Here is a 106750-nt window from a genome sequence, read left to right as displayed (position 1 = left end):
TTCTTCGGGGGGTTCTCGGCGTAGGCGATGGTGCCGTCGGGGCGGTGGTGGAACCACTCGGGGTGTTTGTGGACCCAGGGGTGGTCGGGGGAGCACTGGAGGGCGAAGTCGAGGGCGATCTCCAGGCCGAGTTTGGTGGCGTGGGCGACGAAGTGGTCGAAGTCGTCGAGGGTGCCGAGGTCGGGGTGGACGGTGTCGTGGCCGCCTTCGGGGGAGCCGATGGCCCAGGGGACGCCGACGTCCTGGGGGCCGGCGGTGAGGGTGTTGTTGCGGCCTTTGCGGAAGGTGTGGCCGATGGGGTGGATCGGGGGGAGGTAGACGACGTCGAAGCCCATGGCGGCGATGGCGTCCAGGCGGCGGGTGGCGGTGCGGAAGGTGCCGTGGGGGTGTTCGGTGGTGCCTTCGGAGCGGGGGAAGAACTCGTACCAGGAGCCGTACAGGGCCCGTTCGCGTTCCACCAGCAGGGGCAGGGTCTCGGAGGCGGTGACCAGTTCCCGCAGCGGATGCCGGGCGAGGACCTCCGCCACCTCCGGCGCCAACGCCGCCGCCAACCGGGAGTCCGGGGACAGGGAGTCGTCGCCCAGGGCCCGCGCGGCCGCCCGTACCACCCCGCGCTCCCGGCCCGCGGGCACCCCCGCGGCGGCCCGGGCATGCAGTTCGGCGCCCTCCTCGAGCACCAGGCCGGTGTCGATTCCCGCCGGGACCTTGACCCGCGCGTGGTGCCGCCAGGTGGCTACCGGATCGCTCCAGGCCTCCACCGTGTACGTCCAGCGGCCCGTGGTCTGAGGGGTGACCTCGGCGCCCCATCGGTCGGTGCCCGGGGCGAGTTCACGCATCGGCGCCCAGGGGCCCGGACGGCCCTCGGGATCGCACAGCACCACATTCGCGCCGACGGCGTCGTGCCCCTCGCGGAACACGGTCGCGGTGACCTGGAAGGTCTCGCCGGCGACCGCCTTCGCCGGGCGCCTGCCGCACTCCACGGCAGGCTGGACGTCCCGGACCGGGATGCGGCCGATGGTCTCGGTCGAGCTCATGGGTGTCACCTCCGCCGTGCGCGAAGCCGGGCCCGGGGCCCGGCTGTGAATCCGATGGGTGCTGGAAGATCAGGTCAGTACGTTCCCGCCGTCGGTCGCCGGTCCGGCGGGGGCGCCCGTCTGGCCCGGCCCTGCACAAGCGGCCGCCCGGCCTGCTCCTGGAGGTAGACGGCGAGGGTGGTGCGCAGATAGCGCTCGGCGGCGTCCGCGGCCTCCCGGGCGCACCGCTTCCCCATCAGTACGCACAGGGTGTAGCCCGAGTCCTCGAAGGCGGCCCGTACGGCTCGGTCGGAGGGCGAGGCGAGCATCAGCCGTTCCCACGCCCGGTACCGGCGCAACAGCCGGGCCACTTCGGCCTTCGCGGGTAGCAGCATGGCCCCTTCACCTTCCGACGCTCTCGACTGGGCACGCTTCCCGACGGTCGGGTGGCATCCGGGCACGGAGAGGCACGGATCCGTTACGGCGCTCGAGGCTTTCACTTATGGTGCACGCACAGCCACGAAGCGTCTTGTTGGTTTCTCAACTACCTCACTGGTCTCTCGTGTTGCACGAATGGCGTAGCGCGCGCACTGTGGATCTGACTCAGAAGCGATCAGCGCTCACACTCCGTGTCCGGCACTGGGCCGGGCAGGGCGAGGACGGGCGAGAGCTTCGCCGGTGAGGAGCAAGCGACGATGAAGACCGCAGTGCCCTGCTACTACCACCTCGACGTGGAAGTCAGCCCCGAACGGGTCGGACAGGTCAGCCGCATCCTGGCCGCCCACCTCCGCTACTGGGACCTCGAGAACCTCGTGGATCCCGTCCGCAGCGGCACCGAACTGCTGCTGCGGGCGATCGACGAGCACGCGACCGACAAGCACATCTCGATCGAGATGTGGTGGAACGGCCAGCACCTCATCACCGCCGTCGGCGGGGACGACCGCGACCTCCGGCCCGACCAGGACCTGCGCACCTGCCTGGTCCGCATCGCCGCGATGAGCGACGGCTGGGGCTGCTGCGCCACGGCCACCGGTAGCAAGATCATCTGGTTCTCCCGGCGCGCCCGCGCCGGCCAGCGCGTCCCGCTGGTCCCGACGGCCCCGGCGCCCAACCTCATCGAGGGCCTCGACGTACCCCGCGAACCGCCGGTGACGGCCCTCGCCGCCGCCGTGGACGGCGCCCTGGAAGGGGCTCGGTGACCGCGCGGCGATCCCGGAAAGGGGGGCCCGTGTGGAGCGGGCACCCCTACCCGCTGGGCGCGTCCTTCGACGGGCAGGGCACCAACTTCGCCCTGTTCAGCGAGGTGGCCGAGCGGGTCGACCTGATCCTTGTCGACGACTTTGGAGCCGAGACCCCCGTTCCGCTCAACGAGGTCGACGGCTTCGTCTGGCACGGCTACCTGCCCGGGATCGGGCCGGGGCAGCGCTACGGCTACCGGGTCCACGGACCGTGGGACCCCGACCTCGGCCACCGGTGCAACCCGGCCAAGCTGCTCCTCGACCCGTACGCGCGGGCCGTCGACGGGCAGATCGACAACCACGCCTCGCTGTACGAACGTGCGCCGAGCGGTCCCTCCCCGGCCGACAGCGCCGGGCACTCCATGCTCGGCGTGGTCATCGACCCGTACTTCGACTGGGGCGACGACCGCCCGCCCCGGCGGCCCTACGCCGACTCCGTGATCTACGAGGCGCACGTACGGGGACTGACCCGCCGCCACCCCGGGGTCCCGGCGCGGCTGCGCGGCACCTACGCCGGCCTCGCCCACCCCGCGGTCGTCGAGCACCTGACCGGACTGGGCGTGACCGCCATCGAGTTGATGCCGGTGCACCAGTTCGTGCACGACGGCGTGCTCCAGGACCGCGGCCTGTCCAACTACTGGGGCTACAACACCATCGGCTTCTTCGCGCCGCACAACGCCTACGCCGCCTTCGGTACCCGCGGCCGGCAGGTCGACGAGTTCAAGGCGATGGTGAAGGCGCTGCACGAGGCCGGGCTCGAGGTGATCCTCGACGTGGTCTACAACCACACCGCCGAGGGCAGCGAGCTGGGCCCCACCCTCTCCCTCCGGGGCATCGACAACGCCTCGTACTACCGGCTCGTCGACGGCGACTGGGCGCACTACTACGACACCACCGGCACCGGCAACAGCCTGCTGATGCGGCACCCCTATGTGCTCCAGCTGATCATGGACTCGCTGCGGTACTGGGTCACCGAGATGCACGTCGACGGCTTCCGCTTCGACCTCGCGGCCACCCTGGCCCGGCAGTTCCACGAGGTCGACCGGCTGTCGGCGTTCTTCGACCTCATCCAGCAGGACCCGGTGATCAGCCGCGTCAAGCTGATCGCCGAACCGTGGGACGTCGGCGAGGGCGGCTACCAGGTGGGCAACTTCCCGCCGCTGTGGTCGGAGTGGAACGGCCCCTACCGGGACGCCGTACGGGACTTCTGGCGGGCCGAGCCCGGCTCCCTCGGCGAGTTCGCCTCCCGGCTGACAGGCTCCGCCGACCTGTACGGGCACAGCCGGCGCCGGCCGCGCGCCAGCGTCAACTTCGTCACCGCGCACGACGGTTTCACCCTGCGCGACCTCGTGTCGTACAACGACAAGCACAACGAGGCCAACGGCGAGGACAACCAGGACGGCGAGAGCGTCAACCGGTCCTGGAACTGCGGGGCGGAGGGCGAGACGGACGACCCCGCCGTACGGGAGCTGCGCGCCCGCCAGCAGCGCAATCTGCTGGCCACGCTGCTGCTGTCGCAGGGCATCCCGATGCTCTGCCACGGCGACGAACTGGGCCGCACCCAGCGCGGCAACAACAACGCCTACTGCCAGGACGGCGAAGTCTCCTGGACCGACTGGCGGCTGACGAAGGAGCAGCGCGCGCTCGCGGACTTCACCCGGCACGTCATCGCGCTGCGCGCCGCGCATCCCGTACTGCGCCGCCGCCGCTTCTTCCGCGGCGAGACGGCCACCAACTCCGAGCAGCCGCTGCCCGATCTGGTCTGGCTGCGTTCCGACGCGCGCGAGATGACCGACCGGGACTGGCAGCGCGCCGACGCGCACTCGGTCGGCATGTTCCTGAACGGCGACGCCATCGCCGAACGGGACGCGCACGGTCGCCCGGTGGTCGACGACTCGTTCCTGCTGCTCCTCAACGGCTACTGGGAGCCCGTGGACTTCCGCCTGCCCGACCGGACCTACGGGGAGCGCTGGGGCACGCTGATCGACACCGCCGACCCCGAGGGCGTCCTCGACGAACGGGAACGCAAGGCGGGCACCCGTCTGCGGCTGGAGCCCCGCAGCCTCGTACTGCTGTCCCGCCCGTCCCGCGGCACACCGGCGTAGCCGCGCGGCCCGGGGAGGTCAGGTCACCGGGCGGACCGGGCCGTGACCGTGAACTGCGCGCCGTCGGGGTCGCGCAGGATCGCCTCGTCCACGTCCTCCCGCAGCACGCTCCCGCCGTGCTTCTCCGCCGCCCGGGCGCAGGCCGCCACGTCGTCCACGGCGAAGTGGACCTGCCAGTGCGGCCGGACCGTGGGGTCGGGTGCCGCCTCCGCCGCACCGGAGTCGATGCGCGCCACCACGTCGCCCCGGCTGCGCAGCACGACCTCGCCCCCTTCGTACTCGACCTGGCAGCAGCCGGGACGGTCCGAGGAGGCCCAGTCGAGGATCTCGCCGTAGAAGATGGCCGAGTCGAAGGCGTTGCGGGTGTGCAACCGGATGAAGGTCGGTGCCGCCTGGCGCCAGGCCTCCCAGTTGGAGACGAGCTTGCCCTCCCAGATCCCGAAGGTGGCACCGTCCCGGTCGGCGAGGAGCGCCGCCCGGCCGGGCGGGAAGGACAGCGGGCCGACGGCCACCGTACCGCCGCGTTCCCGGGCCCGCGCCGCGGCCTCGTCCGCGTCCGGGACCGCGAAGTACGGCGTCCACGCCACCGCCATCTGCCACATGGTGGCGACCGCCGCGATCCCCGCGACCGGTACCCCGCCCGCCAGCGCGATGCGGAAGTGGTCGCCCATCCGGACCTCGCGCCATCGCCAGCCCAGGACGGCTTCGTAGAACTCCTGCGTGGCGCGCAGATCGCGACTGGTCAGACTCACCCAGCACGGTGTACCGAACACGGAGTGCGTGGAGACGACGTGGGTGAGGTTCCGCGGGTCTCTCGTACCGCCGGGAAGGGTGGTGTCGTGATTCATGGCAGTCGCGTCCTGGTCTCGGCGACCGGCAGCCACCGGTCTCCCACCAGTGTCCATCCGGAAGCGGTACGGGCGCCTGCGGAGTACCCCGTACGCGCGCTCCGAAACGGCCCGGTGACGCATGGCGGGGCCCGGCACGACGGTGTATTGATGGGCTGAGAGCGGCGAGGTGAAGCCCTGCGCCGACAGGGAGGCGACCATGACCACGAACGGCCGCCAGGACGAGGCCGACCCGGACCGCGTCTTCGCGTTGCAGGAAGAGGTCCACCAGCTGAAGGAGGCCGTCACCTCGCACGCCGTGGTGGACCAGGCGATCGGGGTGATGGTCGGGCTGGGGCGGGTCACGCCGGACCAGGGGTGGGCCGTGCTGAAGGAGGTCTCCCAGCACACCAACATCAAGCTGCGCAACGTCGCCGAGCTCGTCCTCGTCTGGGGCCGGACGGGCGACATGCCCGCCGACGTCCGGGCCGCGCTGGAGGACGCCCTCGACCGGCACGGCCCGACCCAGATCCCCGGCGCGCCGCCCGAGTGACGGATCAGACCATGTCGGTTTCGGCCAGCAACTCTTCCCGCAGGTGCGCGAAGCAGCTGCTGAGCAGCCGGGAGACGTGCATCTGCGAGATGCCGAGCTGCTGTGCGATCCGGCTCTGCGTCATGCCGCGGAAGAACCGCAGGTAGAGGATCATGCGCTCGCGCTCGGGCAGCGCCCGCAGACAGGGTCTGACCGCGGCTCGGTCGACGACCAGGTCGTAGCCGGGCTCGGGCCCGCCCAGGGCGTCCCCCAGCGCGTAACCGTCCGTGCCGGGCATCTCGGCGTCCAGTGACAGCGCCGTGAAGCACTCCAGGGCCTCCAGGCCGGTCAGCACCTCGTCCTCGGTCAGGTGCGCGCGCTCGGCGATCTCGGCGACGGTGGGCGCGCGGCCCGGGGTCGTCTGCGCCAGGTCCTTCACGGTGCTGCGCACGCGGTTGCGCAGGTCCTGCACCCGGCGCGGCACGTGCAGGGTCCACATGTGGTCACGGAAGTGGCGCTTGATCTCGCCGGTGACGGTCGGCACGGCGTACGCCTCGAAGGCGCGGCCGCGTGCCGGGTCGAAGTGGTCGACCGCCTTCACCAGGCCCAGTGCCGCCACCTGGTACAGATCCTCCAGCGACTCGCCGCGGCCCCGGAAGCGCACGGCGATCCGCTCGGCCATGGGCAGCCAGAGCCGGACCAGTTCGTCCCGCAGCGCCTGCCGCTCCGGGCCGTCGGGCAGCACCGCGAGTCGCTCGAACGCCTCGGCGGTGTCCGGGGCGTCGTCGTGCGGGTGGGGTTTCGTCCTGTGGGTGCCACGCATCGCGCGCACCTCCCTCAGCGGGTGCCGGGTGGGAAGACCGGGTGGGAAGACACTCCCGCAGTCGGATGTCTCAAAACGAATCACCTTATAGGGTGACATACACCGATTATCTCCCTTCTTCTTGTTCTTGACCTCCGCTTGGGCGCGATTACCTCTGTGACAGAGGTAATCTCCCCGTGTGGCATCAGGGACCTTTCCGGAGGAACTGGTCGACGCCCTGGTCGGGGTGCAGCGGCTCATCCGCCGACGGTTGCGCGGCGGACTCACCGGACCGCGGCTGCGCGGCGCCGAAGTGGAACTGCTGCGTCTGGTCGAGGCCCGTCCGGGCATCGGTGTCTCCGACGCCGCCAAGGAGCTGTATCTGGCCGGCAACTCGGTGTCGACCCTGGTCAATCAGCTGGTGCGGGACGGATACCTGCTCCGGGAGACCGATCCGGCCGACCGGCGCGCCGCCCGCCTGCAACTGACCGAGGCGGCCCGTGACCGGCTGAGCGACTGGCAGCGGCGGCGGGCGGCCCTGGTCGGCCGGCACGTGGCCCGGCTCGGCGAGGCCGACCGGGAAGCGCTGCGCGCCGCGCTTCCGGTACTGCGCAAGCTGGCCGTCACCCTGCACGAGGAGGCCGAGGAATCATGACGCCGGACACCGTCGCGGACGCCGTCACCTGTACCCGGCTCGCCTACGCCTTCGGGGACACCAACGCGGTCGACGGGCTCGACCTGGCGGTGCGCGAGGGCGAGGTCTTCGGGCTGCTCGGGCCCAACGGCGCCGGCAAGACCACCGCCATCCGCTGCATCACCACCCTCCTGCCGGTCCCGCCCGGCATGGTCCGGGTCTTCGGCCACGACGCCGCCGGGGACCGCATGGCCGTACGCCGGCTGCTCGGCTACGTCCCCCAGCAGCTGTCCGCCGACAGCGGGCTCACCGGACGCGAGAACGTCGCCCTGTTCGCGCGGGTCTTCGACGTCCCCCGCCGCGAGCGCGCCGCCCGGGTCGGCCAGGCGCTGGCCGCCGTCGGCCTCGCCGACGCCGCCGACCGGCTCGCGGGCACCTACTCCGGCGGCATGGTCCGCCGCCTGGAACTCGCCCAGGCCCTGGTCAGCGCCCCCCGGCTGCTGATCCTGGACGAGCCCACCATCGGCCTGGACCCGATCGCCCGCACCGGCGTCTGGGAGCACATCAACGCCGTCCGCGCCGCCACCGGCATGACGGTCCTGGTCACCACCCACTACATGGACGAGGCCGACCAGTACTGCGACCGGGTGGGCCTGATGCACCACGGCCGCGTCCGGGCCCTGGGCACCCCGGCCGAACTGCGCCGCGGCCTCGCCGAACGCCGGGGGACGACCACCCTGCCCACCCTGGAGGACGTCTTCCGGGACATCGCCGGCAGCGGTCTCGACGAGCAGTCGCAAGGAGGTTTCCGCGATGTCCGAAGCACCCGCCGCACCGCGAACCGCGTCGGCTGAGGGTACGGCTCTGCTGCTCAGTCCACCGGTGCCCCGGGCGGGGTGGCGGCTGCTGCCTGCCCGGGTCGTCGCGCTGTGTGCCGTGGAGCTTCAGAAGCTGCGCCACGACCGCACCGAGCTGTACACCCGGGCGGTGCAGCCCGCCCTGTGGCTGCTGATCTTCGGTCAGACCTTCACCCGGATCCGGGCGATACCCACCGGCGGCATCCCCTACATCGACTATCTGGCGCCCGGCATCATCGCCCAGTCCGCGATGTTCATCGCCATCTTCTACGGCATCCAGATCATCTGGGAGCGGGACGCCGGGATCCTCAACAAGCTCCTGGTCACCCCGACCCCGCGGTCGGCGCTGATCACCGGCAAGGCCTTCGCGGCGGGTGTGAAGTCGCTGATCCAGGCCGTCGTCGTCATCGTCATCGCCGCGGTCCTCGGCGTGGCCCTGACCTGGAACCCGCTGAAGCTGCTCGGCGTCGCGGCGGCCGTCGTCCTCGCCTCCGTCTTCTTCTCCTGCCTGTCGATGACCATCGCGGGCATCGTGCTCAGCCGCGACCGGCTGATGGGCTTCGGGCAGGCGATCACGATGCCGCTGTTCTTCGGCTCCAACGCCCTGTACCCGGTCTCCGTGATGCCCGGCTGGCTCCAGGCGGTCAGCAAGGTCAACCCGCTCAGCTACCAGGTCGACGCCCTGCGCGGCCTCCTGCTCGGCACACCCGCGCATCTCGCCGCCGATTTCGGCGTCCTCGTGGTGGCCGCCGCGCTCGGCATCACCGCGGCCTCCTCACTGCTCGGCCGGCTGGCCCGCTGATCTTGCCGAGGACGTGATGTGCGGCACGCGCCCTCACCCGCCGGCGGGCCCGGTGACGGGATTTCTGCTGCGCAACGCTTGATCGTCGATCAAAGCGGGCGAATCCCCTGGCCACAGCTCATTCCGCTCATTTGACAGTGCGCTGAGCCCACAGATAGGAAGCAGGCCTTGAGGTCGAGAGGGGCACTGTGTACGAGCCGAACGTGGTCGGGGACTGGCAGGAGTACGAGGAGCATGCCGGTCTGCGGGTCCGCGTCCACCGTCTGGAGGCGGCGGAGCCACCACGCGGACGGGACGACGCCGCCGCCGGGCTGACGTACTTCCGTCTCCGGGTGACCATCGAGAACCGCGGTGACCAGCACTACCTCGTGCACCTGGAGGACGGTCAGATCGACGTCCGCCTCGGCCCCGACGGCGAGGGCGCCTTCATCGACTGGCGCAACACCCAGTTCATCGAGGGCTTCGACGTCTACCCGCTGCGCCGCGCCACCGCCGTGCTGTACGCGGCCGGTCCCGAGGCCGCCCTGGCCCAGGTGGACGTCCAGATCCAGCTGCGGGTCGACGAGGAGTGGACCGAGCGCCGGCTGTGGGCGGGCGGCATCGGCGTGCACGAGAGCCAGGTCGGCGCCGGCGCCGCCGCGGGGGCCGGACCGAGCAGCCTGGCCCACCAGGTCAGCGCCTTCCTGCGGGACCAGGGAGAGCCGGGTACCGCCACCGCCTGACGGCCGCGGTCCCGGCCCGGATCGTCAGTGCGGGATGCCGTCGATGATCTCCCGGGCGCCCTGCCGCAGCAGGGACACCGCGACCGAAGTGCCGAGGGTGGCCGGGTCGAGGCGGCCCGCCCACTCGTGGGCGTTCAGCCGGGTCTTGCCGTCCGGGGTGAACACACACGCCCGCAGGGCCAGTTCGCCGCCGTGATCGACGCGCGCGTACCCGGCGATCGGGCTGTTGCAGTGTCCCTGGAGCACATGCAGGAACATGCGCTCCGCGGCGGCCTCCCGGTGGGTGTCCGGGTCGCCCAGTCCGCTGACCGCGTCGATCAGTTCGGTGTCGCCCTCGCGGCACTGGAGGGCGAGGATGCCCGCGCCGATCGGCGGCATCATCGTCTCCTCGGACAGCACCTCGCTGATCACGTCCCGCCGGCCGATCCGCTCCAGACCGGCGACCGCCAGCAGCAGCGCGTCGGCCTCACCGGCCGCGAGCTTCTCCAGGCGGCGGTTGTCGTTGCCGCGCATCGGCACGCACTGAAGGTGCGGATGGGAGGCGGCCAGCTGGGCGATCCGGCGCACGGAGGAGGTGCCGATGCGGGTGCCCGGCGGAAGTTCGCCGAGGGTGAGCCCGTCCGGGTGGACGAGCGCGTCACGGACGTCGTCCCGCTTGAGGAACGCGGCGAACACCGTCCCGGCGGGCAGCGGCCGGTCGGCGGGCACGTCCTTGACGCAGTGCACCGCGAGGTCCGCCGCACCGGCCAGCAGGGCGGCGTCCACCTCCTTGGTGAACGCCCCCTTGCCCTCGACCATCGACAGGTCGCCGAGCCACTTGTCCCCGGTCGTCTTGACCGGTACGACCTCGGTGCGCACCCCCGGATGCAGGGCGGCCAGCTCGGCGCGGACCCGCTCCACCTGGGCAAGCGCCATCGGCGAGTCGCGGGAGACGATACGGATGAGTTCCGGGACAGCCATGGGGACACGATAGTGGCTGCGCGGACCTCATCGGTGCCGTCCGTCAGCGTATGACGGTCAGGCTGTAGCGGAACTTTTCCTTCGCCTCAGCGCCGAGCCGGTCGTAGAACCGTACGGCGCCCTCGTTCCACACCGGCGTCTGCCACTGCACCTCGGCGATGTCCAGCCGTCGGGCCTCGGCGACGACCGCGTCCATCAGCAGCGGGCCGAGCCCGTGGCCCCGGTGGCCGGGTGCCAGGAACAGGCAGTCCAGGTGGAGGTACTCGCGCCCCTCCCAGGTGGACAGTTCGGGCGCACAGGTCGCGTACCCGACGAGCTGCCCGTCCGGTGCCTCGGCGACCAGGCAGCTCAGGCGCGGCGGGGCGGTGTCGAAGAGGAGCGCGGCGAGCCGTGCCGCGAGATCGGGGGCCGGCGGCGCGGCACGCTCGTACTCCGCGTGCCGGGCGGCCAGTTCGGCGACGCGCGGCAGATCGGCACGCACGGCGTGCCGCACCCGGGCGGCGCCGGTCAACAGACCTCTCCCGCCAGCGTGTCCCGGCTCCACGCGGTGAGGCGTTCCGGCAGCGGGCCGGTACCGTCGAGGACGTGCCGGGAGAACGCCTCCCGTTCGTGCGCGAGCACGGCCGCCTCCCACACGCAGGGCGCGAGCCCCGTCCGCCCGGGCCTGAGCTCGCCGGGCCGCCCGGCGGGCCCGGTGAAGACGGCCAGGTCGGACATGTACCCCTCGATCCAGCTGTGCACCAGGACGTAGTCCCCGTCGCCGCCCGCGTGCATGATCAGTACGGCGAGCCCGAGTGATCCCCGCAGCCGGCCGAGCGCCAGATGGGCCGCGGCGACCTCCAGTGCCGCCTCCGCGTCCTGCTCGGTGACCTTGCGGCCCCGCGCCTGGAGCGCGTACACCTTCACCAGATGACCGGCGGCCTCCCGGGAACCCATGGACCAGGCGGTGCGGGCGTGGTGGTCCTCGGCGAGGGCGAGCAGGGCGTCGGCGTCCACTCCCGGGGGCAGTTCGGTGGAAAGATCCATCGAGACATCATGGAGCTCCGGCCGGAGGGCGTCCACACCGGAGCTCCCCGACGATCTCAGGCGGCCGGATCGAACGTGATGCCGGACGGCTTGGCCTTGGCCAGGTGCGCGGCGAAGCTGTCGTCCTTCAGCCCGAAGTGGGCACTGCCGAAGTCGTACGCGCTCAACTTGTCGCGCAGACCCGCCGGGTAGCCGTTCCAGCCGACCAGCGGCGGGTACTGCCAGGTGTGCTTGTGGTTCTCCGGCGGCTCGTCGTTGCCGCCCGCCAGCCGGAAGCAGTGGGTGCTGATGCCGTCCTTGTGGTAGACGACCTTCGGGTGCGTGCCCTCGAAGCGGACCTCGGAGGCCGCGTGCACGGTGAACGAGCCGTGGTTCGAGGTCGACACGTACTGCACCTGGCCGTCCCGCACCCACACCACGACGTGCTCCCAGTCGTGCCGGTGACCGCCGATGCTGCTGCCCGGCACCGCCTGGTCCTTCTCGAAGTACAGGCCGTACATGTAGGCGCACCAGCCGTTGTCGCACTTGTGGCGCGAGTAGCTGTTGGTGTTGTCCAGGTCGGAGGCGTCGTGACAGTTGCCGTTGAGCGCGCCCGTCGGCTTCAGGCCGCCGTTGACCGTGCCGTCCGGGCCGATGGCGGGAGTCGGGTAGCAGCCGTCGGTGTCGTAGTCGAAGGCGGGCTGGTAGGTCAGTTCCGCGGCCTCGGCGTCGGCGGGCAGTGCCTGGGGCGGGGCGGCGAAGGCGGCGGCGGGGAAGGCGACGACGAGGGCGGCGGCACCGGCCAGGCCCGCGAGCCATCTCTGGCGCCCGATGCGGAACGTGCGGGACGACACTGGTCCTCCAACAGGGGTGGGGGGCAAGGCAGTTCAGCATCCATGTCCGTCCCTGCGTTGCCAAGGGGGCACGGGCGTACCGGTGATGAAGTCGTGCCCAACAGTGACCTGGCGTCAGGCGCTGTCAGACCGTGTCGTCGGGCAGGTCCGCCGCCGACTCCTCCGGCGCGAGGTCCGGGCGCAGCCGCAGCCAGGACGGCTGGCGCAGCATGCCCGCCCGGGTACGGGTGCTGTAGCTGACCTCGCCGACCAGCCGGGGCAGCACCCAGTGCGCGCCGGAGACCGGCGGCACGGGGTCGAAGGGGCACACGCCGGTCTCGGCGGCCCGCAGCAGCAGGGCCAGTTCGGCCTGCTCCGCCTCGCTCCAGCCGGTGCCGACCCCGCCGACGTACCGCAGGCGGCCGGCGGCGCGCTGGCCGACCAGCACCGCCCCGGGCAGCCCGGTCAGCCGCCCCTTCCCGGGCAGCCAGCCGCCGACGACGACGTCCTCGCTGCGCATGTTGCGGATCTTGATCCAGGCGCGGGAGCGCACCCCGGGCTCGTACACCGAGTCCAGCCGCTTGCACACCAGGCCCTCGAGACCGTGCTCCCGGGTCGCCCGCAGCGCGTCGGCACCGTGGCCGACGACGGCGGCCGGGGTCGACCAGGACGGCCCCTCGGCGCCGAGGTCCTCCAGCCGTACCCGGCGCCGGACGTAGGGGAGAGGGAGAAGCGGGGTTCCCTGAAGGTGCATCACGTCGAACAGCACCAGATGGGCGGGCACCAGTGCCGCGCGGCGGGCCGCCCGGGCCGGTGCGTGGGCGAGGCCCATGCGGCTCTGGAGCAACTGGAAGTCGGCGCGCCCGCGTTCGTCGAGGACGAGGACCTCGCCGTCCAGGACGGCGGAGGTGGCGCCGAGGGCGCTGCCGAGCGGCTGGAGTTCGGGGTAGGCGGCGGTGATGTCCTCGCCGGAGCGGTTGCGCAGCAGCAGGCTGCCGTCGCCGGGCAGGTAGACCACCACGCGCTGGCCGTCCTGCTTGGTCTCGTAGGCCCACCGGGCGTCCTGCGCGACGGGCGGCAGCGTGCCGGGCGTGGCGAGCATCGGCGGGATCAGCGGCAGCGTCACGGCAGTCACGGCTGAAGATGTCGACCGCGCCCGGCCGGCTCACGCGCCTTTCCCGGCCGGTTCCCCTGAACGGCCGGTGCCGCCGGGGGGAGCGGGATCCTCCCCGTCGGCCACGACGCGGATACCGGCCGTGCCGCCCCGGGACATGACGGCCGGACCGCGCCCCCGCGGGGCTCCGCCGTACGGGGTGCGGCCCGGCCCGGGGCGACACGGCCGGGCCCGTGTCGTTCCTCAGGCCACCTCGGCCGTTTCGGCCGGAGGCGCGGCGGACGCCGGGGCGGGTTCCGTGTCCGCCGGGCGGTGCCGGGGCAGGAAGGAGGCGAGGACGAAGGCGAGGACGGCGGCTGAGGCGCCCAGGGCCATGACGACCTTGAAGCCGTTCTCCGAGGGGAGCGCGTGGCCGCCGAGGCTGATGGTCATCTGGGCGAGGATCACGCCCGCGACCGCGCTGGCCACCGACGTGCCGATGGACCGCATCAGCGTGTTGAGGCTGTTGGCCGCGGCCGTCTCGGCCGCCGGCACCGCGCCCATGATCAGGGCCGGCATGGCGCCGTAGGCGAAACCGACGCCCGCGCCGATGACGCAGGACACCAGGACGAGGTGCCAGACCTCGCTCATCAGCAGGACGTTCAGGCCGTAGCCGACGGCCACGATCACGGCACCGCACATCAGCGTCACCTTCGGGCCCTTGGCCTTGGTGATGGCCGCCGAGACGGGCGCGAAGCCCATCATCACCAGACCCTGCGGGGCGAGCACCAGGCCGACCGTGAGCATGGACCTACCCAGGCCGTAGCCGGTCTGCGTGGGCAGCTGGAGCAGCTGCGGGAGCACCAGGGACATCGCGAACATCGAGAAGCCGAACGCGATCGAGGCGAGGTTGGTGAACAGCACCTGGCGGCGGACCGTGGTGCGCAGGTCGACCAGCGGCTGCGCGGTCCGCAGCTCGTACCAGCCCCATGCCGCCAGGACCACGACGGCGGCGCCGAACAGCCCCAGGGTGGTCCCGCTGCCCCAGCCCCAGTCGGCGCCCTTGGAGACGGCCAGCAGCAGGGACACCAGTCCGGCCGCCAGCCCGAGCGCGCCCACGGCGTCGAAGCGCCCGCCGGTGCGCACCTGGGACTCCGGTACGAGCGCCCGCACCAGCGCGAGGGAGACGACACCCAGGGTGGCGGAGGTCCAGAACAGCACGTGCCAGTCGTAGTGATCGGCGATGAAGGCCGCGGCGGGCAGGCCCAGCGCGCCGCCGACGCCCAGCGAGGCGCTCATCAGGGCGGTGGAGCCGGCGAGCCGCTCGGCCGGGAGCTCGTCGCGCATGATGCTGATGCCGAGCGGCACCACGGCCGCGGCCAGGCCCTGCAACGCACGGCCCGCGATCATCGGGACCAGCGAGTCGCTCAGCGCGCAGACCACCGAGCCGGACACCAGCAGCACCAGGCTGGCCAGCAGCATGAGGCGCTTGCCGAACATGTCACCGAGCCGGCCGGCGACCGGCGTGGCCACGGCGGCGGCCAGCAGCGTGGCGGTCACCGCCCAGGCGGCGTTCGACGCCGAGGCGTGGAGGTAGACGGGCAGCTCCGGGACGATCGGGATCACCAGCGTCTGCATCAGCGACACGGTGATGCCCGCGAGGGCCAGTACGGTCACCACGGCGTTGGGCCGGGGCGGGGCGGATCCGCCGGCCGCGGCGGACCGGACGGCGGGGGCGTCGGACATGACAAGGGCCTCCGAATGACTTCGCATGTTTAAGTCAGTTGCTTGACTTACGATAGGGCAGACAACTCTTGGGTGGTCCGCGGGTCGCCCGAAGCGGGCACGTAGGCTTCCGTAGCTGGACCTCGCCGCCCCGGTCGAGGACCCGGGACGGCTCGCGGGACTGGCCACCCGGGGCGGTGCGCAGTCCCGGAGCGGTGGTGAGCATGGCGGGCAGGACGGCACGGGCGGATCAGGTCGGCGCGACGCGGGAGGCCATCCTCGGCGCGGCGGAACGGCTGTTCGCCGAACGCGGTGTGTACGCCGTGTCCAACCGCCAGGTCAGCGAGGCCGCCGGCCAGGGCAACAACGCCGCGGTCGGCTACCACTTCGGTACCAAGACCGACCTGGTCCGTGCCGTCGCCCGCCGGCACGCACAGCGGATCGAGGAGATCCGGGCCCGCGCGTTGGCCGCCACCGGCGACTCCACCGACGTACGGGACTGGGTGGACTGCCTGGTCCGTCCGGTGACCGAGCACCTGGCCGGGCTCGGCAGCCCCACCTGGTACGCCCGGTTCTGCGCCCAGGTGATGACCGACCCCGCGCTGCACGACATCCTCGTCGAGGAGTCCCTCGAGTCGCCCTCGCTGCGCCAGGTCGTCGACGGCCTCCACCGGACCCTGCCCGAGCTGCCCGCCGAGGTCCACGCCGAACGCGGCCTGATGGCCCGCACCCTGATCCTGCACACCTGCGCCGAGCGCGAACGGGCCCTCGCCGACGGCACCCCGACCCCGCGGACCACCTGGAGCGAGGCCACCACCGGCCTCACCGACGCGATCGTGGGGATGTGGCTGGCACCCGTCAGCCCCGGCCCGTGACCCGGGACCGTCACTCGTCGAAGGTCACGACGACCTTCTCCGCGGCCCCCGGGGTCAGCGCCAGCTCGAAGGCCCGGTCGGCCTCGGTGGACGGGACACGGTGGCTGATGAGCTTCTCGAAGAGCTCGTGGTGCTCGACGAGTTCGGGCGTGACCTCGAAGATCTCGGTGGGATAGCCCTGTGAGGCGACGAGGGTCAGCTCGCTGCGCAGCATCCCGCCGAGATCGAACTCGGACCCCTTCTTCTGCACGGCGACCATGACCAGCTTGGCGCCCCATTTCGCCGACGCCACCACGGTGTTGAAGACGGCCGCGGCGCCGGCCGCGTCGATGTAGATGTCGGTGCCGGGCCGTGGCTGCCCGAGCGCGTTGACGCTCTGTCCGTGCAGTTCGGTCAGGCGGGCGGTCACGTCCTCCCGCGCGGAGTCGACGACCGCGTCCGCCCCGACGGCCAGCGCCTTCTCGAGCCGTGCGGGGATCACGTCGGCCACCACCACGTGCTCCACCCCGCGCAGCTTCAGCCAGATGGCGGCGCCGAGCCCGATCGGCCCGGCGCCGAAGACCACCACCTTGTCGGCGGGCCCCGCCGCGGAGCGGTTGACGCAGTGCCGGGCCACCGCCATCGGCTCGTTCAGGGAGGCGACGTCGAAGGGCACGGTGTCCGGGAAGACCGCCACGCTTCTGCCGGCGACGGCGTTCTCCACGAGCAGGTACTCGCTCATGCCGCCGTACTTCCCGCCGCAGCCGATGATCCCGGTGGGCGCGTCCTGCGGATCGACCACCACCCGGTCGCCGGCCTTCAGGCCCGTGACCTCGGCCCCCACCTCGACGACCTCACCGGCCGGCTCGTGGCCCAGCGCCACGGGCACCGTCTCGCCGCCCAGGTGCGCACGGGCCGGTATGCCGCCCATGCGCAGGAAGGTGACGTCGGTGCCGCAGATGCCGCAGGCGCGGATCCTGACCAGCGCGTCCTTGGGGCCGGGCACGGGGCGCTCGACGTCCACCATCTCGACCTTGCCGACGCCGGCGGTCCTGAGGGACTTCATCGTGGTCATGGGGCGACTCCCTTTCCGAGGGGCCTGAGGGGTCCTGAGGGGTGTCCTCGGGCCGGCGCCGACGGGGGGAGTGAACGGCGGGCCGGCCCGAGGACCGCGCCTGGCCCCGTCCCCACGGGTCCGGCGCGGCGGGGGCCGCCACCGCTCGAAGGCGGCCCCGGTTCCGGGGCTAGTTTGCTTGAGTTAGGCAAACATATTCAACTTACTTGAGTCAAGCAAATTGTTTTGGTCGTGCCCGGACCGGGTGCTTCGACGCGTGCGCGTCATTCCCGTGTCATCAGGATGCTCACCGTGTTGGCGGCGACGACCGCTCCGATACCTGTCCACTCCAAGGCGCCGAGCCCCTGCCCGAGGACGACCCACCCGACCACGGCGGCGAGTACGGGGTTGACGCTCATGAACAGCCCGAACGTCTGCGCGGGTACATGCCGCAGGGTGAGCAGGTCGCAGAGGTAGGGCACGGCCGAGGAGAGCACCCCGGCGGCGACGGCGCACAGTACGGCGCCGGGCGTCGGCGGGTGCCGTACGGCCACCGCGATCCCGATGGGCAGAAAGGCGAGCGCGGACAGCCCCGCGGCGGCCGCGGCCCCCTGGGCCCCGGGGATGCGCCGGCCGACGACCCGGTTGAGCAGGATGTACGACGCCCAGCAGCAGGCGGCCACCAGGCCGAGCCCCATGCCGAGGTAGTCGGCGGAGGGCCGCGGGCGCATCAGTACGACCACCCCTGCCGCGGCCAGCGCCGCGCACCCCGCGTCCAGCCGGCGCCGGGACCCGGCCAGCGCGACGGCCAGCGGGCCGAGGAACTCCAGGGTCACCGCGAGCCCCAGGCCCACTCGGTCGACGGCGCTGTACAGAGTGAGGTTCATGGTGCCGAAGACCCCGGCCAGCAGCAGGACCGGCCACCACTGATGCCAGGTGAAGCTCCGCACGCGGGGCCGGCCGACGGCCAGCAGGACCACCGCCGCGACGTACTGACGCACCGCCACCACGCCGATCGGACCGAGGACGGGAAAGGCGAGCGCGCCGATCGCCGCACCCGTCTGGTTGGACAGGCCGCTGCCGAACATGGCGGCCACGGCCCTCGGCCGCCGCCCGTCGCGTGCGGGGATCGCCTGGATCGTGGGGGCCGCAGGGACCGAGGGGGTCTGCGTCGCCGGAACTCCGGCCGGTTCGAGGGCTTGGCTCATGCTCGCATCGTGCGCGGCACCGTCATTTGCGCAAAATGCATGCGCTCCGCGATCTATACGCTTGACGCATGGATGAACTGGAGCTCCGGCAGTTGCGCTGCCTCGTGGCCATCGTCGACGAGGGCAGCTTCACCGACGCGGCGATCGCCCTCGGCGTCTCCCAGGCGGCGGTGTCCCGGACCCTGGCCTCGCTGGAACGGGCCCTGGGCGTGCGGCTGCTGCGGCGCACCTCCCGCGAGGTGACGCCGACGGCCACCGGGCTGCGGGTCGTCGCGCAGGCCCGGCGCGTGCTGTCCGACGTGGCCGACCTGGTCCGTGAGGCCGCCTCGGGTCACACCCGGCTGCGGATCGGCTACGCCTGGTCGGCGCTGGGCCGCCACACGGTCGCCTTCCAGCGCCGATGGAACGAGGCCCACCCGGGCACCGACCTCCACCTGGTCCGGGTCAACTCGGCGTCCGCGGGCCTCGCCGAGGGTGCCTGCGACCTCGCGGTGGTCCGCAGGCCGCTGGAGGACCGGCGGTTCGACTCCGTCATCGTCGGCCTCGAACGCCGTCTGTGCGCCCTGGCCGCCGACGACCCCCTGGCCCGGCGCCGCTCCGTCCGGCTCGCCGACCTCACCGGGCGCAGGCTGCTGGTCGACCGCCGGACCGGTACCACCACCTTGGACCTGTGGCCCCCGGACTCCCGCCCGGCCACCGAGGAGACGCACGACGTCGACGACTGGCTCATCACCATCGCCGCCGGGCGCGCGATCGGCGTGACGGCCGAGTCGACCGCCCACCAGTATCCGCGGCCCGGCGTCGTCTACCGGCCGGTGCGCGACGCCGAGCCCGTCGCCGTCCGCCTGGCCTGGTGGCGGGACGACCCGCACCCCGCCCAGCAGGCGGTGATCGAGTTGCTCACCGGGCTGTACCGGGCGGAGTGAGGGGGAGGGGCGCGGCCGGCTCCGGCCATCGCCCGCAATGCAGCAGACAAAATTGTTGACAATCTTGTTTGGCTAGATTTAGGTTCGACAGGCACTCATTCAGGGAGGGCACATGCCGAAGGAAGCCGGTCCCACCACCGGAGAGCAGGCCAAACAGCATGCGCTCGCGCAGCTGCGGCAGGCGATCCTGCACGGCGAGATGGCACCGGCGCAGCGGCTGGTGGAGAACGAGCTCGCCGAGCAGTTCGGTGTGACGCGGGCCAGCATCCGGGCGGCGCTGATCGATCTGGAGGCCCAGGGGCTGGTCGAGCGGATCCGCAACCGCGGCTCGCGGGTGCGGGTGGTGACCGTGGAGGAAGCGGTCGCCATCACGGAGTGCCGCATGGTCCTCGAAGGGCTGTGCGCGGCCAAGGCGGCCGTGGCGGCCGGCGACGAGCAGCTCGCCGAGCTGACGGAGCTCGGTACGGCCATGACCAAGGCCGTGGCCGCCGGTGAGCCGATGACCTACTCCGAGCTCAACCAGGAACTGCACGCCAAGGTCCGGGAGTTCTCCGGCCAGCGGACGGCCCTGGACCTGCTGGAGCGACTGAACGCCCAACTGGTGCGCCACCGCTTCCAGTTGGCGCTCCGGCCGGGGCGTCCCCAGCAATCCCTGAACGAGCATCTGGCGATGATCGAAGCGATCACGGCCAGGGACCCGCAGGCGGCCGAAGCGGCCGTCCGTGCCCACCTCACCAGCGTGATCGAGGCGCTGCGCGACTGACGCACCAAGCGCCGGGCGCGGGGGCGGGCGTCCACCTGTCCAGTCAAGGAGAACCGAGCATGACCCAGGCCAACGCGCCCTCCCCCACTCTCGGCTCCGCTCGAGCGGGGGGACCCCCATCTCCACCGCGGTCCACTCTTGTCGTCACCGCCCACGCGGGGGACTTCGTGTGGCGGGCGGGCGGAGCGATCGCCCTGGCCGCCTCCCGGGGCGAGAAGGTCACCATCGCGTGCCTCACCTTCGGTGAGCGCGGCGAGTCCGCCAAGGCGTGGCGCGAGGGCAGGAAGCTGGAGGAGATCAAGGCGATACGCCGGGAGGAGGCGGAGCGGGCCGCCGCCACGCTCGGTGCCGAGGTCCGCTTCTTCGACGCCGGTGACTACCCCCTTGCCGCCACCCCGGAACTCACCGACCGGCTCGTCGCCGCCTACCGCGAGACGCAGCCCGACGTCGTCCTCACCCACCCCGTCGAGGACCCGTACAACGGCGACCATCCGGCCGCCAACCGCATGGCACTCCAGGCCCGCGTCCTCGCCCAGGCCATCGGCTACCCGGGCGAGGGCGAGATCATCGGCGCCCCGCCGGTCTTCTACTTCGAGCCGCACCAGCCCGAGATGAGCGGCTTCAAGCCCGAGGTGCTGCTCGACATCACGCAGGTGTGGGACACCAAGCGCAAGGCGATGGAGTGCCTCGGCGCCCAGCGGCACCTGTGGGACTACTACACCGATCTCGCCGTCCGCCGCGGCGTCCAGCTCAAGCGCAACGCCGGCCCGAACCTGGGCCTGGCCCACCGGACGATGGCCGAGGCGTACATGCGCCCCTACCCGCAGATCGCGAAGGAGCTGGCGTGAGCGGCGTGATCGTCACCGACCCGCCGAAGGCGGACCCGAAGGACGTCGAGGCGCTCGCCGGGTTCGGCGTGGCCACCGTCAGCGAGGCCATGGGCCGTACCGGTCTGCTCGGGCCCGAGATCCGTCCCGTCCAGCAGGGCGTACGCGTCGCGGGCACCGCGGTCACGGTGCTCAGCCCGCCCGGCGACAACCTCATGATCCACGCCGCCGTGGAGCAGTGCGGCGAGGGCGACATCCTGGTGGTCACCACCACCTCGCCGTCCACCGACGGCATGTTCGGGGAGCTGTTCGCCACCGCGCTGCACCAGCGGGGCGTGCGCGGCATCGTCATCAACGCGGGCATCCGTGACACGCGGGAGCTGCGGGGCATGGGCTTCGCCGCCTGGTCCCGCGCCGTGTCCGCGCAGGGCACCGTGAAGGCCACCGGCGGTTCGGTCAACGTGCCGGTCGCCATCGACGGCCAGGTGATCCGCCCCGGCGACGTGATCCTCGCCGACGACGACGGCGTGGTGGTCGTGCCCCGCGGGAGGGCCCGCCGGACCGTGGCGGCCTCCGAGGCCCGCGAGAACAAGGAAGCCGCGTCCCGCGCCGCCTTCCTCGACGGCCAACTCGGCCTGGACCGCTACGGGTTGCGGGAGAAGCTGGTGGAGCTGGGCGTCACGTACCAGTCCTACGAGGAGTACGCGCGGGACGGAGCCGGGGCATGACGGGACCCTCGGAGGTGCGCTGCATGCTGATGCGCGGCGGCACCTCCAAGGGCGCCTACTTCCTGGCCGCGGACCTCCCCGTGGACCCCGCCGCCCGCGACGACCTGCTGCTGCGCGTCATGGGCAGCCCCGATCCGCGCCAGATCGACGGTCTGGGCGGGGCCCACCCGCTGACCAGCAAGGTGGCCGTGGTCTCCGCGTCGGACGACCCCGAGACGGATGTCGACTACCTGTTCCTCCAAGTGGCCGTAGAACGGCCAGAGGTGACTGACCGTCAGAACTGCGGCAACATCCTCGCCGGGGTCGGCCCGTTCGCCGTCGAGCGGGGGCTCGTGGCCCCCGGGGACTGTGAGACGTCCGTACGGATCCGGATGCTCAACACCGGGGAACGGGCGCTCGCCACCTTCCCCACCCCGGACGGGCGCGTCGACTACACCGGCGACACCGGGATGTCCGGGGTGCCGGGGACGGCCGCGCCCGTCGTGATCGAGTTCCCGGCCGGGGGCAGCCCGCTGCTGCCCACCGGCAACGTCCGCGACACCGTGGCGGGGACGGAGGTGACCTGCGTGGACAACGGGATGCCGACCGTGCTGATCCCCGCCTCCGCGCTCGGGGTCACCGGGTACGAGGAGCCCGGGGACCTGGAGGAGGACCTCGCCCTCGCCGACCGCCTGCACGAGATCCGGCTGACGGCCGGCAAACTGATGGGTCTCGGCGACGTCGAGGGCGCCACCGTCCCCAAGCTCACCCTGCTCGCCCCGCCCCGGCAGGGCGGCGCGGTCACCACCCGCACCTTCATCCCCGTGCGCTGCCACACCTCCATCGGCGTCCTGGGTGCCGCGAGCGTGGCCGCGGGCCTGCGGCTGCCCGGGGGAGTGGGGGAGGGCGTCGCGGAACTCCCCGAGCGGGGCGACCGCGTCCGTATCGAGCACCCCACCGGCTTCCTGGACATCGACACCACCGTCGGCCCCGGCTCCGACGGCTCCCCTCCGACGGCCCGCCGCACCGCCGTCGTCCGTACCGCACGAAAGATCTTCGACGGCACGGTCTTCCCCCGGCCCGCCGCGACCACCCCACCCCCACCCCCGCACGCCCCCTAGGAGGCAACGATGGCTCCGCCTCTGGGTGACATCGCCCATGTCGGCCACGCCCAGCTGTTCACCCCCGACCTCGACGCCAGTGTCGCCTTCTTCACCGACTTCCTCGGCCTGACGGTGAACGGGCAGGACGGCGACACGGTCTACCTGCGCACCTTCGACGACTACGAGCACCACAGCCTGGTGCTCACCGCCCGCGAGCGGCCCGGCCTCGGCCGGCTCGCCCTGCGCACCTCCAGTGAGGAAGCCCTCCGCCGCCGGGTCGAGGCGGTCGAGGAGGCGGGCGGCTCCGGCCACTGGGCCGAGGACGAACCGGGCCTCGGCAAGCTGTACGTGACCACCGACCCGGACGGCCACGAACACGCCCTCTACTGGGAGAGCGAGCACTACCGGGCCCCCGAGGAGCTGAGACCCGCGCTGAAGAACCAGCCGCAGGCCAAGCCCAACCGGGGCGTGGGCGTGCGCCGCCTGGACCACGTCAACTTCCTGGCCGCGGATGTGCTCGCCAACGCCGAGTTCCAGGAACACGTGCTGGGCGCCCGGCCCACCGAGCAGATCCGGCTCGACTCCGGGAAGATCGCGGCACGCTGGCTGACCTTCACGAACAAGTCGTACGACGTCGTCTACACCTCCGACTGGACCGGTTCCACCGGCCGGCTGCACCACATCGCGTTCGCCACCGACACCCGCGAGGACGTGCTGCGCGCCGCCGATCTGGCCATCGACAGCGGGGTGTTCATCGAGACCGGGCCGCACAAGCACGCCATCCAGCAGACGTTCTTCCTGTACGTCTACGAGCCGGGCGGCAACCGCATCGAACTGTGCAACCCGCTCACCCGGCTGGTGCTGGCGCCGGACTGGCCGCTGATCACCTGGACCGAGGCCGAACGGGCCAAGGGGCAGGCGTGGGGGCTGAAGACCATCGAGTCCTTCCACACCCACGGCACGCCACCGGCCGGCTGAGCTCCGGCCCCGACACGTTTCGGGAGCCCGGCTGGATTGTCGCTGAGATTGTTGACAAAAACGTTGACGTCAAGAGAGGTGGTCCTTAGCGTCTTCCGCACCACCGCTGATCCCCTCCAGGGAACGCCCCTGGACGAGAGGAAAAAAGATGTCCCCCTTCCCCGCCCCGTCCGCTCGCGGCAGCAGACTGGCCGCGCTGGTCGTCGGTCTGTGCTGGCTGGCCGTTCTCTTCGACGGCCTCGACATGTTCGTCTACGGCTCGGTGCTGCCCCACATGCTGGAGAGCAAGGCCCTCGGGATCACCCCGGACCAGGCCGGCGACCTCGGCAGCTACGCCACGTTCGGCATGCTGGTGGGCGCCCTGACGGCGGGCACGGTCGCCGACCGCATCGGCCGCAAGAGGCTGATGATCGCCTGTGTCACGCTCTTCTCGCTGGCTTCCGGCATCTGCGCCCTCGCCGGCTCGGTCGCGGTCTTCGGCCTCGGCCGGACCCTGGCCGGCGTGGGCCTCGGCGGCCTGCTGCCGACGGCGATCAGCATGGTCTCCGACTACGCCAGGGGTGGCCGCGGTGCCCTCACCGTCGGCGCGCTGATGACCGCCCACCACGCCGGCGGCATCCTCTCCGCCTACGTGGCCAAGTGGCTGGTGGAGCCGGCCGGCTGGCGTGCCGCCTTCTGGGTCTGCGTCCTGCCGCTGCTCTTCGCCCCCGTGCTCGCCAAGGCGCTGCCGGAGTCGCTGAGCTTCCTGGTCGCCAAGGGGCGGACCGAGGAGGCCCGCGCGCTGGCCGAGCGCTACGAGGTCGAACTGCCCGGCGCCGCCGGGAAGAAGCCGGCCGCCGACCGGTGGGACGCGCTCCGCACACTGTTCCGGGGCGGCGAGTGGCGCCAGACCCTGCTGTACTGGCTGGCCTCCTTCGGCGGACTGCTCCTCGTCTACGGCGTCGCCACCTGGCTGCCCACCCTGATGCGCGGCGAGGGCTACAACCTCGGCTCGGCACTCACCTTCGTGGTCCTGTTCAACCTCGGCGGCATCGTGGGCATGCTGCTCGCGGGCCGCGCCTCGGACAGCTTCGGCGCGCCGCGCGTCTCCGCGATCTGGTTCGCGCTCACCGCGGCCGGCGTCTTCCTGCTCAGCGTCCACATGCCCCTGGGCGTGACCTTCCTGGTCGTCTTCCTCACCGGTGTCTTCCTCAACAGCGCCCAGGCGATGATCTACGCGACGGTCTCCATCCGCTCCACCCCGGACAACCGGGCCACCGCCGTCGGCTGGACCTCCGGCATGGGCCGCTTCGGCGCCGTCTTCGGCCCGTGGCTGGGCGGCCAGTTGCTCGCCGCGAACAAGGGCGACTGGGGCTTCACCGCCTTCGCCCTGGCCGGCGTCTCCTCGATGGTGTTCATAGGCGTCGCCGCCCTGCGCTCGGCCCGGCAGCCGGAGCGCACCGGCACTCCGCAGGAACTGCTCACCACCGGCTGACCCCGGAGCATGTGCTCGGCGCCGCGCCCGCCACCGGGGTGCGGCGCCGCGCGTTCACCCCCGGCCGTCCGGCTCCACGTCCAGTCCGGTGCAGGCCAGCTCCTCGTCCACCTCCGCGCAGGCCTCCACGCCCCGGGGCGACGGCACGGGGATCATGGGGCTGGTGTACCCGGCGGTGTCCTCGGCCGGGTAGGCCGCCGAGAGTACGTCCTGGCCCGCGCGCACGGAGACCTCCCGGGCGTGCGGGGAGCGCACCCGTACCTCCGACCAGGCCGTGCCACAGGCCGGTGAGTAGCGCAGCCGGACGTCGTAGGCGTCACCGGTGACCCGGCTGCTGGTCCGCGCGTCCCGCGCGCAGGCCGACGCGTCGGGCAACTCGCCCTGGCAGGAACGCCCGTGACAGCGGGGCGCCGCCATCACCGCCTCCGTACGCGTACCGGACGCACCGTCCCCGCCGGAGAGGACGAGGGCGGCCGCGACCGCGGCGGTCACGCCCAGCAGGGCCAGCGCCGGCAGGGGCCGCCGCCACCGGGGGCGTGCCCGGCCGCGTCCCGTGGGCGGCGGCGCGGTGGATAGCTCGTCGGCGTCCTCCCACAGGGCCAGGACGGGGCCGGGGTCGACGCCCGCGAGACGGGTGAGCGCCTCCACGGCCGAGCGGGGCGGCCGTTTGCCGCCGGTCAGATAGCGGTGCCAGGCGGACTTGCTGTACGGCGTGCGGGCGGCCAGCGCGGCCAGGCTCAGCCCCGTACGGTCCTTCAGTTCGCGCAGTCTGACCACCAGTGGCTCGTCCGGTGTGGTCGGTCCTTGGGGGTGCCGCATGGTGCGTCCCTCGACTTCATTTCCGCTATGGGCGTTTCACCCTTGATGTCGGGATGGCTTCCCGAGGACACGGTGACGCAAAGCCCCGCAAGGTATGAGGAAGGTGAGGCAAGGGGGGCATGCCAAAGGCCTGTTCGAGAAGGGACGGTTCCCGAACAGGCCTCGGCGGTCAGGGCGTACGGCGGCCCGGAGCCGTCAGCACCACGGCACGGCCGCGCCGGCCCGCACGTAGTGGGCGGAGACATAGCCCTTGTGGTGGGCGAGCAGGTACCAGAGGTGGTTGCCGAACACCCCGGAGCCGAAGCGCTTGCAGGCCAGGGACAGGAGCCGGTGGTGGTGCCGCCGGCCCACCACGCGGTAGCCGGTGCCCGGGCCGGAGCGGACGTTCAGCGCGAAGCGGCGTGTGGCCACGCGGCCCGCCACGTGGTGCCGGGTGCGGTGGACACGGTGGGTGGTGTGGTGCCGCACCGGGAGCTGCCGGGCGGGGAGCGGGGAGGGGAGGGCGTGCTGCGCGCTGGCGGCGGGCACGGGCTGCGGGGCGGTCGCGCCCGCCGGGGCGGCACCGGCCGCCGTGGGCAGGAACGCGAGCACCGCGACCGCGGCCAGCAGGCCGCTCCGCACGGTCCGTCGGATCATGGAAACCTCCGGCTGTCGTTCTCGTGACCACGAAGCGTGATCACGACAGCCAGCGTTTCCGTGACGACCCGTCACAATGCCGTCCCCGCTTCCCGCGGGACACCGGGGACGTCCCCGGGATGCGGCCCGGTAACTTACTTGAGTTACGCAACGATATGGTAAACTCGGACCCATGTCCACAGAACCGCTGCCGCCCGCGTCCCCGGAAGTCACCGAGATCGAGCGCGCCCTGACGCGCGTCACCTATCTGAGTACGCGGGCCCGGCAGCACGACCGGCTCATGGCGCTCGCCGGTGTGCCACTGGACCGCGCCGCGGTGGCCCTGCTGCGACAGGTCGCTGACTCCGAGCCGCTGCGGCCGGGGGAGCTCGCCCAGCGCCTGGGCGTCGAGGCGTCCCATGTGACCCGGACCGTCCAGCAGCTCCAGAAGGCGGGGTACGTCACCCGGGTCCCCGACCCCCACGACCGACGCGCCCAGCGCATCGAGCTCACCGACGCCGGCCGGCAGGCGGTCGAGCGCGTCCGGGAGGCCGGCGCGCGCGGCATGCAACTGGCGCTCGCGGACTGGTCCCCCGAGGAACTGCGGCAACTGGCCGCCCTCTTCCACCGCATGGTCGACGACTTCCTTTCCTATGCCGTCGAGGACGAGTCCGGGCAGGAGGCGGACGCCCCGGTGGCCTCGGCCTGAGCGGACGCCCTGAACTCGCCACGTCCGGCCGGCGGTCATCCAGCACGGCGGCAAGGTCTTCCTGACCTACTCGGCCGGCGCGACCGAAGCCAACCACTGCCTGGGCATGCTCACCGCGTCCGCCTCCGACCCGCTGAACGCCGCGTCCTGGACGAAGAGCCCACAGCCGGTCTTCAGGGCCGGCGCCGCCACCTCCCAGTACGGGCCCGGCCACAACTCCTTCACCGTGTCCGAGGACGGTAAGTCCGACATCCTTGTCCACCACGACCGCAGCTACAAGGACATCACCGGCGACCCGCTCAACGACCCCAACTGCCGCACCCGCCTCCAGAAGGTCCACTGGAACGCCGACGGAACCCCGAACTTCGGCATCCCGGTCGCCGACGGCGTCTCCCTGGAGTCGTACAACTACCCGCGACGCTACGTCCGCCACTACGACAACCTGCTCTACGTCAAGCCGGTCGGCACCGCCCTCGACCGGGCGGACGCCGCCTACTACCTGGAGTAGCGGACGACCCCGTCTCTACCGGGGAGTAATATCCGGGGCCTGGCCATCACGAGGAGGAACCGTGCCCCGGTCCGAACGCTCGCCCCTGCTGCTCGCCGGTCTGCTGGCCGCCGCGGGCGTCGCCCACTTCGCCTCACCACGCCAGTTCGACGCGACGATCCCGCGCGCCCTGCCGGGATCGCCCAGGACGTGGACGTACGCGAGCGGAGCCGTGGAACTGGCGCTCGCGGCGGGCGTGGCCCTGCCTCGCACGCGGTCCGCGGCGGCGAAGGCCGCCGCGGCCTTCTTCGTCGGCGTGTTCCCCGCCAACGTGCAGATGGCCGTCGACTGGCGGCACCGGCCCGCGCCGCTCAGGACCGCCGCCCTCGCCCGGCTGCCGCTCCAGGTACCCCTGGTGCTGTGGGCCCGCGGGATCGCGCGCGGAGCGGAGGGCCAGGCATGAGCGAGGGCGTCGACGTCGGCGACAAGGCCGAGGACTTCGAACTGCCGGACGAGACGGGTACACCGCGACGGCTGTCGGAGCTGCTCGCCGACGGTCCCGTGGTGCTGTTCTTCTACCCCGCCGCCCTGACCAAGGGCTGCACCGCCGAGGCCTGCCACTTCCGTGACCTCGCCGCCGAGTTCGCCGAGGTCGGCGCGCGGGCCGTCGGCGTCAGCGGCGACCCGGTCGAACGCCAGCAGGAGTTCGCCGGACGGCACACCCTCGGCATGCCCCTGCTGTCCGACACCGACGGCGCGGTCCGCGAGCGATTCGGCGTCAGGCGCGGTTTCTCGATGGCACCCACCAAACGGGTCACCTTCGTGATAGCCGAAGACCGCACGGTCCTGGAGGTCGTGCGCAGCGAACTGCGCATGAACACCCACGCCGACCGGGCCCTGGCCGCCCTGCGGGCCCACCGGGGGTGAGGCACGGCCCATGCGCGCTTGATGCGGTGGGACAAAGGGATCATCCTGGGGCGTATGGAGCATGTCGCGGCTGCGGCGACCCTTGACACCCTGGGTGTGGTGACCGGGTGGAGCGAAGGCGCCCGGCTGCTCACGGGGCACACGGCCGAGGAGGTCGTGGGACGCCCGGCGGCCGGGCTGCTCGCCGAGGACCTGCCGCCCGCCACCGTCGCCGCCCGCACCGGCACCGTCGCGCTGCGCCACCGCGACGGCCACCGCGTCGAGCTCACCCTGACGGCGTGCCCGGTGCTCGGCCCCGACGCCCGGCCGGCCGGATTCGTCGTCACCGCCCGGCCGCCGGGCGGCGGCGAGCCCACCCTCGCGGGCCGGGCCTTCCAGCAGTCGTCGGTGTCGATGTCGGTCTTCGACACCCGGCAGCACTACCTCCGCCTGAACGACGCCGCCTGCCAGGTGATGGGCGTGCCCGAGGAGACACTGGCCGGCCGGCACTTCTCCGACACCGTGGAGGACGCCGAACACAGCCGGGGCTTCCTGCGCCATCTGCGCCAGGTCGCCGAGACGGGCCGCCCGGTCCGCTACGAGAGCTTCACCGGCGCGCCCGCCCTGAACCGGGAGCACGCCTGGAGCATCGAGATGTGGCCGGTGCGCGACCCCTCCGGCGAGCTGACCGGGGTGGCCCTGGCGGCCCTCGACAGCACCGAGCAGTACTGGGCCCGACGACGGCTGGCGCTGCTGAACGAGGCGGCGACCGCGATCGGCACCACCCTGGACGTCGTGCGCACCGCCGAGGAAGTGGTGGAACTCCTCGTGCCGCAGTACGCGGACTTCGCCAGCGTCGACCTGCTCGACTGGGTCCTCGGGTCGGACGAGCCGCCCATGGTCCCGGCGGGCGACGTCGTGCTGCGCCGGGTCGCGCACGGCTCGGTCAACGAGGGCACCCCGGAAGCCGTCCTGCACCTGGGCCAGACGGACGTCTACGGGGAGGTCACCCCGCCCGCGCAGGCGCTGCGCGAGGGGCGGGCCGTGCTCGGCCAGGCGGGTGAGCCGGACTTCCTGCGCTGGGTCGCCGAGCGCAACGCCCGGCGTCCCGCGAGCCGCCGGTACCGGGTGGGTGTCCACTCGGTGATCGCCGTACCGCTGCGGGCCCGGGGCACGACGCTGGGCGTGGCGGTGGGCGTCCGCATCGCCCACCCCGACGACTACGGTGCCGACGACGCGATCTTCGCCGAGGAACTCGCCAGCCGGGTCGCCGTCTGCATCGACAACGCCCGCCGCTTCGCCCGCGAACGCACCACGGCCCTCGCCCTCCAGCACAGCCTCCTGCCCCGGGGACTGCCCGGGCAGGCGGCGGTCGACATCGCCCACCGCTATCTGCCTTGCGGTTCGCTGGCGGGCATCGGCGGCGACTGGTTCGACGTGATCCCGCTGTCCGGCAGCCGGGTGGGTCTGGTCGTCGGTGACGTGGTCGGGCACGGTATCCAGTCGTCCGCGACCATGGGCCGCCTGCGCACCGCCGTACGGACCCTGGCGGACGTGGACCTGCACCCGGACGAGCTGCTCACCCACCTGGACGACCTGGTGACCCACCTGGCGGCCGACGGCAGCGCCGAGGAGATCGCCGAGCTGGGTGCCACCTGCCTGTACGCCGTCTACGACCCCGTCTCGCGCCGGCTCGCCCTGGCCGCCGCCGGCCACCCGGCCCCGGCACTCGTCCGGCCCGGCTCCGCAGCCGAACTCGTCCCGATGACCGCCGGACCGCCGCTCGGCGTCGGAGGCCTGCCGTTCGAGGCGACGGAACTGGAGCTGCCCGAGGGCTCGGTGCTCGCCCTGTACACCGACGGCCTCGTGGAGGACCGCGACCGCGACGTCGACCGGGCGACCGAGGAGCTGTGCCGCGCGCTGACCGTCCCCGCCGACTCGCTCGAGGCGCTCGGCGACAACGTGCTCAAGGCCGTCCTGCCCGAGGAGCCCGGCGACGACGTGGCCCTGCTCCTGGCCCGCACCCGCGCGCTCGGCGCCGACCGGGTCGCCACCTGGAACGTCCCCCCGGACCCGGCCGAGGTGGCAGTCGCCCGGCAGGCGGCCACCGAACAGCTGGCCGCCTGGGGACTGGACGAGGCGGCCTTCGTCACCGAACTCGTCGTCAGCGAACTGGTCACCAACGCGATCCGCTACGGCGTACCGCCCATCCGGCTGCGCCTGATCCGCGACCGCGCCCTCATCTGCGAGGTGTCCGACGGCAGTTCGACCTCACCGCACCTGCGCCGCGCGCACACCTACGACGAGGGCGGCCGCGGACTGCTGCTGGTCGCCCAGCTCACCCAGCGCTGGGGCAGCCGCCAGACGACCGGCGGCAAGACGATCTGGGCCGAACAGCCGCTGCCGGAACGGTCACCGGAAGCGGACTGATCACTGGAACGGGCAGCCCGGGTTCGCCGCGTCCTCGGAGAAGGGGGCGCCGTGCGGCAGGACGTAGAGCACGTCGAGCACGAGCGCCGTGTCACCCAGGTTGCGGCCGATGTGCACATGGTCCGGGCCGGCCGGCTCCTGGATCGTGCCGCCCGTGCGGTACACGCCGTCCGAGGCGCAGGCCGAGTCGAAGTGACTCAGGGTGCCCTGCTTGACGAAGCCGTACAGCGGGCCGTCGTGGTAGTGCCAGCCGGTGCTCTGGCCGGGCGGGATCGTTATCTCCCGCAGGGTGTAGTCGGTGCCGTCCACGGTGGTCTGGTTGATGATCCGGGCGGTCACCCCCGGTCCCGCCGGGGTGGCCCCGGCGGGGCCGCAGACGAGAAGGGCGGCGGCGGTCACCGCGCCGGTGACGGCGGTGCGGAGTGCGAAGCGCATGCGGGAGCCTCCGGGAACGCGAGCGGATACCGCCGCGAACATAGAGGCACAGCAGGGCTGTTGGAGGCGGAACCCGGTGATCCGGATTCAGCCGGCCGCACGCTCCCGCGCACGGTGACGTGACCAGCGGGCCGGACGACGCGGGTCAGCCCTCGCCGTCGTCCGCCGCGACCTGGGCGAGCGTTCGGCCGGTGCGTACCGAGCGGGCCCGGCGGGGATCCGGGGCGCCGTGCCCCGCGGCGCGTGCCGGGCCCTTCCTGACGAGCAGCCAGGACTGCTCCTCGCCGTCGCCCGGGCGGAACCGGGTCAGGGCGTATTCGCCGTGCAGCTTGGCGCCGTGCAGCCGGAAGGTCGCGTGCCCGCGCTCCAGGGACTCCGCGAAATCGACGGGCCGTCCTGCGCGGTCGTGGCTGAGCGGCTCGTACGTCCCGTGGTCCCAGACGATCACGGTGCCGCCGCCGTACTCGCCCTTCGGGATCACGCCCTCGAAGTCCTCGTACTCCAGCGGGTGGTCCTCGGTGGGCACCGCCAGCCGCCTGTCGTGCGGGTCGGTGGACGGTCCCTTGGGGATCGACCAGGACTTCAGCACGTCACCGACCTGCAACCGGAAGTCGAAGTGCATCCGGCGCGCGTCGTGTATCTGGACGACGAACCGGGGCTCCTCCCCGGCGGACGCCGTCCTCCCCGACGGCTCGCGGGTCCGCTCGAAGTCCCGCTTGCCGTGGTACTCCCGCAGCCGGTCGTCCGCACCCACGCCGCGACTCCCTTCCACGAGCCCGTACGACATCCCGAGGGCCCGGGTACCCCGGCGCGGGCGCGCTCAACGACGTCGATGCCGGCAACGCCCCCGGCGGGTTCCTGCGCGTCCGCCGGGCGCTGGTGCCGCCGGCCCGCGGCTGCTGGACCTGGTGGGGGAGCGGTAGGGGGCCGGCTCAGAACTCCTCGTGCTGTTCGGGATCGCCGCCCAGACGCCGGCGGACCTGGTCGGCGATGGCCGTCATCTGGGCGGGACCCAGTTCGAAGCCGAAGACGTCGAGGTTCTCCCGCTGCCGGGCGGGATCGCCCGACTTCGGGATCGGCACGGCACCGAGCTGGACGTGCCAGCGCAGGACCACCTGGGCGGGCGTCACGCCGAGCGCCTCGGCGACCGTGATGACGGTCGGGTCCTGAAGGATGCGACTGCCCCGGCCCAGCGGGCTCCAGCTCTCGGTGACGATGCCCTTGTCCGTGTGGAAGGCGCGCAGCTCCTCCTGCGGGAAGAGCGGGTGCAGCTCGATCTGGTTGACGGCGGGCAGGACCCCGGTCTCCTTCTCGATCCGCCCGATGTGCTCCGCCGTGAAGTTGGAGACGCCGATCGACCGGACGAGACCGTCCTCCCGCAGCTTGATCATCGCCTTCCAGGAGTCGGCGTACTTGCCGACGCGGGGCAGCGGCCAGTGGATCAGGTAGAGGTCCACGTAGTCCAGGCCCAGGCGGCGCCGGGACTCCTCGAAGGAGGCGAGGGTCTCCTCGTACCCGTGGTGGCGGCCGGGCAGCTTCGTCGTCACGACGATCTCCTCCCGTGGGACACCGCTGCTCGCGATGCCCCGGCCGACACCCGTCTCGTTGCGGTAGTTCGTCGCGGTGTCGACAAGTCGGTAATCTGCCCGGAGGGCGTCGCGTACGGCCTGCTCGGCCTGCGTGTCGTTCATCGGCCAGGTGCCCAGGCCGATCCCGGGGAGTGCCGTGCCGTCGTTGAGGGTGTGTGCCGGAATACTGGTCACGGTGGGGCCTTCCGTCGACTGTGCCGTCCCTCCAGCGTCACGGACGGGGAGGTGGTGATCAACCGGGGGCCCGGGACGACTTCAGGGACGACCATCGGAGCGCGCATGACGACGGACAGGGGCACGGCGGACCGGGCGGAGACGCCTCGGGCCGCGGATGTCGAGGTCAGGCCGGTCGCGGGGCACATCGGCGCCGAGGTCACCGGCGTGGACCTGGCCGGTGACCTCGACGGCGATGTGGTCGCCCTGATCAGGCAGGCCGTGCTGCGCTGGAAGGTGGTGTTCTTCCGCGGGCAGCGGCTGGACCACGCCGGCCATGTCGCCTTCGCCCGCCGGTTCGGGGAGCCGGTCCTCCTCGGGCGGCGCGGGAGCGCCTCGCCGCCCGGTTTCCCCGAGGTGGAGACCACCGCCGACCGGCTGGAGCTGGGCGGACGCTTCGGCATGGAGCACGACGAGTGGCTCCAGCGGCGCCGGCACACCCTGCTGCGCGGCTGGCACTGCGACCACGGCGCCCGGATCGACCCGCCCGCCGCGACGATCCTGCGCGCCGAGACCGTCCCGCCGTACGGCGGCGACACCACCTGGTCGAACCTGGCCGCCGCGTACGCCGGACTGTCCGCGCCCGTACGGGCCTTCGTCGACGGGCTGCGGGCCGAGCACCGGCTCGGCGTCGGCTACCAGCCGCGCCCCGGTGACGACGCGTACCTCCGGCACCTCCTCGACCACCAGGTCGCCTCCGTGCACCCGCTGGTGCGCGTCCATCCCGAGACGGGGGAGCGGGTGCTGTTCGTGAACGGCTACTACGTCGAGCAGATCACGGACGTCTCCCGGCCGGAGAGCGCCGCCCTGCTGGAGATGCTCCTGGAACAGGCGGTGCGGCCGGAGTACACCGTCCGGTTCCGCTGGGAGCCCGGCAGCGTCGCCTTCTGGGACAACCGGGCCACCATCCACCTCGCCCCCGGTGACAACGCCCACCTGGGCTTTCCGCGGATCATGCACCGGGTGATGCTCACGGGCGACGTACCGGTCGGCGTGGACGGCAAGCCGTCCGAGCCGGTCACCGGTACCGAGGCCGGCCGCTGGTGAGTCAGCCGGCGGGTCGGTCGGCGGGCCGCCGGCCCAGCGCCGGGCCCAGCCGCTGAGCCATGTCGGTGAGGATCTGCACGTAGTCCTCGTGCTCGAAGGTGAACGGCAGCGCGAACGCCACCTCGTCCACCTCCCGGAACGCGGCGTGCGCGTGCAGCCGTTCGGCGAGCTCGGCCGAGGTGCCGACCAGGTCCGGCGCGAACAGCAGCCGCGCCGGGCCCTGCGGGGCGGCGGTCCGGGGCAGGCGCTTCGCGGCGTACTCCTCGTACTTGGCGCGCTGCCCCGGTGTCGCGGAGTCGGTGGGGATCACGACCAGGCCCTGGGAGACGCGGGCCGCCTCGCCGTCGGGGTGGTGGGCGCGGAACTCGCGGATGTGGGACAGCTGGATCTCCGCGAAGTCCGCGGGGCCGTCCGGGTCCTCCGCCTTGACGACGCTGCTGGTCAGGAGGTTCATCCCGTGCTCGCCCGCCCAGCGCGCCGACCCGAGGCTCCCGCCGCCGTACCACATACGGCGGCCCAGCCCGGGGGAGTGCGGCTGCACCGCATCCGAGTACACCTCGAACCCCTCGACCCCGCTGAAGTCGGTGGCCGGCTTGCCCCGCACGAGGTCCAGCAGCCGCCGCACCCGCTCGTAGGAGAAGTCCTCGGCGTCGGCCGTGTCCGGGTACAGGGCCTCCTTCACCTGGTCGTAGTGCATGGGCGGACCTACGCTGATCCCCGGGTTGAGGCGCCCGCCGGAGAGGATGTCGACCGTCGCCAGGTCCTCCGCGAGGCGCAGCGGGTTCTCCCAGCCCAGCGGGGTGACCGCCGTGCCGAGCTCGATGCGGCGGGTGCGTTGCGAGGCCGCGGCCAGGACGGCGACGGGCGAGGAGATGCCGTACTGGAGGTGGCGGTGGCGTACCCAGGCGCTGTCGAAGCCCAGCCGCTCGCCCAGCTCGATGATCTCCAGCGTGGACTCGTGGCCCCGGCGCGGATCGGCCGCGTCGAACAGGCCGATCGTGAGGAAGCCCAGCTTGCGCAGCGGGCGTGCGGCGGACGGCATGGGCTTCCTCCGGCGGTCTTACGTCAGCTCTGAAGTTTCTGAAGTTCTGAAGTTCTGAAGTTCTGAGCCGATTGTCGCAGGGGAGTGTTGCGCGCGTGTGATCAGATCAGTGGGATGACGACCTCGTCCTCGAGCGGTGGCGCGACCTCCTGCGCGCGATTTCCGGTCGCGGCGAAGCAGCGCAGCCGGACCGCCTCCGGGGTGACGTCCAGACGCAGGAACGACTTGAAGAACGGCGGGCTGTAGGTGGCCGAGCCCGGCGAGAACAGCTGCGTGTAGATCTTCCGCACCGGCAGCCGGAACCGGGACCGCCGCTCGGGCCGGCGTCCGGCGCCCAGCAGGCTCGCGACCAGCCGGACGCGGCGGGTGAGGCGCACCGGCGCGCCCGGGGCGCGGGTCGGCTCGATGCCCAGCCGCTCGGCGACGACGGCGGTCGCCTCGGCCTCGGTGAGGGTGAAGAAGCGGCGCAGCCGCAGGCGGTGTCCGTACAGCCTGCTGTAGAAGGACAGGGAGTCGCCGCGCAGCGGATAGCAGCGGAAGTCCCGCTCGGTGACGCCCCCGACGGAGACCCGGGGGATGGTGTGCGTGGCGTGCATGAAGGCTCCGCCGCCGCCCGAGACCACGTACTGGACGGTGCGGCCGTCCACGTCGACCGGGTACCGCTGGTAGTTGTGGATGTCGCCGCCGATCGCCGCCACGTAGTGGTGGGCGGGGTCGCGGACGATGTCGTCGACGGTGCCGCCGCCCTCGATGGCACAGGGGTGGCGCTCGCCGTCCACGTACAGGGGCGAGCCGGTGACGAGGATCTTGGGGCGCGGCCCCTGCGACACCTCGCGCAGCCACGCGCCCTGTTCGGCGTCGATGGTGCCCAGCAGCCCGGTGTCGATGCCGATGATCCGCACCGGTCCCGCGTCGATCGCCCAGTACGGCCCCGGCTGGACCGCCCGCTGCTCCGGTGCCGACCGCAACGTCCGTGCGGCGGCGAGACGTTGCTCGTCCGCCGGGCGCGGCCTGTGCCACAGCAGGGAGCGCCACCAGGCGCGGCCGAGGGGGCGGGGCGCCGGCTCGGGGGCGAGGGGCGGGGTGTCGTCGCAGAAGACGCGCATGAACGCGCCGAGGTCCTCGTACCAGTCGTGGTTGCCGGGTATCGCGTAGATCGGCGCCCGGTAGTCCTGGTAGGGGCGGAAGAACTTGGTGCCGTAGTCGTCGGTGCTGCCGACCGGGTAGATCACATCGCTGGCGATGACGGCGAAGTCCGTGCCCTGACTGATCTTCAGGAAGCCTGGTACGACGGCGTACTGGGAGGCGTCGCCCTCCCCGGTGTCACCGATGACCATGAAGGAGAACCGGTCCCCGTCCTCGCGCCGGATCACCTTGTCCGCCGGGGCCCCCGCGGCGGCCCGCTGTGCCACCCAGCGGCCGCGGGTACGGCCCGTGGGGTCGCCGAACCAGGACGCCAGTACGCCGTTGCGCGCGGCCCACAGCATTCTCGGGTCGAGCCACGACAGCTTCTCGACATGGTCCGGCATCAGCCGCCGGTAGTCGCCGGCTTCGGCGGCGCCCCAGCCGGCGCCTTCCGCGGTATCGCGTGAGGAGTCAGACACGCCGTGAACCGTAACAACGGCCCGTCGCGGGGCGGTTGGCGGGGCATGGCCCGCGGTGTGCTGACTCCCGGGTAGGGAAAACCCTTGATTACCCCGGGCGGTGATGACATGTGCCAGTCAAGAGTGTCATTCTCCCTCAGCACACAGATCCTCCCCCCTCTCGCTCCACGTATCACGGTTCACGGTCCCGCACAGCTCAGCTCTTCCCGGGCAGCACACCCGTCTGTCCGGTCTGTCACCGGCCGCGACCCGGCGGCCGCAGCAGGAGGAGTACGAGTGAGACGCCTTCCCCACAACCGGGCCATGGCCGCAGCCGCCCTGGTCTCCACCGCGGCCTTCCTGGCCGTCGGCCTCCAGGCGGTCCCGGCCGCCGCCAAGCCCGCCGCCCCCCACCCCAGCCCCCTGCGCCACGGCGGGCTCGAGGCCAAGCTGAGCCCGGCCCAGCACTCCGCGCTGTTCAAGTCCGCCAAGCAGAAGACCGCCGCGACCGCCCGCGCCCTCGGCCTCGGCGCCAAGGAGAAGCTGGTCGTCAAGGACGTCGTCAAGGACAACGACGGCACCGTGCACACCCGTTACGAGCGCACCTACGACGGCCTCCCCGTCCTCGGCGGCGACCTCGTCGTGCACACCCCGCCGGCCTCCCTGGCCGCCGGCACGGTGAGCACCACCTTCAACAACAAGCACACGGTCAAGGTCGCCTCCACCGCCGCGACCTTCACCAGGTCGGCCGCCCAGGCGAAGGCGCTGAAGACCGCCAAGGCACTCCACGCCGAGAAGCCCACCGCCGGCAGTGCCCGCAAGGTGATCTGGGCCGGCACCGGCACCCCGAAGCTCGCCTGGGAGACCGTGGTCGGCGGCTTCCAGGACGACGGCACGCCCAGCAAGCTGCACGTCATCACCGACGCCACCACCGGCAAGGAACTCCACCGCTACCAGGCGGTCGAGACGGGTACCGGCAACACCCAGTACAGCGGCAGCGTCACGCTGAACACCACGCTGTCCGGTTCGACGTACCAGCTGTACGACACCACGCGCGGCGGCCACAAGACGTACAGCCTCAACAACGGCACGTCGGGCACCGGCACCCTGATGACCGACTCCGACGACGTCTGGGGCACCGGATCCGGCTCCAACACCCAGACCGCCGGCGCGGACGCCGCCTACGGCGCCCAGGAGACCTGGGACTTCTACAAGAACACCTTCGGCCGCAGCGGCATCAAGAACGACGGCGTCGCGGCCTACTCCCGCGTCCACTACAGCAGCGGCTACGTCAACGCCTTCTGGGACGACGACTGCTTCTGCATGACCTACGGCGACGGCTCCGGCAACACCCACGCCCTGACCTCGCTGGACGTGGCCGGCCACGAGATGAGCCACGGTGTCACCTCCAACACCGCGGGTCTCGACTACACCGGTGAGTCGGGTGGTCTGAACGAGGCGACCTCCGACATCTTCGGCACGGCGGGCGTCGAGTTCTACGCGAACAACTCCTCCGACGTCGGTGACTACCTCATCGGCGAGAAGATCGACATCAACGGCGACGGCTCGCCCCTGCGGTACATGGACAAGCCGAGCAAGGACGGCGGATCCGCCGACAGCTGGTACTCCGGCGTCGGCAACCTCGACGTGCACTACTCCTCGGGCCCGGCGAACCACATGTTCTACCTGCTGTCCGAGGGCAGCGGCACCAAGACCATCAACGGCGTCACGTACACCAGCACCACCTCCGACGGCGTCGCCGTCACCGGCATCGGCCGGGCCGCGGCCCTCCAGATCTGGTACAAGGCGCTGACGACGTACATGACGTCGAGCACCGACTACGCGGGCGCCCGCACCGCCGCCCTCAACGCCGCCGCCGCGCTGTACGGCACCAACTCCACCCAGTACGCCGGGGTGGGCAACGCCTTCGCCGGCATCAACGTCGGCAGCCACATCACCCCGCCCAGCACCGGCGTCACGGTGACCAACCCGGGCAGCCAGTCCTCCACGGTCGGCACCGCGGTGAGCCTGCAGATATCGGCGAGCAGCACCAACAGCGGCTCCCTGACGTACGCCGCGACCGGACTGCCCACCGGCCTGTCGATCAACAGCTCGACCGGCGCGATCACCGGCACGCCCACCACGGCGGGCACCTACAGCACCACCGTCACGGTGACCGACTCCACCGGCGCGACCGGCACGGCCTCCTTCACCTGGACGGTCAGCTCCAGCGGCGGCGGTGGCACCTGCACCTCGGCCCAGCTCCTCGGCAACCAGGGCTTCGAGTCGGGCAACACCACGTGGACCGCGTCCAGCGGCGTCATCACCAATGAGAGCGGCCAGACGGCCCACGGCGGTTCCTACTACGCCTGGCTGGACGGCTACGGCTCGACCCACACCGACACGCTGTCCCAGTCGGTGACGATCCCGAGCGGCTGCAAGGCGTCGCTCACCTTCTACCTGCACATCGACACCGCGGAGACCACCAGCAGCACGGCCTACGACAAGCTGACGGTCACCGCCGGTTCGACCACCCTGGCCACGTACTCCAACCTCAACAAGGCCTCCGGGTACAGCCAGAAGACCTTCGACCTGTCCTCCCTCGCGGGCTCGACGGTCACCCTGAAGTTCACCGGTGCCGAGGACTCCTCGCTCCAGACCAGCTTCGTCGTGGACGACACCGCCCTGACGACCAGCTGACCCGTACCGACCCCTGTGTCCCGCACGCGGAAGCCGTCCGCGTGCGGGACACACGCGTCTCAGCTCAGCGGATCCAGCGTCAGGTAGGCCTGCTGCGGACTGCCGTCGTGGACCAGTGACTCCTGGTTGCCGACGTCGTCGAAGGCGAAGGCGTACGCCTTGCCGTCGGCCATCTGCGCGTGGATCTTGCGCGCGTAGTGGTTGGTCACCGTGTCCTGGTAGAAGTTCGCCGACGAGGTGTCCGGCTGGTTGGGGTTGACCAGCAGCGTCGAGCGGTTGAAACCGGCGCACAGCGTGCGCGAGATGGGTCCGCGGACATTGTCGTTGGGCGCGTCCAGCAGCTTGTGACAGCCGAAGATGCTGGCGGCGTCCGGCTTCTGGAAGCTGGTGACGACCGCGCCGGAGGAGTTGGTGAAGTTCATGACGTTCCCGGAGACACGCCCGTAGTACTTGGTGTTCGGCTGGTCGGTGAACGGGGTGACCGTCAGTGTGGACGTCGCGTACTTCTGCCAGACCCGGTTCACGTAGTCGTCCATGACGTTCGCCGGGAGGGCCCCGGTCTCCACGCCGTACAGCGGCGACAGGGCCCGCAGCACGGTCCCGTCGGACCGTGTCTGGATCAGGTTGGCCCAGCCGCCCGGCTGGCCGCGCAGCGCGTTGAAGAAGCCGGTGTAGCCGCCCGCCTTGAGGTGCCCGGTGCTGGTCACGCTGCCGTCGGCGCGCTGGACGCCGACCGCGTACGGCGCGGAGAACATGTCGACCTGGGTGCTGTTGAGCCACAGCCCGGAGTCGTTGAGGGTGTACTCCGACCAGTTGAAGAGGATGTTCCGGTTGGGGTCGGTCGGGTTCTGCACGGCCGGCTGCACCAGACCGCCGGTGGTCAGCCTGAAGTCCAGCTTCTGGCCGTAGGAGAAGTAGATCCGGCCGGAGAACTTCGGGATCCGAATGGTCTTCGACTGGCCGGCGGCCGGCCCGGCGATCGACGCGTCCGGCGCGGGCGTCGGCGGATTGCCGCCCGCGGGCCAGGCGTGGAACGCACCGTTGGCGTCGGCCCAGCCCTGCTGGCCCGTCGAGAGCAGCGTTCCGAGGTCGTACACGTACACCGGCTCGCCGCGGCCGGAGTTGTTGGTCAGCTTCAGGGGGATCGTGGCGGGCACCGCGGCCCCCGCCGGTTGGGGCGTTCCCAGGGTGAGCACCGCGCCGACCAGGGCGGCCGCGCCGGCCAGGGGCAGCGCGTTGCGCAGGAATCTGCCGAGCACTCTCCACCTCCGTGTGGGGTTCGGGGTGGTTCGGACATTGGTCCGGACCAGTTTTGAGAGCGCTCTCAATGTCGGGCCAGGATGCGTGCATGTCAATAAGTTGAACGACATGCGACCGGCGCGGCCCCCGGTCGGCGGGCCCCGCGCCGATGGATCGGAGGGTGACGGTTCAGAAGATGACGGATCGGAAGGTGACGGGTCGGAAGGTGACGGATCAGAAGGTGCGGTCCAGCAGGTCGAGCAGCGCCGCCCAGTGCCGCTCGTCGGCCTCCCGGTCGTACGCCGTCGTGTCGGCCTGCGTGTAGCCGTGCTGGGCGCCCGCGTACACCTCGCAGCGGTGCCGGACACCCGCCTCGGTGAGTGCCTGCTCGAACCGCTCGATCTGCTCCTCGGGCAGCGACGAGTCCTGGTCGGCGTGGCCGAAGTACACCTCGGCGGTGATGCGTGCCGCGGCCAGGTGAGGACTGTTCGGGCCGTCGGTGGCGAGCCGTCCGCCGTGGAACCCGGCCGCGGCCGCGACCCGGTCCGGGTGGGCCCCCGCGGTGAACAGCACCAGCCGGGCGCCCATGCAGTACCCGGTCAGCGCGACCGGACCGTCGGCGGCCAGGGGGCTGGCGGCCAGCCAGTCCAGATAGGCGCCCGCGTCCCGCGCGGCGAGTTCGGGCGTCAGCGACCGGATGAGCGGGGTGAGCTGCTCCCACATCTGCGGGCGTGCCTCGGGGTCGATGAACTCCGGCAGTTCCACCACCGGGGCACGCCCGTGGCGGTAGAACACATTGGGCACCAGCACCGTGTAGCCGGCCCCGGCGAGCCGGTCGGCCATGGCCCTCAGGTGCGGGCGCAGTCCGAAGGCGTCCTGGTAGAGCAGGACGGCCGGGTGGGGGCGGCCGTCGCCGGGATGGGAGAGGTAGGCGTCGGCGGTGCCGTCCTCGGTCGGGATGTCGACGGCGGTGCCCTGTACGGCGGTCATGGCGAGAGTGCCTCTCTGCGGAGAATGATCACCGGGGCTGCCTGCCTCCCCGGCGCGGCCTGCAAGGCCATGCTGCCACGCAAGATCCCCGCAACCGCGCGCGACCCCGCCCGGGGCCCGCGGGGCGGTTCGCGGAGGGGCGGAGACGGCACCTCGGCGTGGTTTGCACGGTTACTCGAAGCGTGCGGTGTCGCCCGCTCCCCGTCGGACGATCTCCGCCTCCCCGCCCGAGAAGTCGACGACCGTGGTCGGCTCGGTGCCGCAGTCGCCGGAGTCGACCACCGCGTCCACCACGTGGTCGAGGCGGTCCTTGATCTCCCAGCCCTGGGTCATCGGCTCCTCCTCGTCGGGCAGGAGCAGGGTGCTGGACAGCAGCGGCTCGCCGAGTTCGGCCAGCAGGGCCTGGGTGACCACGTGGTCGGGGATGCGCACGCCGACGGTCTTCTTCTTCGGGTGCAGCAGCTTGCGCGGCACCTCCCTGGTCGCCGGGAGGATGAAGGTGTAGCTGCCGGGGGTCGACGCCTTCACCGCCCGGAACACGTCGTTGTCCACCCGCACGAACTGGCCGAGCTGCGCGAAGTCCCGGCACATCAGAGTGAAGTGGTGGCGGTCGTCCAGGCGGCGGATGGACCGGATCCGGTCGATGCCGTCACGGCTGCCCAGCTGGCAGCCCAGCGCGTAGCAGGAGTCGGTGGGGTATGCGATCAGCGCCCCCGAGCGGATCGCGTCGGCGATCTGGGCGATGCTGCGCGGTTGCGGGTTCTCGGGGTGCACGTCGAAGTACTTCGCCATTCGACGAGCTTATGCCGACCGCGCGCCGTCGCCGCGCACGCGCCCCGCGAACACCGCGGACCGCCTGCCCGCGCCGCACCGGACCCGGCTCCCGAACCATGAGGTGTAGGGGGCGGGTTCCGGGGCACCCGAACAGCGAAGCGCCCGGTGGACTTTCCCCCGGTCCCGGGCAACGCGTCTCCGCCGGCGGCTCTCCCCCCGTGACCGCCGGCGGAGCCGTACCCTCCGGCACCGCAGGAGCGGAACGGAGCCCCGTCGGCCGCGGCCCGCGCGTGAGGTACCTTTCCCCTCCGTATGCCGAGGTGGACGCGAGATGCGAGGGGAGAGGTCCGAGGTGGCAGGCCGAGCGGACGAGGGACCGCGGACACCGGTGCCGTACCGCGGCACATGGGCCGAAGAGCTCCTCGACCAGCTGCGCCCCGGGGCCCGCGATCCGCGCCGGCTCGTCGCCTGGCTCGCCCGCACCGTGGACGCGACCGTCTGTCTGCGGGGCGGCGACGGCTCCCTGCTCGCCGGCGAGCCGATCACGCTCGACGATCCGCTCGTCGCGGACGTCGTCACCGGCCGGATCTCCGCCGCCGCGCTCCAGGACGCGGGCCGGCACGTCCGCCTGGTCGCGATCCGCCACCCCGGGCAGCCCCAGCCGCAGAACGCGTCGACGGGAGTCCTGGCCGTGGTCCGCAGGGCCCCCTTCGACCGGGATGCCGCCGAGATCGTCACCCACACCGCCGGAGTCGTCGAGCTGCTGCTCAGGGAGCGGGCGTTGACGGCCGCCGGGCACCGGCTGCGGCGGGCCACCGCCGACCTGCGGCTGGCCATCCTGCAACTGCTGATGGTGGAGGACACCGTCGCCGCCCGCCGGGTCGCGGCCGGACTCTGGCCGGGCCTGCTCGACACCGATACCGCCCGCGTGTACGTCTTCGAGAGCCTCCCCGAGGATCGGGACCGGCTCGCCGACGAGTGCCTGGACCTGACCGACGGTCAGGCCCTCGTCGTCCGCTGCCCGGCGATGGACGGGCACGTCATCGTCGTCAGCCCCACGCCCACGGCCCAGGACGGGCTGCGCACCCTCGTCCGCGAACGCCCCGCCACCTACCTCGGCGGCAGCCTCCGGCAGAGCCTCGCGCAGACCGCCGGCGCCTACGGACAGGCGATCAGCGCCCTCGCCGTGGCCCGCTTCAGCCCCGACCACACGGCGGTCTACGCCGAACGCACCCACCCCGAGCGGCTGATGGACCCGGCGGTGCTGCACGCCTGGTCCGCCGACGTGCTGCGCCCTCTCGACACGCTGCCCCACCACACCCGGGCCGAACTGCTCGCCACCACCCGGCTGGGCCTGCAGTTCACGGCCGTGAACGCGGCCAAGGTGCTCGGCGTCAGCCGCAACACCGTGCGGGCCCGCATGGACCGCGTCGAGGCGCTGCTGGGCACCGACTTCGCCGACCTCACCGTCCGCGCCGTCGCCCACCTCGCGCTGAACACGCAGGCCGCCCACGCGCTCGCGCCCGCCGACGGCGCGGCCCCCGGGGCGCCCGCCGTGCGGCTCGACGGCCGGCTCGCCGGCCTGCTCGCCGGGCCCGCGCTGGGCACCTGGGCGCACGACCTCCTCGGCCGCCTGGACCAGGACGGCCGGGACCTGCGCGGTACGCTGCGCGCCTGGATCGCCGCCGGCGGCAACGCCGAACGCGCGGCCCAGGACCTCGGTGTGCACGCGCAGACCGTGCGCGAGCACGTCCGCGGCGCCGAACCCGTCCTCGAGCACCGGCTCCTCACCGCCGGCACCGACCTCTACGAGGTCGTCCTCGCCCATCTGGCCGCCGGAGACCTGGCCGCCCCCGTGCTGGGCCGGGCGAATCAGGGCCCTTCGGACGCACCTGTGCACGGGTGAGCCCTCCACGTGCCCCATCGGGCACCGGCGCGATACCCAACGGCCCAGCTCACACGTACCTTCGGCAGTCCCGGGGGCGCGACCGGCACGGGGGACCGGTCGGGCCCCATCAGGGGTTTCATCCCCGCAGGGTGACCGGCACCTCCTGCCAGCCGAACGCGATGAACGACGGCACCTGCCGCAGCTCGCCGTCCTCGCTTGCCAGCCGCAGGCCCGGGAAACGGTCGAACAGCGTGGGCAGCGCGGCCAGCGCCTCCACCCGCGCCAGCGGCGCGCCGATGCAGCGGTGCACTCCGATGCCGAACGACAGATGGTCGTCCGCCGCGCGCGCCGCGTCGAACCGGTCGGCGTTCGGCCCGTAGTGCGCGGGATCCTGCCCGGCTGCGGCGAACGTGGTGATGATCGCGTCCCCGGCCGGGATCGTGACGCCCTCCACCTTCAGGTCCTCCACCGCGAAGCGCAGCGGCAGCGTGGCGATCGACGGGTGCACCCGCATCGTCTCGTCGATCACGCCGTCCCAGCCGATCGCGCCGGAACGCACCGCCGCCAGCTGCTCCGGGTCCCGCAGCAGGGCCACCGCCGCGTTGCCGATGAGATTGACCGTGGTCTCGAAGCCCGCGCCGATCACCAGCAGCAGCGTGTACAGCAGCTCCTCGTCGCTGAGCCGGTCGCCGTCCTCGTCCCGGACCCGGATCAGCTCGGTGGTCATGTCGTCGCCCGGGTGCTCACGCTTGTGGGCGATCAGCCCGCCCAGCACCGTACCGATCCGCTGCTGCGTGAACGCGGCGCGCTCCGGACTCTGGTCGGAGGTGTCCATGAGGTCCCCGACCAGCCGCGCGGTGTCCGCCCGCATCTCCTCGGGCACGCCGAACAGTTCGCAGATGAACCGCAGCGGCAGCGGAAGCGCGAGCCCCGCCCGCAGATCGACGACCCGGCCGTCGGCCCCGGCGCTCTCCAGGGCGTCGAGCAGCTCGGCGGCGATGGCCGCCACACGCGGGCGCATCGCCTCCGTGCGCCGGTGGGTGAAGCTCGGCGCCACCAGCCTGCGCAGCCGCCGGTGATCGGGGCCGTAGGCGGAGAGCATGTTGACCACGCCCACCCAGCCCAGCACCCAGCCCCACGAAGGATGCTCGCCGATCTCCGGCCACAGCCGCCAGTGCTGCCGCGCGTCCTTGCTGACCCGCGGATCGAGGATGAGTTCCTTGAGGACCTCGTAGCCGGTGGGAGCCCAGGCGGGGATGCCGCCGGGCAGCTCGACGGGCACGACCGGGCCCAGCCTGCGCAGCCGGGCGCTCTCACCGGGGATGTCGGCGCCGAACGGGTCGATGGCGATACGGTCGGTCATGGTCACGTCGGCTCTCCTGGCTGGTCGGTGGAGCGGGGGCTGAACCGCACGGTCGGTCGATGACACCGAGTCCCCCTTTCGGATGCCCCAACTTCCCTCGATTACTGAGCGGTTGTCATCCGAGTATGACTGCGCCGACGGGGTGCGGCGGCACCGCGCCGGCTGTGTCCAGGACCGGCTCCGGAGCTGTGCCGCCGTTGCGGCAAACGACGGACGCCATGGGCCGGCGACGGCGCGCCGGGCCGGGGCCCGTCGCCGCCCTGCCTCTAATGGGACCCCCGGGCCCGCGTATGGACGGCCCGCGCCAGGACGGAGGCAGATGCACGAGATGTCCATCGCGCTCGCGGTGATCGGAGAGGTGGAGGCGGCGGCGGAACGGGCCGGCGATGTCACCGCGGTGCGATCCGTGCGGCTCGAGGTGGGCGAACTCGCCGGTGTCGTCCCCGACGCCCTGTCCTTCTCCTTCGAACTGGCCTGCGCCGGCACCGTCCTGGAGGGCGCCGAACTCGTCGTCGGCACGCTGCCCGGCCGGGCCCGCTGCGAGCCGTGCGCGCACGAGTGGGCCGTCGGGATGCCACCCCTGCTGAGCTGCCCGCGATGCGACGGCGGGACCACCGAGCTGCTGTCCGGCCGTGAGCTGCGCATCGCCGACGTGCGCTGGGAGACCGGCCCGACGCCCGAGGCCACCCGCGAACCGATCCTCGAGGAGCGCTGAACCATGTGCCGTGTGGTCGACCTGCAACAGGCCGTGCTCGCCCGGAACGACGAGGCCGCGCGCACCGTGCGCGAGGAGCTCGCGGCCCTGGGCACCACCGTCGTCAATCTGCTCTCCAGTCCGGGCAGTGGCAAGACCGCGCTGCTCGAACACGAACTCACCCTGGCCCGGGAGCGGTCCGTGCCGGTCGCCGCGCTGACCGCCGACCTCGCCACCGAGAACGACGCGGCCCGCCTGGCCCGTTCGGGTGTACCGGTCAAGCAGATCCTCACCGACGGGCTGTGCCACCTGGAGGCCGCGATGCTGGCCCGGCACCTCCAGGGCTGGCTTCCCGATCCCACCCGGCTGCTGTTCGTGGAGAACGTCGGCAACCTCGTCTGCCCGGCCTCCTACGACCTCGGGGAAACGCTCCGGGTCGTCCTCGCCTCGGTGACCGAGGGCGAGGACAAGCCGCTGAAGTACCCCACCGCCTTCGGCCTCGCCCACCTGGTGGTCGTCACCAAGACCGACATCGCCGAGGCCGTCGGCTTCGACGAGGCGGAGTTCCGCGCCAACGTCGAGCGGGTCAATCCCGGGGTGGAGGTGCTGCTCACCTCGGTGCGCCGGGCGGAGGGAACCGGCGCCCTGCTCGACCGGGCGCTGGCGGCGGCGGACGGTGCGCTGCTGCACAGCCCCGTCATGGGCCGTCCCCGGCACGAGCACGCCACCCCCGCCGACGTCACCGTCACCGTCCCGTCCGGCTCGTGAGCATCCTGCCCCCGCCGGCCGGGACCGGCCACCGCACCGCGCTGCGCCGCCGGATCACCGTGCGGGGCGTCGTGCAGGGCGTCGGCTTCCGGCCGTTCGTGCACTCCCTCGCCACCTCCCTCGAACTGACCGGACACGTGACCAACACGCCCGAGGGCGTCGTCGCGGAGATCGAGGGCGCGCCGGAGGCCGTCGCCCGGTTCTGCGCCCGCATCGCCCAGGACGCGCCGCCCCTGGCCCGCGTCGACGCGGTCGACCACCAGGAGGTGCCCGCCACCGGCTCCGCCGCGTTCACCATCCTGGCCTCCCGCGCCGACGGCCCGGCCCGGACCCTGGTCCCTCCGGACACCGCGACCTGTGCCGCGTGCCTGCGGGAACTGGCTGACCCCGCCGACCGGCGCCATCGCCATCCGTTCGTGAACTGCACCCACTGCGGACCGCGGTTCACCATCGTCACCGGCCTGCCCTACGACCGGGCGTCCACCACGATGGCCGGGTTCCCGATGTGTCCCGACTGCGCCCGCGAGTACGCCGATCCCACCGACCGGCGCTTCCACGCCCAGCCGGTCGCCTGCCCGGCCTGCGGCCCCCGCCTGCGCCTGCTCGCCGCCGCGGCGGAGCCGGGCGGGACACCGCGGGAGACCGGCACGGCGGACCCGGTCGCCGCCGCCCGGACGCTGCTGGCCGGCGGCGCGATCGTCGCCGTGAAAGGGCTCGGCGGCTACCACCTGGCGTGCGACGCCACCGCCCCGGACGCGGTCGCCCTGCTCCGCCGCCGCAAGGCCCGCGGGGACAAGCCGTTCGCCCTCATGGCCAGGAGCGCCGCCGACATCGAGCACCTCGTCCGGCTCGGCCCCGAGGAACACGCCCTGCTCAGTGGCCCCGCCCGGCCCATCGTGCTGCTGCGCCGACGCAAGGCCGGCGAGGCCTCCGCGCCCCTCCGCCCGGCTCCGGCCGTCGCCCCCGGCAGCCCCGACCTCGGCGTCATGCTGCCGTACACCCCCGTGCACCACCTCCTGCTCGGCCTGCCGGGGGACGCCGAAGGGCCCCGGCTGCTGGTCATGACCAGCGGCAACGTCTCCGGAGAGCCGATCGTCACCGACGACGCGGAGGCACTTGTGCGCCTGGCGCACCTGGCGGACGCCTGGCTCACCCACGACCGGCCGATCCACGTGCCGTGCGACGACTCCGTGGTCCGCGTGTGCGACGGGCGCCCCCTCCTCGTGCGCCGGGCCCGCGGCTACGCGCCCGTGCCGCTGGACCTGCCGGTCCCCGTCCGCCAGGCGCTCGCCGTCGGCGGCGACCTCAAGAACACCTTCTGCCTCGGCGAGGGCCGCCGCGCCTGGCTGTCGGCGCACATCGGCGACATGGACGACCTCGCCACCCAACGGGCCTTCGACCGGGCCGTGACCCAGCTGGAGTCCATCACCCCGGTCCGGCCCGGGCTGCTGGCAGCCGACCGGCACCCCGGCTACCGCTCCGCCGGATGGGCCGAGCGGAACGCGGCGGGCCGGACCGTCGTCCGTGTCCAGCACCACCACGCCCACATCGCCGCCGCGATGGCCGAGAACGGCCTGGACGGCACCCGTCCGGTGCTCGGCGTCGCCTTCGACGGCACGGGCTACGGCGACGACGGGGCGGTGTGGGGCGGGGAGTTCCTGCTCGCGGACTACGACGGCTACACCCGGTTCGCGCACCTCGCCTACGTGCCCCTGCCCGGCGGCGACGCCGCGGTGCACCGGCCCTACCGCATGGCCCTCGCCCATCTGCGCGCGGCCGGGCTCGACTGGTCCGCCCACCTGCCCTGCGTGGCCGCCTGCCCGCGCGACGAGATGGCCGTACTCGCGCGGCAGCTGGAGCGGAACCTCAACTGCGTGCCCACCTCCAGCATGGGACGGCTCTTCGACGCCGTGTCGTCCCTCGCGGGCGTGTGCCACAGGGCCGGATACGAAGCACAGGCGGCCGTCGAGCTGGAGGCCGCCGCGCTGGGCGCCGCCCACGGCGACGGCGACGCCTACGCCTTCGCCCTGCCGGAGCCGCCCGGTGACGGCCCCCTGCGCGCCGATCCGGCACCCGTGCTCGCGGCGATCGTGGACGACCTGAGGGCCGGCGTGCCGACGGCGACGGTCGCGGCCCGTTTCCACCGGGGCGCGGCCGGCCTGGTCCACCGGCTCTGCGTACGCGCCCGGGAGCGGCACGGAGTGGACACGGTCGCCCTCACCGGGGGCGTCTTCCTCAACTCCGTGCTCTCGTCGGCCTGCGCCGCGGCCCTGGACGGCGACGGCTTCACGGTGCTGCGCCATCACCTGGTCCCGCCGGGCGACGGCGGCCTGTCACTCGGCCAGCTCGTGGTGGCCGCCCGCGCCGTCCCCGGAACTCCCGACCGACCCCACAGCCGACCGCACAGCTGAACCCACGGCTGATCCCACAGCGAGGAGAGACCCATGTGCCTTGCCGTACCCGGCAGAGTGCTGGACATCCAGGAACGCGACGGCACCCGGATGGCCGCCGTCGACTTCGGCGGCGTCGTGAAGGACGTGTGCCTCGAGTACCTGCCCGACCTCCAGGTCGGCGAGTACGCGATCGTGCACGTCGGATTCGCGCTCCAGCGCCTCGACGAGGAGTCGGCGCGGCAGACGCTCGAACTCTTCGCCGAACTCGGCATGCTCGAGGAGGAGTTCGGAGACCCCTGGAAAGCGGCCGCGGGCGAGGAGACGCACAAGTGAAGTACATCGACGAGTTCCAGGACCCGAAGCTGGCCCGCCGGCTGCTGGACGAGATCCACGCCACGGTGACCCGGCCCTGGGCCCTGATGGAGGTCTGCGGCGGGCAGACGCACTCCATCATCCGCCACGGCATCGACCAGCTCCTCCCCGAGCAGGTCGAGCTGATCCACGGCCCGGGCTGTCCGGTGTGCGTGACCCCGCTGGAGGTCATCGACAAGGCGCTGGAGATCGCCTCCCGCCCCGAGGTGATCTTCTGCTCCTTCGGCGACATGCTGCGCGTGCCGGGCACCGGACGCGACCTGTTCCAGGTGCGCGCCGAAGGCGGGGACGTCCGGGTGGTCTACTCGCCGCTGGACGCCCTGCGGATCGCCGAGGAGCACCCGGACCGTCAGGTGGTGTTCTTCGGCATCGGCTTCGAGACGACCGCGCCCCCGAACGCGATGACCGTCCACCAGGCCCGCAAGCTGGGCATCCGCAACTTCAGCCTGCTGGTCTCGCACGTCCGGGTCCCGCCCGCCATCGAGGCGATCATGCGCTCCCCGGAGTGCCGGGTGCAGGGTTTCCTGGCCGCCGGGCACGTGTGCACCGTCATGGGCGTCGACGAGTACCCGGAGCTGGCCGAGCGGCACCGCGTCCCGATCGTCGTGACCGGCTTCGAACCCCTGGACATCCTCGAAGGCGTCCGCCGCAGCGTGGCCCAGCTGGAACGCGGCGAGCACCGCGTCGACAACGCCTACGCCCGCGCCGTGCAGGCCGGGGGCAACCCGGCCGCGCGCGCCATGCTCCAGGACGTCTTCGAGGTCACCGACCGGGCCTGGCGGGGCATCGGCGTGATCCCCGACAGCGGCTGGCGGCTGTCCGGCAAGTACCGCGAGTACGACGCCGAGTTCCGCTTCTCCGTCGAGGACATCCAGACCCGCGAACCCGCCGAGTGCCGCAGCGGCGAGGTCCTCCAGGGCCTGATCAAGCCGTACGAGTGCGAGGCGTTCGGCACCCGCTGCACCCCGCGCTCCCCGCTCGGGGCCACCATGGTCTCCAGCGAGGGCGCCTGCGCCGCGTACTACCTCTACCGGCGCCTGGAGACCGACCCCGCCGCCCGGGAGGCGAGCCCCGTTGCCTGACACCACCGACACCCTGGACCTGACCGGCTGGACCTGCCCGGCCCCGCTGCGCGACCAGCCCCGGATCGTGATGGGCCACGGCGGGGGCGGGACGCTCTCCGCCGAACTGGTCGAGCACGTCTTCGCCCCGGCCTTCGGCGGCGCCACCCTGGCCCAGCTGGGCGACGCCGCCACCGTGTCCCTGGGCGGGGCCCGGCTGGCCTTCTCCACCGACTCCTATGTCGTACGGCCCCTGTTCTTCCCCGGCGGCAGCATCGGTGACCTCGCCGTCAACGGCACCGTCAACGACCTCGCCATGAGCGGCGCCCGGGCCGCCTACCTCTCCTGCGGGTTCATCCTGGAGGAGGGCGTGGAGCTGGAGACCGTCTCCCGGGTGGCCGAGGCGCTCGGCACGGCCGCGCGGGCGGCGGGCGTGGAGGTGGCCACCGGCGACACCAAGGTGGTCGAGGCCGGTCACGGCGACGGGATCTACGTCAACACCGCCGGCATCGGTCTCGTGCCCGACGGGGTCGACCTGCGCCCGCAGCGGGTGGTGCCCGGTGACGTGGTGATCGTCAGCGGTCCGGTCGGGGTGCACGGCGTGGCCATCATGAGCGTGCGCGAGGGCCTGGAGTTCGGGGTGGAGATCGTCAGCGACTGCGCGCCGCTGGGCTCCCTGGTCGAGGCCATGCTCGCCGTCACCCCGGATCTGCACGTGCTGCGCGACCCCACCCGTGGCGGTCTCGCGGCCTCCCTCAACGAGATCGCGGCCGCCTCCGGCACCGGTGTCGTCATCACCGAGCGGGAGGTGCCGGTCCCGCCCGCCGTCGCCAACGCCTGCGCGGTGCTGGGTCTCGACCCCTTCTACGTCGCCAACGAGGGCAAACTGGTGGCCTTCGTGCCGCGCGAGCACGCCGACGCCGTCCTGGCCGCGATGCGGGCCCATCCGCTGGGCGCTCAGGCCGCGATCATCGGTGAGGCGGTGGCCGGCCATCCCGGAATGGTGGTGGCCCGCACCGGGCTGGGCGGCACCCGGGTGGTCGACATGCCGATCGGGGAGCAGCTGCCCCGGATCTGCTGACGCGACGCGCCCCGGGCATCGTGTGCTTGTCGGACCGGCGCATCGCCCGATCGGGCGATGGGCTCACCCGGGCCGGTGAGCGCCCGGGGTGCCCGCGTACCACCGGCGCGCGGTGCGCGTTGGCACCGGCATGGACCGACTTCCCTTCGCGCTCCGGCGCTCACGGTGCCCGGAACCCGCGTTCCTCCGGCCCGCCGCACCGGCCGCCGCGCTGCGCACGCGCGAGCCGATCCATGCCCAGCTGGTCTCGGAGTGGCGCGCCGAGGGCCGTACCGTCCCCGCCGGATCCGACGTCCCGGGGCACCGCTGAGGGGTCAGCCGTCGTGTGTCGGCGCCAGGACGGCGAGGGTGCCGTTGGCCTGGCGCAGCGCCAGTTCCAGGGTGGAGGGGAAGTGCAGCGAGCCGGTGCCGTCGGGCGGGATCAGCCACTCCAGGGACCGGGTGGGCCGGTACGGCGGGGGGACGGCCACCCAGGCGCCCTTGGTCGTGTACCGCAGTCCGGAGCCGATCCACCGGCCGGCCGGATCGGGCGGCAGGAAGAAGCCGACCCGGTGGGCCACGGTGTCCACGAGGGTGGGCCCGGGGACGGGCAGCGCGGGCTGCCAGAGCAGATCGAGGGTGAGCAGACCCAGCCGCTCGGGCACGCTGAGCAGGTCCCAGAAACGGCCGGCCTCCAGCAGCGCGACCCCGTCGCCGTGGTCCCACTCCCGTTTGCAGGCCCGGGGGTCCGGCGCGGCGGCGGCGAGCCACTCCACGCTCTGCGTCCACATCGTGTTCATGCGCTGCTCCGGCTGATATCTGGCGCTACGGGGTGACCGCACCCCAAGTCGGCATATGCATGCTGGTAGATATTTCTATGTGGCGGAAGGGGTGGCGCAGCGTGGCGTTTGTGTGACCACCGTGCCAGGAGTGACTCAGGAGTGATTCAGCACGACGGAGTGGCGATCTCCGGCGGCACCGGCTCCGGTGTCAGCAGCAGCATGGTCGCGTCGTCCAGGACGATGCCGCAGTACTGGACGAGATCCGCCCACACCCGGCCGGGCAGCCCGGCCGGATCGCCCTCGGCGAGCGCGCCGAGCCGGTCGCCCAGCGGATAGAACGTGCCGGCGGAGTCCCTGGCCTCCCAGACACCGTCCGAGGCCAGGAACAGCCTGTCGCCAGGCCGCAGTTCCACCGTGGCCTCCTTCGGCGGGTCCAGATCGGTCAGCCCTAGCCCGAGCGGAGCCCCCGGCACGATCTCGACCTCGCGGGCCCGCCCCGCGTGCAGCAGCAGCGGCGCCGGATGACCGCAGGCCACCATGCGCACCGACCGGGCGTCGCAGGAGAACTCCAGGAAGACCGCGGTGGCGAACAGCTCGGCGTGCCGGACCGCCGCCGAGTCCACCCTGAGCCTGCGGTCGAGGCGCGCGGCGACCGACTCCAGATCCGGCTCGTCCAGCACCGCCTCCCGGAACGCCCCCAGCAGGGACACCACGGTCGGTACCGACGCCAGCCCGTGCCCCTGCACGTCCACCATCACCGCCCGCACGCCGTGCCGGCTCATCCGTACGTCGATGAAGTCCCCGCCGACCAGCGTGCCCTGCTGCGCCGCCCGGTACAGGCCCACGCACCCCACCGGCCCCACACGCTCCGGCAACGGGGGCACCACGGCCCGCTGCACGGCCTCGGCGACCGTCCGCTCGGTGACCAGCTGGGCGTCGCGGTGGCTGCGCACATAGGAGACGAACACGCTCAGCAGGGAGACGAAACAGATGGTGAGCAGGTCGGTGTTGCCCGGCCGGTCCAGATTCGCGGCCGGGACGTTCAGCAGCCCGATGGCCAGACCGCCGAGCACGGCGGTCGCCAGCGGCCCGTACGACAGCACGGCCAGCGGGGGGATGGCGCCCAGCATGAAGCCGATGTCGAGCGGACGCGGACTGGCCACCGTGATCGCCGTCACGCCCACGAGCAGCGCCACGGGCAGCACCCGCACCCAGCGCGGCGGCGGCGCTCCCCGCAGCCAGCCGGAGCGGTCCGCATCCCGGCTCGACGGCCGGACGCCCACCCTGCCCACATGCCCACGCTACGCCCGGCCGCCCGCCCGGGCCCGGCAAATCGTTGAACGCCGTACCGAACGGTCCCGCGTGTTTTACGTTTCCACGAATTCCAGGTTTGCCCACACGGTCTCGGCACATCCGTAAGGAGCACGGATTTCCGACGGATTGTGGAGGAACAAGTGGGCATCATCGCCTGGATCCTGATCGGTCTGCTGGCCGGTGCCATCGCCAAACTGCTGCTGCCGGGCAAGGACCCTGGGGGTGTCATCATCACCATGCTGATCGGCATCGCCGGTGGCCTGCTCGGCGGCTGGCTGGGCAAGGTGATCTTCGGAGTCGACTCCATCGACGGCTTCTTCGACCTGTCGACGTGGATCGCCGCGATCGTCGGTTCGCTGATCCTGCTGGTGCTGTACCGGCTCGTCAGCGGCGACCGGCACACACACCGGCACGCATGACACCCACGGTGGGGGCAGGGCTCGGTACGCGAGGGACGCGAGCCCTGCGCACCCGCCCCGGACAGCCGCGGTGTTCAGCCGGCCCGCTCGGGCAGCAGGGCATCGGCCGCGGCGAGTATCTCGGTCAGGCGCAGACCGAAACCGGCGTCGCACGCGTGGGGCCGACCCGTGCGGGCGGCGCCGATCAGCGCGTCCACGGCCCGGCCGAAGGCGGCGAGGGCGCCCTCGGAACTCTCCGGAAGCGCGGTCACCCCGGCGGCCCCCCGCAGTTCGACGCGGGCTCCGGCCGCCCCGGGCGGGGCGGTGAGGCTCAGCGTCAAGGTGCTGGAGGCACCCCCGGCGTGCTCCAGGATCAGATGGGTGGTGTCCCCGGGGCCGTGCGCCGCGGCCGCCACGCGCCGTACGTCGCCCAGGACGGGCAGCAGCACGGACAGGGCGTGCGGTCCGACGTCCCACAGGCCGCCCTTCTCCCGGCGCCACGGTGAGGCCGCGAACGGGCTGTCCGTCGTGAACACCGCGCCGAGCCAGTCCGCCCGTGCGGTGAACCAGTCCGCACGGTCCGCCTGTTCGGCGATCCACGCCTCGGTCTCGGGCTGGAACCGGGTGGTGAGGAAGACCACCGAGGCGACCCCGGCATCCCGTACCGCGTCGACGACCGCCCGGCCCTGCGGCACCGTCGCGGCCAGCGGCTTGTCCAGCAGCAGATGGCATCCGGCGCGGGCCGCACGCTCGGCGAGCGGGGCCTGGACGTCCGGCGGCAGGGCGACGGCGACGGCGTCCACCTCGGCGAACAGGGCGTCCACGTCGTCGTAGGCAAGCGTGCCGTGACGTTCCGCCAGTTCGGCGGCGGCGTCCGCGCGCCGCCCCCACACGCCCACGAGCTCCGCCTTCTCGTGCTCGCTCAGGGCCGGTGCGTGCACCATACGGGCCCATGGGCCGGTGCCGAGCAGTCCGATGCGCATCGCGCCAGCGTCGCACACTCCGGGCTCGTCGGGGAGGGGAGGGGAGGGGAGGACGGGGCCCCAGGGAACGCGGTGCCTCAGGCGGCCGGCCGCTCCGCCGTGGGCCGCCCGCCCGCGATCGCCGTCCGCGCGTGCTCCGCCGGCCCACTGCGCCGGTCGCCCCGGAGCAGACGCAGGTGCCTGCGCCGGCCGGCATGCCGTGGCCCGGCCGGGGCGGAGGTGAGCAGGTGCTCCTCCATCCGGTCCATGACCACCAGCAGGGCGGCCAGCAGCGGCAGCAGCAGTACGGCGACGACGACCACGTCACCCCCTTTTCCGGACAACACACTCCGGGTGCTCGCAACGGGGTCACGGATGCGTGCGGTGCGGGTGAGGGAATGGTGAAGACCCTGCTCCGGCCCGGTGGCCGCACGAAGACCCCCGCCCCGGCTCGCGTGCGACACGATCGCGTCATCTCCACGGCGTGGCGCGCGAGATGGGCATGATCCACGGACTTACGGGCATACGGTGCACAAAACTCTAGAGAGGGGCACCTCGTGCTGGTCCCGGACCCGAAGGCCGTCAGGAAGCTGCTGACCCGCTACGCGACGCTGCGGATCGCTCAGGCCGAGCGGAGCACACCGGCGGTGACACGGGAACTCGAGGACGTGAGTTACACGCTGTGCGTGATGATGGCGACGATGGACATCGCCGAGGCCGTCGCCCGGGCGGACGCCCTGCTGCCGGCGGAGGGGCGGTGGACCGGAACGGACACGGAAGGGGACGGCGCGCTCTCCTTGGCCGTGTGACGGGGGAACCCGTACGCGCACCCGCCCGGATCCTTACACTCGTCAACCGTGCCCATGTTCATGGGCCGTTGTCGGAAAGGCATGTTGACGGGTGTTCCAGGAATCTCCCATTTACGACCGGCTTGTCGCGGAACGCGGCGACATACCCGCGGGGGTACGCAGAGAAGCCGACCGCCTGCGCAGGGAGCTGGAGGTCGTCATGCTGCCACTGCGGTCGCAGGGATACGCGCCCGGCGCCGGTCTGCCGCCGGCCACGGCACCGGCCCCGGCGTGGGAGCGGATGCCGCAGCTGCCGGGGCCCGGATCGCCCTGAGGCGCCGGACACCGCGTGCGGTCCGGCCGGGGCCGCGGCCGGTACGGGTGTGATCAGCGGGCGAACCTCCTCGTCTCGTCCGCCGATGAGCACGGTTCGGCCGTGCCGCACGCCAGCCAGTCGGCGATGCTGCGGGCGATCGGCTGGCCGGTGTCCATCTCCACGAAGCCGAACTGGCCCGACTGGTTGCACTCCAGGAACCACCAGATCCCGTCGGCGTCCTCGGCGAAGTCGAAAGCCCCGTAAGCGAGTTCGGCGTCCTTCAGATATCTGTGGACGGCCTCCGCGACCCGCGGGGGCACATCCACGGGGGCCCAGGGGCCGGCCGACGGGGCGAAACGGACGTCCACGTCGTCCGGGTGCGCGTCCGGGGCCACCGGCTTGCGGGCGGCCAACAGCCGCTCCCCGACGGCGGTGAGCCGGATGTCCGCCCGCTTGGCGACCCGGCGCTGGAGCAGCGTCGGGCCGAAGGCGACGGCCGCGAAGTCGGTGTCCGGGGCGACCCGGCTGGTGGGCACCGCGCGTGGCGGTTCCTGCGGGTGCGCGCCGGAGACCGGCTTGACCACCAGATCCGGGAAGCGCTCGGCGAACTCCCGGGCGGCCTGCGGGAACGTGGTGATCAGCGTGGCCGGCACGGCGAGCCCGCTGCGCTGGGCGGCCCGGAGCTGCCACGGCTTGTGGCGGGCCCGGCGGGCCGCGTCCGGATGGTTCATCCAGCGGGCGTCGGTCGAGCGGAGCATGCCGTACAGCGCCTGGGAGGACTCCTCCGTCAGCCAGTCCGACGGCTGGGCGGCGCGGGCGGCGGCGGCTCCCGGCCTGCGCACCCAGATGGAGCGCAGGCCGTTCATGCTGACCAGCCGGCCCCCGACGGACAGGTGTCCGCGGCAGCCGCCGTGCACGTACTCGCCCGACAGGGCGACGCCACGGGTCAGGTCGGCGGGGTCGAACCGGACCACCGGGACGCCCGACTCGTTGAGCCGGAGGACCACCATGTCGGCGGTCACGTCCTCTTCGGTGGTCAGGATGAGCACGGTCATCTTGCGGGGCCCGGCTCAGTCGTCGAAGTGCGTCTTGGAGCCGGCGGTGGAGGTCGTGGTCCCCAGTGCTCTGAGTGTCGCGTGGTCGGTCGCGGCGATCCGCCCGTCGGGGAAGACGTTCAACTGCAGTCCGGAGTCATACGCGTACGGAGTGGTGACGTCCAACTGCACAGCGGGGCGCGCGTAGTTGAGCGTGAACGGTTGCATGGTCTCTCCCTGTTTCGGCTTCCACCTCCTTATACGAATCGAACGGGTGGTTGGTTTCCTTACTCTCCGTGATCACGGCCGGAAGCTGGGAAAACTGCGGAGCGTTGTTGCGTGAGTGCTGAGATAGCATCCCGCAGGGCGTCAGGTAGAAAGACGGATGTGGAAATGACGGACCAGCCCGATGAGCTGTTCGCGGCGGTCGACTCGCTGCTCGCCGCCGTCGACGGCGGCACCGTGCTGCCCGCCCCGGCGGAACGGGCGCGGCTGCGGGAGGCGGCGGGACTGACCCGGGCCGCCGTGGCCCAGGCCCTCGGCGTACGCGTGCCCAGCATCGAGGCCTGGGAGGCGGGCCGCGCCGAGCCCAGGGGAGAACGCCTCGAGGCCTACCGGCGGCTCCTCGCCGGCCTCGCCGACCGCTACCCGGCCGAGGCCCCGGATTCCGGCCGGGGCGACGCAACTCCCGATGCGGGGCAGCCGCAGCCGCAGCCGTCCGGCGGACACGACACCGAGGCCGGCACGTTGCCGTCCCCCGCGCCCGTCCCGTCCCGCCCCCCGTCGTCCGGGCGCCCGGGCGCCGGGAAGACACCGGCCTCCCGGTCCCGTACTCACGCCGAGCCCGCCCCGGCCGAGCCCGTCGACCCGCGTTTCGCCCACGGACCGCTCGCCGTGGTCGACGTCGCCGACGGTGAGGTGACGGCGTACTGCGTCGGCGGGCTGGTGCTGGACGTGCCCGCGCGGTCGCTCCCGGCGCTGGTGGAGTGGGCGCTCGGCGAGGCGCGGCTCGGGCAGGCACGGCTGCACCGGTCGGGGAAGGACGCCGATCCGCTGGTGGTGCTGACGGCGGCGGCCTGCGAGCGGTACGGGCTGCCCGCCCGGCTCACCGACGAGGAGCGCCTCGCCGGCCGTCTCCCGGAGTCCCACAAGGCGGTCCGGCAGCTGAAGAAGGCCGACTGGCTGCTGACCAGGCGCGGTCTCGGCCCGTGGGCCCGGATCTACCGCCCCGCACAGGGCGGCCGGCGCGCCTGCGTCCAACTGTGCCTCCCTTCCTGGCACGCGCTGGACACCCGGCACTGGGGCGAGGCGGCCACGCTGCCGCCCGCCGACCTCGCCCGCGCCCTCGGCACGTACGCCGCCCGGGTCCTGACGCCGCGCGGCTCCACCGCGGTCACCGGCCTGGAGTTGATGACGGCGCTGCATCCCCCGACCCGCGCGCTCAAGCGGGACGACGGCCAGTGGGTGTCCGCACCGAACCCGGGCGCCCTGACCGAGGCCGTGGACTGTGCCCCGTGCGAGGCCCCCGACGGCCACCCGCTCCTCGCCCACCTCCCGCGCTTCCACCAGCGCACCCCCGCCGAGGTGCTGCGGGAGGAGGCCTACGACTGGGCCCGGCCACTGACCGACGAGGAGTGCATGAAGCCGTACCTCGTCGGCATGGACGTCAACATGGCGTTCGCGGCGGCGGCCAACCGCACGGTCGTGGGTCTCGGCGCGCCGGTCCACCTCCACAACCCCGCCTTCGACCCGTCGCTGCCCGGCTCCTGGCTGGTCGACCTGTCCCATGTCCGGCTCGACCCGCGCCTGCCGAGCCCGTTCACCCCGGACGGCGAGCCGCCCGAGGGCCCGGCCTGGTACGCGACGCCGACCGTGGCGTACGCGCTCGAACTCGGCCACGAGGTAGGCCCGCTGGAGGCCTACGTCCGGCCCGAGCACGGCCCGTACCTGGACGCCTGGTACACCAGGCTGCGCGACGCGTACATCGCCACCATGGCCGAACTCGGCGTCACCACCGGCATGGCGCCCCAGGAGTTCCTGGCCGCGATGGAGATCCACAAGGACCGGGACCCGGAGCTGGCCCTGGTACTGGCGGCGATCAAGGCCACGGTCAAGGGCGGCATCGGCAAGCTGCGCGAGCGCGCCCGCAGCGGCTGGCGGCCGGGCGAGCGCTGGCCCGCGCTGGACCGGCCCACCTGGCGTCCCGACATCCGCGCCGCCGTCATCGCCAAGGCGCGGACCAACATGCACCGCAAGATGCTCGCGGTGGCCCGCGCGACCGGCCGGTACCCCGTGGCGGTCCTCTCCGACTGCGCGGTGTACGCCTCCGACGGCCCCACCCCGCTCGACCTCCTGCCGTACCGGGACGGCAAGCCCCTGCCCGGCGGCTTCCGCATCGGCGTCAGCCCGGGCATGGTCAAGCACGAGGGGACCCAGAGCGTGCTGTGGGCGGAGGGGCTGCGCGAGGAGCACGGCGACCACCTCAACCTGGCCCGCTACATCAAGTCCGGCCGGATCGGCGCGCCGGACGAGGGGGAGTAGCCGGAGACCGGCGGGGCGTCCGGTCAGCCGGCGAGGGCCCGCCGGGCCACCCTGAGGGCCTGCTCCGCGTACCCGCGGCCGAACAGCACCGTGTGCACCAGCAGCGGGAAGAGCTGGTGCAGGCCGACACGGTCCGCCCAGCCGTCGGCGAGGGGGGCCGCCTCCTGGTAGCCGGCCAGGATCCGGTCGAGGTGGGGGCAGCCGAAGAGGTGGAGCATGGCCAGGTCGGTCTCCCGGTGTCCGCCGTGCGCGGCCGGGTCGATGAGGCGGACGTCCCCGTCGGCGCCCCACAGCACATTGCCGTTCCACAGGTCGCCGTGCAGGCGGGCGGGCGGCTCGGCGGGCCCGGCCAGTCCGGGCAGCCGCTCGCAGACCCGCTCGACGACGGCCGCCTCGGCGGAGCGCAGGATTCCGTCGTCGACGGCACGCCGCAGGTACGGCAGCACGCGGTGCTCGGCGTACCAGTGCGGCCAGTCGGCGCCCGCCCTGTTGAGCATGGGGGCGAGCCCGATGTAGGCGTCCTTGGGCCCGTCGGGCGGCGGCGCCCCGAACGCGGGCGCCCCGGCGCGGTGCAGGGCGGCCAGCGCCTGGCCGAAACGCGCCGCGGCCTCGGCGACGGGCGGCCCGGTCGGGATCCGCTCGGTCACCATCCAGTGCTCGTCATGGCCGTGCACGGCGGGCACCCGGACCGCACCGGCGGCGGCCAGCCAGCGCAGTCCGGCCACCTCCGCGGGCACCGCGCGCGGACCGTCCCCGCGTTTGACCACCACCACCGTGCCGCCGTCCAGGGTGACTTCGGCCAGCGCTCCGGACAGCGGACGCCCGTCGGTCACCGGACGCCCGGTGAGCCGGGACGCCACCGCCCCCGGTTCCTCGCTGCTGTCGACCACGGCCCCAGGGTACGGGCCGACCCGACCGGCGAGCGGATCACTCCCGGGTGACGTCCGGGGCGCCGGTCAGGCCCACGGGGTTGCCGGACGGCAGCAGGCCGGCCTCCCGCACGGTCGTGGCCAGCGGCTCGAGAAGACGGGCCAGGCGTTCGGTGGCGTCCTGGCCGAGGACGGCCCACGGCCGTTCCGCGGCGGCGTCGGTCCGCGCCTCGACCGCCTCGTGCTCCGCGGCGCCGGCCGCGGTGAGCGTCCCGTCGGCGGCGAGCAGTCCGTGCTCGCGCAACTCGGCTTCGGCCGCCCGCCATGCCGTCAGGTCCCAGTTGCGGCCCTCGCGCAGGACGGCGCCGTCGGACTCGCCCGCGGCCGACTTCAGCACCATCGCGGCGACCGGCCCGAACCCGTGCCCCACCAGGGCGGCGACATGGCCGTCACCGCGGTGCTCGCGCAGCGTGGTGACGGCCTGCCAGAGCCGCACATGGGGCTCCTTCGGGCGCTCCAGGGCCTGGTTGGCGGCGCCGAGGACCCGGCCCTCGGTGTCGGCGGCCATCGCCGCGGCCCAGGCCAGGTCGGCGGCCTCGGTCAGCTCGGTGGAGGCGACGGCCTCCGGCCCGAACAGCTGCGTCATCGCGGCGTCCACGGCCCGCTCCCGCGCCGCGAGGACCTCGGCCGGGGGCGCGTACCCCCAGGCGTCGGGCAGGGCCCGTTCCACCCGGCTGCGGTGGAAGACGTAGAAGCAGCTGGTGACGACCGCCGGGGGCACCGCGCCGAGCGGTGCGGCCCGCAGCGCGAAGTAGCCCATCCAGAAGCCGCGCATCCCCAGCGCGTCCGTGGTCCGCCGGATGCCGGGCGCGTAGACCAGGTCGTGCACCGGTTCGTACCGTTCCCACATCGCCCGCGACAGTGCCTTGCCCACGGCTTCCTCCCGCTCCCTCCCGGCGCTCGCCGGGCAGCCGAGCCGATTATGACCATTGTCATAGTCGCTGGGGAAGCGCCTGCACGCGTCCGACCGCGTTGCCGGGGAGCTCGGTGAACCACACGGAGCCGTGCGGGCCGTCGGTGAGGCGGAAGGGGACCTTGTCGGCGCCGGCGGGCACCACGAACTCCTCGACGGCGCCGGTCTCCGTCACCCTGCCGATCCGGCCGGACTGCTCGGCGAACCACATCCTCCCGTCGGGGCCGCGGGTGATCCCGCCCGGTCCGCTGTCGGGCTGGGGCAGCGGGAAGCGGGTGACCCGGCCGGTGGGGCCGACGCGGTCCACGGAGTTCGTGCCGGAGGCGGTGACCCACATTCCTCCGGGTCCGGCGGCGATGTCGTCGGGGAAGTCGTCGGCCCCGAGCGGGAATTCGGTGATCCGCCCGGTGAGGTCGATCCGGCCGGCCCTGCCGCCGAGCAGTTCGGTGAACCACAGTGCGCCGTCCGGCGCGGCGGCGATGTTGTAGGGGCAGCCGTCCGGGGTGGGCACGGCGTACTCGGTGATCCGGCCGGCGGTGGTGATGCGCCCGATCCGGTTCGCGCCCGACTCCGTGAACCACAGGGCGCCGTCGGGGCCGGTTGCGATGCCGAGCGGGGCGCTGTCCGCGTGGGGCAGCCGGTACTCGGTGATCCGGCCGGCGGTGGTGATCCGCCCGATCCGGTCCGCCCCCGACTCCGTGAACCACAGGGCGCCGTCGGGCCCGGTCGTGATGCCGAAGGGGGCGCTGCCCGGAGTCGGCGTCGGGTGGTCCGCGACCGTTCCGTCGGCCGTCATCCGTCCGATCCGGTCCGCGCCCGACTGCGCGAACCACAGAGCCCCGTCCGGCCCGGTCGTGATCCCGGACGGGAAGCCGGCTGGGGTGCTGGTGATCGGATACTCCGTCACCTCGCCGACCCCGGCGCGTGCGGGGGAGGCGACGGCCGCCACACCGACCAGGGCGCAGAGGACCGCCGCGAGGGCACGCCGGCCCCCTCGGCGGACAGCCGGCGGTGGCGTGTCGGGCATGACGGCCGGCCCTTTCTCGGCGTGAGCGCGCGGCACGGACCGGCGCCGGCGGCATCCTTGATCTCTTGCCTCACGCTAAGGCGCACCCCACCGCCGTACGAGCCACCGGACCCGGACGGGCGACCCCGGCGCACCGGCGCCTCAGCCGCCCGCGCGGCCGGTGCGGGCGTGCAGCAGTCTGGGCGAGGGCTCGAAGCCGTGGCGGGCGTATGCCGGGATCGCCCGGGGGCTGGAGTGGACGGTGACCCGTTCGAGGCCGAGTTCCCGGGCACGGTCGAGGACCGCGTCGATGAGCCGGCCGCCGAGGCCGTCGTCGCGCTCGCCGGGAACGACGTAGACGCACTGAAGATCGCCGGAGGCCCGCTCCAGGGCATGGGGCGCGGGCACCCGGGGCAGGACCGCCAGCCAGGCCATGCCGATCACGGCCTCGCCACGGAGCAGGACCACGCAGCGGTGCGAGGCGGCGTTCTCCCGCGCCCAGCGCGCGAAGTGCCGCACGAACTCCTCGCGGCCGGTGCTCGGTTCGCCGCCGTTCTCCGAGAGCCACTGCCAGCGGAGCCCGGCGACGGCGGTCAGTTCGCCGGGCTCGGCCGGGCGGATGGTGATGTCGTCCACCCGTGCATTGTGCTGTGGTCCGTCAAGTCCTGGACGGTGATGGCGAGTTCCTGGTCGGTGAACGCGGTGTAGGACGGGTTGACGTCGCTCTCCCCGCCCCGGCCGTCGCAGCCGCGGTCGGGGTTGAACATCAGGTACGTGCCGGACGAGCAGCTGATCCACATCTCGGCGTCGCCGCCGAGCACCAGGCTGCCGGAGAGGTTGGCGCCGCCCTGCACGATCGCGTTGTCCTTGACCACGACGTTGCCGCTGACCGTGGCGCCCGAGTTGACCCAGGACAGGCCCTCGATGCGGGCGTTGCCGGTCACGGTCGAGTTGCCGAAGACCGCGGCGCGCGGGCCGACGTAGACGCTGGAGGCGACGTTGGCGCTGTTGTCGACCCAGCCGCCGCCGTTGGAGTGCCAGTGGCCGCCGCCGGTCGCGGCCGGCTTCTGGTACCCCGACTCGTACCCGGAGGGCGTGGCACCGCTGATCCGGAACTCGTACGGGTAGCGGTAGTTCTTGGTGTAGCCGTCGAGGTAGGCGTAGTGGTGCACGGTGCTCGGGGTGCCGGTGACGACGAGGTAGACCTGCTTCTCGCCCGGCTGGGTCTGGAAGGTGAGCTGGCCGTCGGGGCTGCTGGAGACGGCTCCGTACCGGGGGGTCCCGCTGCCGTTCACGGCGACGAACCCGTACGACCAGCCCGACCCGGCCGCCGCGTTGACGTGCCCCTTGAAGTGCAGCTTGATCAGCGCGCCGTCACTGGAGGGGACCAGCTTGATCTTGTTGTAGCCGTAGTCCGAGGGAGCGAGGGCGTCCGGGATCGCGTAGTGGCCGGCCGACTGGTTCACCGCGTTCACCGGGACCCCGTTGTAGGCGTTGATGAACCCCGCGCCGTACACGTTGTTGATGAACGGCATGAGGTGAGAGCGGTTGGAGTAGTCGTACATCACCTGGTGCTGGGCGTACTCGGCGATCCGGGTGCCCAGCTGGGCCTGGGTCAGGTTGCTGATGCGCCGGTAGGTCTCCAACGGGTGTTCGGTGTTCTTCGCCTGGTTCCAGATGTTGGTGAAGGTCTGCATCCCGCCGTACTTGTCGACGAGGTACTGGATCAGCATCCAGTTGCCGTAGTGGTGGCGGCTGGAGGAGTACGCCAGGTTCTCGGTGCGCAGGAACCGGGTCAGGTCGCCCGCGCCGCCGTCCGGGTACACCTGCATGGCCATGTACTCGGCGCTGGTCTCCCAGAAGGTGCCCGCCGAGGCGTCGGTGAGCCCGGCGTCCCCGCCCTTGCCGAGGAAGGTGTAGTTCTGGAAGACGTGGCCGAGTTCGTGGGCCAGTCCCCAGGAGCCGGGCAGCGCGGCGCCGGGGGCGATGTTGATCACGCCCACCTTGCCGTCGGCCGAGCCGCCGGAGGCCCACTCGTCCAGGGCGGTGCGGTTCCAGGTGCGGGTGATGATGACGTCGATCTTGTACTGGGCGAGGAGTCCGGATTCCGGGGTGAACTTCATCGAGTTCACGTAGAACGCGTACAGGCTCTCCAGCTGGCTGAGGATGTTGTCCGGATCGAACCGGTAGTCGGCGGCGGCGTTCTTCGGATCGGTGCCCGACTTCTCGCCCCACAACAGGACGAAGTCCGCCGACTCCTTGGTGCGGTTCTGCGCCCACGGCACTTCGCCCGTGGCGGCCCAACTCGGCGGGATGTAGACGCTCTTGGCCGCCGCCACGGCCGGGGCGGTCCGGGGCGCGCCGTCGGCCGGGCGCGCCGAGGCGGGCGCCACGGACAGGGCGGCGCCGAGGGCCCAGACCGCGAGGACGACGCATATGCGTCGTGAGCATGTCAATAACAGATGTACCAGGGTTCCAAGGCTCTCCATGGCTTGGGTGCTCTCTGTTCGACGAAACGGCTCTGCTCCGCATCCCTGGCGGAGTCGCGCCATGGTGCCATGGGAGCGCTCCCGCGACCAGCTCCGTGCGGCCCTCCGGGTGTCATTGACATCAGGAGACAGTCCTCTACCGTAGTGATCCGCACAGCATGTCGCACAGCCTTCGATATTTCGAACATCGCCAGTGGGGTGGGGACGGGACTCGCCGCGCCACATCCCCGACATGCGGAGGACTTTCGTGACCCCACCTCTCGGCAGACGGTCGTTCCTCACCGCGGCCGGAGCCACCGCGGCCGCCCTCACCGTCACCGACGGCCCCGCCGCCCAGGCCGCGCCCCGCCCGACCGGCGCCCACCGACCCTCGGCCGCCGCACTGGTGCGGCCCTTCCCCCTCATCGCGGTGACCCTGCTGACGGGCCCGTTCAAGGACAACCAGAGCCGCAACACCGCCTATCTGCGCTTCGTCGACATCGACCGGCTGCTGCACACCTTCCGGCGCAACGTCGGCCTGCCCAGCACCGCCCAGCCCTGCGGCGGCTGGGAGGGACCGGACGTCGAACTGCGCGGCCACTCCACCGGCCACCTCCTGTCGGGCCTCGCCCTCACCTACGCGGCCACGGGGGACACCGCCGTGCGCGACAAGGGCCGCAAGCTGGTCGCCGCGCTCGCCGCCTGCCAGGCCGCCTCCCCGGCCGCGGGGTACGGCAAGGGCTATCTGTCGGCCTTCCCGGAGAGCTTCTTCGACCGGCTGGAGGCCGGTACGGGGGTGTGGGCCCCCTACTACACCCTGCACAAGATCATGGCGGGGCTGGTCGACCAGTACCGGCTGGCCGGGAACGAGCAGGCCCTCGACGTGGTCCTCCGCAAGGGGGAGTGGGTCGGCCAGCGCACGGCGAAGCTCAGTCACGAGCAGATGCAGCGGGTGCTGGAGACCGAGTTCGGCGGCATGAACGACGTCCTCGCCGATCTGCACGCCATCACCGGTGACGCCGTCTGGCTGGAGGTCGCCGAGCGCTTCACGCACGCCCGCGTCTTCGACCCCCTCGCGGCGAACGAGGACCGGCTGGCCGGGCTGCACGCCAACACCCAGATACCGAAGATGGTCGGGGCGATGCGCCTGTGGCAGGAGGGACTGCCCGACCGCTACCGCACGATCGCCCAGAACTTCTGGAGAATCGTCACCGGCCACCACACCTACGTCATCGGCGGCAACAGCAACGGCGAGGCGTTCCACGAACCCGATGTCATCGCCGGTCAGCTGTCCGACAGCACCTGCGAGAACTGCAACAGCTACAACATGCTCAAGCTGACCAGGCTGCTGCACTTCCACGCCCCGGACCGCACCGACCTGCTCGACTACTACGAGCGCACCCTGTTCAACCAGATGCTCGGCGAGCAGGACCCGGGCTCCGCGCACGGCTTCAACATCTACTACACCGGTCTGGCCCCCGGCTCCTTCAAGCAGCAGCCGTCCTTCATGGGCACGGACCCGAACGCCTACTCCACCGACTACGACAACTTCTCCTGCGACCACGGCACCGGCATGGAGACCCAGGCCAAGTTCGCCGACACCGTCTACACGCACGACGACCGGCGGCTGCTGGTCAACCTGTTCATCCCCTCCCAGGTCACCTGGCAGGAGAAGGGCATCACCTGGCAGCAGACCACCACCCTGCCCGACTCCTCGTCCACCGTGCTCACGGTCACCGCCGGAGGCGCCGCCCACCAGCTGCTGATCCGCATCCCCGCCTGGGCCTCCGGCGCCCGTGCCAAGCTCAACGGCCGTACCCTGCCGGACCGTCCGGCGGCGGGCAGCCGGCTGACCATCGACCGCACCTGGCGCCGCGGCGACCGGGTCGAGGTCACGCTGCCGATGCGGACGACCGTCGAGGCCACGCCCGACGATCCCGACGTCAAGGCCGTCCTGTACGGCCCGGTGGTCCTGGCCGGCGCCTACGGCGACCGCGCCAACCCGTGGATGCCGCACCTGGACACCGCCTCGATCCGGCAGGCCGCGACGAACCCGCTGCGGCTGACCGCGAGCGCGGACGGCGAGACGGTCACGCTGCTGCCCGTCGCCCGCGTCCACCACCAGCACTACAGCGTCTACTGGCAGACCGGCGAACCGACGCCCCCGCCACCCGAGTTCGCGGCCTGGCACCGCTTCGACGAGACCTCCGGCACGACGGCCTCGGACGCCACCGGAAACGGCAAGGCCGCCACCCTCGCCGGGGGAGCCGGCTGGACGCAGGGCCGCAGCGGCGGAGCCGTCGCCCTGGACGGCACGGACGGCCATGTCGCCCTCGCCGACGACCTGCTGGCGGGCGCCTCCGCCTACTCGGTGGCGACCTGGGTGAAGCTCTCGGGCCAACCCGCCGCCTGGACCCGCGTCTTCGACTTCGGCACGGGCGTCACCGCGAACATGTTCCTGACGCCGCTGAGCGACGCCGGCACCCTCCGGTACGCCATCACCGCGGGCGGCGGGGGAGCGGAGCAGCGCATCGACGCCGCCCCGCTGCCCACCGACCGCTGGGTGCACGTGGCCGTGACGTACGGCGCCGGGACCGCCGTGCTCTACGTCGACGGCAAGGAGGCCGGCCGCAACTCCGCGGTCACCGTCGAACCCCGCTACTTCGGCAACCACATCCGGGCCGCGTACATCGGCAGGTCCCAGTACTCCGACCCGTACCTGAAGGCGGCCGTCGACGACTTCCGCGTCCACGGCAGGACGCTCACCCCGGCCGAGGTGGCGGCGCTGGCCTCCGGTTCATGACGCGACCGTCGCCTTCCGCGGCGCCGTACGGTGTGCCCGCCGGGCCTGCTCCCCGCCGCGCGCCCGGCGTACGGCGAACGGCGCCGCGAGCCCGGTCAGGGCGAACATCGCCCCCACGGCGTACCACCCTGGGCGGCCCCAGCCGATGCACAGCGAGATGAGCAGACCGGGACCGAGGGCCTCGGCGAGCCCGGCGCCGAGGCCGAACACGCCCAGGTACTGACCGGTGGCGTGGGCCGGGGAGAGCGCGAAGGAGATCTCGAACCCGGCGGCGGAGTACCACAGTTCGCCGATCGTGTGGATCACCACCGCGGTCAGCAGCACCGTCACGGCCACCCAGGCCGGGACTCCCTTCGACAGCGGGATCAGCGCGCACGCGAGGAGGAAGGCCAGCCCCGCCCGGCGGTAGGCGAGCCCGCCCGCCGCGGGGGAGGTGACCGAGCGGCTCGCGCGTACCTGGAGGGCGACGACGAGGACGGTGCCGGTGAGCATGGTGGCCGAGACCAGCCAGTGCGGGGCGGTGGTGTCCCGCACCAGCCAGAGCGGAACGGCGACGGTCAGCACCTTGAACTGGATGGCCATCAGCCCGTCGAGGGAGGTGAGCAGGAGGTACGGCCGGTCCCTCAGAGCGAGCCGGCGCGGGCCGCCGCCGGCCGGGACGGGTGCGACCGGCGGGAGGAGGACCAGGAGGGCCGCGGCGGCCGCACAGGCGACCGCCGTGCCGAGGACCATGAGCCGGTAGGCGGTGAGGGTGCCGACCTGGACGGCCCAGCCCGCCAGCAGGGCCCCGAAGGAGACGCCGACGTTGGTCACGGCACGCAGATAGGCCCGGAACTCCTGCGGCCGGTCCCCGCCGTGGTGCCGGATGAGCGGACCGCGCGCGGCGACCCCGGCGGCCTTCGCCCCGGTGGCGGCGCTGACCGCGAGGACGAACGGCCAGAACCCGGTCGCCGGTACGAAGGCGACCGTGGCCAGCGCCTGGACGACCAGCGTGACGGCGTAGACGCCGCGCGCCCCGCCCCGGTCCGCGAGGTGCCCCACGGCGATGCCCAGGAACAGCGAGAGAAGACCGGCGACGGCGAGCCCGAGGCCCACCTGCCCGGCCGGAAGGCGGGCGGCCTCGGTGAAGTACAGGACTCCGGCGGTCAGATACAGACCGCTGCCCACCGTGTAGACGAAGTTCGAGACGGCGAGGACGCGTCGGGGGCCGGAGTCCGGCAGCAATCGGGGCATGACGAGGCTCCGCGTCAGAGGTCGGCGGTAAGGACCGGTCCAGCTTGTTGCATATTACTTGCAAGAACAATAGATGTGCGTCAGTGGCGTGAACGGCATCGATGGAAGGGTGTTCCATGGGGAAGCGGAGACAGGGCGACGGTGTGACGCGGCGTCAGGCCCTCGCGCTCGGCGCGGGGGCCGCGGGGGCCGCGGCACTCGACCTGGAGGCGTCGGCTGCGGCCGCGGCCCGGACCGGGGACTCGGCCGGGGCCGAAGGGGTGCGCGAGCGGTCGTTCGACGAGGGCTGGCTGTTCCTGCGCGGCGACGCCGAGGGCGCCGAGTCGCCGTCGTACGACGACGGCTCCTGGCGGCCCCTGGACCTGCCGCACGACTGGAGCATCGAGGACCTGCCGTACGCGACCTCCACGGACGGCGGCGCCACCAGCGACCCCTCCCTCCTGGTCCTCAAGGATCCCGATCCCACCGCGCCCACCCCGCCGCAGGTCATCGGCCCGTTCGACACACAGCGCAGCCAGAACGGCGGCTCGACCGGCTACACGGTCGGCGGGATCGGCTGGTACCGCAAGCACTTCCGGTCACCCGGCGACGAGGACGGCCACGCCGAGCTGCGGTTCGACGGCGTCCACCAGAACGCCGACGTCTGGCTCAACGGCGTACACCTGGGCTTCCACCCCTACGGCTACACCTCCTTCGCGTACGACCTGACCCCGCACCTGAACCCCACCGGACCGAACGTGCTCGCCGTCCGCGTCGACAACGGCGGCCAGAACAGCCGCTGGTACTCGGGCTCCGGCATCTACCGGCACACCTGGCTGACCGTGACGGGGCCGGTGCGGATCCCGCTGTGGGGCGTGCACGTGACGACGCCCGAGGTGGCTGGGCGCCGTTCGGTCGCCCGTGTGGCGGTGTCGGTCGCCAACCTCGGCACGCGGTCCTCGCCGGCGGAGGTGCGCGTCACCGTCCTGGACCCGCACGGGCACCCCGTCGCCGTCCGGCAGGCGCCCGCGCGGACCGTCGGCCCCGGAGTCACGGTCGCCGCCACGCTCGACCTGCCGATCCCGCGGGCGGCCCTGTGGTCCCCGCACTCCCCGAGTCTCTACACCGCCCGCGCGGAGGTGCTGGTCCGCGGCCGGGGCGTCGACACGCTCACGACCACGTTCGGGATCCGGTCGCTGGTGTGGAACGGCGAGTCCGGCTTCCTGCTCAACGACGAACCCGTGAAGGTCACCGGCGGCTGCGTCCACCACGACCACGGGCCGATGGGCGCCGTCGCGCTGGACCGTTCGGAGGAGCGCCGGGTCGAGATCCTCAAGGCGGCCGGTTTCAACGCGATCCGCACCGCTCACAACCCGCCCACGCCGTCCCTCCTGGACGCCTGCGACCGGCTGGGCATGCTGGTGATGGACGAGTTCTTCGACGTGTGGGACACCGGGAAGAACCCGCAGGACTACTCGGTGCACTTCGCCGACTGGTGGGAGCGGGACCTGACCGGCACCACCCTGAGGGACCGCAACCATCCCAGCGTGGTGATCTGGTCGCTCGGCAACGAGATCACCGACAGGACGAACGACGAGCGCGGCGCGGAGATGGCACGCCTGCTCCGCTCCCTCGACCCCACCCGCCCGATCACCCTCGGCGGCGGCTCCACCTTCTCACCGGACGATCCGTCCTGGAGCTACGTCGACGTCGGCGACGTGCACTACAACGCCAACGGCAAGGGCTACGGCCCCATGCACGACGCCCACCCCGAGAAGGCGATGACCCAGAGCGAGGGCTTCCCCGCGACGATCCACCAGGACGCGAAGTTCGCCGAGGACCATCCCTGGGCCGTCGGCAGCTGGGTGTGGGCCGCCTGGGACTACCTCGGCGAGTCCGGCATCGGCAAGACGCCCATGGCCCCCGAGGGAACGGCCGCGGGCATCGGCGACCAGAGCGTCATGCCGGGCTGGTCCGTCGCCCGGACGCTGCACCACTCCTGGGGCGGCTTCGGCTACCCCTACCCCTACTTCCAGGGCAACTGCGGCGACCTCGACCTGATCGGCCGCCGCAAGCCCCAGAGCCACTGGCGGGCCGCGATCTCCGGTCGCAGCCCCGTCGAGCTGCTGGTGGAACGCCCCACCCGGTCCGGAACCGAGCAAGTGGCGGTCTGGTGGGGCTACTTCGACGAACTGACCAGCTGGACCTGGGACGTCGACCCCGGCCACCCCATGACGGTGCACGTCTACACGCCCGGCGACAGCGTACGGCTCCTGCTCGACGGCGCGGACCTCGCGGGCGGCGCTCCCACGGCCCCCGAACGCGCCATGGCCACCTTCACCGTCCCGTACACCCCCGGCGAGCTGACGGCGGTCGCCTCCCGGAACGGCGAGGAGATGGGCCGTACGAGCCTCACCACCGTGGGCGCACCGGCCGCCCTCCGCCTCGTCCCGGACGTGAAGGCCCTCACCACCGGCCGCGACGACCTCGCGCACGTGCTCGTCGAGGTGACCGACCGCCGGGGCCGGCTCGTGCCCGACGCGACGGTGCGGGTGGGCTTCGAGACAGCCGGTGCGGGGGAGCTCGCCGCGGTCGGCAACGGCAACCCGCACAACGTCGACAGCTTCCGGCAGCCCCGCCGCCACACCTGGCACGGCCGGGCGCTCGCCGTCCTGCGCCCGGCGAAACACCCGGGCCGCCTCACCCTGACGGCGAAGGCCCCCGGCCTGCGCCCGGCGACCCTCACCCTGCCGGTGACCCGCGGACGGTGACGCTCCCGAAGCCGGACGGCCGTCCCCGCCGTCCCACGGGCCACCGGGGTGCAGACGGCTGACGCGGTGACAGCTCGCCACGTTCGGGGGAACCGGCGGCGCGCCGGTAACCCGGCTGGGCGGCCCGGATGGTGCGAGTCGGTGGCGTGGCTGACGGTGGTTCATGTCGGAGGTCGGGTCATGACAGCTGATGGAGTATTGGCTGCCCGGCCCCGGCGGAAGGATTCCGAGATGCGATCTGCCCGCATGATCCTGGCCGCGGCGGCTGCGACGGCCGCCCTGGCCATCGGCGTTCCCGGGGCCCATGCCTACGGGGGCGACGAGGGCCGCGATGACTCTTCTTACAGCAAGAAGCAAGACGACGACAGCAGCCGCGACGAGGGGCGTGGCGGGGACCACTCCGGTGGCGGCAAGCAGGAATCGAGCGGAGACGACTACGGATCGGACCGGGACGACAGCGGCGACTCCGGCTCCTACAAGGACGACGAGCACGACAAGGGCGGTGGCTGGAGCAAGGAGAAGGACCACGACAAGCCGCGCGGCGGCATGCACACCGGAGGCGGCGCGCTGGCCACGCCGGCCGTGACCGCCGCCGGGCTGTCCGTCGTGGCCGTGGCCGCCACCGGCATGTACGCGCTGCGCCGCCGCAAGGTCGCCGAACCGGCTGTCTGACCGGAGTCCGATGCCCCAGGGCTACGGCCGCCGCCCGCCCGTCCCGCGTTCGGCGGCCGGCTGCCCGTCTCCCGACAGCCGCGCTGCCGTGTCCGAGTGAGGTGGTTTCCCATGGCAGCTGACCCGTCGTCCCGCACCCGCACCCCCACCGTCACCGAGCCGGCCCCGGCCGGGCCGGGCTCCCGCTCCGGTGGGCGGCTGGTGTGGACCGCCGCGATCGCACTCCTGGCCTTCGCCCTGATCGGCGGCAGGCAGGGGCCGTCCGGCTCGTCCGACCCGCCCGCCGCGGCGAGTGTCGCGGGCGCCCCCACCGCGTCGGCGTCCTCGGACGCCCCGGGGTCGGACGCCCCGGGGTCGGACAAGCACCTGTTCCGCTCCAGGCCGACACGCCTGTCCATCCCGAAGATCTCGGTCGACGCCCCCTTCACGTCCCTCGCCCTCGGCCACTCCGGCCGGCTCCAACCGCCGCCCGCCGACAACACCAACCTCGTCGGCTGGTACTCCGACGGCGTCTCGCCCGGGGAGGCGGGCACCGCGATCATCGCGGGCCACGTCGACACGGTGGCCTCGGCCGCGGTCTTCGCGGAGCTGGGCGAACTGAAGCCCGGCGACCGCTTCACCGTGGAGCGGGCCGACGGCACGAAACCGTCCTTCGTGGTCGACAGCGCGGAGACCTTCGCCAAGGACGACTTCCCCAGCGAACGCGTGTACGCCGACACCCCCAGGGCGGAGGTCAGGCTCATCACCTGCGCGGGGGATTACGACCGCACGGTCAAGGACTACATGGACAACCTCGTGGTCTTCGCCCATCTGGTCTGAACGATGCCCCGGGAAATGCCGCACGAACCGGTGGCCGAGGAAATAGAGGTGACAAGGCGGCTGGAATTCGACGCAACCATTCATCCCTTTCAGGTGCGCGGATGAATTACCGGAATTCGAGGGAACCGGTGTGGTGGGAATGCGGTCTTAGGATCCGCCGACGGCAGGGAACGCCTTCGCCGTCATGACCGAAGAACCGAATGCACCGGGGGATCGAAGAACAATGGCCATCCGTATGCGCACCCGCAGGACCCTGCTCACCGCCGCCACCGTCACGGCGGGCCTGTCCCTGGCCGCCGTGACGCCGGCTCTCGCCGGCACCGCCGCCGGTCACCCCACCCGGGCGGCGGTGGCCGCCACCGCGCAGGGCGACCCGCGCGACGTCACCCAGCGCGTCGCCGACTTCTACGGCGCCTACATCGACTCCGTCTGGGACAACGAGGACCCGGCGGCGGGCGCGAACGCCAAGGCCCTGCGCTCCTTCTACCTGTCCACCGCAGCCCAGCGGAAGGTCACCGCGTACGAGGCGAAGCAGCACGCGGACGGCATCCTGTTCGCGCAGAACGTGCCGGTGAAGTGGAAGGTCGCCTACACCGGCTCGGGCGCCGGCCACGCGACCAGCAGGGTCACCCTCACCTGGGGCGACGGCTCCGGCGCACAGGTCACCCGCATCGACGTCCAGTCCGACCTGAAGACGAAGAAGATCACCGACCTGAAGCAGGCCGGCTGACGTCCTCGTACGAGTACCCCGTCCTGGTGCGCATGCGACGCCAGGACGGGTACCCGGCGGCCGTGACGGTGTCGCATCCCGCCGAGCGGTCCCGGGACGGGCGAGGGTGGTTCGAGCGGCTGGCCGAAGAGGCCTCCAACTTCACGAGCTCGATCGCCTTCTACTGCTTCTGCCTCGCCCTGGTGGCCGCTTTCGTCGCCGTTCACGCCGCCGGCCTGCCTCTGGTCTGGCAGCTTCTCGTCGGCGACATCATGACCTCGGTCAATCTGCTCCTGCTGGCCCTGCTGAAGAACTCCGAGCGACGCGCCGAGCGCGCGGTGCAGCACAAGCTGGACAGCATCGCCGCCGCGCTGCTGGAGCAGAGCGAGGGCAAGACCGGCAAGGCCCACGAGGACCTGCGCAACGCGATCCGCGTGGAGGAGGAGATCTGAGGCGGCGTGTCGAACCACCGGCTCGGGGCACTGAGAGACGATGGAAGCACCGCGGAGTGCCACAGGCAGGGCCGGAGAGGCAGGGCTCCATGGAGCAGCGGGTCGCATCGCAGGCGACGGCCGGTGGCGTCCCGGCGGACCCCGACGTACGCCGGCGGATCCCGCGCACCGACGCCGTGCTGCGTGATCCACGGCTGTCCGAGGCGGCGGCACGGCTGGGCGCGGCCGTGGTGAAGACGGCCGTGCGGCAGGCGCAGGCGCGGGCGCGGGCCGGTGCTGTCCCGCCCGAGCGGGTGGCGGACGCGGCCCTCGCGCTGCTGCCGGACACGGCGGGCGGGCTCCGTCCGGTGATCAACGCCACCGGGGTGCTGCTGCACACCAACCTCGGCCGGGCCGCGCTGTCGGCGGCGGCCCGGCAGGCGGTCGGGGAGGCCGCCGGCCCCACGGACGTCGAGCTGGACCTGGTGACGGGGGCGCGAGCCCGCCGGGGGCGCTCCGTCCTGCGCGCCCTGTGCGACCGCGTACCGTCGGCCGGCGCCGCGCACGTCGTCAACAACGGTGCCGCCGCCCTGGTCCTGGTGGCCACCGCGCTCGCCGCCGGCAAGGAGATCGTCATCAGCCGGGGGGAGATGGTGGAGATCGGGGACGGCTTCCGGCTGCCCGACCTCCTGGTCTCCACCGGGGCCCGGCTCCGCGAGGTCGGCACGACCAACCGGACGACCGCCGCCGACTACGCCGCCGCGATCGGCCCCGGGACGGGATGCGTGCTGAAGGTGCACCCCTCCAACTTCCGCATCACCGGCTTCACCCGCGCCGCCGCCGTCGGCGAACTGGCGGCGCTCGGCGTCCCCGTGGTCGTCGACATCGGCTCCGGGCTGCTCGCGCCGCATCCGCTGCTGCCGGACGAACCCGACGCCGAGACGCAGCTGCGGGAGGGCGCCGCACTCGTCACCGCGAGCGGCGACAAACTCCTCGGCGGACCGCAGTGCGGGCTGCTGCTCGGCGACGCGGAACTGCTCTCCGCCCTCGCCCGGCATCCCCTGGCCCGCGCCCTGCGTGTCGACAAACTGACACTGGCCGCACTGGAGGCCACGCTCACCGGCCCCCCGACGCCGACCGCCGTAGCGCTGACCGCGGATCCCGCACGGCTGCGGGCCCGCGCCGACCGGCTGGCCGCCGCGCTCGACGCGTACGGCGTCGACGCACGGGCCGTCGAGAGTGCGGCGACGGTCGGCGGGGGCGGCGCGCCCGGTGTGGACCTGCCCAGCGCCGCGCTGTCCCTGCCGGAGCGGTTCGCCGCGCCCCTGCGCACCGGCCGGGTCCCCGTGGTCGGGCGGCTGGAGGCAGGCCGCTGCCTGCTCGATCTGCGGGCGGTGCCGCCCGAGGACGACGACCGGCTCGCCGACGCCGTCCGATCGGTCGCGGGGAGGTAGCCGCCATGCGGGTGCTGGCCACCGCCGGGCACGTCGACCACGGCAAGTCGGCGCTGGTACGGGCGCTGACCGGGATGGAACCCGACCGCTTGGAGGAGGAGCGGCGCCGGGGGCTCACCCTCGACCTGGGCTTCGTCTGGACACCGCTGCTGCCGGAAGGCGAGCACCTCGCCTTCGTGGACGTCCCGGGCCACGAGCGGTTCGTCGCGACCATGCTGGCCGGGGTCGGGCCCGTGCCCGCCGTCCTGTTCGTGGTGGCCGCCGACCAGGGCTGGCAGCCGCAGTCCCAGGAGCACCTGGCGATCCTGGACGCGCTCGGCGTGCGGCACGCCGTGCTCGCGGTGACCCGCAGCGACCTGGCGGACCCCGAGCCGGTGCGCGCCGACGCCGTGGAGCGCATGGCCGCGACCTCGCTCGGCAAGGTGCCGTCCGTCGCGGTGAGCGCGGTCACCGGCGCCGGACTGGACGACCTGCGCGCCGAACTGGCCCGCCTGGCCGGAGCACTGCCCGTGCCGCCCGCCGACGCGGACGTGCGGCTGTGGCTGGACCGGGCGTTCACCGTGCGGGGCCACGGCACCGTGGTGACGGGCACCCTCGGCGCGGGCACCCTCCGGGTGGGCGACCGTCTCGTCACGGCGGACGGCTCCGCCGAGCTGAGGGTGCGCGGGCTCCAGTGCCTGCACGAGGAACGCTCCGAGGCCGGCGGTGTGGCACGGGTGGCCGTCAATGTGCACGGCCCCTCGGACGGTGCGCTCGGCCGCGGACAGGTGCTGCTGACCCCCGGCCGCTGGCTGACCACCGCCCTGGTGGACGTCCGGGTCGTCGGCGAGCCGGTCGGCGATCTGCCCCGGACGGTCACCCTGCACATCGGTACGGCCGCCGTCCCCGTGACCGTCCGCCCGCTGGGCCCGGACACCGCCCGGCTCACCCTCGCCCGCCCCCTGCCCCTGCGGGTCGGCGACCGGGCGGTGCTGCGCGAGCCGGGCGGCGGGCGCACCCCGTGCGGGGTGACCGTACTGGACGTCCGGCCGCCACGGCTGGCCCGGCGCGGCGCCGGGCGGGCCCGGGCGGCGGAACTCGCGGCCATGACCGGCCACCCGGACGGCACGGCGGAGGTGCGCAGGCGCGGCCTGGTGCGCCGCTCGGACCTCCTCGCGATGGGCGTGCCGCCGCCCGCCCCGCCGGTCGCCGGGGACTGGCTGGCCGACGAGACGCACTGGACGGCACTGCGCGAGCGGCTGGCGGCGGAGGCGGCCCGGCACGCGAAGGCCCACCCCCTGGAGCCCGGCCTGCCCACCGAGGCGGCCCGCCACCTGCTGGGGCTGCCCGACCGGACCCTCGTCGACGCCCTCGCGCGCGGTGAGCCTCGGCTGACCGGCCGCCAGGGCCGCCTGTACGGCCCCGGCAGCACCCGCCCGGCACTGCCGGCGCCGATCGCGGCGGCCGTCGACGCCGTACGCCGCGACCTGGCCCGTACGCCGTTCCGCGCGCCCGAGGCCGACCGGCTGACGCGGCTGGGACTGGACCGCAGGGCGGTGGCCGCCGCCGTCTCGGCGGGCGCGCTGCTGAAGATCGCCGACGGCATCGTGCTGCTCCCCGGCGCGGACGGGCAGGCCGTGGCCGTCCTGCGCGGGCTGCCCCAGCCGTTCACGGTGAGCGAGGCCCGCCGGGCACTCGACACCACACGCCGGGTCGCCGTGCCGCTGCTGGAGTTCCTGGACGTCTGCGGACACACCGAGCGCGTGGACGAGCAGCGCCGGCGCTGCCGCGAGGGCCCGGGGAGCGGAGGCGGACGGGAATCGAACCCGCCTGCCCGAGATCCTCGGGCACCTCGGTTTTGAAGACCGGGAGGGCCACCAGGCACCCACACGCCTCCACCGACCGCCAGGCTAGTTCCCCAGGAGACCGGCATGACACCGACCCGCCAAGCAGCCGTCAGGCTCACGCAGTTCGCCCACGGCGGCGGCTGTGCCTGCAAGATCCCGCCCGGTGAGCTGGAGGAGGTCGTCAGCGGTCTGACGGCGCCCTCGCCCGCCGGGGCCGGCAGTCCGCTGCTGGTCGGGCTCGCCACCGGCGACGACGCGGCCGTCGTCACGCTTCCCGGGCAGGAGAACACGGCCGTGGTGTCCACCGCCGACTTCTTCACACCCGTCGTCGACGACCCGTACGACTGGGGCCGCATCGCCGCCGCCAACGCCCTGTCGGACGTCTACGCGATGGGCGGCCGGCCCCTCCTCGCGGTCAACCTGCTGGCCTGGCCCCGCGACCGGCTGCCCTTCGACCTGGCCCGCGAGGTGCTGCGCGGCGGACTGGACGTGGCCACGGAGGCGGGCTGTCACATCGGCGGCGGACACAGCGTCGACGACCCGGAACCCAAGTACGGCATGGCCGTCACCGGTGTCGCGGACCCGGCCCGGCTGCTCCGCAACGACGCCGGCCGGCCCGGTCTGCCGCTGTCGCTGACCAAGCCCCTCGGCCTGGGCGTGCTGAACAACCGTCACAAGGCCACCGGCGAGCGGTTCGAGCAGGCGGTCGCCACCATGGTGGCGCTCAACCGGGACGCGTCCGCCGCCGCCCTGGCCGCCGGTGCCTCCTGCGCCACCGACGTCACCGGCTTCGGCTTCCTCGGCCATCTGCACAAGCTGGCCCGAGCGTCGGGCGTGACCGCGGTGGTGGACACCGCCGCCGTGCCCTACCTGGACGGCGCCCGGGAGGCCGTGCGCGCCGGATACGTCAGCGGCGGCACCCGGCGCAACCTGGAGTGGGTCGCGCCGTTCACGGACTTCGGGGACACGGACGCCGACACCCGGCTGCTGCTGGCCGACGCCCAGACCTCGGGCGGGCTGCTGGTCGCCGGGGAGGTGCCCGGAGCGCCGGTGGTCGGGGAACTGGTGCCGCGCGCAGCCCACTCGATCGTGCTCAGGTGATCACAGCTCCGTGCCCGTCCGCTCGTCGATGCCCGCCCGCGCCCGGTAGACCCGCACCAGCTCCACGGCGGCCGGGCCCCGGGGACGGCGTCCCGGCCGGATGTCGACGGCGAACGCCTTCGTCTCCTGGATGTGGGTGTTGGGGTCGAGGGACAGATGCACCAGCTCGTTGGCCGCGTCGCCGGTGCTGTAGCCGTTCGGCCCCCAGTGGTAGGGCAGTCCCACCTGGTGCAGGGTGCGCCCGTGCACGGTCAGCGGCGGAACCCGGTCGGTGACCAGCACCCGCGCCTCGATGACAGCCCGCGCGCTGACGATCGTCGCCCAGCCGGTGTGCTCCAGCCCGCGTTCGGCGGCGAGTTCCGGCGACACCTCGCAGAAGAACTCCGGCTGAAGCTCCGCCAGATAGGGCTGCCAGCGGGACATGCCGCCCGCCGTGTGGTGTTCGGTCAGCCGGTAGGTCGTGGCGACGTACGGGAACACCTCGGTGCCGGGCTCGCCGGCGCTCGGCTGGTAGCGGTTGTCCGGGTGCGGCGGCAGCAACTGCCGTACCGGGTTGCGCTGCCGGTCGTACAGCAGGTTGGGGAACGGCGAGTCCTGCGGCTCGTAGTGCGTCGGGAGCGGGCCGTCGGTCAGCCCGGACGGGACGTACAGCCAGGCCTTGCCGTCGGCCTGCATGATGAACGCGTCCGTGCCCGACAGCGCCTCGGGGCCCTCCGCGTCCGGCGGCGGACGGTGGCCGGGGGACTTGTCCTTCTTGAAGTCGGGGACGTCGTGGCCGGTCCACTGCCCCTGCTCCGCGTCCCACCACACCAGCGCCTTGCGCTCGCTCCAGGGTTTGCCGTCCGGGTCGGCCGAGGCGCGGTTGTACAGGATGCGCCGGTTGGCCGGCCAGGCCCAGGCCCAGTCGGCCGCGACCCAGTCCTGCTCCTGGCCCGGTGTGCGGCGGGCGGCCTGGTTGACGCCGTCGGCGTACACCCCGCAGTAGATCCAGCAGCCGCAGGCGGTGGAGCCGTCGGGCTTCAGCTGCTCGTACGACGACAGGGGGCCGCCGTCGGCGTCGCGGCCGTTGATCTCGGCGAGGACGGCCTCCGCGTCCGGCTCGGCCTGGAAGCCCTTGGTGGGGTAGTCCCAGGTCAGATCGAGCACGGGCCGGTCCATCGAGTCGTCGGACCCGGCGAGCTTCTCCCGGATGATCCGCCCGAGGTGGTAGGTGAACCACAGGTCGCTGCGCGACTCGCCGGGCGGCTCGACGGCCTGGTGGTGCCACTGGAGCAGCCGCTGGGTGTTGGTGAAGCTGCCGTCCTTCTCGGTGTGCGCGGCGGCGGGCAGGAAGAACACCTCGGTGCGGATGTCCTCGGTGCGCAGCTCGCCCGTCTCGATCTCAGGACCGTCCTTCCACCAGGTGGCCGACTCGATCAGCGAGAAGTCCCGTACGACGAGCCAGTCCAGGTTGGCCATGCCCAGCCGCTGGAGCTTGGAGTTGGCCGAGCCGACGGTGGGGTTCTCCCCCATGAGGAAGTAGCCCTTGCAGATGCCCTCCAGCTGGGCCATGACGGTCTCGTAGGTGGAGTGGGAGCCCGTCAGACGCGGCAGGTAGTCGAAGCAGAAGTCGTTGTCCGGGGTCGCGGCGTCGCCCCAGTACGCCTTGAGCAGGCTCACCAGATAGGAGCGCATGTTGCCCCAGTAACCCTTGTGCGCCGCGTCCGCCCGCACGAAGGCCTCCAGGTCCTGGTCCCGGTGGGCGTGCGGCATCGGGATGTAGCCGGGGAGCAGGTTGAACAGGGTGGGGATGTCTGTCGACCCCTGGATGGAGGCGTGCCCGCGCAGCGCGAGGATGCCGCCGCCCGGCCGGCCGATGTTGCCGAGCAGGCTCTGTAGGACGGAGGCCGCGCGGATGTACTGGACGCCCACCGTGTGCTGGGTCCAGCCGACCGCGTAGGCGAACGCCGTGGTCCGCTCCCGTCCGGAGTTCTCCGTGACGAGCTCGCACACCTGGCGGAAGACGTCCTGCGGCACCCCGCAGATCCGCTCGACCATCTCCGGCGTGTAGCGGGCGTAGTGCCGCTTGAGCACCTGGAAGACGCAGCGCGGGTGGGTCAGTGTCTCGTCCCGCTCCGGCTCGCCCTCGCCGATCGCCGGGCCGCCCGCGCCGTGCGCCTCGCCGCCCGCGGCCTCGCTCACCGAGCGGCCGCCGCCGGTGCGCTCCTCGTAGTGCTGGTCGCGCTGGCCCGCGGCGGCCTCCACCTCCACGCCCTCGTACTGCCAGCTGTGGTTGTCGTAGGTGCGGGTGTCGGTGTCGAGGCCGGAGAAGACGCCGTCCAGGTCCTCGGTGTCCCGGAAGTCCTCGCGCAGGATCACCGGCGCGTTGGTGTAGGCCACGACGTAGTCACGGAAGTACGCGTCGTTGCTCAGGACGTGGTTGATCATCCCGCCGAGGAAGGCGATGTCCGAGCCCGCGCGCAGCGGCACGTGCAGGTCGGCCAGCGCGCTGGTGCGGGTGAAACGCGGATCGACGTGGATCACCTTCGCGCCGCGGGCCTTCGCCTCCATCACCCACTGGAACCCGACCGGATGGCACTCGGCCATGTTCGAGCCCTGGATGACGATGCAGTCGGCGTTCTGAAGGTCCTGCTGGAAGGTGGTCGCGCCGCCGCGTCCGAACGAGGTTCCCAGACCGGGAACGGTGGAGGAGTGTCAAACACGGGCCTGGTTCTCGATCTGGATCGCCCCGAGCGCCGTGAACAGCTTCTTGATCAGGTAGTTCTCTTCGTTGTCCAGCGTCGCCCCGCCCAGGCTCGCGATCCCGAGGGTGCGCCGCGTGCGGGTGTCGTCGACCTCCCACTGCCAGCCCGCGCGCCGCGCCGCGATCACCCGGTCGGCGATCATGTGCATGGCCGTGTCCAGATCGAGGTGCTCCCACTCGGTGCCGTGCGGGCGCCGGTGGAGCACCTGGTACTCACGGGCGTCACCGGTGGTCAGCTGGAGGCTCGCCGAGCCCTTCGGGCACAGCCGCCCGCGCGAGATGGGGGAGTCGGGGTCGCCCTCGATCTGGGTGACCCGCCCGTCCTGGACGTACACGTTCTGGCCGCAGCCCACCGCGCAGTACGGGCACACCGACTTCACCACCCGGTCGGCGGTGGCGACCCTCGGGGTAAGGCGCGCGCTGGTCCCGCTCTTGGCCGCGGCGCCCCGGCCCAGCGGGTCCGTGCCCGTGAGCTGGCGGTAGACCGGCCAGGAGTCGATCCAGGTGCGTACGCCCATGTCCTGCGCCCTTCCGGTGCCGGGTGCCGCGGCCGGCGGCTCCCGTTCCTCCTGCGGAGATTGTCCCGCCGCGGGGCCGACCCGGCATCCGCTGCCAGGTACCCCACGGGTCACCGCCGAAACGACAGTCGTCAGCGGGCGCGGGCCGCCAGCCGCTCCCGCTGCGGGAGAACCGTGTACTTGGGATCCTGCGCGGAGGCCACCCCGGCGTGGAAGACACCGAACCGCAGCGCGGCGGAACCCGTCAGCAGGGCGGCACCCGCCGCCACCGCCAGGCGCCGGTCCCGGTACCGTCCCGCGCACGCCGCCAGCGCGGCCCCGCCCGCCGTCAGCAGCTCCGCCGTCCGCAGCAGCACCAGCGCCCTGCCCTCCTCGTACGGTTCGGCCACCAGGCCCATGTGCCGCTTCATCGCCCGGAAGGCCCCCAGCTCCAGCGCGGCCCCGAGGACCGCCATGCGGCGCGCGGGCCCCGCCTGGTCCGCCGGGGAGCAGACCAGGGCCAGCCCGGCCGCCGCGCTCGCTCCGGACCCCGCGAAGACGAACGGCAGCTGCCGGAAGCCCTCGTGCCAGGACGGCACGGCGGTGTCCGCGATCAGCACGGCGGTGTACGTGACGACGGCCGGACCGAGGACGGCGGACGCCGCCGTCGCGGCGGAGCCGACGAGGCGGTAGCGGCCCGCGACATCCGTGGCCGCCGCGATCGCCGTGAGCGGCGCGTAACCGGCCAGCAGCCACGACCCCACGCTCATCGGCGAGGTGGGCTTGAGGACGCGCAGCATGTTCAGGAACCGGCCGGGCCGCCCCAGGTCATGGACGAGCGCGCCCAGCGAAAGCGTGATCGCGCCGACCGCGCCCAGCTTCGCCGGCCGGGCCAGCGCGGGCCGCCCGGTGGCCTGCGCCCCGGCGGCGAGCAGCGACGAGGAACCCGCGAGCCCGCCCAGACAGAGGTATCCGGCGATGTCGAGGGGTTTCCACGTCGGCTGGTGCAGGATCGGCCGGCCGTAGTACGACGCGAACTCCGCCTCCGGCACCATGGACTGCTCGCCGCGTCCCCGGCGCCGCCGCCGACGTGGGCCCTGGGCCCCCGGCATGGCCTCCCGCGCGGGCCGCGCCCCCTCCATGCCGCCGCGGGTGATGTCCGAACCGGTCATCGCGGCCTCCTGGCGAAGCTGACGGCGGCCATCGCCACCAGCGAGACGGCGGCCGTCGCGGCGTGCCGCCACATGGCGGGCAGGTCCCGGGTGGTGACCACCGGGTCCGGCGGCAGACCGTAGACCTCCGGCTCGTCCAGCAGCAGGAAGAACGCCCCGTCGCCGCCGACACCGTCCTGCGGGCTCTCGCCGTACAGCCGGGCGTCGGTCACCCCGGCCGCGTGCAGCTGTGCCACCCGGCCCGCCGCCCGCTCGTGCAGCTCGTCCAGCGGGCCGAACTGGATGGACTCGGTCGGGCACGCCTTGGCGCAGGCCGGTTCCATCCCTTCGCCGAGCCGGTCGTAGCACAGGGTGCACTTCCAGGCGCGTCCGTCCTCCTTCCGCTGGTCGATGACGCCGTACGGGCAGGCCGGTACGCAGTACCCGCAGCCGTTGCAGATGTCCTCCTGGACGACCACCGTCCCGAACTCGGTCCGGAACAGCGAACCGGTCGGGCACACGTCGAGACAGGCCGCGTGCGTGCAGTGCTTGCAGACGTCCGAGGACATCAGCCAGCGCAGCTCGGTCCGCCCGTCGGGGGCCACGGGGGCGATCGTCCCGGCCGGGGCTTCGAGACCGCGCGCCGCCTCGAAGACATCGACGCCCTCGGGGCCGGTGCCGGGCTCCGGTCCGGCCGGTGGCCTGCGCTGCTCGATGAAGGCCACGTGCCGCCAGGTGTCCGCGCCGAGGCCCTGGGTGTTGTCGTACGACATGCCCGTCAGCTCCAGGCCGTCCTCGGGCACGGCGTTCCACTCCTTGCAGGCCACCTCGCACGCCTTGCAGCCGATGCAGACGGAGGTGTCCGTGAAGAACCCCATGCGCGGTGGGGCGTCGGTGTACCCGGCGGCGCCGGCCACGTCCGGCTGCGGCCCGTACCACTGGTTGTCCCGGTCCATTCGACAACCTCCTCGCTCGCGACTCGTGCACGGCGAAGTCCCGCCCCTCACCCGGAGCGCTCCCTTCCGAGCCTGGCACGGGTGCCCGTCCACCGCTCGCCCGAAACGGTGCCGGAACCCGGCCGGGACCGGCGGCTCACCCCTCGTCGGGTCGCGTGGGCGTCGCGCCGGGTGCCCGTCTGGTCTACTGGGCCGGTGGCCGGGGGGAGCGGCACGTGCGGGGCGCGGTGGAAGAGGGCGGGGTGACGGGGGCTCATGAGCGGCGCGGGCAGGCCCGGGGAACGGGACGCGGGGCCGGATCCGGTCACGGTCGGGCGGGACGCGCAGATCACCGTGATCGAGTCGGCCCTGGCGGACATCGCGGTCGCCGGTACGTGGATCGTGCTGCGGGGCGATCCCGGGATGGGGAAGACCACACTGCTGAAGGCGGCCGAGGCCACGGCCCGGCGCACCGGTCCGCGCGTGCTGCGGATGACCGGCGCCGAGGCGGAGTCGGGCCTGCCGTTCGCCGCGCTGCATCAGGTGCTCTGGCCGCTGCTCGACGACACCGGGGCCCTGTCGGAGGAGCGACGGCACGCCCTGGAGAGCGCGTTGGGCGTACGGGACGGCACGCCGCCGGAGGCCCGCACGGTGGCCGGCGCCGCCCTCACCCTGCTCGCCCGGGCCGCCGCGCGCCGACCGGTCGTCGTACTCCTGGACGACCTCCAGTGGGCCGACCCGTCCAGTCTCGCCGTGTTCGACCACGTCCGGCGGCACCTGGCCCCGCTGCCCGTCGTCGTCATCGGCGCGACTCGGCCCACCGGTGCCGGTGACGGCGTTGACGGCCCGCCCGGCCGGGTGATCGACCTGATGCCCTTGGCCGAGCGGGACGCCGAGCGGCTGCTGCGCACCCTCCGCCCGGCCCTGCCCGAGGAGACACGCCGCCGGGTCCTGCGCACCGCCGGCGGCAACCCGCTCGCACTGCACGAACTGCCGGGCCCGGGGACGGCCGGGATCGCCGAACTGTTCGACGAACTGCCGCTGGGTGAACGTCTCGGGCGCCTCTACGAGGACCGGCTGCGGGCCCTTCCGGACGGCGCCCGGCACCTGCTGCTGGTGGCTGCCCTCGGCGGAGCCTTCGCCCGGCGCCTCTCGCTGCTGCGGGAGCTGACGGAACGCGACGCGCTTTCGCCCTGGGCGGAGACCTGGGCGCACATCGAGGCCTCCGGGCTGGCCCACGCCGACCCGGCCGCCGGCCGTCTGGTGTTCCACCATCCCCTGGTGCCCGCCTGCCTGCCGCACAGCGCCGCGCCGGCCGAGCGCCGCGCGGCACACCGGCTGCTCGCCGACGCCCTCCCCGCCGACGGCGCCCGGCGGATCACCCATCTGGCGGCCGCCGCCGTCGGCACCGACGGCGAACTGGCCGAGCTGCTGCACGGGGAGGCCGGCCGAAAGGCCGCCCAGGGCGCGGACACCGAGGCGGCGGCCCTGATGGCGCGGGCGGCCGGTCTGAGCCCGGACCCGGCGAGCCGGGCCTCGCGCCTCGTCGCCGCGGCCGCCATGGCCGCTCGGGGCGGACGGCCGCGCGCGGCGGCGGACCTCGCCGCCGAGGCGGAGACCGAGGCCCGCCCGGGACGGCCCGAGCCCGCCGCCGCGCACGCGTTCGCCGTCGCCTGCGCCCGCCTCCGGCTCGACGGCGACCCGACGCCCGCCCTCGAACTGCTCCCCGGCGCCCTCGATCACGCCGCCGCACCGGGAGCCGGGGAACTGAGCGCCGGGCTGCGCGAACCGATGCTGCTCCTGCTGCTCGTCGTCGCCGTCCACACCGGCGACGAGCGGGCCTGGGCCGCCGTCGAACACCACATGACGGGCACCTTCGATCCGGCGACGCTGTACTTGCGGGCCTGGTCCGGGTCGCACCGCGAGCCGTGCGGCCGCCTCGCGCGCCGCGACGTGCCCGCCGTCCAGGCCTTCGCGGACGTCCTGCGCGCGCACGACGACTTCCTGCACGGCCGCTGGGAGGCCTCGCTCACCGTCTCCCGCCAGGGTGCCGAAACCTCCGCCGCCCACGGCTACGCCTTCGACGAGATGCTGTTCCTGCTGAACGCCGCCCAGGTGCTCGCCGCCCGCGGGGACCACGCCGGTCTCGCCGCGCTGGAACCGGCCCTCGGGACCATGGCACGGGAGCGGCGGATGCGACGCGTGACCGAACGGCTGAGCGGGCTGGAGGTGCTGTGCGCGCTCGGCCACGGCCGGACCGAGGAGGCCTGGCGGTACGCGCGGCGCCTGCCCCCGCCCGGCACCGTCCCCTCCCGCACCCCCTGGTTCCACCTGTCGCTGGTCGACTGGGTACAGGCCGCCGTCGACAGCGGGCGGCCGGAGGAGGCCCGGCGGCACCTGCGGGCGGTCCGGGAATCCGGAACCGCCCGTGTCCCGGCCGACCACGGTTTCCTGGTGGCCGTCGCGGAGGCCCTCGCGGCCGCGGACGAGGACGCGGACGGGATGTTCGAGGCCGTGTACGCCCACCCGGGCGCCGGCAGCCGGCCCTTCCCGCTCGCCCGGGCCCACCTCGCGCATGGCGGACGGCTCCACCGCGGCGGCCGGCGCGAGGCCGCCGCCGGCCACTTCCGGTCCGCGCTCACCGTCTTCACCCGCCTCGGCGCCACCCCCTGGGCCGAACAGGCCGCCCGCGCCCTCGACGGGCCGGGCACGGGCAGCGGGGCACCGGACGACGCCGGCGTACCGCATCCGCTGCTGTCCGCGCGGGAACTGCGGATCGCCGAACTGGCGGCCGAGGGGCTGACCAACCGCCAGATCGGTGAGCGGCTCGGACTGTCACCGCGTACCGTCGGCGCCCACCTCTACAAGATCTTCCCCAAGCTCGGCATCACGACCCGCGGCGGAGTGGCCCGGGCCCTGACGCAGACCCGGCACCGACTCGCTCCTGAGGCAGGGCTCGGGCCAGGGCCGCCCGCGAGGTGATCCCCAGCTTCGGGAAGATGCGGTACAGGTGCGCCCCGATCGTCCGGGGCGACAGCCGCAGCTCGGCACCGACCTCCTTGTTCGTCAGCCCGGTGGCGACGAGACGGGCGATGCGCAGCTCCTGCGCCGTGAGCGGACCGGAGCCCGGCGCGCCGGTGTACCCGGAAGCGCCGAGCGCGGCCCGGCACTGTTCCTCCCAGGGACCGGCACCCAGATCCCGGAAGGCGCGGCTCGCGGCCCGCAGCCGGTCGTCCGCCTCCGCCCGCCGGCCCAGGCGGCTCAGCCGGGAGCCGTCCGCCAGCCGCAGCCGGGCCAGGTCGAACACCCACTGGCCGGCGCCCGGCACGGCGTAGGCCGCCGCGTAGGCCGCATCAGCCGTGTCGTCCTCCGCCGTGAGCGCGGTCGCCGCGGCCAGCAGGAACGCGTGGTGCGCGGAGATGGCGTCCATACGGGCCGCCCGCCCGGCCGCGACGTGCGCCAGCGCCTCGGCCCGCCGCCCGCAGCCCAGGCTCGCGGCCACGAAGTCGAAGAACGGCAGGTGGAACCAGGGCAGGCCGTGCGGCAGGTCGCCCGGGGCCATCAGACGGCGCAGCCGGGTGTACGCCTCCGTGTACCGCCCGTGGGCCAGGTCGACGAGGGCGTCGAGGTGGTCCAGACGATCCGTGACGAACCGCATCCGCGCCCCGGACGCCGCCGGCTCGATCCGCGCCCGCGCCTGAGCCAGGCCCCGCTCGTCCCCACGGCCCGCCAGGAAGTGCGCGTGATAGTGGCGGAAGAGCAGCGCGTTGGTGCGGTAGCCCAGTTCCTCCGCGGTCTCGGCCTCCCGCAGACAGTCCTGCGCCGCCTCCCAACGGCCCCGCAGGAACCCCTGGTAGCACCGCGCCTTCGCCAGGGAGCCCTGGGTGGCGTAGGCGTGCTCCCCGGCGAGGATCCGCCACAGCTCCGCGTCCGCACCGTCGACCGCGGCGGCCGTCCACAGCAGCAGCCAGGCGCCGCCCGTCTCCCGCCCGGCCGCCGACCGCGCCACCAGCGCCCGGAGTTCCGCCTCCGCCCCGTGCGCCGTGCGCGGCGGGTCCGCCCACGCGCGCAGACACAGCCGGGCGGCGGGGGAGAGGTGCTCACGGTGCCGCCGCAGCGTCTCCCACCCCCTCGCGTCACCCGTGTACACGGAGGCCAGCAGCAGCTTGAAGACCATCTGTTCCACGAGGTCGCCGAAGCCCGGGGCGCCGGGTGCGGTCAGCGCGGCCAGGGCCCGGGGCAGCAGCGAGAACGAGGAGCCGAAGTCGACATGGTGACTCTGGTCGACGTACACGACCGCGTACGCGAACAGCGGGGCGACGTCCTCGGGCACCGGTCCCCGCCGCAGCTCCCGCACCAGCCGCGCCGCGTACGCCAGCCGCCCGCCCCGGGCCGACATCACCGCCGCCCAGGTCAGCCGCCGTGCCCGGTGCGCGGGGTCCGCGCTCAGGGCCGCCGCGCGGTCCAGCAGCAGCGCGCCCTCCGCGTCGCCGCCGCGCAGCGCGATCCGGGTTCCCGCCTCCTGCAAACGCGCGGCGAGCCGTTCGTCCGGCCCCTCGGCGGCCGAGGCCTCGTGCGGCAGCCGGCGCGGATCGTCCTCGGCGAGCCGCTCGGCCAGCACCCGGTGGGCGGACCGGCGTTCCGCGTCCGAGGCGGCGGCGATCACGGCGCTGCGCACCAGCGGATGCCGGAAGACCAGCCGCCCGGTGCGGTTCAGCCGGGCCAGGCCACTGCCCTCGATGTGGCCGAGCATCCGCTCCGCACCGCCCCGGCCGCCGGGCACGGCCTCGTGGAGGACGCCGCTGCCCTCCAGCGCGCCGAGCAGCAGGACCCGCGCCGCGTCCGCGGGCAGCGAGCGCAGTCGTCGTACGTACTCCGCTTCCAGCCGCTGACCGAGCGGAAGGCGTTCCGGGAGTGGTACGACGCCCCTGCGCTGCTCGCCGGCCAACTGGCCGGGCAGCTCCGCCAGGGCCAGCGGATTGCCGGCCGCCTCGTCCATCACCCGCGCGGCCGTCGTGGCCGTCAGCCCCGGATGCAGGCGCCGCAGCAGCACGCACGACTCCTCGCGCGACAACGCCTCGACGTCCACCGGACGGACGGGCCGGCCCTCCAGCGCGCGGCCGTCGGGACGGCCGGCGCACACCATGACCGCCCGCAGGTCCGTGATCCGCTGGTGCAGGAAGAGCAGGACGGCGGCGCTGGAGGAGTCCACCCAGTGCAGGTCGTCGACGAGGATCAGCACTGGGCGGTCGCGCGCCTCCTGAGCGAGCAGGGCCAGCGCGGACGCGCCGACCATGAAACCGCCGGAGGGCAGCCCGTCCCGCAGCCCCAGCGCCCGCTCCAGCGCGTGCCGTTGCTGCCGGGGCAGCTCCCGCGAGTTCTCCAGCAGCGGCACCAGCACCTGATGCAGGACCCCGAAGGCGATGCCGGTCTCCGTCTCTTCGGCCGCCGCCCGCAGGACGGTGAAGCCCTGCTCGGCGGCACCCTCGGCCGTCCAGTCCAGCAGTGCGGTCTTCCCGATGCCGGCGTCGCCGCGCAGGACGGTCGCCGAGCCGCCCGCCCCGGCCCGCGCGCCGGCCAAGGACCGCTCCAGCACCGCCCGTTCACGGCGCCTGCCGACGAGGACGGTGTCTCCGCGTCCTCCGCGTCCTCCGCGTCCTCCGCGTCCTCGTCCCACGGTGCCCGCCCCCTCCTTCGTCCCGGCGCCATCGTGGCACCGCCGCGTTGCCCGAGCGTGCACGGTTCTTGCCCGTGCCCGCAGGGACGGCCGGACCGTCGCCTCGCCGGACCGGTGCCGCCGCAGGCTGGACGCCGTACGAACGCGTCGACCAGGGGGCCGTATGAGCCTGACACCCGCATCCGCCCGCAGCCTCGGCTTCCTGCACGTGTCCACGGTGCGGGGTACGGCACCGTCCTACGTCCACGATCCAGGCGCCGCCGCGGACCGGTCGCTCCTGCTGGGCCTGTACGCCTCCGGCCGGGCGACCCTCGTCCGCCGGGGGACCGCGGAGCCCTGCGGGCCCGACGACCTCTTCCTCTGCGACGCGGCGGAGCCCTTCGCGCTGCACGCGCCCGACGACGTCACCCTGCACCTGGTGCGGATACCGCGGTACGCCCTCACCCTCACCGACGCCCAGGCCGGTGCCCTGAGCCGCCGGGCCCCGTTCGCCGGGGGCGCGGTGGCGCCGCTGCTGGGCTCCCTGGTGCGGGAGGCCGCCGGGGCGACGGAGCCGTACTCCCCCCGGACGGCGCTCCATCTGGCGGGAACCGTCGCCGAGTTGGCCGCGCTGCTGGCCGTCGAGGACGCGGACACCGGGCCCCGGGACCGCGGCGAGGGGCGCGACAGCCTGGTCCGGCACCTGCGTGCCCACGTCGACGCGCGCCTGTGGGACCGGGAACTGACACCGGGGACCCTCGCCACGGCCCAGCACATCTCGATCCGCTACCTGCACAAGCTCTTCGAGGACCACGGCAGCACGGTGGGCCGGTGGATCCAGCACCGCCGCCTGGAGGAGGCGCGGCGCGAACTGGCCCGCCCCGGGCGGAGCGACACCACCGTCTCCGCGGTCGCCCGACGCTGGGGCTTCGCCAGCGCCACCCACTTCAGCCGCAGCTTCCGCGCCGCGTACGGCGTCTCACCCAGCGCCTGGCGCGACGCCCGGCTCGGGCCGGGCCGGGGCTCCGGGGGGACGGACGGCTGACCCGGGATGTGACGGGAGCCCGGCCGGCCGGACGTACGTCAGGAAGCCCGCGCGGACCCGGCGGTCCCGTCGGCGGCGCGGACCGCCGGGCCCGCCCCGGTCACCGGTGTGTCCGCCGGCCGGAGCCACTGCTGGGGCGCGTGCCCGTGGACGGCCTTGAAGGCGCGGCTGAAGTGCGCCGCGCTGCCGAAGCCCCAGCGGACGGCCACCACGGAGACCGACGGGCTCACCCGGCCGCGCCGGGCCAGCTCCCGCGCGCACTCCTCGACCCGGCGCCGCTGGATCAGCCGCCCCACGGTGATCCCCTCGCCCTGGAAGAGCCGGTGCAGATAGCGGACGGAGATGAGATGTGCCGCGGCGATGCGCTCCGCGGACAGTTCGGGGTCCTCCAGATGCCGGTCGATGTACTCACGGATCCCGGTGACCAGCCGGTCCCGTCCCGTCCCCGAGGGCCGCTCCTCCCGCTCGGCGAGCTCGTCGACCAAGGCCGCCACCAGCTCCGTGACGATCCCCCCGAGCCGCTCGCCCACCGCCGGCGGGATCCGCGGAGCCGACTGCTCCAGATGCGGCAGAACGGTGGCCAGCAGCGCGGCCATACCGCTCGCCGGTGTCAGGGCGCGGGCGGTCACGGACCGCAGGTGCGCCACCGGGACGTGCAGGGCGTGCACCGGCAGGCGGAGGACGAGCACCCGGGCCCGGTCCCGCTGTTCGACCGAGAAGGCCCGGCGCAGGTCGAGCAGGGCCGGCTGCCCGCTCTCGACGCAGGCGCCCCGCCCGTCCTGCGCGAGCCGCACCGTCCCGTACAGGGGGATCACCAGCGCGACGGCGTCTGCGGCGTCCCGCGCGATCGAACCCGCACCACGGGTCAGGCGCAGTGCTCCGGTCTCCCAGGCGAGCACCCGTACGTAGCCGAGGTGATGCCCCGTCACGCGGCCCCGCGCGGGCCCGTCCGGCAGGCCGTGCTCGACGACCGGCGCGAGCCAGCGCGAAACGGCGGCCGCCACCTCGCGGGACGCCCCGGTGCCCGGCGTCGCGGCCGTCTCGGATCGAGCGCTCACAAAGGCTCCCTTCAGCCGTCCGGGATCGCGGTGCGCGGGCGCGCGAGGGGGGACGGTCACCCCGGTCCACGGCCCGTGAGAACGATTCTTCGGCGGTGGCCGTGAGAAGCGGTAGGTCATATGACTGCACATCCCTGACCGGGCGCCCGAAGTGTGCACGCAGCGACACGGATGAGTACGGCGGCCCCCGCCCGCTTCCGGCGAAGCGCTCCTACGGTGGCGAGCGGCCCATGGTTCGCCCCTCAGGCAGGAGTTCCCGTGGAAGAAGAGGTGCCGGCCTTCCGGACGGTGCCCGTCCTGGAAAGACGGGCACGCGACTTCGTCGCCGCGTACACCTGCCCCACGCCGGTGACCACCGACGCGACGGCCTCCCGGGCGGGCATGGCGGCCCTGTGGAACGACGGCGGCCGTGACGAGCCCGACCTCGAGGAGGAGTGGCTGGCCCTGCCGGGCGGCGACGGCAACCGCATCCGGGTGCGGATCCTGCGCCCGGCCGGCGCCGACGAGCCGCTGCCCGTGGTGCTGTATTTGCACGGGCTGGGCTGGATGCTCACCGACGCCTACGCGCACCGGAGACTGGTCGCCGACCTCGTGCTGGGCGCGGACGCCGCGGTGGTCGTTCCCGAGTACGACATGCCGCGGGACGCCCGCCATCCGGGCGCCGTCGAGCGGGCGTACACCGTCGCCCGGTGGATCGCCCGGCACGGCGGCGAATGCGGGCTGGACGGGAGCCGGATGGCCGTCGTGGGCGTGAGCGCGGGCGCCCAGCACGCCGCCGCCCTCACCCTCGTGGCCCGGGAGCGCGGCGGGCCCGGACTGCGCCACCAGGTGCTGGTCTGCCCGGTGACCGACGCGGGCATGAACACCCCGTCCTACCGTCAGTTCGCGGACGGCTACTTCCTGGGCCGCGCCGCCATGCGCGGCTACTGGCAGCAGTACGCCCCGGACCCGCTGACCCGCACGCACGGCACGGTCTCCCCGCTGCGCGCGGCCGTCCGCCGGCTGCGGGGGCTGCCGCCGGCACTCGTCCTCACCGCGGAGGCCGATGTACTGCGCGACGAGGGCGAGGCGTACGCGGCACGGCTGAGGGAGGCGGATGTCCCGGTCGTGTCCGTCCGCTACCACGGCACGATCCACGGCTTCGTCCTGTTCGACCTGCTGCGCGGCACGCTCGCGTCCAGGGCGGCCCGCGTCCAGGTGACGGACACGCTGCACGCCGCCTTGCACGCGGCCTGAACCGGCTCGGGAAAACGCGGCCGGGTACCCCGCTCTCCCCTGCTCATGCCTGTCGTTCGGTCGGGGGCCTCCCGGAAGCGGGAACATGGCCGGAAGCTTTGTGAGGGGTCCTGCACCTGGGTTAGCCTGCGACGTATTTTCACTTCGTGGACACATCCGTGAACTGCGGAAACGCGTGCACGAACGGCCGGGCCGCAGAGCGTTCCCGGCACGGTTCCGAGCCTTCGACCGGGGGCTCTTGGGAGCGGAACGAGGGGACGCATGGCCGGCAAGGCGACCGAGGTGACCGAAACGGTCCCGGGTGACCAGGAACTGAGACGACTCCTCGCGGGTCTGACCGCCGTCCGGGACGGCGACTTCGGGACACGCCTGCCCGACGACTCCGACGGGCTCATGGGCGACATCGCCACCGTGTTCAACGGCATGGTCGACCAGTTGTCGGTGTTCACCTCCGAAGTGACCCGCGTGGCCCGGGAGGTCGGCACCGAGGGCACGCTCGGCGGCCAGGCGGAGGTACCGGGAGTCTCCGGCACCTGGGCCGACCTGACGGACTCCGTGAACGCCATGGCGGGCAACCTCACCACCCAGGTACGGGACATCGCGCAGGTGGCGACCGCCGTGGCCAAGGGCGATCTGTCGCAGAAGATCGACGTTCCCGCGCGCGGCGAGATCCTCCAGCTGAAGGAGACCGTCAACACGATGGTCGACCAGCTCTCGGCGTTCGCGGACGAGGTGACCCGGGTCGCCCGGGAGGTCGGCACCGAGGGGCGCCTGGGCGGTCAGGCGCAGGTGCCCGGGGTCGCCGGTGTGTGGCGCGACCTGACCGACTCGGTGAACTTCATGGCGGGCAACCTCACCGCCCAGGTGCGCAACGTCGCCCAGGTGACCACCGCCGTCGCCAAGGGCGATCTGTCGCAGAAGATCACCGTCGACGCGCGTGGGGAGATCCTGGAGCTGAAGAACACCATCAACACGATGGTCGACCAGCTCTCGGCGTTCGCGGACGAGGTCACCCGCGTCGCCCGCGAGGTCGGCACCGAAGGACGGCTGGGCGGCCAGGCCGACGTCAAGGGCGTCAAGGGCACGTGGCGCGACCTGACCGACTCGGTGAACTTCATGGGGGGCAACCTCACCGCTCAGGTGCGCAATGTCGCCCAGGTGGCGACCGCCGTCGCCGAGGGCGATCTGTCGCAGAAGATCACCGTCGACGCGCGTGGGGAGATCCTGGAGCTGAAGAACACCATCAACACGATGGTCGACCAGCTCTCGGCGTTCGCGGACGAGGTCACCCGGGTCGCCCGCGAGGTGGGCACGGCCGGCAACCTCGGCGGTCAGGCGACCGTGCGGGGCGTGTCCGGCACCTGGAAGGACCTCACCGACAACGTCAACGTGATGGCCTCCAACCTGACCGGTCAGGTGCGGTCCATCGCCCAGGTCGCGACGGCCGTCGCCAAGGGAGACCTCTCCCAGAAGATCACGGTCGAGGCCGAGGGCGAGGTCGCGGCGCTGGCCGACGTCATCAACACGATGGTCGACACGCTCTCCGCGTTCGCGGACGAGGTCACCCGCGTGGCCCGGGAGGTCGGCACCGAGGGACGCCTGGGCGGCCAGGCCCATGTGCCGAACGTGGCCGGCACCTGGAAGGACCTCACCGACAACGTCAACTCCATGGCCAACAACCTCACCGGCCAGGTCCGCAACATCGCGCTGGTGACCACCGCGGTGGCCCGCGGCGATCTGTCGAAGAAGATCGACGTCGACGCGCGCGGGGAGATCCTGGAGCTGAAGACGACCATCAACACGATGGTCGACCAGCTCTCCGCCTTCGCGGACGAGGTCACCCGCGTGGCCCGCGAGGTCGGCACCGAAGGACGGCTGGGCGGCCAGGCCGAGGTGGAGGGCGTGTCCGGCACCTGGAAGCGCCTCACCGAGAACGTCAACGAACTGGCCGGGAACCTGACCCGGCAGGTGCGCGCCATCGCCGAGGTGGCGAGCGCCGTCGCCGAGGGCGACCTGACCCGGTCCATCACCGTGGACGCCTCCGGGGAGGTCGCCGAACTCAAGGACAACATCAACTCGATGGTGGAGTCCCTGCGCGAGACCACCCGCGCCAACCAGGAGCAGGACTGGCTCAAGACCAACCTAGCGCGCCTGTCCGGCCTGATGCAGGGCCACCGCGACCTGCCCGTGGTCGCCGAGCTCATCATGGACGAACTGGTGCCCCTGGTGTCCGCCCAGTACGGCGCCTTCTACCTCGCCGACGACGGCGACCGCGGCCCCGAGCTGCGCCTCGTCGGCTCCTACGGCCGCCCCGAGGAGGACCCGCGGCCCACCCGTATCCCCTTCGGCCGCTCCCTGGTCGGCCAGGCGGCCCGCAGCCGCCGCACCATCGCCGTGGACGACCTGCCGCCGGGCTACGTCACGATCTCCTCCGGGCTCGGACAGGTCGAGCCGAGCGCGCTGATGCTGCTGCCCGTCGTCTTCGAGGACCAGGTGCTCGGCGTCATCGAACTGGCCTCGGTCAGCTCCTTCGCCCAGATCCACCGGGACTTCCTGGAGATGCTGATGGAGACCATCGGCGTCAACGTCAACACGATCGTGGCCAACGCCCGCACCGACGAACTGCTGGGCGAGTCCCAGCGCCTGACCTCCGAACTCCAGGCCCGCTCCGCCGAGTTGCAGGCCCGGCAGGAGGAACTCCAGAGCTCCAACGCCGAACTGGAGGACAAGGCCTCGCTGCTGGCCGAGCAGAACCGGGACATCGAGGCGAAGAACCTCCAGATCGAACAGGCACGGCAGGAACTGGAAGCCCGGGCCCAGCAGTTGTCCCTGGCCTCGAAGTACAAGTCCGAGTTCCTCGCCAACATGAGCCACGAGCTGCGGACCCCGCTCAACAGCCTGCTCGTCCTGGCCCAGCTGCTCGCCCAGAACCCCTCCCGCAACCTCACCCCGAAGCAGGTCGAGTACGCGGGCATCATCCACTCCGCGGGCTCCGACCTGCTCCAGCTGATCAACGACATCCTCGACCTGTCCAAGGTCGAGGCCGGCAAGATGGACGTGACGCCGGAGCGCGTCCCGCTGCGGCAGCTCATCGAGTACGTCGAGGCCACGTTCCGGCCGATGACGACGCAGAAGAGCCTCGACTTCACGATCACCACGGCGACCGGCGCGCCCGCCGACCTGCTCACCGACGACTCCCGGCTCCGGCAGATCCTGCGCAACCTGCTGTCCAACGCGGTGAAGTTCACCGAACAGGGCGGTGTCGAGCTGCGGATCGAACCGGCGCTGGACGACGAGATGCCCCAGGGGGTGCTGCGCAGCGCCAGCATCGTCGCCTTCCGGGTGAAGGACACCGGGATCGGCATTCCGGAGCAGCAACTGGAGACGATCTTCGGGGCCTTCCAGCAGGCGGACGGCACGACGAGCCGCAAGTACGGCGGCACGGGCCTCGGCCTGTCCATCACCCGGGAGATCGCGCACCTGCTCGGCGGCGCCGTCACCGTGGACAGCACCCCCGGCAAGGGCAGTACGTTCACCCTCTATCTGCCCGTGGCCCGGCCGGACTTCGAGGACTCGGCGCACGTCGGCCGCCCCTCGCAGAAGGCGCTGGAGACGCTCGCCTCAGAGACGACGGCCGAGCCCGGTCCCCGGGAGGGCACCGTCCGCACCGGCACGAAGCGGCGCCCGCGCCGGCTGCTGATCGTCGAGGAGCGACCGCGCGGACTGCTGACCCTCGTCGCGGAGAGCGTGGTCAGGGATCTGGCCCACGGCCGGGAGAGCGATCCCTCCCACGCACCCGTCGACATCATCACCGCCGTCGGCGCCCAGGAGGCGGCCGGCGCCCTGGCCGCCGAGCCCTGCCACTGCGTCGTCGTCGAACTCGGCACTCCCGAGGGCGAGTCGGCCCGCTTCCTGGACGCCCTCCAGGGCGACTCGGCGCTGGCGAGCGTCCCGGTCCTGGTGCACAGCGGTCACCGGGCCGGACCGGTCGGGGAGGAGGCCGCGCGCTCCGGTCCCGACGGCCGGTCACTGGAGTACCTCTACAGCCTGGACGAGCTGCGCGAGCGCATCGCCCTGCATCTGTCGGCCGAGGAGCCCGGGGAGGTGCTGACGCTGGTCCGGCCCGAGGAACCACAGGTGCCGGTGCTCGACACCACCACCGCCGCCGCGGGCCGTACCGTCCTCGTCGTCGACGACGACGCGCGCAACCTCTTCGCGCTCAGCGGGATCCTCGAACTCCAGGGATTCCGGGTCCTGCACGCGGAGAACGGCCGCAAGGGCATCGAGACACTGGTCGGGAACCCGGACATCGCCCTCGTGCTGATGGACGTGATGATGCCGGAGATGGACGGCTACACCGCCACCGCCGAGATCCGGAAGGTGCCGCGGTACGCCGAGCTGCCGATCATCGCCGTGACCGCCAAGGCGATGCCCGGCGACCGGGAGAAGAGCCTGGCCTCCGGGGCCAGTGACTACGTCACCAAGCCGGTGGACACCCAGGACCTCGTCGCCTGCGTACGACGCTGGCTCCCCGCATGACGAGGCCCGTGCCCGCCCCAGCCCCGGGTGCGCACCAGCGCACGCCGGGGCCGTCCGCCAGCCGAGGAGCCCGCACACCGTGACCACGTACGACTCGACCCCCGAGCCGGCGAACGACCCTCCGCCCCCCGACCGGGACCAGCCGGCCGTCGACGCCTCGGCCCTCGACCCCTCCGCCCTCATCCCCCTCCAGCCCGCACCGGAGACCGAGCCGGCGGGGTCCGCGCGGACCTCGCCCGTGGGCAGGCTCGCCGCGACGGTGGAGCGGCTGCGCCGGGAGGTGCGGACGGCGCAGGCGGAGGCCGAGGGGCGGGCGCTGATCGAGCTCGCCAAGGGCATCCTCGTGGAGCGGCTCGGCTGCGGCCCGGCGCAGGCCGCGCGCCAGCTCGCCGAACTCACCGAGCAGGCCCGGGTGACGCCCCTCGAATTCGCCGTGGAGGTCATCAACCAGGCCGCCCGGGACCGGATGTCCGAGGTGACCGACGCCTTCCTCGCCGCCACCGCGGGAGCGCCGGACCAGGCCGACGAATCGGCCGCCGTACGGCTGCGCGCTGCCGAGAGCGGCGCCCTGGCCGCCGGTGACACCCAGGCCGTGGCCGACTCCCTGCTCCAGCACGCGCTGCGGCCGCTCGGCGCGGTCGGCGTGGCCATCTGGGCCGCGGGCTCCGACGGTTCGCTGACCCTCGCCGGCAGCGCCGGATTCCCGCAGGGCGAGGCCGCCCGCTGGCGCTATGTCCCGCCGGACGTGGCCACGGTGGCCCGGCGCGGCCTCACCGAGCGGTCGGGGCAGTGGCTGCCGTCGCTCTCGGAGTCCGGCCTGCCCACGATCGGCCGGCTCCTGCACCCGGACGGCGCGCGGGTCGCCCTGCCCGCCGGGGCGGGCGGCCGCATCCACGGCGTGCTGGAGATCGCCTGGCCCAGGCCCGAGGAGGAACCCCAGCCCCCGCAGGTGGTCCGGCAGATGGAGGCGCTCGCGGAGCTGTGCGCGCACACCCTGGAGACGTACCCGCTGCTGCACGGGACGTCGTACGAACCCCGGGGGGTGCCGGACGCGCAGGAACTGAGCGACCTCGCGGACGGACTGCACGACCCGGCGCTCGTCCTCGTACCGCACCTCGACGGCGCGGGACAGCTCGTCGACTTCCGTATCCAGCACGTCAACAGCCGCTTCCTCGACCCGGCGGGCCGGCCCCGCGCCGTCGTGGGCGGCGCCCTGCTGCTGGAGGCCTACCCGATGGCCGCCAGCGAGAGCGACCTGTTCCAGCGCGTCGAGCGGGTCTACGCCACGGGCGAGCCGTTCCGGGCCCAGCGGATGAACCTGACCGCGCTCGTCGACCAGGTCCCGCTCGCGGCCGTCGCCGACATCAGCATCAGCCGCCACGGCTCCAGCGTGCTGCTGATCTGGCGCATCGAGGACGAGACCGCGCGGCTCGCCAGCCTGCTCCAGCACGCCCAGCGCCTCGGCCGCATCGGCGGCTTCGAGGAGAACCTGCTGACGGGCGAGATCACCTGGAACGGCCAGCTCTTCAGCCTGTACGGCCGGCCGCCCTCCAGCGCCCCGGTCGCGCTGGAGGAACTGCCCGCCCACGCGCACTCCGACGACGCCGTCACCATCAGGCGGTTCCTGCGGACGCTGCTGCACCACCGGCGTCCGGCCTCCGCCGCCTTCCGTCTCCAGCGGCCCGACCGGGTCACCCGCCACATCCGGGTGGTGGCGGAGCCGGTCCTCGACACCGACGGCCGGCTGTTCGTGGTACGCGGCGCCTACCAGGACATCTCGGCCCAGCACTGGACCGAGGTCGCCCTCGCCGCCACCCGCGACCAACTGGCCCACAGTGAGCAGCAGTCCGACGAACGCAACCGGCTGGCCCTTCAGTTGCAGCACGCGATCATGCCTCCGGCGCAGGCGCCGCTGCATGTGCCGGATCTCCAGGTGGCGGTGCGCTACCGTCCCGCCGAGGCGGAGCAACTGGTCGGCGGCGACTGGTACGACACGGTCGTGCTGCCCTCCGGGCTGGTGCTGCTGTGCGTCGGGGACGTGGCGGGGCACGGCATCGAGGCGGCCACCAGCATGGTCGTCCTGCGCAACGCGCTGCGCGGGCTCGCCGTGACGGGCGCGGGGCCGGCGCAGCTGCTGTCCTGGCTGAACATCGTGGCGCACCATCTCACGGGCGCCGTCACCGCCACCGCCGTCTGCGCGCTCTACGACGGGGACAGCCGCACCCTGCGCTGGGCGCGGGCCGGGCATCTGCCCCCGGTGCTCGTCCGGGACTCGGAGGCGACCGCGCTGCCGGTCCTCAAGGGTCTGCTGCTCGGCGCGGTGCCGGAGGCGGTGTACGAGGAGACCGAGGTCCAACTGGCGCTCGGCGACACGCTGTTGATGTACACCGACGGCCTGATCGAGCGCCGTGACCGGTCCGTGGAGGAGTCCCTGTCGCATCTGCTGGCCACCGCCAGGTCCGCGCCCAGCACGCTCGACCAGCAGTTGGACCGGCTGCTCACCTACAGCAGGTCGGACACCGACGACGACACCTGCATCGTCGGCATCCGGGTGGCATGACACCGCCGGCCGGGGCCCGGAGAAGGGAACCCCGGCCGGCGGAGCGCGGCACGGTCCGGATCAGACCGCCGGGGCGGGGTACGTCGGGTACTCCACGCCGGAGACGTGCTGGACGACGCGGACGACCTGGCAGGAGTAGCCGAACTCGTTGTCGTACCAGAGGTAGAGGATCGCGTTGTCGCCCTCGACCTTGGTGGCGCCGCCGTCGACGATCGAGGCGTGACGGGAGCCGATGAAGTCGCTGGAGACCGCGTCGGGGGCGGTGGTGAAGTCGATCTGCCGCTTGAGCGGCGAGGTGAGCGACACGTTGCGGAGGTAGTCGAGGACCTCCTGGCGGTCGGCCTCGCGCCCGAGCTGGAGGTTGAGGATCGCGATCGAGACGTCCGGCACGGGCACGCGGATCGAGCTGCCGGTGATCCTGGCCTTGAGGTCGGGAAGGGCCTTGGTGACGGCGGAGGCGGCACCCGTCTCCGTGATGACCATGTTGAGCGGCGCGGAACGGCCGCGGCGGTCCGACTTGTGGTAGTTGTCCAGCAGGTTCTGGTCGTTGGTGAACGAGTGGACGGTCTCCACGTGGCCGCGCAGCACGCCGAACTCGTCGTCCATCGCCTTCAGCGGGGGCACGATCGCGTTGGTGGTGCAGGAGGCGCAGGACAGGATCTGCTCGTCCGGCTTGATCGTGTCGTGGTTGACGCCGTGCACGATGTTGGGCACGTCGCCCTTGCCGGGCGCGGTCAGGACGACCTTGTCGATGCCGGGCCGCAGGTGCTTCGACAGGCCCTCGCGGTCGCGCCACTTGCCGGTGTTGTCGATGAGGATGGCGTTCTTGATGCCGTAGGCCGTGTAGTCCACCGACGTCGGGTCGTCGGCGTAGATCACCTTGATCTCGTTGCCGTTGGCGGAGATCGTGCTGCTGTCCTCGTCGACGGTGATGGTGCCCTGGAACTGGCCGTGCACGGAGTCCCGGCGCAGCAGCGAGGCGCGCTTGATCAGGTCCTGCTCGCCGCCGCCGCGCACCACGATGGCGCGCAGCCTGAGGCCGTTGCCGGAGCCGGACTTCTCGATCAGCAGCCGGGCCACCAGGCGGCCGATGCGGCCGAAGCCGTAGAGGACGACGTCGCGCCCCTCGCGGCGCTCGATCTTGTTGGCGCCGGTGGCGCCGGCGACGGCCTCGGCGGTGAACTCCGGCACCGTCAGGCCCCGGTCGTCGGCCTTGTAGGTCGCGGCGAGCATGCCGATGTCGATCTGGGAGGGGCCGAGGTCGAGCGTGGTGAGCGCCTGGAGGAACGGCAGCGTCTCGGTGACCGAGAGCTCCTCGCCCGCGATCTGCCGGGCGAACCGGTGGGTCTTGAGGATGCTGACCACCGACTTGTTCACCAAGGAGCGGCTGTGCAGCAGGACCGTGACGTCCCGCTCGCGGTGCAGCTTCCCGATGATCGGGATCATCGACTCCGCGATCTCCTCGCGGTTGTTCCAGTTGGTGAACGAGTCGTCGTTGACAGTCACAGATCTATCTTTCGAGCTAGGCGGCGCTCATATGGTAACCACACGATACTTCGGGCTTTCGGGTGGTCGAACGCGGGGTGCTCTCGCGGTTGCGAGGGCGTGCCGGAAGGGGAGCGGGCCGATGGAGCTTGAGCTGCGGCACCTGCGCGTGCTGTGCGCGATCGCCGACGCGGGGAGCGTGGGCCGGGCGGCGACCGCGCTGCGCTACTCCCAGCCCGCCGTGAGCACCCAACTCCGGCGCATCGAGCGGCACTTCGGCGAGCCACTGTTCGAACGCGGGGCGACGGGGGTACGGCCGACCCCGTACGGCGCGGAGGTCGTCGCCCGGGCCCGGGACGTCCTGGCCCGTGCCGACGCGCTCGGGCGGCGCCCGGCACCGGGCACGCCGGGCGTGCGCCGGGCCCTGCGGGTGGCGGCGACCAACTCGCCGATGCTGTCGGGCACCGTGTCCGGGATGCGGGCCCGGCTGCCGGACGTCCCACTCGCCGTGAGCAGCGTGTACGCCTCCTCGCGGATCGTCGAGCTGCTGGAGGAGGGCGCGGTGGACGCGGCCATCGCCGCCGACTATCCCGGCATGGAACTCAGGCATTCGGCAGCCGTGACCCACCGCGGGATCGTCACCGAACCGAGCTTCGTGGCCCTGCCTGCGGACCACCGGGCGACCCGCCGCGCCGAGGTGTCCCTCGCGGAGCTGGCCGGGGACGCGTGGTTCCTCACGCCGGACGACGGGGCGGGCTGGCCGGGCGTGTTCTACGCGGCCTGCGCGGCGGCCGGGTTCACGCCGGTGGCCGTGCACGAATTCCTCGGCGACCAGAAGCAGTTGCAGAGCATGATCGCCGACGGGCTCGGGGTGTCCGTGGTCCAGGCGACCCTGCGGCCGCTTCCGCGCGTGGTGGTGAAACCGCTGGCCGGAACGCCGCTGTGGTGCCGATACGTACTGGCCTGGCGACCCGACACGGTGGCCGAGGAGGTGGCGGAGGCCCTGAGCCGGGCCGCCACCGCCGCCTACCGCGACCTCGTCGCCGGATCCCCGCACCTGAGGGCGTGGGCCGCGCGCATATGGAGCGTGGACGGCTCGTAGGGACCGGCCGACGCCGGGATGTTATGCCTTGCCGGGCCAGGTGCTATGTCACACAGCATTGTTGCCGCGGGAGGGCGTTGGGACATTGCCTCACACGCCTCATACCCCAGCCGAGGCGCATCCGTCCGTGAAGGAGCCCCGATGCGCTACCGCCCGACGCTGCCCGGACGCATGGCCTGCGCCCTGGCCCTCTGCGTCGCCGTCGCGGGTCCGCTGTCGACCCCGGCGACGGCGGCACCCCAGGCCCCCACCGCCCCCGCCACCCCATGGACGCAGGCCCGCAGGGCCACGCCCCCACCGGCCGGCCCGGCCCTCGGCGCCGCCGAGCGTCCCGCCGTACAGCGCCGGCCGCTCAACCCCGCCCAGCTGCCGCCCCTGGCGGCCACGTCGCCCGAGGAGAGAGAACGGGAAGCCGGTCCGCGCACCGCCGTGACAGCGGCCTCGTGCACGCCGGCCGATTTCGGCGGCAGGACCGGTGCCGCGCTCGTCGCGTTCGTCGAGGCCTCCACCACCGACTGCGTCAACACCCTGTTCGCGGTCACCGGCACCGACGCCCGCGCGGTCTTCCGCCAGCCGCAGATGGTCACGGTCGCGAACGCCTTCACGGGCGCGGCACGCCGGTACCGGGGGGACAACTCCGCGCACGTCCAGCAGCTCGTCCTCTTCCTCCGCGCGGGCTACTACGTACAGTTCAACCACCCTGCCGACACCGGCCCGTACGACTCCAGGCTGACCCGGGCCACCACCCGCGGCCTGGACACCTTCTTCGCCCGCCCGCACTCCCGGGACGTCACGGAGGCGAACGGCGGCATACTCGGCGAGGCCGTCGTCCTCACCGACAGCGCCGACCAGCAGGCCCGCTACCTGGACGTCTACCAGGAGCTGCTCGACGGGTACGACAGCTCCTACGACGCCGTCGACAGCATGGTCACGGCCGTCAACGACGTCTACACCCCTCTCTGGCGCGGCAACTGGAACCCGGACTACGTCACCGCGGTCACCGCCGACCCGGACATCACCCGGACGCTGGAATCCTTCGCGCTCGACCACCTGGACCTGCTCGGCACCGACCGTGCCTACCTCGACTCCAACGCCGGGATGAACCTCGCCCGCTACGTCGAGCACCCCGCGCTGCAACCCCTGGTCCGGCCCCTCGCCAAGGACCTGCTGGACACCTCGCGGATCACCGGCCCGACGGCCGGGCTGTGGGTGGCGGTCGCGACCCAGGCCGACGCCTACGACCGCGCCGACTGTTCCTACTACGACATCTGCGACCTGCCGGCCCGGCTGACCCGGGCCGCCCTCCCGGTCACGCACAGCTGCGACGCGACGCACACCGTCCGGGCCCAGGCCCTGACCGCCGCCGAGCTGGAGGCCGTCTGCGCGAGCGTGCTGGGGCAGGACCGGTACGTCCACGACCTCGTCCGGGACGAGGGGCCCATTCCCGGTCAGTACGTGTCGACCATCGACCTCGTGATCTTCGCCGGCCGCGCCGACTACCGCACGTACGCCGGGGCGATCTACGGCGTCAGCACGGACAACGGCGGCATCACCCTCGAAGGAGATCCGGCCGATCCGGCGAACCGACCTGTGTCGATCATGTACCAGAAGGACTACGACGACGGCTTCGCGGCCCGGGTCTGGAACCTCAACCACGAGTACACGCACTTCATCGACGCCCGCGACGACATGAAGGGCGACTTCGCCCAGCAGACGACGGTGCCCGACGTGTGGTGGATCGAGGGCCTGGCCGAGTACGCCTCCTACGGCTACCGCGGCCTCGCCGACGAGCAGGCGGTCACGGAGGCCGGCAAGCACACCTACCGGCTCAGCACGCTGTTCGAGAACACCTACGCCAACAGCGACGTGACGCGCACGTACCCCTGGGGCTACCTCGCGGTCCGCTACATGTTCGAGCGGCATCCGGCCGACATCCAGCGGATGCTGGCCAGCTTCCGCGTCGGCGACTATCCGGGCGGCTACGCCGTCTACGCCGACGGCATCGGCACCCGCTACGACGCCGACTTCGACCAGTGGCTCACCGCGTGCGCCGCAGGCGGATGCGCCTGACGGACATCAGGCGCTCAGCGGCGGCAGGCGCAGGTCCGCGGTCACGCGCTTGCCGCCGTTCAGCGGCGCGGTCCGCAGGCCGGGACAGAGCATGGCGACCAGCCTCAGCCCGTGACCGCCGATCCGGCGGCCGTCCCTGGGCTGGAGCTCCGGCAGGAGGGTGGAGGTGTCCCACACGGTGATGTGCAGTACATCGGCGCCGGGCGACAGCTCCAGCAGCAGCCCGCACGGGCCGGGAGCGTGCCGCAGCGCGTTGGTCACCAGCTCGCTCACCACCAGCTGGGCGTCCTGCCCCACCCGCTGTCCGGGGGGATACCCCAGGCGCCCGAGGAACGCCGACACCCCCCGCCGCGCATCGATGACGCGCAGGGTGTCGGCGTCCCAGGTGGCGCTGTAGCGCAGCGGAGCGGGAGCGCTGTAGCCCTGTCCATCCGTCGCCTGATTCCTAAGCGGGATGACCATGTTCCATGTGCCTTCGTGTGGGGGATCCTTGTCGTCTGGTAACGGCGCCGGCCTGCGTCGGATTAGCGGCTACCCGCAGTCGCCACGGTCATGACCGCAATGCGGGATCAATCGGCCGGGCCGGTGCGAGCCGACGTTAGGGTCGCGGTCATGACAGAAGCACTGCCCGATTTCCCCTACCACCCCGACCCCCTGACCACCGGTTCCGTGGTGGCCGCCCCAGGGGTCTGCGCGTGCTGCGGTCGGGAACGCGGGTACCTCTACACCGGCCCGGTGTACGGGACCGGGGAGCCGGACGGCCCGCTGTGCCCGTGGTGCATCGCGGACGGGAGCGCGGCCGCCCGGTACGAGGCGCTCTTCTGCGGGGACGCCACGGGCGACGACGTACCCCGGGAGGTCCTGGTCGCCATCGCCGAGCGCACGCCGGGTTTTTCCGCCTGGCAGGACCCGCGGTGGCTGCTGCACTGCGGTGACGGGGCCGCCTTCCTGGGGCTCGCCGGGACGGACGAACTCGCGGACCACTCGGGCGCGCTCGCGATGCTGGGGCAGGAGCTGGCCGGCCGGGGGTGGCCGGCCGGCCAGGTCGAGGAGTTCCTCGGCGCGCTGGACAAGGACGGTCAGCCCACCGCCTACCTCTTCCGCTGCCGGGTCTGCGCGGCCCAGCTGGCCTACGCGGACTTCACCTAAGCGCGCGGGTCCTACAGGTTCACGGTGCGCATGCCGGCCTCGTCGTAGCGTTCGCC

At 72.9% G+C, this 106750-nt stretch carries 92 protein-coding genes, 1 tRNA gene and 2 pseudogenes (1 of these 95 only partly in view); 51 read left to right on the top strand and 44 right to left on the bottom strand.

Going from position 1 to position 106750, the window contains the following annotated elements:
* A partial coding sequence (locus tag ABZ915_RS25415; RefSeq protein WP_361807371.1) for a maltotransferase domain-containing protein occupies positions 1-1034 on the bottom strand: 1034 nt, incomplete at its 3' end.
* Between the two features lie 74 nt (positions 1035-1108).
* Entirely contained in the window at positions 1109-1408 is a 300-nt protein-coding gene (locus ABZ915_RS25410) for a DUF5133 domain-containing protein (RefSeq protein WP_361807368.1), read from the bottom strand.
* Between the two features lie 300 nt (positions 1409-1708).
* On the opposite strand from ABZ915_RS25410, the gene ABZ915_RS25405 reads away from it, so the two are divergent.
* Positions 1709-2212, top strand: a complete 504-nt coding sequence (locus ABZ915_RS25405) for a pep a2 (protein ID WP_361807365.1) — start codon at positions 1709-1711, stop codon at positions 2210-2212.
* Positions 2209-4356 (top strand): glycogen debranching protein GlgX, encoded by a 2148-nt coding sequence (glgX, locus tag ABZ915_RS25400; RefSeq protein WP_361807362.1) that lies wholly within the window; start codon positions 2209-2211, stop codon positions 4354-4356. Before ABZ915_RS25405 ends, glgX begins: the two co-directional genes overlap by 4 nt.
* A 23-nt stretch (positions 4357-4379) precedes the next feature.
* Here glgX and ABZ915_RS25395 read toward each other — a convergent pair whose 3' ends face one another.
* Positions 4380-5204 (bottom strand): VOC family protein, encoded by an 825-nt coding sequence (locus ABZ915_RS25395; RefSeq protein ID WP_361807359.1) that lies wholly within the window; start codon positions 5202-5204, stop codon positions 4380-4382.
* 199 nt (positions 5205-5403) lie between these two features.
* Between ABZ915_RS25395 and ABZ915_RS25390 the strand changes: the two genes are divergently transcribed.
* A complete protein-coding gene (locus ABZ915_RS25390) occupies positions 5404-5736 on the top strand; it encodes an ANTAR domain-containing protein (RefSeq protein WP_361807356.1) in 333 nt (110 codons plus the stop codon).
* A 4-nt stretch (positions 5737-5740) separates the two neighbouring features.
* Here ABZ915_RS25390 and ABZ915_RS25385 read toward each other — a convergent pair whose 3' ends face one another.
* Positions 5741-6538 carry an RNA polymerase sigma factor SigF gene (locus ABZ915_RS25385; protein WP_361807353.1) on the bottom strand — a complete coding sequence of 266 codons (798 nt, stop codon included), beginning with the start codon at positions 6536-6538 and terminating at the stop codon, positions 5741-5743.
* Between the two features lie 178 nt (positions 6539-6716).
* Between ABZ915_RS25385 and ABZ915_RS25380 the strand changes: the two genes are divergently transcribed.
* The 4 genes from ABZ915_RS25380 to ABZ915_RS25365 all read left to right on the top strand — a co-directional run bounded on the left by ABZ915_RS25380 (position 6717) and on the right by ABZ915_RS25365 (position 9532).
* On the top strand, positions 6717-7172 hold the full coding sequence (locus tag ABZ915_RS25380; RefSeq protein ID WP_361807351.1) for a MarR family transcriptional regulator: 456 nt from the start codon (positions 6717-6719) through the stop codon (positions 7170-7172).
* Complete coding sequence (locus ABZ915_RS25375; protein ID WP_361807348.1) at positions 7169-8005, top strand: ATP-binding cassette domain-containing protein; 837 nt, start codon at positions 7169-7171, stop codon at positions 8003-8005. Before ABZ915_RS25380 ends, ABZ915_RS25375 begins: the two co-directional genes overlap by 4 nt.
* Positions 7965-8810, top strand: coding sequence for an ABC transporter permease (locus ABZ915_RS25370; RefSeq protein WP_361807345.1), 846 nt, complete (start codon positions 7965-7967; stop codon positions 8808-8810). Before ABZ915_RS25375 ends, ABZ915_RS25370 begins: the two co-directional genes overlap by 41 nt.
* A gap of 188 nt (positions 8811-8998) precedes the next feature.
* Positions 8999-9532, top strand: a complete 534-nt coding sequence (locus ABZ915_RS25365; RefSeq protein ID WP_361807342.1) for a hypothetical protein — start codon at positions 8999-9001, stop codon at positions 9530-9532.
* Between the two features lie 24 nt (positions 9533-9556).
* Here ABZ915_RS25365 and hemC read toward each other — a convergent pair whose 3' ends face one another.
* The 6 genes from hemC to ABZ915_RS25335 all read right to left on the bottom strand — a co-directional run bounded on the left by hemC (position 9557) and on the right by ABZ915_RS25335 (position 15169).
* Positions 9557-10492 carry a hydroxymethylbilane synthase gene (gene hemC / locus ABZ915_RS25360; protein WP_361807339.1) on the bottom strand — a complete coding sequence of 312 codons (936 nt, stop codon included), beginning with the start codon at positions 10490-10492 and terminating at the stop codon, positions 9557-9559.
* Between the two features lie 43 nt (positions 10493-10535).
* On the bottom strand, positions 10536-11003 hold the full coding sequence (locus ABZ915_RS25355; RefSeq protein WP_361807336.1) for a GNAT family N-acetyltransferase: 468 nt from the start codon (positions 11001-11003) through the stop codon (positions 10536-10538).
* Positions 11000-11518 (bottom strand): hypothetical protein, encoded by a 519-nt coding sequence (locus tag ABZ915_RS25350; RefSeq protein WP_361807333.1) that lies wholly within the window; start codon positions 11516-11518, stop codon positions 11000-11002. The genes ABZ915_RS25355 and ABZ915_RS25350 overlap by 4 nt, the downstream gene beginning before the upstream one ends.
* Positions 11519-11574: 56 nt before the next feature.
* Positions 11575-12351: an NPP1 family protein gene (locus ABZ915_RS25345; RefSeq protein ID WP_361807330.1), complete on the bottom strand. Its 777-nt coding sequence runs from the start codon at positions 12349-12351 to the stop codon at positions 11575-11577.
* Between the two features lie 124 nt (positions 12352-12475).
* Positions 12476-13456 (bottom strand): ATP-dependent DNA ligase, encoded by a 981-nt coding sequence (locus tag ABZ915_RS25340; RefSeq protein ID WP_361807440.1) that lies wholly within the window; start codon positions 13454-13456, stop codon positions 12476-12478.
* A 231-nt stretch (positions 13457-13687) separates the two neighbouring features.
* Positions 13688-15169, bottom strand: a complete 1482-nt coding sequence (locus tag ABZ915_RS25335; RefSeq protein ID WP_361807327.1) for an MFS transporter — start codon at positions 15167-15169, stop codon at positions 13688-13690.
* A 203-nt stretch (positions 15170-15372) separates the two neighbouring features.
* Here ABZ915_RS25335 and ABZ915_RS25330 point away from each other — a divergent pair, with 203 nt between their 5' ends.
* Positions 15373-16023: a TetR family transcriptional regulator gene (locus ABZ915_RS25330; RefSeq protein ID WP_361807324.1), complete on the top strand. Its 651-nt coding sequence runs from the start codon at positions 15373-15375 to the stop codon at positions 16021-16023.
* Positions 16024-16033: 10 nt separating this feature from the next.
* Here ABZ915_RS25330 and ABZ915_RS25325 read toward each other — a convergent pair whose 3' ends face one another.
* Together ABZ915_RS25325 and ABZ915_RS25320 are read right to left on the bottom strand one after the other, a co-directional pair.
* Positions 16034-17077: a zinc-binding dehydrogenase gene (locus ABZ915_RS25325; RefSeq protein ID WP_361807321.1), complete on the bottom strand. Its 1044-nt coding sequence runs from the start codon at positions 17075-17077 to the stop codon at positions 16034-16036.
* A 263-nt stretch (positions 17078-17340) separates the two neighbouring features.
* A complete protein-coding gene (locus ABZ915_RS25320) occupies positions 17341-18153 on the bottom strand; it encodes an EamA family transporter (RefSeq protein WP_361807437.1) in 813 nt (270 codons plus the stop codon).
* 179 nt (positions 18154-18332) lie between these two features.
* On the opposite strand from ABZ915_RS25320, the gene ABZ915_RS25315 reads away from it, so the two are divergent.
* The 7 genes from ABZ915_RS25315 to ABZ915_RS25285 all read left to right on the top strand — a co-directional run bounded on the left by ABZ915_RS25315 (position 18333) and on the right by ABZ915_RS25285 (position 25042).
* Positions 18333-19190, top strand: a complete 858-nt coding sequence (locus ABZ915_RS25315) for a LysR family transcriptional regulator (protein WP_361807318.1) — start codon at positions 18333-18335, stop codon at positions 19188-19190.
* Positions 19191-19302: 112 nt separating this feature from the next.
* Entirely contained in the window at positions 19303-19953 is a 651-nt protein-coding gene (locus tag ABZ915_RS25310) for a GntR family transcriptional regulator (RefSeq protein WP_361807315.1), read from the top strand.
* Positions 19954-20012: 59 nt separating this feature from the next.
* Complete coding sequence (locus ABZ915_RS25305; protein ID WP_361807312.1) at positions 20013-20801, top strand: PIG-L deacetylase family protein; 789 nt, start codon at positions 20013-20015, stop codon at positions 20799-20801.
* Positions 20798-21508 (top strand): 4-carboxy-4-hydroxy-2-oxoadipate aldolase/oxaloacetate decarboxylase, encoded by a 711-nt coding sequence (locus ABZ915_RS25300; RefSeq protein ID WP_361807309.1) that lies wholly within the window; start codon positions 20798-20800, stop codon positions 21506-21508. Before ABZ915_RS25305 ends, ABZ915_RS25300 begins: the two co-directional genes overlap by 4 nt.
* Positions 21505-22608, top strand: a complete 1104-nt coding sequence (locus ABZ915_RS25295; RefSeq protein WP_361807306.1) for a 4-oxalomesaconate tautomerase — start codon at positions 21505-21507, stop codon at positions 22606-22608. The genes ABZ915_RS25300 and ABZ915_RS25295 overlap by 4 nt, the downstream gene beginning before the upstream one ends.
* A 9-nt stretch (positions 22609-22617) precedes the next feature.
* Positions 22618-23568 carry a catechol 2,3-dioxygenase gene (locus tag ABZ915_RS25290; protein ID WP_361807303.1) on the top strand — a complete coding sequence of 317 codons (951 nt, stop codon included), beginning with the start codon at positions 22618-22620 and terminating at the stop codon, positions 23566-23568.
* Positions 23569-23716: 148 nt separating this feature from the next.
* Complete coding sequence (locus tag ABZ915_RS25285) at positions 23717-25042, top strand: aromatic acid/H+ symport family MFS transporter (protein ID WP_361807300.1); 1326 nt, start codon at positions 23717-23719, stop codon at positions 25040-25042.
* A 54-nt stretch (positions 25043-25096) separates the two neighbouring features.
* Here the strand turns inward: ABZ915_RS25285 and ABZ915_RS25280 are convergent, their stop codons facing one another.
* Both ABZ915_RS25280 and ABZ915_RS25275 read right to left on the bottom strand, forming a co-directional pair.
* A complete protein-coding gene (locus ABZ915_RS25280) occupies positions 25097-25861 on the bottom strand; it encodes a DUF2690 domain-containing protein (protein ID WP_361807297.1) in 765 nt (254 codons plus the stop codon).
* A 195-nt stretch (positions 25862-26056) separates the two neighbouring features.
* Positions 26057-26497, bottom strand: coding sequence for an SH3 domain-containing protein (locus ABZ915_RS25275; protein WP_361807294.1), 441 nt, complete (start codon positions 26495-26497; stop codon positions 26057-26059).
* Positions 26498-26669: 172 nt separating this feature from the next.
* On the opposite strand from ABZ915_RS25275, the gene ABZ915_RS25270 reads away from it, so the two are divergent.
* The 5 genes and pseudogenes from ABZ915_RS25270 to ABZ915_RS25250 all read left to right on the top strand — a co-directional run bounded on the left by ABZ915_RS25270 (position 26670) and on the right by ABZ915_RS25250 (position 31008).
* On the top strand, positions 26670-27185 hold the full coding sequence (locus ABZ915_RS25270; protein ID WP_361807291.1) for a MarR family transcriptional regulator: 516 nt from the start codon (positions 26670-26672) through the stop codon (positions 27183-27185).
* 28 nt (positions 27186-27213) lie between these two features.
* Positions 27214-27693, top strand: a pseudogene (locus tag ABZ915_RS25265) (family 43 glycosylhydrolase); the annotation flags it as partial.
* 61 nt (positions 27694-27754) lie between these two features.
* On the top strand, positions 27755-28135 hold the full coding sequence (locus ABZ915_RS25260) for a DoxX family protein (RefSeq protein WP_361807288.1): 381 nt from the start codon (positions 27755-27757) through the stop codon (positions 28133-28135).
* Complete coding sequence (locus ABZ915_RS25255) at positions 28132-28599, top strand: peroxiredoxin (protein WP_361807285.1); 468 nt, start codon at positions 28132-28134, stop codon at positions 28597-28599. The genes ABZ915_RS25260 and ABZ915_RS25255 overlap by 4 nt, the downstream gene beginning before the upstream one ends.
* 54 nt (positions 28600-28653) lie before the next feature.
* On the top strand, positions 28654-31008 hold the full coding sequence (locus ABZ915_RS25250) for a SpoIIE family protein phosphatase (protein ID WP_361807282.1): 2355 nt from the start codon (positions 28654-28656) through the stop codon (positions 31006-31008).
* On the opposite strand, the gene ABZ915_RS25245 is transcribed toward ABZ915_RS25250, so the two are convergent.
* From ABZ915_RS25245 to ABZ915_RS25235, 3 genes are all read right to left on the bottom strand, one after another.
* Positions 31009-31443, bottom strand: coding sequence for a cupin domain-containing protein (locus ABZ915_RS25245; RefSeq protein ID WP_361807279.1), 435 nt, complete (start codon positions 31441-31443; stop codon positions 31009-31011).
* 145 nt (positions 31444-31588) lie between these two features.
* A complete protein-coding gene (locus tag ABZ915_RS25240) occupies positions 31589-32197 on the bottom strand; it encodes a DNA polymerase ligase N-terminal domain-containing protein (protein WP_361807277.1) in 609 nt (202 codons plus the stop codon).
* A gap of 178 nt (positions 32198-32375) precedes the next feature.
* Positions 32376-33206: an aldo/keto reductase gene (locus tag ABZ915_RS25235; RefSeq protein ID WP_361807274.1), complete on the bottom strand. Its 831-nt coding sequence runs from the start codon at positions 33204-33206 to the stop codon at positions 32376-32378.
* A 105-nt stretch (positions 33207-33311) separates the two neighbouring features.
* On the opposite strand from ABZ915_RS25235, the gene ABZ915_RS25230 reads away from it, so the two are divergent.
* Positions 33312-34292 carry a TauD/TfdA family dioxygenase gene (locus tag ABZ915_RS25230; protein WP_361807271.1) on the top strand — a complete coding sequence of 327 codons (981 nt, stop codon included), beginning with the start codon at positions 33312-33314 and terminating at the stop codon, positions 34290-34292.
* 1 nt (position 34293) lies between these two features.
* On the opposite strand, the gene ABZ915_RS25225 is transcribed toward ABZ915_RS25230, so the two are convergent.
* Both ABZ915_RS25225 and ABZ915_RS25220 read right to left on the bottom strand, forming a co-directional pair.
* Positions 34294-35334 (bottom strand): LLM class flavin-dependent oxidoreductase, encoded by a 1041-nt coding sequence (locus ABZ915_RS25225; protein WP_361807268.1) that lies wholly within the window; start codon positions 35332-35334, stop codon positions 34294-34296.
* Positions 35335-35435: 101 nt separating this feature from the next.
* Positions 35436-36938, bottom strand: a complete 1503-nt coding sequence (locus ABZ915_RS25220; RefSeq protein WP_361807266.1) for a metallophosphoesterase — start codon at positions 36936-36938, stop codon at positions 35436-35438.
* 303 nt (positions 36939-37241) lie between these two features.
* On the opposite strand from ABZ915_RS25220, the gene ABZ915_RS25215 reads away from it, so the two are divergent.
* A complete protein-coding gene (locus ABZ915_RS25215; protein WP_361807434.1) occupies positions 37242-39617 on the top strand; it encodes a M4 family metallopeptidase in 2376 nt (791 codons plus the stop codon).
* Positions 39618-39676: 59 nt separating this feature from the next.
* On the opposite strand, the gene ABZ915_RS25210 is transcribed toward ABZ915_RS25215, so the two are convergent.
* The 3 genes from ABZ915_RS25210 to ABZ915_RS25200 all read right to left on the bottom strand — a co-directional run bounded on the left by ABZ915_RS25210 (position 39677) and on the right by ABZ915_RS25200 (position 42638).
* A complete protein-coding gene (locus tag ABZ915_RS25210) occupies positions 39677-40876 on the bottom strand; it encodes a glycoside hydrolase family 64 protein (RefSeq protein ID WP_361807263.1) in 1200 nt (399 codons plus the stop codon).
* Positions 40877-41090: 214 nt separating this feature from the next.
* A complete protein-coding gene (locus ABZ915_RS25205; protein WP_361807260.1) occupies positions 41091-41846 on the bottom strand; it encodes a dienelactone hydrolase family protein in 756 nt (251 codons plus the stop codon).
* 171 nt (positions 41847-42017) lie between these two features.
* Complete coding sequence (locus tag ABZ915_RS25200) at positions 42018-42638, bottom strand: L-threonylcarbamoyladenylate synthase (protein ID WP_361807257.1); 621 nt, start codon at positions 42636-42638, stop codon at positions 42018-42020.
* Between the two features lie 334 nt (positions 42639-42972).
* On the opposite strand from ABZ915_RS25200, the gene ABZ915_RS25195 reads away from it, so the two are divergent.
* Positions 42973-44526, top strand: coding sequence for a helix-turn-helix domain-containing protein (locus ABZ915_RS25195; protein WP_361807254.1), 1554 nt, complete (start codon positions 42973-42975; stop codon positions 44524-44526).
* A 118-nt stretch (positions 44527-44644) separates the two neighbouring features.
* Here ABZ915_RS25195 and ABZ915_RS25190 read toward each other — a convergent pair whose 3' ends face one another.
* On the bottom strand, positions 44645-45877 hold the full coding sequence (locus tag ABZ915_RS25190; RefSeq protein ID WP_361807251.1) for a cytochrome P450: 1233 nt from the start codon (positions 45875-45877) through the stop codon (positions 44645-44647).
* A gap of 313 nt (positions 45878-46190) precedes the next feature.
* Here ABZ915_RS25190 and ABZ915_RS25185 point away from each other — a divergent pair, with 313 nt between their 5' ends.
* The 7 genes from ABZ915_RS25185 (at position 46191) to ABZ915_RS25155 (ending at position 52550) form a co-directional block, all read left to right on the top strand.
* Positions 46191-46586 carry a hydrogenase maturation nickel metallochaperone HypA gene (locus ABZ915_RS25185; RefSeq protein WP_361807248.1) on the top strand — a complete coding sequence of 132 codons (396 nt, stop codon included), beginning with the start codon at positions 46191-46193 and terminating at the stop codon, positions 46584-46586.
* A 3-nt stretch (positions 46587-46589) separates the two neighbouring features.
* The gene (gene hypB / locus ABZ915_RS25180) at positions 46590-47333 is read left to right on the top strand and encodes a hydrogenase nickel incorporation protein HypB (RefSeq protein ID WP_361807245.1); all 744 of its coding nucleotides are present in this window, start codon (positions 46590-46592) and stop codon (positions 47331-47333) included.
* On the top strand, positions 47330-49744 hold the full coding sequence (gene hypF / locus ABZ915_RS25175) for a carbamoyltransferase HypF (RefSeq protein ID WP_361807242.1): 2415 nt from the start codon (positions 47330-47332) through the stop codon (positions 49742-49744). The genes hypB and hypF overlap by 4 nt, the downstream gene beginning before the upstream one ends.
* Positions 49745-49777: 33 nt before the next feature.
* On the top strand, positions 49778-50059 hold the full coding sequence (locus ABZ915_RS25170) for a HypC/HybG/HupF family hydrogenase formation chaperone (protein WP_361807239.1): 282 nt from the start codon (positions 49778-49780) through the stop codon (positions 50057-50059).
* Positions 50056-51180 (top strand): hydrogenase formation protein HypD, encoded by a 1125-nt coding sequence (gene hypD, locus ABZ915_RS25165; protein ID WP_361807236.1) that lies wholly within the window; start codon positions 50056-50058, stop codon positions 51178-51180. Before ABZ915_RS25170 ends, hypD begins: the two co-directional genes overlap by 4 nt.
* A gap of 70 nt (positions 51181-51250) precedes the next feature.
* A complete protein-coding gene (hypE, locus tag ABZ915_RS25160) occupies positions 51251-52240 on the top strand; it encodes a hydrogenase expression/formation protein HypE (protein WP_361807431.1) in 990 nt (329 codons plus the stop codon).
* Between the two features lie 130 nt (positions 52241-52370).
* Complete coding sequence (locus ABZ915_RS25155) at positions 52371-52550, top strand: hypothetical protein (protein WP_361807233.1); 180 nt, start codon at positions 52371-52373, stop codon at positions 52548-52550.
* Positions 52551-52554: 4 nt separating this feature from the next.
* Here the strand turns inward: ABZ915_RS25155 and ABZ915_RS25150 are convergent, their stop codons facing one another.
* Together ABZ915_RS25150 and ABZ915_RS25145 are read right to left on the bottom strand one after the other, a co-directional pair.
* Positions 52555-53010: a hypothetical protein gene (locus ABZ915_RS25150; RefSeq protein WP_361807428.1), complete on the bottom strand. Its 456-nt coding sequence runs from the start codon at positions 53008-53010 to the stop codon at positions 52555-52557.
* A 155-nt stretch (positions 53011-53165) separates the two neighbouring features.
* The gene (locus tag ABZ915_RS25145) at positions 53166-54293 is read right to left on the bottom strand and encodes a PP2C family protein-serine/threonine phosphatase (RefSeq protein WP_361807230.1); all 1128 of its coding nucleotides are present in this window, start codon (positions 54291-54293) and stop codon (positions 53166-53168) included.
* Positions 54294-54455: 162 nt separating this feature from the next.
* Between ABZ915_RS25145 and ABZ915_RS25140 the strand changes: the two genes are divergently transcribed.
* Positions 54456-54734 (top strand): GlsB/YeaQ/YmgE family stress response membrane protein, encoded by a 279-nt coding sequence (locus ABZ915_RS25140; RefSeq protein WP_361807227.1) that lies wholly within the window; start codon positions 54456-54458, stop codon positions 54732-54734.
* 74 nt (positions 54735-54808) lie between these two features.
* Here the strand turns inward: ABZ915_RS25140 and ABZ915_RS25135 are convergent, their stop codons facing one another.
* Together ABZ915_RS25135 and ABZ915_RS25130 are read right to left on the bottom strand one after the other, a co-directional pair.
* The gene (locus tag ABZ915_RS25135) at positions 54809-55696 is read right to left on the bottom strand and encodes a Gfo/Idh/MocA family oxidoreductase (protein WP_361807225.1); all 888 of its coding nucleotides are present in this window, start codon (positions 55694-55696) and stop codon (positions 54809-54811) included.
* Positions 55697-55773: 77 nt separating this feature from the next.
* Positions 55774-55998 carry a hypothetical protein gene (locus ABZ915_RS25130; RefSeq protein WP_361807222.1) on the bottom strand — a complete coding sequence of 75 codons (225 nt, stop codon included), beginning with the start codon at positions 55996-55998 and terminating at the stop codon, positions 55774-55776.
* Positions 55999-56232: 234 nt separating this feature from the next.
* Between ABZ915_RS25130 and ABZ915_RS25125 the strand changes: the two genes are divergently transcribed.
* Together ABZ915_RS25125 and ABZ915_RS25120 are read left to right on the top strand one after the other, a co-directional pair.
* Complete coding sequence (locus ABZ915_RS25125) at positions 56233-56484, top strand: DUF5133 domain-containing protein (RefSeq protein ID WP_361807219.1); 252 nt, start codon at positions 56233-56235, stop codon at positions 56482-56484.
* A 91-nt stretch (positions 56485-56575) separates the two neighbouring features.
* The gene (locus tag ABZ915_RS25120; protein WP_361807216.1) at positions 56576-56797 is read left to right on the top strand and encodes a hypothetical protein; all 222 of its coding nucleotides are present in this window, start codon (positions 56576-56578) and stop codon (positions 56795-56797) included.
* 53 nt (positions 56798-56850) lie between these two features.
* Here ABZ915_RS25120 and tgmB read toward each other — a convergent pair whose 3' ends face one another.
* The gene (gene tgmB / locus ABZ915_RS25115) at positions 56851-57834 is read right to left on the bottom strand and encodes an ATP-grasp ribosomal peptide maturase (protein ID WP_361807213.1); all 984 of its coding nucleotides are present in this window, start codon (positions 57832-57834) and stop codon (positions 56851-56853) included.
* Between the two features lie 15 nt (positions 57835-57849).
* Positions 57850-58041 carry a putative ATP-grasp-modified RiPP gene (gene tgmA / locus ABZ915_RS25110; protein WP_132853957.1) on the bottom strand — a complete coding sequence of 64 codons (192 nt, stop codon included), beginning with the start codon at positions 58039-58041 and terminating at the stop codon, positions 57850-57852.
* A 165-nt stretch (positions 58042-58206) separates the two neighbouring features.
* Between tgmA and ABZ915_RS25105 the strand changes: the two genes are divergently transcribed.
* Positions 58207-60354, top strand: a complete 2148-nt coding sequence (locus ABZ915_RS25105; protein ID WP_361807210.1) for a helix-turn-helix domain-containing protein — start codon at positions 58207-58209, stop codon at positions 60352-60354.
* 23 nt (positions 60355-60377) lie between these two features.
* On the opposite strand, the gene ABZ915_RS25100 is transcribed toward ABZ915_RS25105, so the two are convergent.
* The 5 genes from ABZ915_RS25100 to ABZ915_RS25080 form a co-directional block, all read right to left on the bottom strand.
* Positions 60378-61244 carry a fructosamine kinase family protein gene (locus ABZ915_RS25100; RefSeq protein ID WP_361807207.1) on the bottom strand — a complete coding sequence of 289 codons (867 nt, stop codon included), beginning with the start codon at positions 61242-61244 and terminating at the stop codon, positions 60378-60380.
* 37 nt (positions 61245-61281) lie between these two features.
* A complete protein-coding gene (locus ABZ915_RS25095; protein WP_361807204.1) occupies positions 61282-62157 on the bottom strand; it encodes a hypothetical protein in 876 nt (291 codons plus the stop codon).
* Between the two features lie 58 nt (positions 62158-62215).
* Positions 62216-63223 (bottom strand): hypothetical protein, encoded by a 1008-nt coding sequence (locus tag ABZ915_RS25090; RefSeq protein ID WP_361807201.1) that lies wholly within the window; start codon positions 63221-63223, stop codon positions 62216-62218.
* 141 nt (positions 63224-63364) lie between these two features.
* Positions 63365-63838, bottom strand: coding sequence for a GNAT family N-acetyltransferase (locus ABZ915_RS25085; protein WP_361807198.1), 474 nt, complete (start codon positions 63836-63838; stop codon positions 63365-63367).
* Positions 63796-65658, bottom strand: a complete 1863-nt coding sequence (locus ABZ915_RS25080) for a DUF6055 domain-containing protein (RefSeq protein WP_361807195.1) — start codon at positions 65656-65658, stop codon at positions 63796-63798. The genes ABZ915_RS25085 and ABZ915_RS25080 overlap by 43 nt, the downstream gene beginning before the upstream one ends.
* A 280-nt stretch (positions 65659-65938) precedes the next feature.
* On the opposite strand from ABZ915_RS25080, the gene ABZ915_RS25075 reads away from it, so the two are divergent.
* Entirely contained in the window at positions 65939-68473 is a 2535-nt protein-coding gene (locus tag ABZ915_RS25075; RefSeq protein WP_361807192.1) for a beta-L-arabinofuranosidase domain-containing protein, read from the top strand.
* On the opposite strand, the gene ABZ915_RS25070 is transcribed toward ABZ915_RS25075, so the two are convergent.
* Positions 68468-69706, bottom strand: coding sequence for an MFS transporter (locus tag ABZ915_RS25070; RefSeq protein ID WP_361807189.1), 1239 nt, complete (start codon positions 69704-69706; stop codon positions 68468-68470). The two genes, ABZ915_RS25075 and ABZ915_RS25070, sit on opposite strands and share 6 nt — an antisense overlap.
* A gap of 116 nt (positions 69707-69822) precedes the next feature.
* Here ABZ915_RS25070 and ABZ915_RS25065 point away from each other — a divergent pair, with 116 nt between their 5' ends.
* The 7 genes and pseudogenes from ABZ915_RS25065 to ABZ915_RS25035 form a co-directional block, all read left to right on the top strand.
* Complete coding sequence (locus tag ABZ915_RS25065; RefSeq protein WP_361807186.1) at positions 69823-72456, top strand: glycoside hydrolase family 2 TIM barrel-domain containing protein; 2634 nt, start codon at positions 69823-69825, stop codon at positions 72454-72456.
* A gap of 231 nt (positions 72457-72687) precedes the next feature.
* Positions 72688-73128 carry a hypothetical protein gene (locus ABZ915_RS25060; RefSeq protein WP_361807183.1) on the top strand — a complete coding sequence of 147 codons (441 nt, stop codon included), beginning with the start codon at positions 72688-72690 and terminating at the stop codon, positions 73126-73128.
* A gap of 111 nt (positions 73129-73239) precedes the next feature.
* Positions 73240-73947 carry a class F sortase gene (locus ABZ915_RS25055; RefSeq protein ID WP_361807180.1) on the top strand — a complete coding sequence of 236 codons (708 nt, stop codon included), beginning with the start codon at positions 73240-73242 and terminating at the stop codon, positions 73945-73947.
* A gap of 235 nt (positions 73948-74182) precedes the next feature.
* Complete coding sequence (locus ABZ915_RS25050; RefSeq protein ID WP_361807177.1) at positions 74183-74677, top strand: hypothetical protein; 495 nt, start codon at positions 74183-74185, stop codon at positions 74675-74677.
* Between the two features lie 32 nt (positions 74678-74709).
* Positions 74710-75108, top strand: a complete 399-nt coding sequence (locus ABZ915_RS25045; protein WP_361807425.1) for a low affinity iron permease family protein — start codon at positions 74710-74712, stop codon at positions 75106-75108.
* An 89-nt stretch (positions 75109-75197) separates the two neighbouring features.
* Entirely contained in the window at positions 75198-76541 is a 1344-nt protein-coding gene (gene selA / locus ABZ915_RS25040; RefSeq protein ID WP_361807174.1) for an L-seryl-tRNA(Sec) selenium transferase, read from the top strand.
* Positions 76542-76546: 5 nt separating this feature from the next.
* Positions 76547-78289: pseudogene (locus ABZ915_RS25035) on the top strand (SelB C-terminal domain-containing protein); the annotation flags it as partial.
* A 35-nt stretch (positions 78290-78324) separates the two neighbouring features.
* Here ABZ915_RS25035 and ABZ915_RS25030 read toward each other — a convergent pair.
* Positions 78325-78417 (bottom strand) — tRNA-Sec (locus tag ABZ915_RS25030).
* A 34-nt stretch (positions 78418-78451) separates the two neighbouring features.
* On the opposite strand from ABZ915_RS25030, the gene selD reads away from it, so the two are divergent.
* A complete protein-coding gene (gene selD, locus ABZ915_RS25025; protein WP_361807171.1) occupies positions 78452-79468 on the top strand; it encodes a selenide, water dikinase SelD in 1017 nt (338 codons plus the stop codon).
* Here the strand turns inward: selD and fdh are convergent, their stop codons facing one another.
* The 3 genes from fdh to ABZ915_RS25010 form a co-directional block, all read right to left on the bottom strand.
* Positions 79469-82729 (bottom strand): formate dehydrogenase, encoded by a 3261-nt coding sequence (gene fdh / locus ABZ915_RS25020; protein ID WP_361807168.1) that lies wholly within the window; start codon positions 82727-82729, stop codon positions 79469-79471.
* 131 nt (positions 82730-82860) lie between these two features.
* Complete coding sequence (nrfD, locus tag ABZ915_RS25015; protein ID WP_361807165.1) at positions 82861-83880, bottom strand: NrfD/PsrC family molybdoenzyme membrane anchor subunit; 1020 nt, start codon at positions 83878-83880, stop codon at positions 82861-82863.
* Entirely contained in the window at positions 83877-84815 is a 939-nt protein-coding gene (locus ABZ915_RS25010; protein ID WP_361807163.1) for a 4Fe-4S dicluster domain-containing protein, read from the bottom strand. Before ABZ915_RS25010 ends, nrfD begins: the two co-directional genes overlap by 4 nt.
* A gap of 255 nt (positions 84816-85070) precedes the next feature.
* On the opposite strand from ABZ915_RS25010, the gene ABZ915_RS25005 reads away from it, so the two are divergent.
* Positions 85071-87776 (top strand): AAA family ATPase, encoded by a 2706-nt coding sequence (locus tag ABZ915_RS25005; RefSeq protein ID WP_361807160.1) that lies wholly within the window; start codon positions 85071-85073, stop codon positions 87774-87776.
* Here the strand turns inward: ABZ915_RS25005 and ABZ915_RS25000 are convergent.
* On the bottom strand, positions 87682-90471 hold the full coding sequence (locus tag ABZ915_RS25000) for an AAA family ATPase (RefSeq protein WP_361807157.1): 2790 nt from the start codon (positions 90469-90471) through the stop codon (positions 87682-87684). The two genes, ABZ915_RS25005 and ABZ915_RS25000, sit on opposite strands and share 95 nt — an antisense overlap.
* 163 nt (positions 90472-90634) lie before the next feature.
* On the opposite strand from ABZ915_RS25000, the gene ABZ915_RS24995 reads away from it, so the two are divergent.
* Positions 90635-91495 carry a helix-turn-helix domain-containing protein gene (locus ABZ915_RS24995; RefSeq protein WP_361807154.1) on the top strand — a complete coding sequence of 287 codons (861 nt, stop codon included), beginning with the start codon at positions 90635-90637 and terminating at the stop codon, positions 91493-91495.
* 38 nt (positions 91496-91533) lie between these two features.
* On the opposite strand, the gene ABZ915_RS24990 is transcribed toward ABZ915_RS24995, so the two are convergent.
* On the bottom strand, positions 91534-92553 hold the full coding sequence (locus ABZ915_RS24990) for a helix-turn-helix domain-containing protein (RefSeq protein WP_361807151.1): 1020 nt from the start codon (positions 92551-92553) through the stop codon (positions 91534-91536).
* Positions 92554-92811: 258 nt separating this feature from the next.
* On the opposite strand from ABZ915_RS24990, the gene ABZ915_RS24985 reads away from it, so the two are divergent.
* The 3 genes from ABZ915_RS24985 (at position 92812) to ABZ915_RS24975 (ending at position 100888) form a co-directional block, all read left to right on the top strand.
* On the top strand, positions 92812-93789 hold the full coding sequence (locus ABZ915_RS24985; protein ID WP_361807149.1) for an alpha/beta hydrolase: 978 nt from the start codon (positions 92812-92814) through the stop codon (positions 93787-93789).
* Positions 93790-94050: 261 nt separating this feature from the next.
* Positions 94051-98328 carry a HAMP domain-containing protein gene (locus tag ABZ915_RS24980; protein WP_361807146.1) on the top strand — a complete coding sequence of 1426 codons (4278 nt, stop codon included), beginning with the start codon at positions 94051-94053 and terminating at the stop codon, positions 98326-98328.
* A 181-nt stretch (positions 98329-98509) separates the two neighbouring features.
* Positions 98510-100888, top strand: a complete 2379-nt coding sequence (locus ABZ915_RS24975) for a SpoIIE family protein phosphatase (RefSeq protein WP_361807422.1) — start codon at positions 98510-98512, stop codon at positions 100886-100888.
* Between the two features lie 60 nt (positions 100889-100948).
* Here ABZ915_RS24975 and ABZ915_RS24970 read toward each other — a convergent pair whose 3' ends face one another.
* Complete coding sequence (locus tag ABZ915_RS24970; RefSeq protein WP_361807143.1) at positions 100949-102394, bottom strand: glyceraldehyde-3-phosphate dehydrogenase; 1446 nt, start codon at positions 102392-102394, stop codon at positions 100949-100951.
* Positions 102395-102515: 121 nt separating this feature from the next.
* Between ABZ915_RS24970 and ABZ915_RS24965 the strand changes: the two genes are divergently transcribed.
* Both ABZ915_RS24965 and ABZ915_RS24960 read left to right on the top strand, forming a co-directional pair.
* A complete protein-coding gene (locus tag ABZ915_RS24965; protein ID WP_361807140.1) occupies positions 102516-103475 on the top strand; it encodes a LysR family transcriptional regulator in 960 nt (319 codons plus the stop codon).
* A gap of 141 nt (positions 103476-103616) precedes the next feature.
* Positions 103617-105545, top strand: a complete 1929-nt coding sequence (locus tag ABZ915_RS24960; protein WP_361807137.1) for a collagenase — start codon at positions 103617-103619, stop codon at positions 105543-105545.
* 6 nt (positions 105546-105551) lie between these two features.
* Here the strand turns inward: ABZ915_RS24960 and ABZ915_RS24955 are convergent, their stop codons facing one another.
* Positions 105552-106007: an ATP-binding protein gene (locus tag ABZ915_RS24955; RefSeq protein WP_361807134.1), complete on the bottom strand. Its 456-nt coding sequence runs from the start codon at positions 106005-106007 to the stop codon at positions 105552-105554.
* A gap of 150 nt (positions 106008-106157) precedes the next feature.
* Here ABZ915_RS24955 and ABZ915_RS24950 point away from each other — a divergent pair, with 150 nt between their 5' ends.
* Entirely contained in the window at positions 106158-106694 is a 537-nt protein-coding gene (locus tag ABZ915_RS24950; protein ID WP_361807131.1) for a CbrC family protein, read from the top strand.
* Between the two features lie 11 nt (positions 106695-106705).
* Here the strand turns inward: ABZ915_RS24950 and ABZ915_RS24945 are convergent, their stop codons facing one another.
* On the bottom strand, positions 106706-106750 hold the end of the coding sequence (locus ABZ915_RS24945; protein WP_361807128.1) for an aldo/keto reductase. The gene runs 945 nt beyond the window's last position; only the last 45 of its 990 coding nucleotides appear in the window; its start codon lies beyond the right edge, outside the window — the gene reads right to left on this strand; it ends in the stop codon at positions 106706-106708.

The organism is Streptomyces sp. NPDC046915 (genome assembly GCF_040644935.1).
Lineage (GTDB): Bacteria > Actinomycetota > Actinomycetes > Streptomycetales > Streptomycetaceae > Streptomyces.
Note: the sequence above shows the minus strand (reverse complement) of the source record. Positions and strands in the feature narration are given on the sequence as shown.

Bases quoted from the DNA above. Each gene is read 5' to 3' on its own strand.
- ABZ915_RS25410 (WP_361807368.1), bottom strand. From the start codon at position 1,408: ATGCTGCTACCCGCGAAGGCCGAAGTGGCCCGGCTGTTGCGCCGGTAC.
- ABZ915_RS25405 (WP_361807365.1), top strand. From the start codon at position 1,709: ATGAAGACCGCAGTGCCCTGCTACTACCACCTCGACGTGGAAGTCAGC.
- ABZ915_RS25395 (WP_361807359.1), bottom strand. From the start codon at position 5,204: ATGAATCACGACACCACCCTTCCCGGCGGTACGAGAGACCCGCGGAAC.
- ABZ915_RS25390 (WP_361807356.1), top strand. From the start codon at position 5,404: ATGACCACGAACGGCCGCCAGGACGAGGCCGACCCGGACCGCGTCTTC.
- ABZ915_RS25385 (WP_361807353.1), bottom strand. From the start codon at position 6,538: ATGCGTGGCACCCACAGGACGAAACCCCACCCGCACGACGACGCCCCG.
- ABZ915_RS25375 (WP_361807348.1), top strand. From the start codon at position 7,169: ATGACGCCGGACACCGTCGCGGACGCCGTCACCTGTACCCGGCTCGCC.
- ABZ915_RS25370 (WP_361807345.1), top strand. From the start codon at position 7,965: ATGTCCGAAGCACCCGCCGCACCGCGAACCGCGTCGGCTGAGGGTACG.
- hemC (WP_361807339.1), bottom strand. From the start codon at position 10,492: ATGGCTGTCCCGGAACTCATCCGTATCGTCTCCCGCGACTCGCCGATG.
- ABZ915_RS25350 (WP_361807333.1), bottom strand. From the start codon at position 11,518: ATGGATCTTTCCACCGAACTGCCCCCGGGAGTGGACGCCGACGCCCTG.
- ABZ915_RS25335 (WP_361807327.1), bottom strand. From the start codon at position 15,169: ATGTCCGACGCCCCCGCCGTCCGGTCCGCCGCGGCCGGCGGATCCGCC.
- ABZ915_RS25330 (WP_361807324.1), top strand. From the start codon at position 15,373: ATGGCGGGCAGGACGGCACGGGCGGATCAGGTCGGCGCGACGCGGGAG.
- ABZ915_RS25325 (WP_361807321.1), bottom strand. From the start codon at position 17,077: ATGACCACGATGAAGTCCCTCAGGACCGCCGGCGTCGGCAAGGTCGAG.
- ABZ915_RS25315 (WP_361807318.1), top strand. From the start codon at position 18,333: ATGGATGAACTGGAGCTCCGGCAGTTGCGCTGCCTCGTGGCCATCGTC.
- ABZ915_RS25310 (WP_361807315.1), top strand. From the start codon at position 19,303: ATGCCGAAGGAAGCCGGTCCCACCACCGGAGAGCAGGCCAAACAGCAT.
- ABZ915_RS25305 (WP_361807312.1), top strand. From the start codon at position 20,013: ATGACCCAGGCCAACGCGCCCTCCCCCACTCTCGGCTCCGCTCGAGCG.
- ABZ915_RS25295 (WP_361807306.1), top strand. From the start codon at position 21,505: ATGACGGGACCCTCGGAGGTGCGCTGCATGCTGATGCGCGGCGGCACC.
- ABZ915_RS25290 (WP_361807303.1), top strand. From the start codon at position 22,618: ATGGCTCCGCCTCTGGGTGACATCGCCCATGTCGGCCACGCCCAGCTG.
- ABZ915_RS25285 (WP_361807300.1), top strand. From the start codon at position 23,717: ATGTCCCCCTTCCCCGCCCCGTCCGCTCGCGGCAGCAGACTGGCCGCG.
- ABZ915_RS25280 (WP_361807297.1), bottom strand. From the start codon at position 25,861: ATGCGGCACCCCCAAGGACCGACCACACCGGACGAGCCACTGGTGGTC.
- ABZ915_RS25275 (WP_361807294.1), bottom strand. From the start codon at position 26,497: ATGATCCGACGGACCGTGCGGAGCGGCCTGCTGGCCGCGGTCGCGGTG.
- ABZ915_RS25270 (WP_361807291.1), top strand. From the start codon at position 26,670: ATGTCCACAGAACCGCTGCCGCCCGCGTCCCCGGAAGTCACCGAGATC.
- ABZ915_RS25255 (WP_361807285.1), top strand. From the start codon at position 28,132: ATGAGCGAGGGCGTCGACGTCGGCGACAAGGCCGAGGACTTCGAACTG.
- ABZ915_RS25250 (WP_361807282.1), top strand. From the start codon at position 28,654: ATGGAGCATGTCGCGGCTGCGGCGACCCTTGACACCCTGGGTGTGGTG.
- ABZ915_RS25245 (WP_361807279.1), bottom strand. From the start codon at position 31,443: ATGCGCTTCGCACTCCGCACCGCCGTCACCGGCGCGGTGACCGCCGCC.
- ABZ915_RS25230 (WP_361807271.1), top strand. From the start codon at position 33,312: ATGACGACGGACAGGGGCACGGCGGACCGGGCGGAGACGCCTCGGGCC.
- ABZ915_RS25225 (WP_361807268.1), bottom strand. From the start codon at position 35,334: ATGCCGTCCGCCGCACGCCCGCTGCGCAAGCTGGGCTTCCTCACGATC.
- ABZ915_RS25215 (WP_361807434.1), top strand. From the start codon at position 37,242: ATGGCCGCAGCCGCCCTGGTCTCCACCGCGGCCTTCCTGGCCGTCGGC.
- ABZ915_RS25205 (WP_361807260.1), bottom strand. From the start codon at position 41,846: ATGACCGCCGTACAGGGCACCGCCGTCGACATCCCGACCGAGGACGGC.
- ABZ915_RS25200 (WP_361807257.1), bottom strand. From the start codon at position 42,638: ATGGCGAAGTACTTCGACGTGCACCCCGAGAACCCGCAACCGCGCAGC.
- ABZ915_RS25185 (WP_361807248.1), top strand. From the start codon at position 46,191: ATGCACGAGATGTCCATCGCGCTCGCGGTGATCGGAGAGGTGGAGGCG.
- hypB (WP_361807245.1), top strand. From the start codon at position 46,590: ATGTGCCGTGTGGTCGACCTGCAACAGGCCGTGCTCGCCCGGAACGAC.
- ABZ915_RS25170 (WP_361807239.1), top strand. From the start codon at position 49,778: ATGTGCCTTGCCGTACCCGGCAGAGTGCTGGACATCCAGGAACGCGAC.
- hypE (WP_361807431.1), top strand. From the start codon at position 51,251: ATGGGCCACGGCGGGGGCGGGACGCTCTCCGCCGAACTGGTCGAGCAC.
- ABZ915_RS25155 (WP_361807233.1), top strand. From the start codon at position 52,371: ATGGACCGACTTCCCTTCGCGCTCCGGCGCTCACGGTGCCCGGAACCC.
- ABZ915_RS25150 (WP_361807428.1), bottom strand. From the start codon at position 53,010: ATGTGGACGCAGAGCGTGGAGTGGCTCGCCGCCGCCGCGCCGGACCCC.
- ABZ915_RS25135 (WP_361807225.1), bottom strand. From the start codon at position 55,696: ATGCGCATCGGACTGCTCGGCACCGGCCCATGGGCCCGTATGGTGCAC.
- tgmB (WP_361807213.1), bottom strand. From the start codon at position 57,834: ATGACCGTGCTCATCCTGACCACCGAAGAGGACGTGACCGCCGACATG.
- tgmA (WP_132853957.1), bottom strand. From the start codon at position 58,041: ATGCAACCGTTCACGCTCAACTACGCGCGCCCCGCTGTGCAGTTGGAC.
- ABZ915_RS25105 (WP_361807210.1), top strand. From the start codon at position 58,207: ATGACGGACCAGCCCGATGAGCTGTTCGCGGCGGTCGACTCGCTGCTC.
- ABZ915_RS25090 (WP_361807201.1), bottom strand. From the start codon at position 63,223: ATGCCCGACACGCCACCGCCGGCTGTCCGCCGAGGGGGCCGGCGTGCC.
- ABZ915_RS25070 (WP_361807189.1), bottom strand. From the start codon at position 69,706: ATGCCCCGATTGCTGCCGGACTCCGGCCCCCGACGCGTCCTCGCCGTC.
- ABZ915_RS25065 (WP_361807186.1), top strand. From the start codon at position 69,823: ATGGGGAAGCGGAGACAGGGCGACGGTGTGACGCGGCGTCAGGCCCTC.
- ABZ915_RS25060 (WP_361807183.1), top strand. From the start codon at position 72,688: ATGCGATCTGCCCGCATGATCCTGGCCGCGGCGGCTGCGACGGCCGCC.
- ABZ915_RS25055 (WP_361807180.1), top strand. From the start codon at position 73,240: ATGGCAGCTGACCCGTCGTCCCGCACCCGCACCCCCACCGTCACCGAG.
- ABZ915_RS25050 (WP_361807177.1), top strand. From the start codon at position 74,183: ATGCGCACCCGCAGGACCCTGCTCACCGCCGCCACCGTCACGGCGGGC.
- ABZ915_RS25045 (WP_361807425.1), top strand. From the start codon at position 74,710: ATGCGACGCCAGGACGGGTACCCGGCGGCCGTGACGGTGTCGCATCCC.
- selA (WP_361807174.1), top strand. From the start codon at position 75,198: ATGGAGCAGCGGGTCGCATCGCAGGCGACGGCCGGTGGCGTCCCGGCG.
- selD (WP_361807171.1), top strand. From the start codon at position 78,452: ATGACACCGACCCGCCAAGCAGCCGTCAGGCTCACGCAGTTCGCCCAC.
- nrfD (WP_361807165.1), bottom strand. From the start codon at position 83,880: ATGACCGGTTCGGACATCACCCGCGGCGGCATGGAGGGGGCGCGGCCC.
- ABZ915_RS25010 (WP_361807163.1), bottom strand. From the start codon at position 84,815: ATGGACCGGGACAACCAGTGGTACGGGCCGCAGCCGGACGTGGCCGGC.
- ABZ915_RS25005 (WP_361807160.1), top strand. From the start codon at position 85,071: ATGAGCGGCGCGGGCAGGCCCGGGGAACGGGACGCGGGGCCGGATCCG.
- ABZ915_RS24995 (WP_361807154.1), top strand. From the start codon at position 90,635: ATGAGCCTGACACCCGCATCCGCCCGCAGCCTCGGCTTCCTGCACGTG.
- ABZ915_RS24980 (WP_361807146.1), top strand. From the start codon at position 94,051: ATGGCCGGCAAGGCGACCGAGGTGACCGAAACGGTCCCGGGTGACCAG.
- ABZ915_RS24965 (WP_361807140.1), top strand. From the start codon at position 102,516: ATGGAGCTTGAGCTGCGGCACCTGCGCGTGCTGTGCGCGATCGCCGAC.
- ABZ915_RS24960 (WP_361807137.1), top strand. From the start codon at position 103,617: ATGCGCTACCGCCCGACGCTGCCCGGACGCATGGCCTGCGCCCTGGCC.
- ABZ915_RS24955 (WP_361807134.1), bottom strand. From the start codon at position 106,007: ATGGTCATCCCGCTTAGGAATCAGGCGACGGATGGACAGGGCTACAGC.
- ABZ915_RS24950 (WP_361807131.1), top strand. From the start codon at position 106,158: ATGACAGAAGCACTGCCCGATTTCCCCTACCACCCCGACCCCCTGACC.